The sequence below is a fragment of the Bifidobacterium pluvialisilvae genome, assembly GCF_019331695.1.
GTDB lineage: Bacteria > Actinomycetota > Actinomycetes > Actinomycetales > Bifidobacteriaceae > Galliscardovia > Galliscardovia pluvialisilvae.
In genome coordinates, this window is sequence record NZ_JAHBBI010000005.1 from 57304 (window position 1) to 172646 (window position 115343).

The window sequence follows — 115343 nt, forward strand, 5'->3', positions numbered from 1 at the left end:
TCAACGCGTCACGAGCCCCCTCCTCGATATCATCATCATGGTTTTCGATGATTTCAAGGCATTGCCGGGCAAGCGCCATCAACTCTTTCAGTGTCATGTCTCGCTCTTTCTTTTCCACGCTTGTCATTAACGGACTTAGCCTCGATCTTATCGTGCTAGGTGTTCTTGGTCACACCGCCACCTCCGACTGGGAATGCGTCAATAACGTATAGGCTATCGGATCTATACGCCTTGACTTCAACCATTAACGGTCTTGCCGAATCGGTGCAGAACTCGCTCGTTTTTCGTCGGTATGGTCCCAGTCGGGGTCCGTCATGACATGGCTGATGGTCTGGACGATGTCGTTCCCGGTCCAGTCCTTGGGGCACTCGGTCTTGCCCGGTACCCCTGGTTCCGTGCAGATGACCGCCGCGTTTGCCGTTGCCCTCGCCGTGGAGGATGTGGTTGATGTGCTCACGCCTTCGCGGCAGTGATGACGAGACGTGTATCGGACCGCGGAAAAAAGACCGGCGGCGACACCGACGAGAACGTCATCACTCAGCCAGAACCACCTCTTTCCCGGCGAACTCAGCGGCGTCTATGACCTGTCCGTGGAATGATCGAAGGCGTGACGGCCGACCGCTCGCGTATGGGAGCATATGTCGACAATCATGCTCCTAACGCCATAGTCCCAGGCAAAACACACTTCCCGTTTCTTGGGATGAGAAGAAAATCAAGTATGCGGTTAAGGAAACCGTTGTGGCGCCTGGCCTTGTAGTTCATGGCGGGACGCAACGGGAAACCTGTATATAAAAAACGAGGTCATCCGCGCGTGACTCCAGAAAACACGTAAGACGCACGGAAGATTCCAAATCTGTACATCGCATCCGGTCGTCTCGCGGCAAGGAGAGGGGGAATATGGCACAGATTCTCAATGCGAAGCGGTCTACCGAGAGCTGAGGCGGTATTGCGATGGGCTTTCCGAGATAAGGGAACTTGATTATGGGCTTGAACGGGGGAGCAGTACTACGCGTTGAGTTGGCTGATCTCGGCAATACTCGAGAATCATCTGTCAGTGCCTCACGAACTTCTTCTTGACGCGTATACCCTCTTGCAGGACGAGGACAAGGAGGAGTACAAGCCAATGTTCGACAAGGAACTGCACCTTACGTCGTGAACTTGATTCGGCTTGCGCCGAAGTAGACCATAACCATTTTCATGTCTTTCATGTCTTTGACTACCCGTGCGGGTGGCCGATAACAGAAAAGCCACCCGAAAGCGGTTTGAAAAACAAATGGACCGGCTGTCAGTCCCGGTTGGCGAGCGGATACTCCTCGCGTGGCCTGCCATAGAAGACGCACCAGTTCAGCCAGTCACGCAATTCCTGGTCACTGACGTACGGGCCGTCCTCGCCCATGATGAAGAAGGCCGCGTGAAAAACGCTCGCATACGTCTCCAGAAGATGGACGAGTGACATGCTTTTGCTTTCTTCGCAGAATTTCTTGAAGAGCGGGTCGTCATCCATTGAGCGCCTCCTGTATCATCTTGTCCGACAGTCTAGCTGATTGTGGAAACCATTTTTGGATGTGTACCCATGCCTGTGGGTTGAATCCTCGGCGCCAGCATCTCGGCCCACGCCTTCGTCGCCTCCGCCTCCCGGATCGCGGGGATGGAGAAGACCATGCAGGAATCAGCTGGTCGGCCGCAGTGGATCATTCGCGATGCGTCCTCGACATCCGTTTCCGGACGCGAGGCCGGCTAACCCGTCATTTTCCGCATTTGTATCGAATGACAGAAACGATGTCGGAACCGTAACGTATTGCCAACCGCAGCCGCGGGTCGGTTCCCGGCGGCTGCCAGCCCATGCCAATCGGTCAAGGAGGAGCAATCGTGTCCGTCATCAACAGGCTGCTGTCGCTATGGCTCAGCATATGGCTGTACGGCATGGCCGTGGCCGGCACCGTACTCGTCATCGTATTGGCCACGGGATGGAACGGGTTCGGCTGGGAACACCGACTGGGCCTGATGGGCGTGATCGCCCTCACCATGCACATGTGGGAGGAGGAGCGCATACCCGGCGGATTCGCATACATGATGAACACGATGCAGGGATCCGACATGCCGGACCGGTATCCGATGAGCGACCTCGTCGCAATGCTGGTGGACTGCTGCGGCGTGACGGTGATGCTGTTCATCCTGTTCCTCGGCCACGGCGCTGACTGGGCCGCCATAGCCATCGCATGCATCGGAATCACGGAAGCGGCCATCCACACCGTCGCCGGATTCGCCCTACGCCGCAAGTACGCGGCACAGGGCAAACGCACCATCTACGACCCCGGCCTCATCACGGCACTATTCGCATTCCTCCCCACCTCCATCGCCACATTCACATACGCCGCCCGCTCCTCAACCACCACGGATTGGATCATCGGCATCCTCACAGCCATCGCAATCCTGAGCATCAACGTCAAAGGCCTCGAAACCCTGCTCAAAGACCGCAACACCCCATACCCCATACCCGAACAGCACGTTAAAGGCTACTTCGCCAAATACACGCGATAACACACAGCATCCGGGCACAAGACAGCACACGCACACGGCTACCATGGACAACATGAGCGACGACACCAACAACGACACACAATACGCGGCGGTATTCGACGCAGGAACAACAGCCCTCAAAGGAGCAATCGTCACCTCAGACGGCCACATCATCGCAAGCCACAGCGAACAACTCGACCTCATCACCAACAACGACCAACACGAACAAAACCCCAACCAATGGTGGCAGGCATTTCGCACAACATCACAACACATACTCCATCAAACGCAACACCACGAACCCGACTTCAACCCCCGAACAATAGCCGGCATCATCCTCAGCGGACAAATGCAGGACCTCATCACACTCGACGACAACCTCAACCCGGTACGCAACGCGATCCTCTACTCCGACGGACGAGCCGACAAACAAGCCACGGCGCTCGCCGACGCATACCCGGGCGGAAAGGAACGCTTCCTCAACACGGTCGGCAACCCGCTCGAAGGCGGACTGCCACTGCCGAAACTCATGTGGCTACACGACAACGACCCCAGCGTCTTCGCACGGGTCCGCCATGTGCTCATCAGCTCCAAGGACTATCTCATCGCCCAACTCACCGGGGGAGCGCTCATCGGCGACGTCGCCGCCTGCACCACCGCCGGTGCAATGAACATCCACAGCAGACAATGGGACACGGAAATCTGCGAGGCGGCGGGAATCGACCCCATTCTGCTGCCGCGGCTGCACAACCCGCAGGACGTCGTCGGTACCGTAAGCGCGACGGCACACCAGCTCACCGGCTTCGCCATCGGCACACCAGTCCACGCCGGCATCGGCGACGCCGGGGCGACCACACTCGCCAGCGGAGTCGGCAAACCCGGCGAATACAACATCAACCTCGGCACATCCGGATGGATAGCCACCATATCGGACGAACCGTTCACCAACAGGCCAGGCGCCGCGAACCTCGCATTCGGCGCAGCCCCCGGATACGTCAACGCCGTACCGTTCCTCAACGCCGGCGACGTGCACCGATGGGCCACCCACATATTCGCCGACGGCGACTATCCGACGGCACACAACCTCATCGAACATTCCCAACCCGGCGCGAACGGCATACTCTGCCTGCCATACCTTGTAGGGGAGCGGTTCCCTGTCATGAACCCCACGATACGCGGCGCCTACATCGGCATCTCACCGGACACGACCAAAGGCGATCTGCTACGGGCCGCACTCGAAGGCGTCGCATACTCGATCCGGCAAGGCATGGAAAGCTTCGACACCAAACCGCGGACAATCTCCCTGATTGGCGGCGGCGGACAAGAACCCGCATGGTGCCAGATCATGGCCGACGTGCTCGACCACCCGGTCGAGGTGTTCACCAACGCCGAAATCCTGCCCGCAGTCGCTCTCGCCTCACTCGTGTTCAAACGGCCGGACCTCATCCACACGGTCTGCGACAGCACCATATACACGCCGCATACGGCCGCGACACAGGTATACGATGTCGGCTACCGCCGTTTCGCCGAGCTTTATCCCACGCTCTCCGCCCTGCATTGAGCCACGGAAATCACGGCCCAGTGTTTTCTCCCCGAAACTTGCCCAAAAGCATTAGGGAGGGACAAGTCGTCATCCTATACAATGTGGTGATGTGTCCAAAGAAAGGGAAACCTGTGTCCAACGATCCGTTTGAACTGTCCGCGGCGAAGATGCGCGAGCATGGCATGAGTGAAATCGCGATCTCGCAATTCGAGCGCCTGTACCGCACCTGGCAGCATGACGACCACTCCGAGTGGATCCGCGAGGACGACGTCGAGCCGCTCACCGACATCCCCGCAGTCCGTGACCTCCACCACACCATCGACCATGAAAAGGCCCTCGAGGCGTTCAGGAAGACCGCGTTCCTCAAGCTTAACGGCGGCCTCGGCACGTCGATGGGGCTTGCTGGGCCCAAGTCGCTGCTGCCCGTGCGTCGTCACAAGGCCAAGCGCATGCGCTTTCTCGACATCATCCTCGGGCAGGTCGTCACGGCCCGCACCCGTGAGGACGTCAAGCTGCCGCTGACGCTCATGAATTCCTTCCGCACCTCGAAGGAGTCCATGTCGGTGCTGCGTCGCAACCGGCGGTTCCATCAGACGGACATTCCCACGGAGATCATCCAGCACGTGGAACCCAAGATCGACATCGCCACCGGCGGACCGGTCAGCTTCCCCGAGGACCCGAACCTCGAATGGTGCCCGCCCGGGCATGGTGACGTGTTCGCCACGCTGTGGGAATCCGGCCTGCTCGACCAGCTGCTCGACAACGGCATCGAATACCTGTTCATCTCCAACTCCGACAACCTGGGCGCACGTCCCTCGACCACGCTTGCCGGTGCCTTCGCCCAGTCCGGCGCCCCGTTCATGGTGGAGGTCGCGCATAAGACCGCGGCCGACCGCAAGGGCGGCCACATCGTCCGCGACCGTAGGACCGGACGTCTTTCGTTGCGTGAGATGAGCCAGGTGCATCCGGATGACAAGGCCGCGGCCACTGACATCGCCAAGTACCCGTATTTCAACACCAACAACATCTGGGTGCGCGTGCGCGACCTGCGCGACAAGCTGGCGCAGACCGGGGGAGTGCTTGACCTGCCCGTGATCCGTAACCGCAAGACCGTCGATCCCACGGATTCGTCGACGACCAAGGTGCTGCAGCTGGAGACGGCCATGGGCGCCGCCATCTCGCTGTTCGACGGCGCCGCGTGCATCGAGGTGGACCGTCCGAGGTTCCTTCCGGTGAAGACCACGAACGACCTGTTCATCATGCGCTCCGACCGGTTCCATCTGACGGACACCTACGAGATGGAGGACGGCAACTACATCTTCCCGGTGGTCGATCTCGACCCGCGCTACTACAAGAACATCGCCGACTTCGACGAGCGTTTCCCCTACGGCGTCCCCTCGCTGGCGGCGGCGAACTCCTTCACCGTCAAGGGCGACTGGACGTTCGGCCAGAATGTGAAATGCTTCGCCGACGCGATCCTCGAGGACAAGGACACGCCGTCGTATGTGCCGAACGGTGAATTCATCGGACCTCAGGGTGTCGAACCTGACGATTGGTTGTGATGCTTATGGGCGAGAAATCGCCCATAAGGATAATTTTTCGTAAATTGAGTGGTTTTACGGAGAATTACCCGTAAAATGTCAAGAGGCGTTGCGAACGCCAACAATCAAATAACTACGTTAACGAGACGTGAGGACAGATGGCTGAGGGATCTTCAAACGGAAGGCGCCGTTTTTCCGACAAGTGGGGAAAGCATGAACTTGATGTACTCGCCGTGCTTTCATCGGCGTTCCCCCAATGGCTCACCTCCCGTCAGATCGCGCAGCGTGTGAAGGCGTATGCCGATTCGTATGGAGAACTGGCCGATCAGGCGGCGAAGGCCGCGTTCGCCAAGCAGTTCCAGCGCGACCGCGCCAAGCTGGCCGCCATGGGCATCGCCATCGAATCGCGCCAACCCGAGTATTCGTCCAAATCGGAGGGACAGGATTTCGCATCCTACCGTCTGCAGCTGGGTGATGAGCCGCGCATCCGCATGCGTTTCCAGCAGGCGGACCTGCCGGTGCTCGCCGCCGCCAACTATCTGGCGCAGTCGATCGCGCTTTCATCCGCCTCGCAGCGTCTGGAATCCCGGGAGGCCACCAAGGTGTCCCGCACGGCCCCCCGTGTCCCGCAGATGCCGGTGCCCGGTCTTGGATTGGATTCCATCGCGCCCGGATTGGGCACGCAGACGATTCCCGACACGCTGGTCAAGGTCATCGATTCCCGTCGTTTCGCCGCCACCGTTGATGTGGACGGCGAGCATATCAACGTGGCCTACACGGACTCCGACGACCTGGCCATGTTCGTGCTCGAACATCCCGGCTCGTCGATCATCAGCCCGCAGGAGGCCGTCGACGCCTTCAGCCGCAGGCTCCACGCCGCCACGCAGTTCGGCTCAGCCGACCGTCCCGAAGAGGCGTTCAAGGCCCATGAGGACCTTTCCACCCCAGCCGACCATCATTCCGACGTGGAGGACGCCAAAGGCAAGTCCAAGGGACGCAAGGCTCTGAGCGCATCCTTCCAGACCGGCTCCGAAGTGGACCGCCGTCTTCGTCTCATGCTGTTCCTTTCCGCGCATATCGGCGAGGAGTTCCCCATGGCCGATCTGGCGGAGCGGTTCATCGGCCATGCCGAGACCGAGGACGAGCTGAAGAAGTCCGTCGCCGTCATCCGCAAGGACATCGGCACGCTCACCACCGTTTCCGACGACGGCGAGATGGCCGGCAGCCAGTTCTTCGACATCGACTGGTCGCTGTTGGAGGCCGAAGGCATCATCAGCGCCACGAATTCGCTGGGCTTGGAGCGTCTCGCAGGCATCTCGCCGCAGTACCTGAGCCTGCTCACCGCATCGGTGAGCTATCTGGCCCATTCGCCCCTGCTGCCCGCGCAGTCGCGCAGGCAGGCTCGTTCCCTGTGCGCCAGGCTGCGCGAACACACCGAGCCGGGGGAGACCCCATGGCTCAGCCTCACCGGGTACGAGCTCGAACCGCCGAGCTTCCAGGCCGTGGACAGCGCCATCCACGCAAAGTCCCTGCTCGACATCGAATACACCGACGGAGCGGGGCGGACCCGCGAGAAGATCGTGGCTCCGGCGAAGATCTTCGTCGATGAGGGCGTGTACTACGCCGCCATCTGGAACGGCGCCGAAACGACGAAGACGGATAAAGGGAACCACAGCGACTGGCAGGTCCTGCGTCTGGCCCGCATCGGGCGTGCGGAGATCGTCAAATCCGACACCCCCGTCGAGATTCCCGACGTTCCCGTGTCCCAGCTGCGTCAGTGGAGCCTGGACAACGGCACCGAATCATCGTTCGTCACCGACAAGCCGGGACTGCCGTTCATCGACTCCCTGCCGGACGCGCGCGTGGAGCCGTGCGGCACCGGCGAACTGGTGCATCTGACCGTGTCGTCCGATTCGTGGTTCGTGGCGTTCTGCATCGCGCATGCTCGTCATATCGTCGCCGTGTCCCCGGGAACGCTGCGTTCCATGATCATGGCCAGGGCGCAACGCGAGCTCAGCTTGGAGAGCAAAGCCTCGGCGCGGGCCAATGCCGCGCAGCCCGCAGGCGTGCTCGTGCCGTAACGGCCGACCATCGCTTCGATTTCGTTTGGAAGGAGTGCCATGCCGGTTTGGATTTGGGTGATTCTGGTGGTGTTCTTCATCACCATGACGGTCGCCGGACTGGTATACGCCATCAGGCATGCGCTGTCGGCATGGCATACCGTGGCCGAGACGGGCGGGCGCATCGGCGATCTGCTGTCACGTCTGGAATCCACGCAGACCGAACGGCAGGCGGAACGTCCGTCGTTCACCCAGCCGCTGAGCATGACGGCCGAACGATACGCCGATGCGCATGCGGAAGTCATCAGGAATCAGGAACGCAGGCGGGATCGTCATGTCCTCGTCTGGAAACGGTGGAAATCCTTCAATGACTGATTCGAACACGCCGACTCCGACCGGAACCATCGCCGTCGTCACCAACCCGGCTTCGGATAACGGCCGGGGACGATTGGCGGGCAGGAAAGCCATCGGCTATCTGACCGAACGATGCTCGCGAACCGGGTTCACCGTCATCGACGTCACCGGCGCGACACGGCGGGAGTCGCTGGAGAACGCCCGCCGTCATCTTTCCCATGCCGATGCACTGGTGGTGGTTGGGGGAGACGGCATGGTCTCGCTCGGTGTCAACGCCGTCGCCGACTGTGACATCCCATTGGGCATCGTGGCCTGCGGTTCCGGCAATGACTTCGCCAGAGGCCTCGGACTGCCCGTCGGTCATGTCGAAACCAGCATCGAGGCCATACTCGCGGCATTAAGCTACCAATCCAGCATCAACCTCGACTTGGGGCATGCGGAATCCCCCGACGACGATGGCACGCGCGTCAACACGTTCTTCGCCGGCATGCTCAACTGCTCCATCGACGCCGCTATCAACAACCGGGCGAATCATTCCAGGCTTCCGTTCGGCGGTCTGCGCTATCTGGAGGCGGGAATCAGGGAGGCGCTGCACGTCAAGGACTACGGGTTCCACATCGACGTCACCTATGATGACGGAGACATGGACGACTACGACCTCACGACCCCATTGCTGGCCGTCGCCAACGCCAGATTCATCGGCAGCGGCATCGAGGCCTCACCGGATTCCGACCTCGGCGACGGCATGCTCGAGATGCTCTGGGCGAAATGGAGACCTTCCGCACCACAGGCGCTGCGTGTACTGGCCCAGGCCTACCGGGGCACGCATCTTTCCAACCCACTGATCGGATACCGACGTATCACCGCCGTGACCATCTCCGGTGGTGGCCGGGGGGAGGAGCCTCCGCTGCTGATGGCGGATGGCGAGATTGTAGGCAGGGTGCCGGTGCGCGTGGACGTCCACCACAAGGCGTTGAAGCTGCTGGTTCCGCCCTCCGTGCTGCGGCAGTGGCATGACGCGTCGAACGTAGGCACAAGAGGGGAGCAGTGAGCACATCATGGCACGAAGACATCATCGGCAGCAGCGAGACGACCGTCGGAACGACGGGGTCGTTCGCGACGAGGAACAACTGAGCCCCGCCGCACGGTACCAGGCGTTCCGCGATCGTCGTCGGCGATCGGCCAGTGTGGCGCAACGGTTCGCCGACACATTGGAGTTCCCGCTCGACGACTTCCAGCGTGAGGCCATAGACGCACTGGAGTCCGGCGACAACGTCATCGTCGCGGCGCCGACCGGCGCCGGCAAGACCGTGGTCGCCGATTTCGCCGTGTATCTCGCCCAGGACCGCAACGTCAAGGCGTTCTACACAACGCCCATCAAGGCGTTGAGCAATCAGAAGTACCATGACCTCGTCGACCTGTATGGTGCCGACAAGGTCGGACTGCTTACGGGGGACACCTCGATCAACTCCGAGGCGGACATCGTCGTCATGACCACGGAAGTGCTGCGCAACATGTTGTACGAGCATTCCATGACGTTGACCGCGCTGCGGTACGTGGTCCTCGACGAGGTCCATTATCTGGCCGACCGGTTCCGAGGACCGGTATGGGAGGAGGTCATCATCCATCTTTCCCGTCAGGTACGCATCGTCGGTCTCTCCGCCACGGTGTCCAACGTGGAGGATTTCTCGGCGTGGATAGAGTCAGCGAGGGGCCATACCTCGCTGGTGGTGTCCGAACGACGTCCTGTGCCGTTGCGGCAGCACATCATGGTGCAGGCGGACGAACACCACGAACCGGAAATCTACGACCTGTACCGTTCGGAGAACAGCACACAGCTCAATCCCGATCTGGTCGCGCGCATCAGCGACCTCGACCGGCGTGCGGAACGTCGGTCGGGCTCCCGCGATGAACGGTCCGGCCGACGCCGTGGCGGGAAAGGCAAAGCTCGGCACCATGTTCAGCGATATACGCCCAAGCGATGGGCGGTTGTGGACGAACTCAACTACTACGATCTGCTGCCGGGAATCTACTTCATCTTCTCCCGTACCGGATGCGACATGGCCGTGCAGCAATGCATCAACGCCGGGCTGGAGCTCACCACCGTCGAGGAGGCGCAGCGCATCCGCCGCATCGTCGATGAGATGGTCGAAGGCCAGCTGACGAAGGATGAGATGAAGACGCTGCACTTCTCCCAGTTCCGCTTCGCGCTGGAGGAGGGATTCGCCCCGCATCATGCCGGCATGATCGCGTTGTTCCGTCAGATCGTGGAACGGCTCTTCACCGAAAGCCTGGTCAAGATGGTGTTCGCCACCGAGACGCTTGCGCTCGGCATCAACATGCCGGCCCGTTGCGTGGTCGTGGAGAAGCTTGAGAAGTTCGACGGCACGGGGCACGTGCCGTTGACGCCGGGGGAGTTCACCCAGCTCACCGGCCGCGCCGGCAGACGCGGCATCGACACCATCGGACACGCGGTGGTGGTCGACCACCGCGATTTCCAGCTGCAGACCGCGGCGTCCCTGTCGTCCAAACGCGTCTACCCGCTGCATTCCAGCTTCCGTCCCACGTTCAACATGGCGGTGAACCTGTTGAACTCCAGCGACTACCGCACCGCCCGCGTGACGCTCGACCATTCGTTCGCCCAATGGGAGGCCAACGAGTCGGCGGAGACGTTGGAATCACAGATCACAACACTCGACAACGCGTTGAACGGTTATGAGAAGGCGTTCCAGTGCGATCAGGGTGATTTCAAGGAGTTCCTGACCATCCGGATGCAGCTGACCGAATTGGAACGCGGCGCGCGCCGTGAGCTCAAGCACCGCGGCTTCCATTCCGACGCGGAACGCCGGCAGGCCTTCCGCCAGCTTGACGAGCGCATCGCCGAACTGCGTCGGATGGACCGGGAGCATCCCTGCCGGTCATGCGCCGACCTGGCCCAGCACATGAAGTGGGGCCATCGGTGGATGCGTGAATCCAAGGAGCTGGAACGGGTGCGTCACCGCTATGACTCCCGTACCGGCTCGGTCGCCCGCCGGTTCGACACCATCTGTACGATTCTCGAGGAGCTCGGGTATCTGCAGGCCGTACGGGTCGAGGGGGAGCATCATGACGTCGCACATGACGAAATCGGAGCGCGGCCGGACGACTACACGCTCACGCGGCGCGGGCAGCTGCTTCGGCGCCTGTATAGCGAACAGGACCTCGTGCTTGCGCAGTGCCTGGCCGCCGGACTGTTCGACGGCCTCAAGCCCGAGGAGCTCGCGGCGTTGCTCAGCGCGTTCGTCTACGAGTCGCGCCGCGGCTCGGCGGGGGAGCCCCGGCGGTATCCCGGCGGTCCCAACGGGCGTCTGGCGGCCGCATCGCAGGAGATCCGCCGCGTATGGTCGTCCATCAACGCCACCTGCGAGGACATGGGACTCGATGCATTGAATCAGCTGGACTTCGGCATGGTCGACATCGCCTACGAGTGGGCCAGGGGCGAGGTCCTGTCCAAGGTCCTCGACGGCAGCGACCTGACCGGAGGCGATTTCGTCAGGGCCTGCAAGCGACTTGCCGACATCCTCGGCCAGGTAGCGCAGGTCGGTCCGTATCTTCCATCGGACGGCGTCGACACCGCCGAGACCGCGCGGGCCGCCGCATCGATGATCAACCGCGGCATCGTGGCGTATTCCGGTGTCGACTGACGGGGAATCCCGGCCGGACGGAATAATCGCAAGGTCGTTACTGTTTTGTAGCGTGGATAAGGTTATTGAATACGAGGAGGAACACTCATGGCTGAACGCTCGCTGCGTGGTATGAGCATCGGGGCAAAGTCGCTGGAATCGGACGACAACGTCGATTTCGCGGCCCGTAATGATGTGGCGTATATCTGCCCGAAAGGCCACAGGACCATCCTTCCTCTCGCGGAGGGGGCCGAGATTCCCGAGGAATGGGAATGCCGTTGCGGTCAGACTGCCCATCGCGAGGGTTCCAACGACGAGGGTTCCAACGAGATCGCCAAGCCCACGCGCACCCATTGGGACATGCTGCTGGAGCGCCGCACCGAGGATGAGCTCAAGGAGCTGCTCGACAAGCGGCTGAAGATGCACCGTGAGGGCTGGATTCCCGACTACGAGTAAGACATATGGAAATGCCCGGTCATCGATACGTGAACCGGGCATTGCTTTGCCCGCACTGGAACGACCGACAAGAACAACGACACACAGACAAACAACAGGGGAGAGGCGCATGATCGACCATCCGAAGAATGTCGTACTGCTCGATTTGGACGGTACGCTGACCCAGTCCCATCCAGGCATCTTCGCTTCGGTGGCCAAGGCGTTCGAGGCGCTGGGAAGGCCCGTCCCCGACGATGAGGAACTGCACCGCTTCGTCGGACCGTCCATCATGGATTCGTTCCGACGCAACGGCATCCATGACGGTCCTGAAATGGACAAGGCCGTGCGCGTGTATCGACACTATTACTCCGACGTCGCGGCGTTCGACGACCCCAACAACCCCGGAAGCAAGGTTCCCGGACGCCTGTTCAACTCGGTGTTTCCCGGCATTCCCGAGCAGATGGCGAAGCTTCGCGCTGCCGGATACTATCTTGCCGTGGCAACCTGCAAGCCCGAGCCGCAGGCGATTGCCGTCTGCGACCATTTCCACATCACCGGAATGGTCGACGGCGTGTTCGGCGCCAGCATGGACACCTCGCGGCTGAACAAGGACCAGGTCATCCGATACTGCTTCGACCATATCGGATACGACGAGTCCGCCGGCGACAACGCCGTCATGGTCGGCGACCGCTGGACCGATGTGGACGGCGCCGCCAAGACCGGCATCGGATCAATCGGATGCCGCTGGGGATACGCCGAACCGAACGAACTCGAGGAACACGGCGCGACGATGATCATCGACACCGTGGACCAGCTCGCCAAAGCGGTCGACGAGTACTTCAATAGACGATGACGCGTTGTGAAGCATGATTCGATAAGTCGGCTCGCATGGGGATGGACGGCATCCGTGCGAGCCGACTTGTTTATCCATGACAGACATCGCATATGTGTATACGCGTGTATACGTATACATTGGCCATATCAAAGTACCGATAATGTACGTTATGTCAGATTTATATATCCATGCGAACCGAATCCTGTTGCATTCGTTTCGTCATTGACTCCCGTATCGTCTCATATCGCGGCCCTGTTCGCTGCCATCGTCATATCGTACAAAACCTCGCTTATGCTCTGTCTTGGAAAACGCAAAGACGATGTCCCGTCTTACCGGGTTTCGTCGGAAACCCGCCAAGGGGCGAACGCCGATTGGAAGTCTGCCGCGGCGGACGATGTATCTTCATATGTCGGGTCCAGGCCCATCATTCGACGCATGCAATGACGTTGGTCATCGGTAAGAGGAAGATCGTCATACCAAGGCGCCTCTCCCCCGCAATATTCGAATTCCGGGCATGAATACATAAGATAGAGCATTACATTCGCAAAGCAGGCATAGTCAAGATCGTACTGGCCGGCATCGCGTGCGCGGGCATCGCCCTGCGCATAGCGCGCCAACCCAAAGTCGACGAGCGATACATGGGCACCGTCGTCAAGGACATTCGCCACACTGACATCGCCGTGGATCACCCCGCGTCCATGGAGATAGACGAGGATGTCAAGCAATTGCGTCCCTATGCGCCGGATATCCGCTTTGGGAAACGCATGGCCGTCGTCGAAAAGACGCTGGCGCAACGATTTTCCCGCTTTGTATTCAAGGACGAAGTAATATCCGCTCTTATCGTTGATCACACCCAGCAGTTCCGGTATCGCACGATGATGCAATCCGGAAAGGATGACGGCCTCGAAGTGGTTCCGACCCGCATTGCGCTTCCATATACGATGACGGAATCGTTTCAGCACCACACGATTGCCGGTGGCGTCAGTGGCGGTGAAGCACACGCCATACCGTCCCCCGCCGATACGGGAGCCGATGACGTAACGGCCTACATGTCTGCCGGAACCGACAAAGAATCCGGCATGCGTCAACAAAGCCGGTAATTCGAATGGCATCGAACCGTCAACGAGCCACCGGCGTACCGCACTCCATGCAGAACTTGGCACCGGGATTCAACGGCCTGCCGCAGTTCGGGCAGAACATGGCGTTCGATTCCATCCTGGCACCGCAGTTGAGACAGAACTTGGCACCCGTCGGCACCACGGAACCGCATTTCGTGCAGGTCGCTCCCCCGGCGACGTGCGACTGCCGTGGCGGGACCTGCTGGGGATGGGACTGTTGTGGATAATGCTGCTGCGGGTACTGCTGGGTGGGATATCCCTGCTGTGCGTATGCGGCGTATCCCCTGTCCGAGCTGGAGAAGCTGCCGAACATGCCGAACAGTCCCTTCCTCTTCTTATAGTATTTCCGTCCCTGATGACGGTTCGGATAGCGTCTGCCGCTGCTTGAGCGGGAGAAGAAACCACTCATGAGGCCCCCTTTTTTTTTGAGACAGAGTCGGGCATCATACGACCGCGCCGCTCTGCGATATCTTTTGTATTGTAGAGCGGAATTCGGTCAGGATGTCGCATCCGACTCGTTTCCCGGAGCGGACTGGTCCAGCGACGCCTCCTGCAGATACGATTTGCTGTCGGCCGGGTTTTTGAAGGCCACGTAGGCCTTGCTGGCGATTTCCAGAATCTCGGCGGTCTTGCTTTCCGGAGCGGAGACGATGACCTGGAATCCCAGACGTGGCAGCACCGAAAGCGCCCTTTGCGTGTATCGACCGTCCGCCTTGATCAGCGCCTCGTCAAGGAACAACGTCGTATAGGTCGGACGGCCGGTCACGTCGCCGCCAAGCAGATAGATCAGCGCCGCGCCATAGACGAATGAGGTGAGCTCCTGCAGGGCGCCGCCGGACTTGCCGCCCGTCGAGGTGATGCGCTCATCCGGTCCCTCCGCATGATGGACGGTCGCATAGAACGACGACCGGCACCGGGGGTCGAGATTCCTGGCGCCATAGTCCCTGATGCCGTTGGCGTCGTGGACCAGATCCAACTCGTGCCGCAGCATCGTGATCATTCCCGAACAGGACGAGAACGTCTTGCGGGCTGCCGATGCGTATGCGGCGGAATCGACCTGTGAGGTCTGCGACCGCTCCTTCCATTCGTCCAACAGGCCGATGACCCGCTTGAGCCTGGCGGTGAACGAACGTTCCGGCCGACGGACATCCGCCCCGATGGAAAGGCTGCCGAGCCTCGGGCCGAACTTCTGGCCATCAAGCATGGCGTTGATGCGATCGAGCTGGTCTCCGATGTCATTGGCGTCGGTGTCGATGGCCCGATTGATCTGCGTGAAGTCCATCAGCAGCTTGTCGAGACTGTTCGCGTATTCCTCCCCCGTGGCCGCTGACGCGGTCAGACGTTCAAGATCGGACAGCTCGTCACGATAATACCGGTAGTCCTCCACGCGTGCGGCCAGAGCATCGTCGTCGTGCGCGTACAGGTCGAGGTATGCGGACATACGGGTCTCCGTATCGGCCTTCCGGGAGGACATAACCTCGGTGAGCGACGACACCGTTCGGGAAACGGACTCCCTCATCTTCTCCTGTACCCGTTGTTCGAACGTTTCGCCTGCAAGGGCGTCGGCGCCGACCCCGACGATGATACGGGAACGGTCGTCATGGTTCACTATGCCGGCGAAATTGCTCTCATAGGCGGAGTCCAGCATTGCGGATACGGAATGGGCGAGGCCTTCGTCGGGGTCGGCGTCCGAGCCGGATTGTGCGGCCCCGTGCCCGCTGCGGCCATCGAGCCACTGCCGTGCGGCATCGATGAACCGGCGTTGCCCGTCGTATTGGGTCTTTGCCTGATAGAGACGCTGATTGGACTGGTCGAGTTCGGCTTCCAATGCGGCTTTCGTTTCGGCAAGGTCGGTGAACTGGGGGTCGGTGTCGTGCTCGTCGAGCTGCTTCGTCAGCGTGTCGATGCGCCGCTCCAGTCCGTCCGTATCGATGCTCTCCCAGGATGTGTAGGACAGCAGCATGGCAAGGTCATGCTCTTCGCGCAGACGGTCGATGCGCCGCTTCGCCGAGTCGAGATCCTCGTCCTTTTGCCGGAGTTCCCCCTGGATGTCATCCACCGTTCCACGGAGCTGGTCCAGATAGGCCGCATTGGTGAATCCGATTATGGGATGCAGTCCCTTGGTTCCATGGTAGCCGCGGTTTGCGGACTTCAGCTGGCCGTCCACCTGCACCTGCCGTTCGTTGTCCATGTCGTCGATGGAGTCGACGCAACGGGCATCGAATCGTTCGGAGCAGGTCTGATTCTTCAGCCAGTCGACGAACGGGGAATCCTCACGATAACGAAGCTTCCCCGATATCCAGCCGTCCGTGCCTTCGGCGTCATATATCCGATTCGTGTCGATGAAACGCCAGGTGCGGCGCATCATCCTCGAGGGGTCTATGGTGCTGACCTTCTCGGCAAAGCCCCGTTCATGACGTCGGTCGATGAGGATCGTCTGCGCGAGCGGGGCGTATACGACGTTCATGGCTGTACGCCATTGCTCGCAATCCTCCTTCACGTCCATGAGCTCGGCCACGTATGGCAGTTCACTGACGTCCAATCCGGTGGCATGGGCGATCAGGGCCCTTGCGTCGTCCATGGACTGGGTGATGCGCGTATCGTGGGTGTGCTGACGTTGGAGATCGCGTTGCGACTGGCGTAGCGTCTGCGCTACGCCGGCGCGTTCGCCGATGAGCTCGGCCCGCTTCCGTTCGCATTCGGCAAGCGTCCGCGCGTATGTCTGTTCAAAGGCGGCGGACTGTTCCTGACGATGCTGCCAGGCGTCAGCGGAGACGGGAAACGACTCGTCGAGGTCATGGAACCGGGGCTCCATGCGATTGCGCAGCTCGCGCGCCTCGGCCAGCGCGCGTCCGGCCTGTTCCCGTTCGGATTCCAGACGGGCCCTGTCGCCGTCGTCCAGCCCACGGAGTCGTGTGTCGGCTTCCGCCAGACGTTTCCGCAGGTCGTTCGTCCGTCGTTGGAGATCGCGCACTTCCTCCTGCCGGCTTCCGGCCTTGCGCTCCTCGTCCGGGAGCCGGGAGAGCACCTCCTTCGTCATACGGCGGGAGGTCCATGCGTGGAGGGCGCGTCGTCCATCGTCCGTTTCGGGGTCGACGGGCTCCAGGGCCCGGACGTCGCGCAACGCCTTGACGTAGGAGTCGTAGGCCTGACGGACCTCGCGTAGTCTGGCGATGCGTTTGGCCTTTTCCTCCATGCTGCGGAAGTTCTCGTCGTATCGGTCGTAGTCGTCCACGGTGTTGCGGGCCAGCTCGAGCGCCTCCGGCACGCCGAGCACGCCCTGTTTGAAGATGTCGTCGAGCCGTGAGGGAGCATCCGCCGATTGGATCTTGTACAGCAGCCGGCAGGCCGCCTCGCTCAGGCCGAGAATGTGCCATATGTGGGCGTGGAACGCTTCGGCGTTCGAGAACTGGAGGCATCCTTCATAGGTGGCCTTCAGTGCGGTCGGCGTGAACGGCGCGTCACGGAACGCATCCATGGGACGGGGGTCGATCTTCCTGTCCCACACGACATACTGCCGTCTCACGTCACCCCTGCCGTCGCCGGGCGCGAGATAGAGGAACTTCGCGCAGGACAGTGTCTCTCCCCCGGTTCGGTTCTCGTAGGTGTCGACGATCGCGCCCCATACCGGCTGCGGGGTCCCTTCCCCGTCACGGCCTCGCAGATAGATCGGCACGTCCCCTGTGCCGTCATTGCCGATGCCCAACATGCCGCGAAGGTACGTATAGTCATTGCGTTCGGAGCGGCCCGTGTTCGACGCCTTGTTGTATGGGGTCCCCGTGGGATACAGCAGTGAGATCTGCGCGTCCACCAGCGTGGATTTTCCGGACTCGCTGGCGCCGGCGAGCAGGGTCACCGGCAGTCCGTCGTCGGTAGACGGCAGGAATTCATGGAATCCGTCGTATGATCCCCAATTGACGAGCTGACGGCTCGTCATCATCCAACGGTCGGCGATGATCGCCATCGTGTCCTTCATCTCGTCTCACCATCCCCGTCTGCGGATTCGCTTTCCACGATGTCGCCGGTATCCACGGCATCGTCTTCCGACATAACGTCGTTATTCATATCTGTTTCACTGTCATATGGGTTTGCCTCGGCGTCCTCGACACTGGCGCCCAGCCATGATTCGGCGAGTTCGCGGTCCAGAACGACCGGCACCAGCGGAGTGACGGCATACATGTTGTCGTCGTTCTCGTCCTTGGTGAGATACCCGTACGTCGTCAGCGCGGAGACGGTGGCTGATATCTTTCTCAGCACGCCCTCCTCGTCATTGCGTCCGGCCAGGTATCCCGCACCGGTGGTCAGCGCGTTGCGGATCTCCTCGAAACTGACGACCCACTCCCCCGCCGGCACACGCGTGTTCTCGTATTCAAGCACGCGTATACGCAGGTAGGCGAGCGTCGCGGCCTCCTCACGCGTCAGGCTGGCACGGGTCTTGAGCGCTCTCATCGATATGTCCGATTCACTGACCGGTGTGGCATACATGATGCGATAATGCCGGTTCTCCACCAGTTCGAGCATGTCGTTGTTCAGCGAGCGTACAACGGCCTCCCTGTTGTCGAGCACCAGATCGTATAGGTTGCCGGTGATGTATCGGTCGCGTTTCAGCGCGATGGCCGCCACCCGCGCATCGGCCGCCATGTCCCCGGTGTCGCCTTCGAACAGCGCGTAGGGGTTTGTAGCGTCATTCTGCGTCATATCATTCCTCTTTCACAATCGTATCCAGTTCGGCCATGGGCACCATCAGGGGGCGGGTGCGCCATTGCCGTGTCGTGCCGTCCAGCGATACGCAATACCAGACCACCTGATCGTCGCCGTCGGTTCTCAACGCGCCGAGGAATCCGATCAGCTCGCTCTCCCGGCGCTCCTCACGAGGCAGACGATTGAAACTCGCGGCAATATCCACGTACTCCCCGCGCATCACCGGCCTGTTTCTGATGAGTCCGGCCATACGCCGCAGCCTCGGTCCTCCCACCTCGATCATGGCCTTGAGGTCCGGCGGCGGCAGGGCGCCGGAACGATCGACGGAATCCTGAAGTTCCGGCGGTGCGACCGTGGTCATTGGTCTTGCGGGACGCAAAGGCAACCGCCCCAGTCGGACGGTGGCCACATCGGTGTCGTATGGCCGGGTTTCGTCATCGTCATCGGCCCGCGCCTCGGCATTGAGCTTGGCGAACAGTCGGTTCAATGTACCGAGCATCGTCCTATACCGTGTATCGGTCTGCTGCCGCACCAGTCGGCTTACGGCCTCATCCGACAGTCGCATCTGACGTCTGACGTCCTCGATGCCCTTGTAGATGAGGTCGAGTTCGGATCTGATCTGGTTGAGCAGAACGGCGGAATCGCCGGCGAAGTACGGTGTTTTCGCGATATCGCGTATGGCGTCGTCGATCTGACGGCGGCCTTCCTCGGTGACGATGACCTGGAACGCGTCTGCGAATCGCCGTCCACCGTCGGATTCCCGGAACGATCTGCGGTAGTCGTCATGGTACATGGAGAGAATCTCTTCGACCGACAAGGACCCCGATTGCATACGGCGGCGGAGCACATCGCCGTTATCCCGTTCCGTAAGGGCCAACTCCTTGAGATCTACGGGAACGCCGCGCAGCGTGTTGTGCAGTACCCCGATGACGTCCTCCACCTGGTCTTCGTCCAGCACCGCGTCGTCCTGCCCCCGCTCGATCCTCGCAATCTCCTGACGCCGCTCCTCGATCTCATGATTGAGCAGTTCGACGCGTTTCTTTGGATCCGCCGTCAACCGCATACGGGCGTGCTCGACCTCCATGATGATGCTGTTGGCCTGCGCCCCCGACAACGTCTGCGTATCGTCCTCCAGACGTGACAATGCGTCGATGGCGCGGTGCGCGCGTGCGGTGAGGCGGTAGAGGAACCGATGGGAGACCACATCGAGGGAATTCGCCAGCCAGGCGTAATCCCCATCGCCTTCGCGTCCGAGCTCGACGAGCACCTGGTGTGCGGCATCGGACAGGGACTGGCCATCCTTCAGGGTGTATTCGCCGATTTCTATGAGACCGGACAATCCCTGGGCGAGCCGGTCCTCAAGAACCTCCCGCGGCATCTCACTGGTCAATGGGTCGAATGCGGCGCGAAGCAACGCCATATAGACCATCGAATGCTGGCGAAGAAGCAGCCGCAGCACACCGGTTTCATAGACCGGTCTGAGCCGTTCCATCTCCTGACGGACGTCGCCCACGATTCATTCCTCTTTCTACCTGTTCCGTATGCCCGATGCGTTCTTAATGTCGCCGTTTTCGTCTTATGCGACGTCATCCTTGCCATAGAACAGGCGTTCGGTGACGAGACGGCACTTGCGCATGACTCCCAGCAGTTCGTTCTCGAACGCCTGGCCGCGATGGGCCGGCTCCTTCAGCACGGCGGCAATGCCACCCAGGGAATACGTGTCGTCCGGCAGGACGTCGGCACGATTGGCCCGTCCGGACCACAGATAGTTGGCGTTGCGGGCGTTCGTGGCCATGGTCCAGGACTGGCGCAGGATCGAGGCGTCGTCGGGCTGAATCTCCCCGAGCCTCTCCAATATGTCGAGCGCGGGCAGCGTGGACACGCATTGGAGTTCGGGATGGTCGTGTGCCTTCTGCAGCTGCAACAGCTGTACGGTCCATTCGACGTCGGAAAGGCCGCCCTTGCCGAGCTTGAGATGACGTTCACGCCGTACGCCACGTGGCAGACGCTCCGCCTCCACGCGCGCCTTGAGCTTGCGAATGTCCATGATCTCCGCCTCGGAGAGCGGCTGATCCGGATATCGCAGCGGATTGGCGATCAACGTGAGAAAATCATTGGCAAGTTGTTCGTCACCGGCGGCATATCGTGCACGCAGCAGCGCCTGATGCTCCCACGTGCTGGCCCACGACGAGTAGTATTCACGGCAGGATTCGTATGAGCGGACCAGAGGGCCGTTCTTGCCTTCAGGCCGCAGGTCGAGGTCGAGTTCGATCTTGCCCTCCATCGACACCGGTCCCATGAGAATGCGACGCAAATCGTCGACGACCGCCTTCGCGAATGCGAACGCCTGCTGATCCTCCACGCTGCCGTTCGGACGATAGATGATGATGACGTCGGCATCGGAACTGAAGTTCACTTCGCGGCCGCCATAGCGGCCCATGCCGATGACGGCGATTGTGACCGGTGGCCGTTCCACGTCCCGTTCATGGCATTGATGCGTCAACGACCAGTTGAGTGCGCTGTCCAATATGGCATCGTACACGGTGGTCATGGCGTCGAGGCAGGCACCGTCCTCGATGACTCCGCTCATCCATCCAAGACCGATGCGTTCGATCTCATGACGGCGCAGTGACCTGAGCAATGTGGCGAAGTCGTTGATTCGTTCGGAGAATCGCATCAATGCGGCATGGCATTGGATATCGAGACTCTTTCGCGACCGTGGCTGCATCTCCTCGTCATGTCCCAGCCATGTGACCGATTCCATGGATTTGTTCATGGCGTCGCCGAGATACCGGGAATTGGAGAGGATGTGGCATAGTCTCTGACCCGCCGACGAGGAGTCGCGCAGGAATCCCAGATAGTCGCTTCCCTGGCCGAAGTTCTCTTCGAGTTTGCGCCATGCCAGCAACCCCATATCGGGGTTCTGCCCGTCGCCGAGCCACTGCAGGACCGCGGGCAGGATGATGCGGTTGATCTTGGCCGAGCGGCTGATGCCCTCGGTGAGCGCCTGCACGTGCCGCATCGCGTTGTCCGGATCGCCGAACCCGATGGACGCGAACCGTTCCTTGGTCGCCTCCGGGCTCAGGCTGATCTCCCCCTCGCCCAGGGTGGCGATGTTCGGCAGCATCGGGCGGAAGTAGATGTCAAGATGCAGCTGACGCACCTCACGGCGGGTGGCGTCGAACCGTTCGATGAGCTCCTCGGGATGCATGTGCAGCGCGCGGGAGAGACGACGCAGCTCGGCGCTGTTGTTGACGGTGTCCTTGTCAAGCTGGCGCTGGGTCTCGATGCCTCCCTCGTTGCCCTTGCCGAGGTCGGGGAACAGGTGGGTTCGTTTTAGCGCCCACATCTGCTGGCGATGTTCGAGTACCCTTTCGAAACCATAGTCGGCGGACAGCTTCACCGCCTGCTTGCGCGAGACGTAGCCGCCGGCGGCCAATGCCTGCAGGGAATCCAGCGTGGAGGCGGTGCGCAGTGACTCATCGGTGCGCCCATGGACCAGCTGCAGCATCTGCACGGTGAATTCCACATCCCGCAGACCGCCGCGGCCGAGCTTGATCTCCCGGTCCTTCTGCGGTTTGGGGATGAGGTCCTCCACACGTTTGCGCATCTGCTGGCAGTCGTATACGAAGTTCTCGCGCTTGGACGCGCTCCACACCAGAGGCCGTGTGCGCTCATAGTATTCGCGACCGAGTTGCGGGTCGCCCGCCACGGGTCGTGCCTTGAGCAAGGCCTGGAACTCCCAGTTTTCGGCCCACTTGTCGTAGTAGCCCAGATGGGAGTCGAGCGTGCGGACCAGAGGGCCGTCCTTGCCCTCCGGGCGCAGCCCGCCATCGATCTGCCACAGCATCGGTTCGGCGACGCCCATGACCACCGACTGGCAGAACTTTTGCAGGGTCACGCCCAGTTTCGTCCCGATGCGGATAAGCCGTTCGTGGCCGAGTCCATCGTCCGCCGGCTCCACGACGTAGATCAGATCGACGTCGGAGACGTAGTTGAGTTCACGTGCGCCGAGCTTGCCCATGCCGATGATGGCGAACCGGCATCGTTCGCTTTCTGGGACCTCGTGCCGAGCAATGGCCAGTGCCCCTTCGAGGGCTGCATCGGCCAGATCGGAAAGATTGCGGCTGATACCCGGTTGCATGGTCAACGGGTCGTCGGCGGTGACGTCCCTGGCCATGATCGCGGCCAGCTGTTCCCGGTAGCAGCGGCGCAACGCGGTGACGGATTCGGCCATGGGACCGTCGCTGACCGGGTTGTCGGCCGCGGGGTCGGCCCCGATGCGCTGCAACACCGCCGCACGCCGCTGCTCCCGGTTCCACAGGTGGGACTCGTAGCCATCCCCGGTCACGGCCCGGACCAGTGCCGGTCGGGAAAGCATGAGACGGCCGATTTCATCGGAGGCGCCGAGTACGGCGACCAGACGGGACAACCCGTCAAGCCCGGAGAACAGGGACTCCAATGGATGCCCCTGTTCGTGGGCCTTCCCCGCCAATTCCGCTATATGCCGCAGGGCGGTATCGGGATCGTTGCTTTTGGACAATGCTTCGAGCAGTTCGGAACGGTAGTATCCTGTGACCCCGAGCGAGGAAAGGGAGCCGAAGAGTTCCTGGGCCTTGTCGAGATTGGCCATGCCGGCGCGAATGAGTTCACGCAGCGTTACGCGTGAGGTTGCCTTGTCCATTCTCTCCATTGTACAGGCCCATGGCGGTCGAGCGGCGTCAATCCTCCCGGAACAGCGGCTGTACGTTGCGCCAGATTCGTCTGGTGGTGCCGGGATGGTTCATCGTGTAGAGGTGCACGCCATCCACGCCCTGTGCCACAAGGTCGTTGATCTGCTGCGAGGCGTAGATGATGCCCGCCCGGCGCAACGATTCGCGGTCGTCGCCCCATTTCTCCAGCATGGCATTCAGCTGCTTGGGAATGACGGTGGCGTTCCTGACGGCCATGTTGCGTACGGATTTCGCACTGGTCACCGGCATGATGCCGGCTTCGATGGGCACGGTAATCCCCGCGGCACGCGCCTTGTCGACGAACCGGAGGAAGTCCTCGTTGTCATAGAACAGCTGGGAGATGAGGTTCGTGGCGCCGGCGTCCACCTTGATCTTCAGATTGCGGATGTCCTCGTCCAGAGAGGGGCATTCGATGTGGCCTTCCGGATAACAGGCGCCGAATATCTTGAGATTGGGGCGACGGTCACGAATATAGGAGACCAGATCGCTGGCGTGTTCGAACACGCCGACTTCCTCCTGTCCCTCGATGACGTCGCCTCGCAGGGCGAGCACGCCGAATACGCCAGCTGCATCGAACATGTCGAGGGCCTGATCGACCACATCCTGATTCGAATACAGGGCGGTGAGGTGGGCGACCGTGGGGATGCCGTATTCGGATCGGATGGTGTTGGCGATGCGGGCGGTCGCCGTGCGATCCGAATGAGTGCCATGGCCGTAGGTCACGGAGATGAAGTCGGGGTCGACGCCTTCGAGACCGTCGAGGGTGTCGTAGATGGTTCCCACCGGGGCGTTGCGTTTCGGCGGGAACACCTCAAGGGAAAATTGCGGGGAATGCATGGGATGCTTCTTCCTGTTCTGATCGTCTCGACGGAGGGGACGAACGGCCGTAATGAGGATGGGGGCGAAACCTCAGTGGGATTCGCCCCCATCATGCGCCATGTGATGAGTCGTCGCTACTTGGCGAGTTCGGCGCGGACCTTCTTGGTGGCTGCGACCATGTGTTCGAGGCTCGGCCAGGTCTCGGCGTTGCCACGGGTCTTCAGACCGCAGTCGGGGTTGATCCAGACCTTGTTCACGTCCATCTTCTTGAGGATCTCGTGGATGCGGTCGACGATCTCCTCCTCGGATGGGATGCGCGGGCTGTGGATGTCATAGACGCCGGGGCCCGCCTCGGTCTCGAAGTTGGCGTCGTGGATGGCGTCGAGCACCACGAGGTCGCCTCGGGACGCCTCGAAGGAGATGACGTCGGCGTCCATGGCGTCGATGTCGCGGATGATGTCGTTGAACTCCGAATAGCACATGTGGGTGTGGATCTGCGTGCCCGGTTTGACGGCGGAATGCACCAGACGGAACGCGGGCACGGCCCAGTCGAGGTACTTCACATGCCAGTCGGAGCGACGGACGGGGAGCTTTTCGCGCAGCGCGGCCTCGTCGATCTGAATGACCTTGATGCCGGCCGCCTCGAGGTCGAGCACCTCGTCGCGGATGGCGAGGGCGAGCTGGGTGGTCTGCTCCTCGTGCGTGATGTCCTCACGCGGCCAGGACCAGTTGAGGATGGTCACCGGGCCGGTGAGCATGCCCTTGACCACGTGATCGGTCTTGGACTGCGCGTAGGAGCTCCATTCCACGGTGATGGGGTTGGCGCGGGAGACGTCGCCCCACACGATCGGAGGCTTGACGCAGCGGGTGCCGTAGGACTGCACCCAGGCGTTCTTGGTGAACAGGAAGCCGTTGAGGTTCTGGCCGAAGTACTCGACCATGTCGTTGCGCTCGAACTCGCCGTGGACGAGCACGTCAAGGCCGATCTCCTCCTGCTTCCTCAGCACGTCGTCAATCTGTTCGGCGATGAACTTGTCGTATTCGGCCTTGCTGATCTCGCCCTTGCGGAACTTGGCACGGGTGGAACGGACCTCGCGGGTCTGCGGGAAGGACCCGATGGTCGTGGTCGGCAGCTCGGGGAGTCCGAGCTCCTGCTTCTGGATGGCCTGGCGCTCGGCGCGCGCGGGCTGGCGCACGTACTCGTCGTCGGTGAGCTTGGCGACACGGTCTCGCACGGCGGCGTCGGGGGTCACGCGGGTGCCGTCGAACAGCTCCTGGTTGGCGGCGAGCTTGGCGTCTGCGGCGCGTGCGGCGTCATCGAGATCAGCGAGCTCGGCCACCTCCTTGAGCTCATCGAGCTTCTCGACGGCGAAGGCGAAGTGCTTGAGCACGGCCGCGTCGAGCTTGTCCTCTCCGGCGGTGCTGAACGGCACGTGCAGCAGGGAGTCGGCGGTGGAGACGGCCACGTGCGCGGCCTTGGTCTTCACAGCGTCGAGCAGGCCGAGGCTCACGGCGTAGTTGTTGCGCCAGATGTTGCGACCGTTGATCACGCCGGCGAAGATGGTGACGTTCTCCGGGACGCCGTGTTCCTCGATGGCGGCGAGGTTCTCGTCCTTGCCTTCGAGAAGGTCGAGGCCGATCCCGTCGAAGCCGAGGCCGATGGCGGTCTTGTAGGTGTCGGCGATATGGCCGAAATAGGTCTGCAGCAGCACCTTGACATCGCCCTTGGCGGCGAGGATCGTGCGGTACAGCGTGGAGAAGAGGTCGAGGTCGCCGTCCTCCTTGTCGAGGACCAGATACGGCTCATCGAACTGCACCCACTGGGCGCCGAGCTCGTTGAAGCGTTTCAGCAGATCGGCATACGCCTTGGCCGCGTCGGCGACGAGCTGGTCGGTCAGCTCGAGGTCGGCGCCCTCGGCGCCGCGCGCGAGCTTAAGGAAAGTGTAGGGGCCGATGACGACGGGCTTGGTGACGATGCCGAGCTCCTTGGCCTCGTTGAACTCGTCGAAGGGCTTGGTGCCGGTCAGGGCGAGCTTGGTGTCCGCCGTGATTTCGGGAACCAGGTAATGGTAGTTGGTGGTGAACCACTTCTTCATCGGCTGGGCGGTCACATCGCCCTTGTCGCCCTGGTATCCGCGGGCGATGGCGAACAGCGTGTCCTCGTCGTCGAGGCCGAGGTCCTTGTACCGCTGCGGGACGGCGCCGAGCAGGATGGCGGTGTCGAGCATCTGATCGTAGTAGCTGAAGTCGTTGCTCGGGATCAGGTCGATGCCGGCGTCCTTCTGCAGCTTCCAGTGCTTGGCGCGCAGGTCGGCGGAGGTCCGCTTGACCTCGTCGATGCCGTTCTTGCCCTTCCAGTAGCCTTCGATGACCTTCTTCAGCTCACGGTTGCCGCCGATGCGCGGGAATCCGATGACAGAGGTGAGTTCACTCATACATGCTCCATTTTTCGCGTGTCAAAACCGCAAAAAGACTAGCAAATTTCATCGGGAAACGTGGTATATACCAAGGTTGCATGTCGCTATAAGCATCGTTTATTACTGGAATTTCAACGTTTCACGACATATCCACATTGCGAACTGGCAGCGGCGGAATCACATGCGGCACTCATCACACGCAATCCTTGGGACCGAGCACAGCCACCAGATTGCCGTCCCGGATTCCCCACTTATCGAACGGCTTGTCGCTTCCCATGATAACGACCGATGCGGGGGACATGCCCAGACCGAGGATATTGAGCATGGCCTGGTCGGATTTCGGCGAGGCGAGCCATTGGCTCGCCATGGATACGGTCGGATCATGCCCGATGATCATCAGACGGCGGGTCCTCGACTTGACATGGGACATCTCGTCGAGAAAGGCCTGCATGCCGCCGGAGTACAGACTCTGCCGATATTCGACCGTGGGCCTGTCCCCAAAGTACTTGAGCATGCGCTCCAGCGTCTGCCGCGTGCGCACCGCGCCGGAGCAGCGAATCTGGTCGGGCACGAGACCGACCGCAGCCAGGCCCTTGCCGACCTTCTTGGCCTGCTTGACCCCCTTTTCGGAGAGCTCGCGGTCCACATCCCCGCCGGACGATCCCGACTCCGCCTTGGCATGGCGCATGATGATGAGCTGGTATTCGTATGCGTTCGCCTTCTTGGCGACCTTGCTCAGGTTGACCCCCATTGTCCGGCCTTTCCGACAGGCAGCTGCAATGCCCGTCGAGATACATTTCTACCGTGTGCCGGGGATATTCTCCACCTGGGCGTCGAGGTCCTTGAGCACCTTGCGAAGCTTGCGGTCGGAGATGTCCCGCAATTCGAGCTCCTCAAGCCGTGACTGCTGCTCCTGCGGCGACATGTCGTCGATGTCGGTGTAGGTGTCCTTCGTGCCGCGCTGGCGTTTGTGCAGCGCCTCCACGCCGGGGGCCATGGCACGTGCGGTGACGAGGAATCCGGTGTGCCCGATCATCTCATGGTTCGGTCGCACCGCAAGTCCCTGCGCCTTCCATCCACGCTCCAAGGTCTCCCCTATCTCCGGTTCGGTCCAGCAGCCCGCGTTACGGAACGTTTCGACAAGGCGGCTCATCTGCGTGGTGGTGGTGACGTAGCAGGTGATGACGCCACCGGGCGCAATCACGCGGGCGGCCTGCTCAAGACGGTTCCAGGGGTCAAGCATATCCAGGAAGATGCGGTCGTAGACGTGGGCCTCCAACGTGGCGGCCACGGAGTCGAAATCGCCGGTCAGGAGGTTCCACCATGCGGGGCGCCCGCCGAAATACACGGTGGCGTTCGCCTCGCAGACACGGGCGAACTCGGGACGCATCTCGATGGTGGTCAGGGAGCCCTCCTCGCCCACGGCGTCGAGCAGATGCAGGCTCATGGCGCCGCTGCCGCCGCCGGACTCGAGCACGTTCATGCCGCGACGGATGTCGCACGTCTCGATCACCTGGGCGATGTCCTTGGGATACATGATCTGCGCCCCGCGCGGCATGGACAGGATGAAGTCCATGAGACGCGGCCGCAGCACCGTGTACTGCCATCCCCCGATCCTGCGCGTGTTCTTCCAGGGTTTGCGGGGGTTGTTCCGGTATGCCTCGGCCGCGCTGCCCACCGATCCTTCACTGGTCGCGGTGGTGACCACCATGCCTTCGGGGCCGCCGATGATTGCATCGTGACTGATCACGCCACGCTCGGTCTGGGTCTCCTCCCCCTCGACGAGCTGAATGGTGATCTTCTTGCCCTTGCGATCGGTGAGCTGCACCTTTTCGCCTGGCTGCAGCGGTCCGCGACGTACCATGGATGCTCCTCAGTGCTGTGTGTTCGGTGTCCGTAACGACCCGTTCGGGTCCGACGGTCAGTATACCGGCCGCCGTATGAGGGGGCCAAACGGGAACGGGATCAGACGGAGAAGGCCTGCCATCGGCCGTGCTCATGCCGCACGTCCAGCGGCAGACCAAAGATTCGCGATACACGCTGTGCGGTGAGCCCGTGTTCCAGGTCTCCGGTGTAGATGATGGTGCCGGGTTCGGGGTCCCCTCCCCGCACTCTGGTGGCATGCGCGGTCTTCTCGTCGCCGGAGAGCCTCCCCATGACGGCGATATGGTCGAACCCTTCGGGAATCTCCTCGAGCCGATGCGTCACCAGCACGACCGCCCGATCGGAATCTTCGGCACCGAGGTCGCCAAGGGCTCTGACCACGAGCTCACGGCCGCCGAGGTCGAGCCCGGTGGTCGGCTCGTCGAGTATGGCGAGCTCGGGGTCGGCCATGAGCGCCCTGCAGATGAGCACGCGCGTACGCTCGCCCTCCGAAAGCTTCCACATCTGCTTGCCTTCGAGATATTCCACGCCGAATCGGCGCAGCAGACCGCGGGCCTTGTCCGTCTCCTCCGGGGTGTAGGTGTCGCGCCATCGCCCGGTGGTGGCGGTGAGTGCCGTGACCACCACGTCGAGCGGGTCCTCGTCGGGTGGGAACGCCCGGGAGAGTTCGGCGGAGGACAGACCGATTCTGTTGCGGTATGAGAACACGTTCACCTTGCCCAGACGGTTGCCGAGAATGTCGACGGTCCCCTCGCTCGGATGCAGGCGCGTGGCCATCATGGCGATGAGCGTGGACTTGCCGATGCCGTTCGGCCCGAACAGGATCCATCGCTCTCCACGTCGGACGGTCAGGTTGACGTCGGTGAGGATCACCCTGCCCTGTCGGCGGAATTCCACGTCGGTGAACTGCAGCGCGATGTCGTCGGTCATGGGAACTGCTCCCCTTTCCTGTTATGGCCGCCGAGTGATTCACGGCCGGTGTCAGAGTGGGTCTCGGTCAAAAAATACTGCCATCCCATGGGGTCGCCCACCATGGGATGGCAGATCACGGATAGGACGGGTCAGCCGCGGAGGATGGAGTTGTAGACCTTGATGGTCTCGTCGGCGATGGTCTCCCAGCTGAACACGTCGCGGGCGCGCGCATATCCGGCCTCGCCCATCTTCTTGGCGAGTTCGGGGTCGCGCATGACCTTGTTGATGGCGTCGGCCATGTCATGCACGAACTTGTCCGGGTTGGTCGGGGTGCCCGTACCGTCGTGTAGCTGGTCGATGGGCACGAGATAGCCGGTCTCGCCGTCGACCACGACCTCGGGGATGCCGCCCGTGGCGCTGGCCACGACGGGCAGGCCACAGGCCATGGCCTCGAGGTTCACGATGCCGAGCGGCTCATAGATGCTCGGGCATATGAAAGCGTCGCAACCGTGCTCCAGCGCGCTCAGTTCGTTCTTCGGCAGCATCTCCTCAATCCAGATGATGTTGCCGCGCTTCTCGTCGAGCTCGGCGAAGGCGTTCTTCACTTCGGCGGCGATCTCCGGGGTGTCCGGCGCACCGGCGCACAGCACGACCTGCACGTCCTTGTCGACGAAGTGCAGGGCCTGCAGCAGATACGGCAGACCCTTCTGGCGGGTGATGCGGCCGACGAACAGCAGGGTGGGCTTGCTGCGGTCGATGTTGTAGCGATCGAACACGCCCCAGCCCGGATCGTCGTCGGCCGGAGTGGCGAACTCGCTCATGGTGATGCCGTTGTAGACCACATGCACCTTGTCGGGGTCCACGTTCGGATAGGCGGCGAGAATGTCCTTCTTCATGCCGCCGGAGACGGCGATGATGCCGTCGGCATGCTCGTAGGCGTCTCGCTCGGCCCAGGAGCTGAGGTTGTAGCCGCCGCCGAGCTGCTCGCGCTTCCAGGGGCGGAACGGCTCGAGGCTGTGCGCTGTGATGACCAGCGGAATCTCATGGAGCTGCTGGGCGAGGCGGCCTGCCAGGCATGCATACCATGTATGCGCATGGACGAGATCGGCGTCGACGTCGTTGGCGATCTGCAGGTCCACGCCGAAGGTCTTCAATGCGGGGTTGGCGTCGGCCAGCTCCGACGGGGTGTCGTAGCCGACCACGGTGAGACTGCCCTTCGGGTCGGCCCCGGGGATCGCAGGGACCTCATCGGCCTTGCGCGGACCGTCGAACGCGCGGACGGTCACGTCGATACGCTCCGCCAGAACCTTGGAAAGCTCTTCCGCATGGACTCCGGCTCCGCCGTAGATGTGCGGGGGGTACTCGCGGGTGAGGATATCGACTTTCATAGGCGTCTCCTTCGTTGCTCTGAATGCGAACAATCACCAGTATAAAAAAGAACCGCCGATATCGGCGGTTCTCATGGTCTTACCGTGTCGTAGCGCGATGGCGATCACACCGCGGTGCCGTATTCGTCGACATTGGGATTATCCCTGGGGTCCCCGGAGACGAAGAAGAGGCTCAGCACGCCCACCGCGAATACCGCGGAGACGACGATGACCGACCACGTCGGCATGTTCGGAATCCACATGACCACGAAGAACGCCATGGCGGAAAGCACGATAAGCAGCCAGCAGAAGAAGCGGATCCACCCGCGTGCGGTATGGGGAAGACTGAGCTTGCGGGGCTGCCGCACCGATGACGTCGCCTGAACGGGCAGGTCGGTCTTCGCGGAGGGCTTCCACTCCCCCGGTTGTCCGTCCTGAAGACGAATCGAGCGCTCCTGCAATGAATATTCGTCGACCATTCCCTGACGGGACTTGGCCTGATAACGCACCGGCTGCTTCGCGGCGCCTTTGCGGCTTCGTTTGGCATTGGCACGGCGTTCGGCACGATTGGGCATATGATCACTCCTGTTGTGATGGGATTACGCTGCGCACCACTCTACCCCATATTGTTCATGGGAGGTGAAGAATCCGTCTTCTCCCGATGGGTCCGATGAACGAGTTTGTGGTGCCCGCGAACCGACGGGCACCACAAACGGTATCCGATGAGGTATGACGGACGGTCAGCGGGGCAACGCCATCGGACGCTGGGAGGCGACGATGGGCGCGGGCAGCTCCGTGGCACCGGTGAGGTACTTGTCCACGGCTGCCGCGCAGCTTCGGCCTTCGGAGATGGCCCAGACGACGAGGGACTGCCCACGGCCCGCATCACCACAGGCGAAGACACCGTCCTGGCTGGTGGCGAAGGCGTCGTCACGCGCCACGTTGCCGCGGCGGTCGAGGTCGACGGGCAGCTGATCGACGAGCGTATCGGTCTCCGGGTGGAGGAATCCGACGGAGATGAGCACCAGGTCGGCGGGGATGATGCGCTCGGTGCCGGGCTGCCGGGTGAACGGACCGTTCTCGCCGGGGGCGACCTTCACAATCTTCAGGCCGGTGACATGGCCCTTCTCATCGGAGACGAAGCCTTCGGTCTGCACGCCGTCGATCTCGTGGATGTTCTCGGGCAGCGTGGTGCCTTCGAACTCCACCGAATCGGTGTTGTAGATGTAGGTGCCGCCCTCCTCCATCGAGGAGGTCTTCTGGTACAGGCGGGCGAAGGTAGGCCACGGCTGGTTGGCGGGACGCTCGGTCGGCTCCTGGGACATGATCTGCAGCACGGTGACGGACTTGGCGCCCTGACGGATGGACGTGCCGAGGCAGTCGGAACCGGTGTCGCCGCCGCCGATGACCACGACGTGCTTGTCCTTGGCGGTGATGTCGTTGATCGGCTTCTTGCCCCAGACGCGGCGGGTGGCGTCGGGAAGGAAGTCCATGGCGAAGTGGATGCCGTCGAGCTCACGGCCGGGCAGCTTCATGTCGCGAGGCACGGTGGAGCCGATGGCCACGACGACGGCATCGTAGCGGGAACGCAGCTCGTCCCACGAGATGTCCTTGCCGATCTCCACGTTGGTGTGGAACACGGTGCCTTCGGCCTCCATCTGCTCCACACGACGGTCAAGCAACGACTTGTCGAGCTTGAAGTTCGGGATGCCATAACGCATGAGACCGCCGATGGCATCGTGACGCTCGTAGACGACCACGGTGTGGCCGGCGCGCGTGAGCTGCTGGGCGCAGGCGAGACCGGAGGGTCCGGAACCGACGACGGCCACGGTCTGGTCGGTCAGTCGCTGCGGGGGCTGCGGCTTGACGTAGTCGAGGTTCCATGCCTGGTCGATGATGGTCTGCTCATCGAGCTTGATCATCGTCGGCGGCTGATGGATGCCGAGCACGCAGGCGGCCTCGCACAGGGCGGGGCAGATACGGCCGGTGACCTCGGGGAAGTTGTTGGTCATCGACAGCTTGTTGTAGGCGTCCTCCCACTGGCCCTGGCGGACCAGGTCATTGAACTCCGGGATGACATTGCCCAACGGGCAGCCGGTCATACAGAACGGCGTGCCGCAGTCCATGCACCGTGCGGCCTGCTCCTGCGTCCACGGCTGCAGACCGGACTCGGCGTGGACGTCAAGCCAATCCTTGATGCGCTCCTCGACCGGACGTTCGGCGAGTTCGCGGCGGGAACGGACCTTCAGAAAACCTCTAGGATCGCCCATGTTCAGCGCACCCCTTCCATAACCTGCTCGTAGACCTTCTCCCAGGCCCCCGGAGCGTTGAAATCGACATTATTCTCTTCGGCCTGCCTCATCGCGCGGGTCATGGCGACGTACTGCGTGGGCACCACGTGCGTGAACCGCTTGACGGAGTCGGACCAGTTCTCGAGCAGTTCCTTGGCGATGCTCGAGTCGGTCTCCTCGGCGTGCTTCTTGACGAGCTTGTGCACGGTCTCGGCCTCTTCCTCTTCCAGCGGGAGGAACTTGAGCGCGCCGCTCCTGACCGCGGAGGGGTTGACCTTGGTCATGTCGAGGTCGAGCATGTAGGCGTTGCCGCCGGAGAAGCCCGCGCCGAAGTTGCGGCCGGTGGGGCCGAGCACCACGACGGTGCCGCCGGTCATGTACTCGCAGCCGTGGTCGCCGACGCCCTCGACGACGAACGTCGCGCCGCCGTTGCGGACGGCGAAGCGTTCGCCCGCCTTGCCGGCGACGAACATCTCGCCGGAGGTCGCGCCGAAGCCCGTCACGTTGCCGGCGATGACGTTCGTATGCGGATCGAAGGTCACGCCGTCCTCGGCCCGCACGATGATGCGGCCGCCGGAAAGGCCCTTGCCGGCGTAGTCGTTGACCTCGCCGTAGATGCGCAGGGTCTCGCCGCGCGGGATGAACGCGCCGATGGACTGGCCGCCGGATCCATGCAGGGTCATGTCGATGGTGTCGTCGGGCAGGCCTTCGGCCTCGTAGCGCCGGGTGATCTCGTAGCCAAGCATGGTGCCGACCGTGCGGTTGACGTTGCGGATCGGCAGCTCGATGCGCACGGGCTCCTTGTGCTCGAGCGCGGGCTTGGCGAGCTCGATGAGCTTGTTGTCGAGCGCCTTCTCGAGCTCGTGGTTCTGCTTGATGGTGTTGTGCAGGATCGTGCCCGGAGTCGGACCGGCCTGCATGAGCACGTTGCTCAGGTCGACGCCGTCGGACTTCCAGCGCTTGATGGCCTCGTCCTGGTCGAGGCACTCGACGTGTCCCACGGCCTCCTCGAGGGTGCGGAAGCCGAGCTGGGCGAGAATCTCGCGGACCTCCTCGGCGATGAACATGAAGAAGTTCACCACATGCTCGGGCTTGCCGCGGAATCGGGCGCGCAGCTCCGGATCCTGCGTGGCGATGCCCTGCGGGCACGTGTTCTTCTGGCAGGCGCGCATCATGACGCAGCCCTCGACGATCAGCGCGGCTGTGGCGAAGCCGAATTCCTCGGCGCCGAGCAGCGCCGCGATGACGACGTCGCGGCCGGTCTTGAGCTCGCCGTCGCACTGCACGACGATACGGGAGCGCAGGCCGTTGAGAATCAGCGTCTGCTGCGTCTCGGAAAGTCCGATCTCCCACGGGGTGCCGGCGTGCTTGATGGCGTTGAGCGGCGCCGCGCCGGTGCCGCCGTCGTAGCCGGAGATGAGCACGACGTCCGCATGGCACTTGGCCACGCCGGCGGCGATGGTGCCCACACCGAACTCGGAGACGAGCTTCACGTGGATGCGAGCCTTCGGATTGGCCATCTTCGCATCATTGATGAGCTGCTTGAGATCCTCGATGGAGTAGATGTCGTGGTGCGGCGGCGGGGAGATGAGCTCCACACCGGGGGTTGCGTGACGGACCTTGGCGATCCACGGCGGCACCTTGGCGCCAGGCAGGTGGCCGCCCTCGCCGGGCTTGGCGCCCTGGGCGAGCTTGATCTGCAGGTCGGTGGCGTGCACGAGATAATCGCTGGTCACGCCGAATCGCGCCGAGGCGATCTGCTTGATGCGGCTGTAGCGGCGCGGATCGTTGATGCGATCGTCGGACTCTCCGCCTTCACCGGAGTTGGAGCGCGCGCCGATCTGGTTCATGGCGATGGCCAGGGTCTCGTGGGCCTCCTGCGAGATGGAGCCGTAGCTCATGGCGCCGGTGGAGAACCGCTTGACGATCTCGCTGGCGGGCTCGACCTCGGAGATGTCGATGGGCTTGCGCTTGTCGTTGAACTTCATGAGGCCGCGCAGCGTCATCAGACGGTTGGAGGTGTCGTTGATGTGGTGCGTGTACTTCTTGAACATCTGGTAGTCGCCGCGCTGGGTCGACTGTTGCAGCAGGAAGATGGCCTCCGGGTCGTTGAGATGGTCCTCGCCGGTGCGGCGCCACTTGTATTCGCCGCCCGTGCGCAGGTTGCGGTGCGGGGTGGCGGTCCACTGGTTCGGGTAGGCCACGCGGTGCCTGATGGCGACCTCCTCGGCCAGCTCGTCGAGTCCTACGCCGCCGACGCGGGAGGTGGTGCCGGTGAAGTACTTGTCGATGACGTCGGCACTGAGGCCGATGGCCTCGAACAGCTGGGCGCCACGGTAGCTCATGATGGTGGAGACACCCATCTTGCTCATGATTTTGAGCACGCCGGTGGAGAGCGCCTTGATGAGGTTCTTCACGGCCTTGGCCGGTTCCACGTTCACGTAGCCGCGGTTGGAGAGGTCCTCCACGGATTCGAGGGCCAGATACGGGTTGACGCATGCCGCGCCGTAGGCGATGAGCAATGCGACGTGGTGGATCTCACGCACGTCGCCGGCCTCGACGGCCATGGAGACCTGGGTGCGGGTGTGGCGGCGCAGCAGGTGGTGCTGCACGGCGCTGGTGAGCAGCAGCGACGGAATCGGACCCCACGTGTGGTTGGAGTCGCGGTCGGAGAGCACCAGGAAGTTCTTGCCTGCGGCGATGGCGTCGTCGATCTCGGAGAAGATCTCCTCGAGACGCTCTTCAAGCGCCTTGCCGCCGCCGGCGACCTGATAGAGGCCCTTGACGACGAACGGCTTGTAGTAGCCACCGAGGATAGGGGCGCGGTCGAGACGCTTGAGCTGGGCCATCTCGTCGCTGTCGATGACCGGCAGCGGGATGAGCACCTTCTTGGCGTGCAGCTCGCTGTCCTCGAGCAGGTTCGGCTCGGGGCCGATGGCGGATTCGAGGCAGGTGACGATCTCCTCGCGCTCCCAGTCGAGCGGCGGGTTGGTCACCTGGGCGAACTTCTGCGTGAAGTAGTCGAACAGCATGCGGGAACGCTTGGAGAGCACGGGCAGCGGCACGTCATTGCCCATGGAGCCCAGCGGCTCCTTGCCCGTGTTGGCCATCGGGGTGAGCAGGAGCTTGAGGTCCTCCTCGGTGTAGCCGAAGGCGCGCTGGCGACGCTGCACCGACTGGCCGGAGTGACGCACGTGCTCGCGGGCGGGCAGTTGGTTGAGCTCGATGGAGTTGCCCTCGACCCACTGACGGTACGGATGCTGGGAGGCGAGGTTCCGCTTGATCTCCTCGTCGGGGATGATGCGGCCTTCGGCGGTGTCGACGAGGAACATCTTGCCGGGTTCCAAGCGGCCCTTCTCCACGATGTGGTCCTGGGGAATCTCGTTGAGCACGCCGGTCTCGGAGGCGAGCACCACGTAGCCGTCGTCGGTGACCTGCCAGCGTCCCGGACGGAATCCGTTGCGGTCGAGCAGGGCGCCCACCTGCGTGCCGTCGGTGAAGACGATGTCGGCGGGGCCGTCCCACGGTTCGATGAGTGTGTTGTTGTACTCGTAGAACGCCTTGACGTCCGGATCGAGCGCGTCGTTCTTCTCCCAGGCCGGGGGCAGCATCATGGAGATGGCATGGGGCAGGGAGCGGCCGGCGAGGTGCAGGAGCTCGAGGCATTCGTCGAAGGTGCCGGAGTCGGAGTAGCCGGGCGTGTTGATGGGCAGCAACGGCTTGAATTCGCCGAGCAGTTCGGAGCTGAGGCGGCCTTCACGGGCGGAGAGCCAGTTGCGGTTGCCCTGGATGGTGTTGATTTCGCCGTTGTGGGCCAGCAGACGGAACGGCTGGGCCAACGGCCAGCTCGGGAACGTGTTGGTGGAGAATCGTGAGTGCACGATGGCGACGCGGGCCTTCATGCGCGGGTCGGAAAGATCCTCGAAGAAGGGCTTGAGCTGCATGGTGGTGAGCATGCCCTTGTACGTGATGGTGCGGGACGAGAGCGACGAGAAGTAGACGCCCACCTCGTGTTCGACGCGCTTGCGCACGCGGAACGCCTTGCGTTCCAGTTCGATGCCACCAAGCTTGGCGCCATCGGCGTCCGCGAAGACCAACGTCTTGAAAGCCGGCATGGATGCCAGGGCCTGGAGGCCGAGACCGTTCGGATTCGTGGGGACCACCCGCCAGGCCAGAACCTCGAGGCCTTCCTCATCCACGATCTTGGCGATGGCCTGTTCCTGCTGTGCGCCCGCGGCGATGTCGCGGTCGAGGAAAGCGATGCCGGCCACGTAGTGGCCTTCCTCGGGCAGTTCGGCATCGACGGTGGCACGCATGAACTCGTCGGGCATGGACATCAGGATGCCGGCGCCGTCGCCAGTGTTCTCCTCGGCGCCTACCGCGCCGCGGTGATCGAGGTTGATGAGCACCTCGATGGCGTCGTCGATAATCTTGCGCTCGGGGGTCTTGTTGAGGGTGGTGACCATACCGACGCCGCAGGCGTCATGCTCCGAGGTAGGGTCATACATCCCTTCGGGAGTATGTATCGTCAGGTCAAGCGGAGCGTGTAATGTCACCGAAATCACCTCTGGTCTAGGGCAGGCCCTCGCCTGCGTTTTGTTTGCCTTGACAGAATACAGCCATAATGTATCTTAGGGGCAATCGGAGTCATATATCACAATTGCCAAAAGTTTTAAAGACTTTTCTTTTCTAAGGCTCACAGGTGTTCCACATATTGAGACAATTGTCGTCCGCCCGATGGGTGCCTGACGACGCGGGCGGCATGCCATGAGGCCCATCGAACCCACGACGGGCTCATTTCATGGCGGGTTGCCGGACGCGTCGCCATTTGGAACGATAGATGCGACACTCCGATGACACGCCCGGATTTTTCACAGATCGCAAATTGCGAAGACGTCCGCGATCAGGGCATCGTTAAGCAATCGTCCCTTGCGCGTCGGGGTGATCCGGCCGCCGTCCATGGTGATCATCCCCCGGTCGCGCAGCGATGCGAACGCGTCGGGCGCGACCACCCGCCCCAGGGCGCGTCCGAGTCCCGCAAGGTCAAGGCCCTCGCGCAAGCGCAGGCCGAGCATGATGGTCTCCTCCAGATTCTCGTCATGGGTGATCGTCTCATGCCCTTGCCACGGTGTCCTGCCCATGGACAGCGCCTGCCCCCACATTCGCGGATGCGCGATGTCCCATGACCGGATGCCATGGGCATCATACGTGCGGCTCCCTTCCGGCATGGCGTAATGGGAGTGTGCGCCCGGTCCGATTCCCGCCCAGTCGACATTCCTCCAGTATCCGAGGTTATGGCGGCTTTCATAGCCGGGACGTGCCCAATTGGAAATCTCATACCATCGCAGGCCCGCTTCGGCGAGCATGTCGTCGGCAATCTCGTATTTGGCGGCCTCGTCATCGTCATCCGGTCTCGGCAGGATGCCGGAGGCTATCTGCCGTCCCATTTTCGTGGTCGGCTCCACGGTCAGCGCATACGCCGATATGTGGTTCACTCCCAGCCCGATGGCGGTACGTACCGATGCGCGCCAATCGTCGAGGCTCTCCCCCGGCGCTCCGTAGATGAGGTCGACGCTGCTGCGCAGGCCGGCATGGTCCGCCGCCCTGACCCCCGCCTCGACGTTCGCCGGGGTATGGGTGCGGTCAAGCGTCCGCAGCACATGGGGCACGGCGGACTGCATGCCGAAGGAGATGCGGGTGAATCCCCCGTCGGCGAGTTCACGGATATAGTCCTCGTCCACGGTGTCGGGATTGGCCTCGGTCGTGATCTCGGCATCGTCCGCAATCCCCCAGATATCGCGTACCGCTCCGGTCATGCGCACCAGATCGGCCGCCGGAAGGACGGTCGGGGTGCCTCCGCCGAAGAAGACCGTGGATGCCTTGGGCTCCTCAATGCCGTGGTTGTCCTGCCAACGATGGATGACCTCCATCTCCCGGACCACCATCGTGGCGTAATTGCCGCGGCTCGCCCCGCCGCCGAGGTCCGGTGCGGTGTAGGTGTTGAAGTCGCAGTATCCGCAGCGGCGCAGGCAGAATGGTACGTGGATGTATATCTCGTAGGTCACGGGCGACCGTCAGCCTTCCTTCTTCTGCGCGGCGCGGATCTTGTCCTTGGTGTCGCGGTCGGTCGGCTCGTCGGTGGACAGGGCGGCGATGAACGCCTCCTGCGGCACCTCCACGTGGCCGAGCATCTTCATGCGCTTCTTGCCGGCCTTCTGCTTCTCAAGCAGCTTGCGCTTTCGGGTGATGTCGCCGCCGTAGCACTTGGCGAGCACGTCCTTGCGCAATGCGCGGATGGTCTCGCGGGCGATGATGCGCGAGCCGATGGCGGCCTGGATCGGGATCTCGAACTGCTGGCGGGGAATGAGCTCACGAAGCTTCTTCGTCATCATCACGCCGTAGCTGTAGGCCTTGTCGCGGTGGACGATGGCGCTGAACGCGTCGACCTTCTCCCCCTGGATGAGGATGTCGACCTTGACGAGGTCGGCCGACTGCTCGCCGTCCTCGTGGTAGTCGAGCGAGGCATAGCCCTTGGTGCGGCTCTTGAGCTGGTCGAAGAAGTCGAACACGATTTCGGCGAGCGGCATGCGGTAGTGCATCTCCACGCGCTCGGTGCTGATGTATTCCATGGTGCCCATCTGGCCGCGGTGCTCCTGGCAGAGGTCCATCACAGCGCCGATGAACTCCTTGGGAAGGATGATGTCGGCGGCGACCATGGGTTCCACGATCTTCTTGATCTTGCCATCCGGGAATTCACTCGGATTGGTCACATGATGCACGCTGCCGTCCTCGCTGGTCACCTCGTAGGTTACGTTGGGGGCGGTCTGGATGAGGTCGAGGCCGAACTCGCGACTCAGACGCTCCGAAACGATCTCCATGTGCAGCAGTCCGAGGAATCCGCAGCGGAACCCGAAGCCAAGGGCCACGGAGGTCTCGGGGGTATAGACGAGCGCGGCGTCGTTGAGCTTGAGCTTGTCGAGCGCCTCGCGCAGTTCGGGGAACTGGGCGTTGTCCACGGGGAACAGGCCGGAGTACACCATGGGCTTCGGGTCGCGGTATCCGGGCAAGGGCTCGCTCGCCGGCCTCACGGCGGAGGTCAGGGTGTCGCCCACCTTCGACTGGCTTACGTCTTTCGCGCCGGTGATGATGTAGCCGACTTCGCCGGCGCCAAGCGCCTTCGTCGGCGTCATGTCCGGACTGATCACGCCGATCTCAATGGGTTCGTGCGTCATGCCGATGCCCATCATGTGCACCTTCTCGCGCGAGTGCAGTTCGCCGTCCTCCATGCGGATGTAGGTGACGATGCCACGGTATGAGTCGTAGACGGAGTCGAAGATCAGCGCGCGGGCGGGGGCATCGGGGTCGCCGTTCGGCGCCGGCACGTCCATGACGATCTGATCGAGCAGGTCGGCGACGCCTTCGCCGGTCTTGCCGGACACGCGCAGCACGTCGGACGGATTGCATCCGATGAGGCCGGCGATCTCCTCGGCGTGCTTGTCGGGTTCCGCGCTGGGCAGGTCGATCTTGTTGAGCACGGGGATGATGGTCAGGTCGTGGTCGATGGCCATATAAAGATTGGACAGCGTCTGGGCCTCGATGCCCTGGGTGGCGTCGACGAGCAGCACGGCACCCTCGCACGCGGCCAGTGCGCGGGAGACCTCATAGGTAAAGTCCACATGGCCCGGGGTGTCGATCATGCCGAGCGTGTATTCGGTGCCGTCGAACGTCCATGGCACACGCACGGCCTGCGATTTGATGGTGATGCCGCGCTCCTGCTCGATGTCCATGCGGTCAAGGAAGCGGTCGCGCATCTCGCGCTCCGGCACTATGCCGCTCAACTGCAGAATACGATCGGCAACGGTGGATTTGCCGTGGTCGATGTGCGCGATGATGCAGAAGTTGCGAATCAACGACTGATCGGTGTATCCGGGCTTGTTGTGCTGCTCGATCGCCAAGCGTGTCTCCTTGTCGTGCTGAAATTCCAAAACCATCATTCTACAGCCTGCCGTCGGCAATCCGGCGGCGGGGAGACGACGCGAACCGCATCGGCGCCGGCAGGCTGCGGCAGGAGGCGCTCAGGAGACGTTGCCGCGGGAGAACTGGTCCGCCCACGACTGCGAGTTCACGTTCGTCGCCGGATCCCCCGAGACGCGTCCGGACGGGTCGTGCAGCGCGTCGATGGCCGCGATCTCGGCATCGGTGAGCTCGAAGCCGAACAGGTCAAGGTTCTGCCTCATGCGGTCGGGATGCGACGACTTGGGGATGATGACGCGCCCCGACTGGATATGCCAGCGCAACACCACCCGGGCCGGCGTCACGCCGTGGGCCTTGGCGGCCGAGACCACCTCAGGCGCGTTCATGTCGGCGCCGTGGCCGAGCGGCGAATACGCCTCCACCACGATGCCGTGCTCATGGCAGTACTCGCGCACATCGGGTTGGGAGAAGCGGGGATGCACCTCGATCTGGTCGATCGCGGGGGCTTCACCGGTTTCGTCAATCAGCCGCTCGATGTGTTCGGGAAGGAAGTTCGATACGCCGGCGGCGCGCAGCACGCCCTGCTCCCTGAGCTCGAGGATGGCCTTCCAGGTCTCCACGTACCGGTCGATGAGCGCGAACGGCCAGTGGATGAGATACATGTCGACCCGCTCGAGCCCCAGCTTGCGTCGGGATTCCTCGAATGCCACTTTGGTGGGCTCGTATCCCTGGTCGCAGTTGCGCAGCTTGGTGGTCACGAACACCTTGCCCGCCATGCCCGTGGCCTTCAACGCGGCGCCGACGCCCTCCTCGTTGTAGTATGCGGCGGCGGTGTCGAAATGACGGTAGCCGATCTCCAGGGCCTCCTCGACGGCCTTCTGCGTGTCTTTACGTGGAATCTGGAACACGCCGAACCCCACCTGGGGAATCTTCACTCCCCCGGGAAGCTCCACGTCCTCCACGGCGTTCTGCTCATCGGTCATGGTCTCACCTTTCGTTGGTCGAAAGTCCGTTGCATCCTCATAGATGCGATTCCAGCGTACCGCCAATGCAGGGCCACGGCGACGTCGGGTCTTATGGCGAGAATAAATTCCGCTGAATGATTGGCGACACCGGTAAAGTCGTGATATGATATCCGTTTGTATGTCCGTTTAGAACACGTCGTTTGGAGTACATAGTGGCAAACATCAAGTCGCAGAAGAAGCGCGTCCTGACCAACGAGAAGGCGCACATCCGCAACGTCGCCTACAAGAGCGAGCTGAAGACCGAGATCCGCAAGGTCCGCGAGGCCATCGCCGCCGGCGATAAGGAAGCCGCCCAGGCCGCCTACAAGGTCGCTTCCCGGAAGCTCGACAAGGCCGCCGGCCGTGGCATCATCCACAAGAACCAGGCCGCCAACCGCAAGTCCGGCCTCGCCGTGGCCATCAACGCGCTCTGATTCGCGATTCCCATCGCTTGGATGTTCCCGCAGGATATTCTCCTGCGGGTTTTTTTATGCGTTCCATCCGGGCATTGCCATCGGTCATCCGGGCTAATCGTCCTCGTCCGATTCCTCGCTTTTGGCATCCCCCGTATCGGGATGGATGACGGGACGCTTGAGATACCGGCCCTGCGACGGCAGATGCGCGTGATGCCGCTCCAGGGCACCGGGGAACGTGATGTTGAACGCGACGGAAAGCATGCGCAGCACGAATACGACGATGACCACGCAGACGTCCAGAACCATTTCGCCGTCCAGTCCCAGATGCCACCGGTCCGTGGCCCTTGCGGCGAAGACCGTCAGCAGGCATCCGATGAACGAGGGCACGGCGTAGAGATGCTTGTCGCGGAGGATGGAGGGCACTTCATTGAGCAGTACGTCCCGGATGGTGCCGCCGGCCAAGGCGGTGAACATGCCGAGGAACGCGGCGGTCATGCCAGAGGAATGGTAGGCCAGGGCCTTCGCCGTCCCGTTGACGGCGAACAGGCCCAGCGCCAGGGCGTCGGTCACGATCATCGACCATTTCAGATGCTCGATCTCCGGATGGACTATCGCCACGATGAATCCCGACGCCAGCGCGGTGAGCACGAATCCCCGGTCGGTGATGCCCACGGGAGGCAACGCCCCAAGCAGCACGTCGCGGGTGATTCCTCCGCCGAGCGCCGTCACCCAGGCGATTACGAGAATCGAGAAGAGGTCGTATTTCTTGTGGATTGCGGAAAGACCGCCGGAAAGACCGCAGATGAACGTTGCCAGATATTCGATGCCGAGGAACACCGCATTGCTTTCCAAGGCGACCTGATCCATCATCCCTCCCCGTCTGTCCCGAAAACCGGTAAGACAATACCATGCCGCTTACCTGACACGCCGGCAGGACAGGGAAGGTTCACCTTCCGTTAATCAACGTCGAACAACACTGGCCAACATGTTGTCTAGTGGTTGCGGTACTCCCCCACGTGAAGCGTCCTATAGATATAGGACTTATACGACATCGGATCGAGACGGCTGCATATGCGGACGTTCGGCGCGTTGCTGGTGAAACGGTTGCGGTCGATGATGGTCGCGCCGTATCCCGGTCCGTTGCACGTGTCGACCTGCATGTAGTATGCATCGCATTCCGCGATGCACCCGGGATGCAGCGCCGCGGCCAGGGCGGCGGGGTCCGCCATATCCAGGCAGGGTTCTCCGAACCGTTGCCTGTTGAGCTCCATGAGGTTGCGGTTGCAGTCGATGGCGAACCGTCCGAGTCCGCCGCCGCGGCGTATCTCCTCGATCTCCCCCGGGCCGAGCATGCACTTCCCCAGACAGGCATCCCATCCGACGAACATGATGTCGGGAAGTCCGGATTCCACGACGATGCGCGCGGCCTCCGCATCCTGCCAGACGTTGAATTCCGCGATCGGGGTCACGTTGCCCGGCCCGAACCCCGTGCCTCCCATGGCCACAATGCGACGGACCCTGGCCATGGTCGCAGGGGCGAGCTTGATGGCCAGGGCGATGTTGGTGAGCGGACCGAGTGTGATCAGGTCGATGCTGTGGGGTTCGTTGCTTTCCAGGGCGCCGAGCATCCTGAGGACCGCATTGCCGTCCGATGCGCGGAGCCGGCGTGGTCTCAGGCCGATGTCGCCCATGCCGTCATGCCCGTGGGTCTCGTACGCGTAGACGAGTTCGTTGAACAGCATGCTCTCCGACCCGCGATAGACCGGCGGTTCGTAGGTTCCGACGTGCTCGAGGGTGGTCAACACGTTGTCCACAGCCTGGTCGACGGGAACGTTGCCTGCGACCGTGGTGAACATCATGATCTCGCAGCCGGGGTCATTCAATGCCATGGCGATGGCCATGGCATCGTCGGACCCGCAGTCCGTGTCGATGATGACGCGCCGTCTGCAGCCGGCGTCCCGTTCGGCTTTCGCGAGATTGGCCATCGTCACGCTCCCCCGCTAGCTCAACGCGTCTTTCAGCTTGGAGAAGAACCCACGGGGCCTGCCTGCCTGACGCGGCTTCGAATTCTGCCTGACATGGCGTGATTCGGCGTCGCCGTCATGCGACGCGGCGAACTCCTCGATGAGACCGCGCTCCTTGTCGCTGAGCTTCTTCGGAATCATGACGATGACATGCGCGATGATGTCGCCGCGTTCTCCCTGGGAACGCAGCCGGGTGACGCCGAGTCCGTCGAGGGTCACGGTGTCGTCCTGCTGGGTGCCCGCCGGGATGCTGATGTCCCTGCGGCCGTCGAACGTGTCGATGTCGAGGTCATGGCCGAGCACGGCCCAGCTCATCGGGATCTCTATCCAGCAGTGCAGGTCGTCGCCTTCGCGGACGAAGGTCTTGTCCGGCGCCACATGGACGTCGATGTACAGGTCTCCCGCGGTACCGCCGCATTCGCCCACCTCGCCCTGCGAGGCGAGACGCAGACGCGTGTCGTCCGTGATGCCCGCGGGAACGGAGACGCCGACGCTCCTCTTGGAACGGATGCGCCCATGACCCATGCACGACGGGCAGGGACTCTCGATGATGGTACCGTGCCCTTCGCAGCGTTCGCAGGGCGCCGAGGTCATCATCTGGCCGAGCATGGTGCGCACGACCTTCTGTGCGAAGCCGCGGCCCTTGCAGTCCGGGCAGGTGACGGGGGCCGACCCGTTGGCCGTGCCGCTGCCCTTGCAGTCCGGACACAGGGCCATGGTGCGGATGTCGACGTGCGCCGTGCCGCCGAAGACCGCCGTCTTGAGGTCGATGGTGACGTTCGCCAATGAATCGCGGCCGGGCTGTGTGCGCGGGACGGGTCCCTGCGAGCCGCCGCCGAAGCTCTGTCCGAAGAACTGTCCGAAGATGTCGCCCATGTCGAAGCCCGCGGCGCCGCCGAAGCCGCCGGCGTTGGGATCGTTGGGGTCGACGCCTTGGTCGTACATGCGGCGCTTGTCCGGATCCGAAAGCACCTCGTAGGCCGAGTTCACTTCCTTGAACTTGTCCTCGAACTCCGGGCCTGCGATGTCGGGATGGTACTTGCGGCTCATCTTGCGATACGCCTTCTTGATCTCATCCTCGCTGGCGGTGCGGTCCACACCCAGTACTTCGTAATAGTCAGCCAATGTCGTCTTTCCTGTTATCGTCGGTTTGATTGTGATGGTAGTGACGGTGTCCGTCGATGATTATGACACAAGACTAGTGATCGGTGTCGTCGTCCGCGCCGCCCTCCTCGTTGGTCATGAACTCCGTCAGGTAGCGTGCCACGGCCCTGACCGCGGATATGGTGGTCGCATAGTCCATATGCGTCGGCCCTATGGACCCCACGAAGGCGACCGGTTCGCCGCCCGTCGGGGCGTCTCCCGTCTCGTCGCCGGGACCGTCGGCGGAGGACTGACCGTAGCCCGTGGTGACCACGGATGCGTGCATGAGCCCGGGCGTGTGCGTCTCCGACCCGATGGCTATGCCCACGCCGTGGGACTGGGTGACCTCGCTCAGCGCGGTCATGAGCCGCATGATGACGGCCTGCTCCTCCAAGGCGTCGAACAGCGGGGCGATCACCGTCATGTCGGCCGTCTGGCTGTGGGTGAGCTGGGACGTGCCGGCCATGTACAGATTGCTCGCCTGCTCCTGCGTGGCCAGCTCGTCGTACACCCGCGCAAGCGCCTCCATGACGCCGCGGTTGACGCCGACGGGCTCTTCCTGCGCCAAGGCGTTCACGTCCATGCCGCACCGCCGCAGGGACCGTCCGGCGCACATGGCGTTGACCCTGGCGCTGATTCGTCCCAGCACCTCGTCCGAGGGGCGTTCGACGCTGACGATCGTGCGCTGTTCCACACGCCCCGTATCCGTGATGACCACGACCAGTATCGTGGCCGACGAGACCGGCACCATCTCCATATGGCGCAGGGCCGAACGGGCGAGCGACGGGGATGCCACCACGGCGACCTGACCGGTTATCTGCGCCAGCAGACGCGCCGACCTTCTCAGCGTGTCGTCCAGACTCACCGACCCCGACAGGAAGGTGCGGATGCCCCGTTTCTGCGCTGGCGACAGCGGCACCACCGTGGCCAGACGGTCCACGAAATATCGGTAGCCCTTCTCGGTCGGTATCCTGCCGGCCGACGTGTGCGGCTGGATCAGGTACCCCTCATCCTCCAAGGCCGCCATGTCGTTGCGCACCGTGGCGGAGCTGACGCCGAGGTTGTGCTCCCTGGTCAGGGCGCCCGAGCCGACGGGTTCCTGGGTTCGTATATAGTCCTCGATGACGGCCCGGAGCACCAACATGCGTCGTTCGTTCGCCATGCGAGCCTCCTTAGTGCATCATGTATCGCTGATGGAAATCCTCATCCATTTCTAGCACTCCACGCATGGGAGTGCTAGCTCAGAGCGGAAACGAACTTAAATGAACAGCCATGAACATTTTTCTAACATCCTACGATAGGAAATGTGTCGTGAAGTCTTCGCGCTGGGATAGCATAAAAGGGCAAATGAAGCCGATATGCACGTTCTAGTTGAAAAGCGTATGTTGTGTACGCTCACAAATTTGAACGTGCGCGTTGGTTCCATCCGATTGGAAGGAAAGTTGATCCATGACCGAATTCAAGGAGACCGAACTGGACGAGCGCGCCATCAAGATGGCCAAGGTTCTTTCGGCCGATGCGGTCGAGAACGCCGGAAGCGGCCACCCCGGTTCCCCCGTCTCGCTGGCACCTATCGCCTACACCCTTTATCAGCACTTCATCAAGCATGATCCGAACGATCCCAACTGGGAGGGTCGCGATCGATTCATCCTTTCCGGTGGCCACGCCTCCCTCACCCAGTACGTGCAGCTGTACTTCTCCGGATACGGACTGACGCTGGACGACCTCAAGCACTTCCGCGGCGGCGCCGACACCCGCACCCCGGGCCATCCCGAGTACGGCCTCACCCCGGGCATCGAGATGACCACCGGCCCGCTGGGCCAGGGCTTCGCCTCCGCCATCGGCTTCGCCTACGGCGAACGCTTCCAGCGTGGCCTGCTCGATCCCGAGACCCCGAAGGAAGATTCCCCCTTCTACCACAAGATCTGGGCCATCTGCGGTGAAGGCGACATCGAGGAGGGCATCTCCGGCGAAGCCGCCGCCCTTGCCGCCAACCAGAAGCTCGGCAACCTCACCGTGATCTTCGACGCCAACCGCATCCAGATCGAGGGCGACACCAACCTCGTGCTCGCCGAGGATGTGCTCAAGCGCTTCCAGGCCTACGGCTGGTACACCGACGAATTCAGCTTCATCCAGCCTGACGGCTCCTACAAGGAGGACGTCGAGGGCCTGGCCGAGGTCATCGCCAAGGCCGAGAAGGCCGCCCCCGACCAGCCGAAGCTCATCAAGGTCCACTCCCTGATCGCATGGCCGACCCCGGGCAAGACCAACGATCCGTCCTCCCACGGCTCCAAGCTGGGCGCCGAGGCCGTCGCCGGCCTCAAGAAGCTGCTCGGCTACGATCCCGAGCAGAGCTTCCAGGTCGACGAGGAGGCCCTCGCCCACGCCCGCAAGGTCGCCGAGCGCGGTCTGGCCGCGCACGCCGCCTGGGACGAGAAGTTCGAGGCCTGGCGCAAGGCCAACCCCGACAAGGCCGCCCTGTACGACCGCATCAAGGCCGGTGAGCTGCCGGAGGGCTTCGACAAGGCCATCGACGATCTCGAGGCCACTTTCGAGGTCGGCAAGAAGGTCGCCACCCGCGGTGCCTCCGGCTCCGCCCTCAACGCCATCGCGGCCGTCATGCCCGAGTTCTGGGGTGGTTCCGCCGACCTCGGCGGCTCCAACAAGACCGACCTCAAGGGTGCGGCCACCTTCGCGCCCGAGGAGTGCGCCACCAAGCAGTGGCCGGTCTGCAACGAGTTCGGCCGCCAGCTGCACTTCGGCGTGCGCGAGTTCACCATGGGCTGCATCACCAACGGCATCCTGCTCGGCTCCCACACCCGCCCGTTCGGCGGCACCTTCTTCATGTTCTCCGACTACGAACGCTCCGCCGTCCGTCTGGCCGCGCTCATGGAGATTCCGAACCTGTACGTGTGGACGCATGATTCCGTCGCCGTCGGCGAAGACGGCCCGACCCACCAGCCGGTCGAGCATCTCGCATCCTTCCGCGCCATGCCGCAGCTCGAGGTCGTCCGCCCGGCCGATGCCTTCGAGACCGCCGAGGCCTACCGCTACTTCTTCGAGAAGAAGAACACCCTGCCCGCCGCCATGGTGCTGTCCCGTCAGGGCCTGCCGGTCCTCGCCGAGACCGCCGAGAAGGCGAAGGAAGGCGTGAAGAAGGGCGCCTACGTGCTCGTCGACACCGAGGGCACTCCGGACGTCATCCTCATGGCCTCCGGCTCCGAGGTCCAGCTGGCCGTCGAGGCCGCCAAGACCCTCGCCGGTGAAGGCGTCAAGGCCCGCGTGGTCTCCGTCCCGTCGCTCGAGTGGTTCGAGGAGCAGGATGCCGAGTACAAGGAGGCCGTGCTTCCCGCCGGCGTCAAGGCCCGCGTGTCCGTCGAGGCCGGCGTGGCGATGCCGTGGTACAAGTACCTCGGCTCCTACGGCAAGCCCGTCTCCATCGAGCAGTTCGGTCTGCAGGGTGATGGCGCGCAGAACCTCATCGACCTCGGCATCACCGCCGACCATGTGGTCGAGGCCGCCAAGGCATCCATCGCCGAGGTCCAGGCCGCCTGATTCCGAACATCGGAACGACAAACCGATACATGAACAAATGTGGGTCCCCTTCCGGAGGGGAGCACGGCGGGTCCTTACCCGACCGGGGAAGCAGTCGAGCCCACTTCCCCGGTCCCGAATGGCCGTACTCCCCTCGCCTTCACGGGAGGGTCCCTGGGCGAGATTTCATCAAGGAGAAATGAAATGACTGAAGCAACTCAGCGCACGTCCGACAGCGGTGTTTCCATCTGGCTGGACGACCTGTCCCGCTCCCGCATCGAGTCCGGCTCCCTGCAGGACCTTATCGCCAACAAGAACGTGGTCGGTGTCACCACCAACCCGTCCATCTTCCAGAAGGCCCTCTCCCAGGTCGGCCCGTACGACGAGCAGCTCAAGGAGCTCGGCAAGGTCGATGTCGAGACCGCCGTGCGCGAGCTGACCACCACCGATGTGCGCAACGCCACCGACATCTTCCGTGACATCGCCGAGAAGACCGACTTTGTCGACGGCCGCGTCTCCATCGAGGTCGACCCGCGCCTCGCCCACGAGACCGAAGCCACCGAGAAGCAGGCCGAGGAGCTGTGGGCCAAGGTCGACCGCCCGAACGCGATGATCAAGATCCCGGCCACCCTCGAGGGCCTGCCGGCCATCACCGCCACCCTGGCCAAGGGCATCTCCGTGAACGTCACCCTGATCTTCTCGCTCGAGCGCTACGAGCAGGTCATCGATGCCTACATCGAGGGCATCGCCCAGGCCTCCGCCAACGGCCACGACCTCAAGCACATCGGCTCCGTCGCCTCCTTCTTCGTCTCCCGTGTGGACACCGCGGTCGACAAGCTGCTGGAAGCCAACGGCTCCGATGAGGCCAAGGCACTTGAGGGCAAGGCCGCCGTGGCCAACGCCCGTCTTGCCTACGAGCTCTTCGAGAAGAAGTTCGCCTCCGATCCGCGCTGGGCCGACCTCGAGGCCAAGGGTGCCAAGAAGCAGCGCCCGCTGTGGGCCTCCACCGGCACCAAGAACCCGGCCTACTCCGATTGCAAGTACGTGGACGAGCTCGTCGCCCCGAACATCGTCAACACCATGCCGGAGAAGACCCTGAACGCCCTCGCCGACCACGGCAACGGCGCCCCGTCCATCGAAGGCACCTACGAGGAGTCCCACGCCATCATCAACAAGCTGGCCGATCTGGGCATCAGCCTCAAGGACGTCACCGACAAGCTCGAGGCTGATGGCGTCGCCGCCTTCATCAAGTCCTGGGATTCCGTGCTTGCCGACGTGCAGGCCGGTATCGACCGCGTCAACGGCTGAGATTCCCGGATGATCATGTGTCACCGGCGAGCCGGTGACACATGATTGAAGAATCACAAGGGCTCTGATTCCTTTCATAGGAATCAGAGCCCTTGTCGTTACTTCGTTTATTTCATATGGATGACGCTCTCATACTAAAGAGTTGTCAGCCATGACCGCATACGCCGTAATCCTTCGGCGGTGTCTTCGGTCGTGCCTACATACGACAACCGCACGAATCCACGGCCGCGTGAGCCGAATCCCGAGGCAGGCGTGACCACGACCTTGCCCTCATGCAGCAGACGGACGGCGAACTCGTGATCATCCATACCCGTGGCGGAAACGTCGACAAGAATATAGAACGCACCGTCCGGCACGTTGCAGCTTACCAACGGCATATCGGCGATGGCGGCGACCACCATGTCACGATTGGTCTGATAGGCCGACTTCATCGTGGCGAGAATGTCCGAACCGCCTTCCAATGCCGCAACCGCCCCGGCCTGCAATGAACCGGGCACGCAGGATACGACGTTCTCCTGCATGATGGTCATCCGGTCGATGACCGGTTTCGGGCCGAACGCACAGCCGATGCGCCATCCGGTCATGGCGAACGTCTTCGAGAACGAATCCACGACGATGGTACGTTCCTTCATGCCGGGCATCGATGCGATGGACAGGCAGCGAACGTCATCGTCATACACGAATGCCCGGTATACCTCGTCGCTGATCACCCACAGATCGTGTTCTGTCGCGACCTTGGCGATGGCCGCCAGTTCCTCCGGATCGATGATTGCGCCGGTGGGGTTCGACGGGGAATTCAGCAACAGCGCCTTGGTCCGTGGGGTGATCGCCGTCTCGACATCCCTTGCACACATACGGAAGCTCCGCTTTGCATACAACGGCACCGGTACGACATTCGCATGGACCATACGCACCTGCCCGAAATAGTTCGCATAGCCGGGATCGGGGATGAGAATGTCGTCGCCGATGTCGAGCGTGGCGATCAGCGCCAGATAAATCGCCTCCATGCCACCGGTGGTGATGATGATCTCGCCATCCGAATCGTAGTCGAGGCCGTCATGTGCCAGCCGGTAACGGCACCATGCCTCACGCAGGCCGGCCGCACCGCGGTTCGGCGTGTAATGGGTGTCCCCGTGCACGGCGGCCTCATACGCCGCGTCGATCATCGGCCGGGGCGTGTCGAATCCCGGCTCCCCTATCGCGAATGAGATGGCATCCGGCTCCTCCGCCGCCAGTTCGAACATCTCCCGGACGCTGGGATACAGCGCCCCTTGGGCACGCTGTGATATTTCAGGCATGGCACTCCCCCATATCGACGGTGAAACCAGCTTATTGTACCCACGCCGTTGTTCCCGAAGTCCGTCATAGACCATCCCCATCGGAACCGGCCGGCCCGCTATTCCTCCGTCACGAACGTCACCGCCTTGGGCCGCCATGAGCCATAATGACGCAGAAACCAGTTCGGCTTGTCGGGGGCGTGCGGATTCCGGGCATACGTTATGGGAATTCCCGGCGCCAATGGCGTCGTTTCGGTAAACGTCCGATTCGCCGTGAACGCCGTACTTGTGTTCAACGCATCCGACGAATGTTCATGGTTCGGTGCGATTGCCGGAATTTCCGGAGGAACACACGGATGCAACCCCACGTTGGTGACGACGACTGAACGATCATCGTTCTGCCGCTTGGCCGTCAGTTCGTGGGAATAGACACCGGTGCCAACGTACGGATTTCGGGGACGGGCTTTTTGTGATAGCACAAAACGGCGGCGAGTAAAGCCCCGGCTATCGCTGTTGATGCCACAGCTCCGGCCCAGAGCTTCCTTGCCGCCGTTCCCCGCAATTCCGTCGCCTTCCTCGGGAGGATGCATCTACTGTCGATAATAGCTCAGGAAGTCGGTGAGCTTGGTGGTGGCGTCCTTGAGTACTTCGATGCGCGGCAGGTAGACGATACGGAAGTGGTCGGGCTCCTGCCAGTTGAACCCGCCGCCGCGCGTGATGAGGATGCGTTCGTCATGCAGCAGGTCGAGGGCGAACTGCTCGTCATCGGAAATATTGAACTTCTTCACATCGAGCTTCGGGAAGATGTAGAACGCCGCCTTCGGCTTGACGGCGGTCACGCCGGGAATGGAGTTCAACGCGTTGTAGATGTAGTCGCGCTGCTCGTAGATGCGTCCACCAGGCACGATGTAGTCGTTGACGCTCTGATGGCCGCCGAGCGCGGTCTGCACGATGGACTGTGCGGGCACGTTCGAGCAGATGCGCATGTTGGTGAGCATGTTGATGCCCTCGATGTAGTCCTTGGCCACGTTCTTGTTGCCACTGAGCACCATCCATCCCACACGGTATCCGGCGATCATGTGGGACTTCGACAAACCGGAGAATGTTACACAGAACAGGTCAGGAGCGAGCGATGCAATCGATATGTGCTGTAGACCATCCATGACCAGGCGGTCGTAGATCTCGTCGGAGAAGATCATGAGCTGGTGTTCGCGCGCGAGGTCGACGATCTGCTGGAGCACCTCCTTCGGATAGAGCGCACCGGTGGGGTTGTTCGGGTTGATGACGACGATCGCCTTGGTCCTGTCGGTGATCTTGGCGCGCATGTCGTCGATGTCCGGATACCATTCGGACTGCTCGTCGCACAGGTAATGTACGGCAGTGCCGCCGGCCAGGTTCACGCATGCGGTCCATAACGGGTAGTCGGGGCTCGGGATGAGCACCTCGTCGCCGTTGTCGAGCAACGCGGACATCGACAGGTTGATGAGTTCGCTGACGCCGTTGCCGGTGTAGATGTCCTCGATGGAGACGTTGGGCAGGTTCTTCAGCTGCGCGTACTGCATGATGGCCTTGCGTGCGGAGAACAGCCCCTTGGACGCAGAGTACCCCTCGCATTCGGGCAGCTGGTGGGCCATGTCGTAGATGACCTCGTCCGGCGTGCGGAAGCCGAACGGGGCCGGATTGCCGATGTTCAGCTTGAGCACGTGCGTGCCGGTGGCCTCCATGCGCGCGGCCTCGTCGACGACCGGCCCACGGACGTCGTAGAGCACGTTGTCGAGCTTGGTGGATTTGGTGAAACGACGCATGGGATGTCCTTTCGGAGAGGGTGTGGGGTCGGCGGCGGAACCATGGGAGTTCACAACGGACGGGTTCAAAGACTGCTGCGGAGAGGGCGTCCGGGGTTCAACGGAGTCGCGTTCCAGGGGAACGTCCTTGCCGGCAAGCCAATCTTCGCGTACGTCCAGCGTCCTGGCGAGGAAGCGCATGACGTCGGGACGCGGCGTGGTCTTGCCGCTGACGTATTGGCTGATGTGGCTTTTCCCGAGCCTGACCCCGCTGCCCACGGCGGCGTGGACGAAATCGACCTGCTTCATATGCCGCAGCGACATGGCGGAGTTCAATCGGGAAGCGAATGTTGCCTCACTCATGGCCCTCCTTGGGTTCAAAAACATAAGTTCAATATACAGCTGGTTCAGACTGTAGCACGACCTGCATTGAACTCATTATTTAGTTCAATATTTGAACATGCCGGGATGACGTTTAGCGGTTCAATCCTTGAACCATCAGAAGGGGGTTTTGAAACTAGATACATAGTAGGAGGGTATATTACAACCACGGAACTACGTAACTATGGAAGATTGTTTTCGCGTTCTTTTTCGCGTATGCGAAAACAAGGCAGCGGTGCTGTCCTTCACTACATGCCGTAGTGATGTTCAATCCACTGGGCCACGCCATCCTCGTTATTCGCAGGGCAGATTTCATCGGCGATGTCCAGCACGTGGGGGTTGGCGTTCGCCACCGCCACTCCCCTGCCGGAACGTTCAAGCATGCTGATATCGATGAGATCGTCGCCGAAGGACGCCGTCGCCTGCAACGGGATGTTCAATTTCTCACAAAGCAAGTTCAATGCGTGGTCCTTGTTGGCCAATGGGTTCATCAGCATCCACATGACGCCTTCGCTGATGCTGACCTCAAAATCCGGTGGAATGATCTCACGCAGACGGCTCCACTGCTCCGGCTTCGGGAGGATGATGATCTTGTCGGCGACGCCTTCGGGCACATCGGTGAAATCGGTGTACTGGAAGGACTGCGTCTTCCACATCGCACGCACGTCGAAGTTCGTGTATCGGACGTCGTTCATGACGATGCCGATGCGAATGCCCGGTAGTTCATCGAGAATGAAGCGGCAGACCTCGCAGGCTCGTTGAGAGGAGAATCCCACTTTCATGAGGTGGCCGTCCGATGGAAGCACTCCACTGGTGAGCAACCGCTCATCGGACTTCGACGGGCTGAAATCCAATAGCGCACCGTTGAGATAGACACAGGCGTCGACCGGTAGACGCCTGACGAATTCCATGGCCGTGCTGACCGGACGGGCGGTCGCTATGGCGAACTTCACGCCGAAATCGTCATGCATCCGTTTGACGGTGTCGATGGTGTATTGCGTCATGAACCGTCCTTCGAAGGTGTCGGCGTCATGAAGCATCGTGCCATCAAGATCGGCGACGATCATGCGGAAGCGCTCGTCGGTCATGGTTCCTCCCTGATTACTCTATATACCTATATATAGGAGTGCGTTCGTATGGCGACTATATGCCGGCCCATGCCCGGGCAAATAAAAACCCGCGGAGAGTTTTCCCCGCGGGCACGAACGTCTCCGTTCGAAAGACCTCAGATGAGATTGTACTTGGCCATGAGCCCCAAAGCGATGATGATGGCGACCCAGATGAGGGCGACGATGACCGTAAGACGGTTCAGGTTCTTTTCCGCGACACCGGAGGTGCCGGCGTTCGCCGTCAGGCCGCCGCCGAACATATCGGAAAGGCCACCGCCCTTGCCCTTGTGCATAAGAATCAGCAGGGTCAGCAGGATGCTGGCGATGACGACGATGATCTCAAGAACGATCTTGACAATGGCCACGGTTACCTCCGGTCGATTAACTCGTATTTACGATACTCCATGCTCGGGATAAAGTCGATGTCCGTTCGGCTCTATCGTCGGGCCTTTGCCGCTTTGGCGGTGAGGCGCGCGATGGTGGCGAACTCATCGGCGTCGAGCGCGGCTCCCCCTACAAGGAATCCGTCGATATCGGGGCCTTCCTCCATAAGCTGCGTGGCCTTGGACGAATTGACCGATCCGCCGTAGAGGATGCGGATGCGTTCGGCTACGTCTTGTCCATAGACCTCGGCGAGATGGGAGCGGATTGCAGCCGCCGCCTGCTGCGCCGATTCAGGAGTCGCGACCATACCGGTGCCGATGGCCCATACGGGCTCATAGGCGATGAGCATCTGCTCGGCTTCCTTGTCCGAGAGATCGCGAATCACATCCTGCACCTGACCGACCGCGAATTCGAGCTCGATGCCCTGTCTGCGTTCCTCGAAGCTCTCCCCCACGCACAGAATGGGCTTCATGCCGGCGGCGAGCACGGCACGGACCTGGTCGACGATGTTGGCGTCGTCCTCGGGATGGTATTTGCGCCGTTCGGAATGACCAACGATGACATAGGTGCAACCGAGGCTGGCAAGCATGTCGGCGGAGACATCGCCGGTGAAGGCGCCCTGGTTGGTGACGGAAACGGTCTGTGCACCATAGGTGAGCTTGAGTTTGTCCGCTTCGATGAGCACCTGCACACTGCGGATCGAAGTGAACGGCGGCATGAGCGTCACTTCGCAGCGTCTGAAGTCGAAATGGGCATCGCGTAGCGTCCAGGCAAGCTTCTGCACGAAATAGGTGGCTTCAAGATGATTGAAATTCATCTTCCAGTTGCCGGCGACCACGGGAATGCGAGTCATGGAAATCCTTACGCAAGCAACCGACTCCCGTCCCGGCGGCGATGCCGCGGAGACGGGAGTCGATATGGGGAAATGATCAGTCGAGAACGCTCAGGCCGGGCAGAGTCTTGCCCTCGAGGAACTCGAGGGAGGCGCCGCCACCGGTGGAGATGTGCGAGAAGCCATCCTCCGGGAAGCCGAGGTTGCGCACGGCGGCCGCGGAATCACCGCCGCCGACGATGGTGAACGCACCGGCATGGGTGGCGTCGACCAGAGCCTCGGCCACGGCCTTGGTGCCTTCGGCGAAGGTCGGGACCTCGAACACGCCCATCGGGCCGTTCCACACGACGGTCTTGGAGTCGACGATCTTGTCGTGGAAGAGCTTGCGGGTCTCCGGACCGATGTCCAGAGCCTCCTCGTCGGCCGGGATGGCGTCGATGGCGACGGTCTTCGGATCGATGACCGCGTCGTCACCGGCCGGGAAGCCGGGGTTGACGACCACGTCGACGGGGAGCAGAAGCTCGACGCCGTTCTTCTTGGCGGTCTCCATGTATTCCTTGACGGTGTCGATCTTGCTTTCGTCAAGCAGGGAGTTGCCGACCTCGTAGCCCTCGGCCTTGAGGAAGGTGTAGGCCATGCCGCCGCCGATGATGAGGCGGTCGACCTTGCCCAGCAGGTTGGAGATGACGCCGAGCTTGTCGGCGACCTTGGCGCCGCCGAGGACTGCGGTCAGCGGGTGCTCGGCGTTCTCGGTGGCCTTGGAGAGGGCCTTGACTTCCTTCTCGACGAGCAGGCCGGCGGCGGCCGGAAGGTCCTTGGCCACATCATAGTTGGAACCCTGTGCGCGGTGCACGACGCCGAAGCCGTCGGAGACGAACACATCGCCGAGGGCGGCGATCTTCTTGGCGTACGGCTCGCGGACGGACTCGTCCTTGCTGGTCTCCTCCGGGTTGAAGCGGACGTTCTCCAGCAGCACGACATCGCCGTCCTTCAGCGCGGCGACCTTGGCCTGGGCGTCCTCGCCGTAGGTGTCCTTGGCGAGTTCGACGTTGACGCCGAGCAGTTCGCCGAGACGCTTGGCAACAGGAGCAAGGCTGAGTTCGGGGACGACCTTGCCCTTCGGACGGCCGAGGTGGGCCATCAGAATGACCTTGGCACCCTGCTCGCGCAGGTCCTTGATCGTGGGAAGGGCGGCCTTGATACGGCCATCATCGGTGATGGTGGTGCCATCAAGCGGAACGTTGAAATCGGCACGGACCAGCACGCGCTTGCCCTGGAGATTTCCGAGATCCTTGAGAGTTTTCATTGGTATCCTTTCCTGCTGCGGCGCTACGCCGGAACGACGATTGGCGGTTCCCGCGAAGATGCTCGCATCTGCTTGCGCCACTTGCATCTTACCTTGTCGAACGGATAATCATCGGCTTTCGGGACGGAAATGTCGTAGTGCGGAACCGGGGGCGGAGGACAGGGCGGGACCCCGACCGGCCTACTGGTTCTGCTCGGCCTCGGCGCGCTGCTTCTCCACCTTGGTGGCGAGCTGCAGCAGACGGCGGATTCGACCGGCGATGGCGTCCTTGGTCACGGGCGGATCGGCCAGGCGGCCAAGCTCTTCCAAGCTGGCGTCTCGGTGGTCGAGCCTCAGCTGGCCGGCGGCGCGCAGGTTCTCGGGAATGTCGTCACCGAGGATCTTGAAGGCCTTCTGCACCTTCTCGCTGGCCTCCACCGCGGCCTTGGCGCTACGGCGCATGTTGGCGTCGTCGAAGTTCGCCAGACGGTTGGCTTTGCCGCGGTATTCGCCGTCGTTGCGCTTGCCGCTCCATTCACGGGCGGTACGTGTGGCCCCCATGAGCGTGAGCATACGTTCAATGACGTCGGGGTCGCGCAGGGTCACGCGCTCGGAACTGCGAACCTGACGGGGCTTGGCGGAGATGCCGAGCCGGCGTGCGGCGCCGACGAGGGCCAATGCCGCTTCGGAGCCGGGGCAGATGATCTCCAGATAGCTGGCCTTGCCCGGGTCGGAGAGCTCTCCGTGGGCGAGGAAGGCTCCACGCCATGCGGCCTTAATCTGTGCGATGTTGCCGGAGACGATCTCCGCGGGCAGGCCTCGCACGGGGCGCTTGCGGCGGTCGAGCAGACCGGACTGCAGGGCGAGGGCGCCGCCGGCCTTGAGCACACGGACGGAGTATCGTTCGACGACCCCGGTCGGGGTCTTGCGGGCGACCTTGATCAGGTCGGCCTCATGCCCGTAGACCTCCTGAATGGTGCGTTGCAGCCACTGAGCTGATGCCAACGAATCAAACTGGCTTTCCACCACGATGTGACGTTGGATAAGGTGAAGACCGCCGCCGAAGCGAATCATGGCGGCCGCCTGGGCCTTCTTGGCTGCAGGCAGTTCGTCATCTATTGCGGCCAGTTCGCTTTTGACTTCATCTACCAGAGCCAAGAGCTAACCTCCTTTAAATTGTACAGCTTCAATATTGGTTGCACAGCCTTGTTTTCGCGGGAAAATAACATGTGTACCGGCTATCTGTGTTACCGAATCAGGTGGACAAAACAGAGGGTATTCCCACTGTCGCAGCCCAAGATTTCAAGATATGAGATGACGGATTCCCCTCGATGCCGTATAGCCGAAAAAGGGCGGAATCATCGGTGTTTCTTCAGTTCGCGCGCGGAAACGGTGACATTGAGCCCTTGTGAGCGCAAACGCTTGGCCAACGCATTGCTCATCGCCACGGAACGGTGCTGCCCCCCGGTGCATCCGACGGCGATGGTGACGAAATGCTTGTCCTCCCGGGAGTAGCCTTTTATGGCGGTCAGTATCGCCTCGGCATACGAGTCGAGGAATCGTTCGGCACCGTCGCTGGACAACACGTAGTCGCTCACCGGCTTGTCGTTGCCGTTGAGCTCACGCAGCTGCGGCACCCAGAACGGATTGGGCAGGAACCGGACGTCGGCCACGAAATCGGCGTCCAGGGGGATGCCGTACTTGAAACCGAAGCTGAAGATGTGCACCGCCACGGTCGTGGGACCGGTGCCCAACAGGGCGTCGTACAGTTTGGTGGACAGCTCATGAATGCTCAACGACGAGGTGTCGATGACCACGTCGGCCCGTTCCTTGAGATTCGACAGCAGCGTGCGCTCCTCCTCGATGCCGTCGATGAGCCGACGCCCATGCTGCAGCGGATGCGGTCGGCGCACCGATTCATATCGCTGGATGAGCACGTCGTCGGCAGCGTCGAGAAACAGGATGCGGTATTTCACGCCGAGGTCGTCGAGGTGGCTGAATACCTGGGCGAGATCGTCGAAATAGGCGCGGGACCGCACGTCGATGACCGCGGCGAGCTTATGCACCTTGGAACCGGAGGACGTCATCATGTCGACCAGGGGGACGAGCAGGTTCGGAGGCAGGTTGTCGACCACATACCAGCCCATGTCCTCCACACTGTCGGCGGCGCGGGAGCGCCCCGCCCCGGACATTCCCGTGATGAGCAGCACCTCGAAGGAGTCCGCAGGCTGGGGGGATTCGCCGCCCTTGTTTTCGCCGTCGATGTCCGTCGCCATTACAGTACCTCCTCCAGGGCCGTTCGGATGGTTGCGTCGAGGTTCGGCGGGAGTCGGTCGAAATCGGTTCCCGTCATGTATGCGATCTGCGGGATGGCCTGGTACAGCAGCATCTCCTCGCCGCCGATGGCCTTGCCGCCGAGGCTCCTCCATGCCTGGATCAGCTCGGAGGGGCGGGGGTCGTACACCACGTCGAGCAGCACTCCCGGGACCGACCCCTTGGCCAGCCGTCCCAGGCTCATGGCGGTGGAATCCGCCGCATGGGCGGGAATCGTGCTGACGACGATGTTCATGTCCTGCACCGCCTCGACTATCTGCCGCATGGCGATGACATCCACATCCATGCCGAATCCCTGGGCGACGGGGGCCAGCGCGTGGGCCTTCTCCGGCCTGCGGGCGGCGATGGTCACATGCTGTATCTGCATGGTGGACAGCGCGGCGATGGCCGAGACGGCGGTCGAACCGCTGCCGATGACCATGCCGTTGCCCGCCAAGGCCTCGGGGACGGTTCTCCCGCCGTGCTTGAGCACATTGGTCAGGGCGAGGTTGATGCCGGCCACATCGGTGTTGTACAGGCGAATCACCGGCATGCCGGAACCCCTTGACCAGTCGAAGACCGCGGTGTTGGCCACATCGAGCTTCTCCGCCCAACGGTTCGACGGCTCGCCCATCGGCATGATGGCTTTCTTCAGCGGCATCGTCAGGCTCAGCCCGTGCCAGCTGGAATCGAGTTCGCTGATGAAATCGGCAAGGGAGTGCTCATCGACGTCGTGACTGTCGTAGAACCAATCTTCCAGGCCCATGGCCTTGTAGGCGGTGTTGTGGATCAGCGGCGAAAGGGAGTGCGCGATCGGGCTGCCCAGTACGGCGGCGCGATGCCGGATTTCTGTCATGGTGTGCTCCTTGCTTCTCTGCACTCATGCTAGCCCATGGATTGACCATGCGGCCCCGTGATGTTCACCGACGTGCACGCTCACCCGGAAACGCCGCCGTCCGCGGCCTCGTCATGCAACGCGTCGAAGATGGCCGTGGCCTTCTTCTCACCGATGCCCGGGACCTCCATGAGCTCCTCCACGCTTGCGCCGCGCATGACCTTGACGGACCCGAAATGTCTGAGCAGCTTTTTCTGATGGCTTAATCCGATGCCGGGGATGGCGTCCAACGCCGACCGCAGCCCTCCCCTGCTGCGCGTCTCACGATGATAGGTGATGGCGAAACGGTGGGATTCGTCGCGGACGCGCTGCAGCAGGTACATGCCCTCGGACTGCCGTTTGAGGATCACGGGGTAGTCGTCGTCCGGCACCCAGACCTCCTCGAGGCGTTTCGCCAGACCACAGAGCGCCACATCGTCCACGCCGCAGTCGGCCATGGCCTTGGCGGCGGCTGCGACCTGGGGCTGTCCGCCATCGACGACAATGAGGTTCGGCTTGTATGCGAAATGCCGGTGGTCGGTGTTCTGCTGCACGATTCGGGTCGTATCGGCATCCGCATGCCCATCGGCGCCGTCCATATGCGCGACGGCCTTGGCGATCCTCCGCTCGCTGTCGATGCTTTCGCCGGAATCCCCGGCGATGTTGCCATGCCGGAACCGGCGGGTCAGTGTCTCATACAACGCCGTGGTGTCGTCCACCGCCCCCTTGCCGTCCTTGCCTCGGATGGCGAAGCGCCGGTACTCCGATTTCTTGGCGACGCCGTCCTCGAACACCACCATGGAGGCCACTTGGTAGATGCCGCCGACGGTGTTGGAGATGTCGTAGCATTCGATGCGCAATGGCGCCTGCCTGAGGCCGAGCGCCCTGGCCACGTCGTTCATGGCCTCGGTGCGCATGCCGACGTCCTTGATGCGGTTCAGCTTGCTGCGTTGGAGCGACTGCTTCGCATTCGCCATGGCGCGGTCCATGAGATCCTTCTTCTCGCCTCGGGAGACCACGCGGATGGTGACCGTCGATCCGCGCATGCCGCCAAGCCACCGTTCGAGCTCGACGCGCCGTGACGGCTCGATGGGCACGATGATCTCCCTGGGCACCGGTGCGATGGGTGCCAGCAGATCGTCCCTGCCCGTCTGCTCCTGGCGCGCGTTGCGCGACCGGGTGGCCTGGGCCCGGGACGTGGCATCGGTGGCGGTGACGCTCTGCGTCGATCCGATGGCGTTTCTCCGTTCCGAAACGGTGACCGCGGAGCCGTCATGGGAGCGGTCCGCCGACGACGAGGCACGCTCCCCCATCACATCCGAATACACCTGGGTGATGAGGTCGGCCATGAGTTCGTCGTCACCGATATCCTCCACCCGTTCCACGTTCCAGCTTTTCTCGCCACGGATCGTTCCGGCGCGCACGAAGAACGCATGCACGCTCGCCTCCAGTTCGTCTGATTCGAATCCGAACACATCGGCATCGACGTCGGTCCCGAACACGACAGCGTTCTGCTGCAGCACCGTGTTCAGCATGGCGATCTGGTCACGAAGACGCGCGGCCTTCTCGAATTCCAACTCGGCGCTCGCCGCCTTCATGTCGGCGGTCAGCTGCGCCACGTATGACTTGCCCAGCCTTCCGGTCATCACGCCGACGAGCTGTTCGCACATCGTACGGTGCTCCGCCGCCGAGATCCTGCCGATGCAGGGCGCCGAGCATTTGCCTATCGACGCGAGCAGGCAGGGGCGGCCGGTCAGCTGCGCCTTGCGGAACGCGTTGGCGGTGCAGGTGCGCACGGGGAAGCTTTTCAACAGCTTGTCGAGTGATTGCCGCACGTCCCACACCTTCGCGTATGGGCCGAAGTACCGGGTGCCGCGGTGCTTGCGGCTGCGCGTGATCCATACGCGCGGGTACTCGTCGCCGATGGACAGCGCCAGGTACGGGTAGGTCTTGTCATCACGGAACACCACGTTGAACCGTGGATCGAATTCCTTGATCCACGTGTATTCCAGTGTCAGCGCCTCCAGCTCGGTGCCGACGACCGTCCACTCCAGGCTGCGGGCGGTGAGCACCATGGTCTGGGTGCGCGGGTGCATCTGGTACAGCGGCTGGAAATAGTTCGTCAGCCGGTTGCGCAGGTTCTTCGCCTTGCCGACGTAGATCACGCGCCCCTCGCCGTCGCGCCATTTGTAGACGCCGGGCTCGGCGGGGATGTCCCCCGTCTTCGGCCGGAAGAGGTCACGGGAGTCGCCGAGCAGGGGCGCGCCGTTGGCGTTCACCCGAGGCCCGCTCCCCCGCCCGCCGTCGTCCGATATGGAAGGACCGTGGTCCTGGCTGTGCCGCACTTCGTCCGCCGTTCTCTGCCACACCTCGGGCGAATGTCGTTCGAGCATTCCTGAGGCCATGGCTTACCCCAGCATGGGCTTGAGGAACCGCCCGGTCCACGATTCGTCGCATTCGGCGACCTGTTCGGGCGTGCCTTCGGCGACGATGGTGCCGCCGCCGTCGCCGCCTTCCGGCCCGAGGTCGATGATCCAGTCGGCGGATTTGACCACGTCGAGGTTGTGTTCGATCACGATGACCGTGTTTCCCTTGTCGACGAGGCCCTGCAGCACGTCAAGCAGTTTGCGCACGTCCTCGAAGTGCAGTCCCGTGGTCGGCTCATCGAGGATGTATACGGTCTTGCCGTCGGAGCGTTTCTGCAGCTCGGTGGCGAGTTTCACGCGCTGGGATTCTCCACCGGAGAGGGTCGGCGCGGGCTGGCCAAGCCGGATATATCCGAGACCCACGTCCACGAGCGTGTCGAGATAGCGGGCGATGGATGGGTATGCCTTGAAGAAGTCGGCCGCCTCCTCGATGGGCATATTGAGCACGTCGGCGACGGTCTTGCCGTTGTATTTCACCTCGAGCGTCTCGCGGTTGTACCGCTGCCCGTGGCAGACCTCGCAATCCACGTACACGTCGGGCAGGAAGTTCATCTCGATCTTCAGGGTGCCGTCGCCGTGACATGCCTCGCAGCGTCCGCCCTTGACGTTGAACGAGAACCGTCCGGGGCCGTAGCCGCGCACCTGTGCCTCCGGGGTCTTGGCGAACAGCTGGCGGATCTTGTCCCATACGCCGGTGTAGGTGGCGGGGTTGGATCGCGGGGTGCGTCCGATGGGGTTCTGGTCCACGTGGATGACCTTGCGCAGCTGGTCGACGCCCTCCACCCGGGTGTGCTTGCCGGGCACGATGCGCGCGCCGTTGAGTTTGTCGGCGAGCACCGGATAGAGGATGGTGTTCACCAGCGTGGATTTGCCGGAACCGGAGACGCCGGTCACGCACGTGAACACGCCGAGCGGGAAGTTCACCCTGATGTTCTTGAGGTTGTTCTCGCGTGCCCCGACCACGGTGAGCGCCTTCGTCCTGCGCACCTTGCGGCGGCGTTCGGGCACCGCGATGGCGCGTCTGCCGGCGATGTAGTCGCCGGTGATGGACCGTTTGGCGTCGGCGAGATGATTCGCCGGGCCGGAGTAGACGACCTCGCCGCCGTGTTCGCCGGCGCCCGGCCCGATGTCCACCAACCAGTCGGCCTGCTCGATGGTCTCCTGGTCGTGTTCGACCACGATGAGCGTATTGCCGAGGTCACGAAGATGGTGCAGCGTCTCGATGAGCCGTTCGTTGTCACGCTGGTGCAGGCCGATGGAGGGCTCGTCGAGCACGTACATGACGCCCACCAGTCCGGAGCCGATCTGCGTGGCGAGCCTGATGCGCTGCGCCTCGCCGCCGGAGAGCGTGGCCGCAGCGCGTGACAGTGTCAGATAGTCGAGCCCGACGTCGTTGAGGAATCCGAGCCGCGCCCGGATCTCCTTGAGCACCTCGCCGGCGATCATGGCGGCCGAACCGGTGAGCTTGAGCCCGTTCACCCATGCCAGCGCCTTGCGCACGGGCATGTCGCACACGTCGAAGATGGATTTGCCGTCCACGGTCACGGCCAATACCTCCGGCTTGAGTCGGCGGCCGCCGCACTCCTGGCAGGGCACTTCGCGCATGTACGACTCGTAGTACTGCTTCATCGAGTCGGAGTCGGTCTCGTCGTGCCGGCGCATGAGCGTCCTGACCACGCCCTCGAATCCGGTGGAGTACTCACGCAAGCGCCCCCAGCGGTTGCGGTACGAGACCCGCACCTTGAAGTCATGGCCGTACATGATGGCCTGGCGCACGTCCTTCGGCAGGTCCTTCCACGGGGTGTCCATGGAGAACCCCATCTCGTCGGCGAGGCCCTCGAGCACATGACCGTAGTACTGCGACGTCGTCTTCGTGTTCGACCACGGCTCGATGACGCCGTCGGCCAGCGACTTGTCGGGGTCGGATATCACCAGCTCTGGGTCGATCTCCAGCTTGAAGCCCAGGCCCGTGCATACCGGGCAGGCGCCATACGGCGCGTTGAACGAGAACGTGCGTGGTTCGATCTCGTCGAGTTCGAGCTGGTGCCCGTTCGGGCAGCTGCGTTTCTCCGAGAACGGCTGACGTCGTGCAGGGTCCTTTGCGTCGACGTCCACGAAGTCGGCGACGACCACGCCGTTGGCGAGCTTCAGCGCCGTCTCGACGGAGTCGGTGAGGCGCTGCCGCATGCCGTCCTTGACGACCAGACGGTCCACGACCACTTCGATGGTGTGCTTCTTCTGCTTGGTGAGCTTGATGTCGTCGGACAGCTGCGTCATCTTCCCGTCGATGAGCGCTCGGGCGTAGCCGTCGGACCGCAGCAGCTCGAGCATCTCGACGAACTCGCCCTTGCGTCCCTTGACCACGGGCGCGAGAATCTGGAAACGCGTCCTTTCGGGCCGCGACATGAGCGTGTCGACGATCTGCTGTGGCGTCTGCGCGGTGACTAGTTCGCCGCATTCCGGGCAGTGTGGCACGCCCGTCCTGGCGAAAAGCAATCGCAGATAGTCGTATATCTCGGTGATGGTGCCGACGGTCGAGCGCGGGTTGCGGTTCGTGGTCTTCTGGTCGATGGATACGGCAGGGCTCAGGCCTTCGATGAAATCGACGTCGGGCTTGTCCATCTGGCCGAGAAACTGCCTCGCATACGCGGACAGCGACTCCACGTACCGCCGCTGGCCTTCGGCGAACAGCGTGTCGAACGCCATCGACGATTTGCCCGAGCCGGAGAGCCCCGTGAAGACGACCATCCTGTTGCGGGGGAACGCCAGGTCGACGTTCTTGAGATTATGCTCGCGCGCACCCTGTATCACGATCTTTCGGTCGTTGGGCACGGACGACAGATCGGCCACCAACGAGCCTTCCGCCTCCTTGCCGTCGTGAAGCCATGCAACGGATTCCATGGCGGTGTTCGCTTTTGCCACTGTTCCCTACCTCGATGTTTCCTCACCACGTTTTTGCCGCATCCCAGAATACCGCATCACGACGCAATCTTCGAACAGCTGTTCGACGGCGGCGTAAACGCCTCAACGCCGCCTACGAAACACGACGGAAACATGTAGATGAATTCAGCGAAAAACACCCTTGACAGTCCCGTTCCTCCAACGTATCTTTACAAATCAGAAACGCAAAGTCGCGTTTCCGTAAGGAGAAGGGGCCATGTCAACAACAGTGGCTGAACGCAAGGAGATTCCCTCCTACACAAAAGAAGAGGAATCCCGCATCATCAGGAACAAGCAGGGTGTCCCCGTAGGAGTGGAGCCCGATTACAAATGGACGCCGAAGAAGGTGATCATCTGGGTGATCATCACCGCTCTGGGTGTTCTCGCGTGGACGATGATCGCCATCGTCCGTGGCGAGCAGGTCGACACGATCTGGTTCGTCATCGCGGCCGTGTGTACCTATGCGATCGCATACCGCTTCTACGCGTTGTACATCCAGCAGAAGATCATGAAGCCCGATGACCGCAACGCCACGCCGTCCGAACGCATCAACAACGGCAAGGACTTCGACCCCACCAACCGCGTGGTGCTCTACGGCCACCACTTCGCCGCCATCGCCGGCGCCGGCCCGCTCGTCGGACCGATCCTCGCCGCGCAGATGGGCTACCTGCCCGGCACGATCTGGATCATCGTGGGCGTGTGCCTCGCCGGCGCCGTGCAGGACATGCTCGTCCTGTTCTTCTCGATGCGACGCGGCGGCCGTTCCCTCGGCCAGATGGCCAAGGATGAGATCGGCCACATCGGCGGCTCCGTCGCCACCATCATCGTGTTCGTCATGCTGATGATCGTGCTCGCCGTGCTCGCCATGATCTGCGTGAACGCGCTCGCCGCCTCCCCGTGGGGCGTGTTCTCCGTGGGCTGCACCATCCCGATCGCCATCTGCATGGGCCTGTGGCTGCGCTACGTGCAGCCCGGCAAGATCACCGAGGTGTCCATCGTCGGCTTCGCCGTGCTGATCTTCGTCATCATCGCGGGCCGCTGGGTGTCCGAGTCCTCGTTCGGCCAGCAGTACCTGCACCTGTCCCCCACCGCACTGGTGTGGTGCATGGTCATCTACGGCTTCTTCGCCGCCATCCTGCCGGTCTGGCTGCTGCTGACGCCTCGTGACTACCTCTCCACGTTCATGAAGGTCGGCACGATCTGCATCCTCGCCCTCGGCATCATCATCGTCCGTCCGATCGTCGAGATGCCCGCCGTCACCGCCTTCGCCACCAACACGGACGGTCCGGTGTTCGCAGGCGCCATCTTCCCGTTCCTGTTCATCACCATCGCCTGCGGCGCCCTCTCCGGCATGCACGCCATGGTCTCCTCCGGCACCACGCCGAAGATGATCCAGAAGGAAAGCCAGACCCGCATGATCGGCTACGCCGGCATGCTCATGGAGTCGTTCGTGGCCGTCATGGCCATCGTCGCCGCCATCTCCCTCAACCAGGGCATCTACTTCGGTATGAACACGTCCGAGGCCACCAGCGAGAAGCTCGCCGGCCCGGCCGTCGTGCAGGTCGCCAAGGACAAGGAGGACATCATGGCCGCGGCCGTGAAGAACCTCGGCGTCACCGACGTGCACGGCAACAAGATTCACGCCGAATGGGACTCCTGGGACGCCAACGGCAATGACAAGGTCTACACCGACGCCGACGCGTACCGCCAGCTCGCCAAGGACGTGGGCGAACCCTCCGTCGTCTCCCGTACCGGCGGCGCGCCTACACTGGCCGTCGGCATGGCGCACATCCTGCACCAGATAGGCGGTGGACGGGCGATGATGGGCTTCTGGTATCACTTCGCCATCATGTTCGAGGCCCTGTTCATCCTCTCCGCCGTGGATGCCGTGACACGAGTCGCACGATTCCAGCTGTCCGACGCGTTGGGCAACATCTGGCCGAAGTTCAAGGACCCGTCATGGCGCATCGGCGCATGGTCCTGCACGGCGGTCGTCGTCGCGGCGTGGGGTTCGCTGCTGCTCATGGGCGTCACCGATCCTCGAGGCGGCATCCAGACGCTATACCCGCTATTCGGTATAGCCAACCAGCTGATAGCCGCCGTGGCATTGCTCGTGGTCACCGTGATGGTGGTACGCAAGGGCTTCGTCAAGTACGCGTGGATTCCGCTGATTCCGCTGGTGTTCGACACGGCCGTGACCTTCGTGGCGTCGTGGCAGAAGATCTTCTCCACCGATTCCGCCGTCGGCTACTGGCAGCAGTGGCGTGACGCCAACGCGAAACTGGCCACGCTGACCGACCCCGAGCAGATCGCCATCGAAAAGGCCATCGTGCGCAACACGTTCATCCAGGGCACGCTTTCGGCCGTGTTCCTTGTCACCGTGGCGTTCGTCATGGTATGCGGCATCATCCGCATCGTGCAGACCATCCGCACCAAGGACACCGCCACCAGCGAGGATCCGTTCGTCGAGTCCAACTTCTTCGCCCCGGTGACGATGATTCCGTCCAAGCTCGACCGCAAGCTCGTCAAGGAGTACGCGATCGTCGGCGACCCGGAGCTCATCCCCGGTCTCAGCCGCGAGCAGCGCGACGAGATGGAGGGCAAGGCCAAGCAGCCGGCGTGACATGCGCCCGCCACTAGGCCGATGATATGACATTATGGCCACCGAATCGGATCAGTTCCGTTCGGTGGCCATAATGGATTTCGGGACTGTTTTTCGTGATTGTTCGGGATATCGGACCGAGGAAAACGGTCCAAGGAGATGCAGAGATGAATGTGAATATGACGACGATACGCGACACCTGGCACGAGTTCCGCGCGTTCTGGCGCGACCTGACCGGGGAGAACGCCTATGACCGCTACGTCGAGCGCCACCGCCGCAACCATCCCGACCATGAGCCGATGAGCGAACGCGAGTTCTGGCGCGCCCGCGACGACTTCCACGAGACCCACCAGTCGACCGGCTGCTGCTGATGCCGCCGCTCGGCACCATCAGTATCCGTGGGCGTGCAGGTAGTCGTCGTCGAAGCCGAAGTAGTGGCCGATTTCGTGCATGACGGTTTTGCGTATCTGGGCGACGAGTTCCTCATGGGTGTCGCAGATACGTTCGTGGGGTCCTTTGAAGATGGTGATGATGTCCGGCATCACTCCCCCGTAGCTGTTTGTTCGTTGTGGCAGTGGTATGCCTTCATAGAGGCCGAGAAGTTCGCCGCATGGGTCGTCCATGGTGGCGAGTTCACGTTCGTTGGGTTCGTCGTCCATGGCGATGCCGATGTTGTCGAGCGCCCCGTGGAAGCGTTCGGGCATCAGACCCAACGCTTCCCCTATGGCCGCCTCGAACTCCTCGTCGCTGATTCTCATTGGCGTTCTCTTTCCGTCGTCGCTGATGGTTTCGTTTCCCACTGTTCCCCACCCCTGTGACTTTTGTCCGTCGATTTCCGCGCGATGCATCGACGGTGCTCCCCCGTTCGCGGTTGGATCGGCGTGCAATCCTCGCACAATCGATGATTGTCCAGACCAATGCGGTTTACTACGCAATGGAATGTCCTGCGGACGGAATGTTCACGCCCGCGAGAGAGGAATGGAAAACAGCGTTCAGAGGTTGTTGATGGATAGCGAACTGTTTGAGAGGGCGCCGATTCCGAAGGCGTATTTCAGTCTGGCGATGCCGGTGGTGATGAGCATGCTCGTCACGCTGGTCTACAACATGGTGGACACGTACTTCATCGCGCATACCGGCGATGCGAACATGGTGGCGGGCGTTTCGCTGTCGGCCCCGGTGTTCATGGTGATGATCGCCATCGGCGACATCTTCGGACTGGGCGGCAGTTCGGTTATCTCGCGTCTGTTCGGCCAGCATCGGTATGCGGATGGCAGACGTCTGAGTGTGTTCAGCTTCTATGGGTCGCTGCTGATCGGCGTGTTGATTCTCGTCTTTGGTTTGGTGTTTCGTGGGCCGATCCTGTCGATGCTGGGCGCGAATGAGGCGACGTGGGTCCATGCGTCCGCGTATTACACGTGGATCATCATTGGTTCGCCATTGATCATCGTGTCGATGACGCCGGTGAACCAATTGCGTACGGAAGGGCATGCGGTACCGTCGATGATCGGGCAGATCGCGGGCACGGTGCTGAACATCATCCTCAATCCGTTGTTCATCCATGTGCTGGGCTGGGGTGCGGCCGGTTCGGCCATCGCGACCGTGCTGGCCAATGTGTGCACCGACGCCTATCTCGTCTGGTTCCTCGTGTTCCGTAGTACGAATCTGTCCGTCGATCCGCGGCTTATGCTCATGCGGGTTTCCGGCACTCCGCGCAGGCCTTCGACGAAGAATTACGGCAAGGCGTTCGTGGAGCGGCCGGTGCCGGTGCGTCGCCGTCTGCTGAACATCTCCGGATTGGAGGTCAAGGACATTCTCGTCATCGGCATTCCCGCCGCCATCACGAATCTCACGCAGAGCTTCGGCATCGTCATGGTGAACCTGTATCTGCTGCGTTACGGCAACGATCCGGTGGCGGCCATGGGCATCGCGCTGAAGGTGGTGATGATCGCCGTGTCCGTGTTCGTGGGCTTCGCGTTCGGCGCGCAGGCGCTCATCGGCTACAACTATGGCGCACGCAACATGCGACGGCTGGCGGGCATCCTCAGGTTCTCCTATATCTTCCTCAGCTGTTTCGCCATCGTCATGACCATCATCCTCAGCATATTCGACCGGGAGCTCATGGGCTTCTTCATCAACGACCCGCATATCATCGATCTCGGCGCCGGCATGCTGCGCGTACAGCTGCTGAGCCTCGTCTGCGTCGGCATCGTCATGGTGACCACGTGCACGTTCCAGTCGACAGGCAAGGCCATGGGGGCGTTCATCCTGTCCATCAGCCGTCAGGGCGTGGTGCTGGTCATCGTGCTGGCGGTCGCGTCCCGCATCGGCGGCTATCAGGGCGTCATCGCCTCGCAGGCCATCGCCGACCTGATAACGGCAGCCATGGCGGGAATCCTGTTCGTCGTCATGCTTCCGGAACTGCGTGGCGGCGGGCGGAAGGACATCGCTGCTGGTGTCGCCGGTGAAACCAAGGAGAAGACGGAATCATGACCATTCGACTTCTGGTGATGGACGTCGACGGCACGCTGACCGACGGTGGCATATTCATCGGCCCGGACGGCGAGGCGATGAAGGCGTTCAACGCCAAGGACGGCTACGGCGTCAAGCATCTGCTGCCGGACGCCGGCATCGAACCGATGATCATCACGGGACGCAGGTCACGCATCCTCGAACGCCGTGCGGGCGAACTCGGCATCACGGCCCTCTATCAGGGCGTGCACGACAAGCTGCCGCTATTGCGACGACTCATGGACAAGCGCGGTCTGGACGTCTCCGAGGTCGCCTACATCGGCGACGACCTCAACGATCTGGAGGCCATACGGTTCGCCGGGGTCTCCGGCTGCCCGGCCGACGCGACGCAGGGCATCATCGACGTCGTCGACTACGTGTGCCGGCGGAACGGAGGACGGGCCGCCGTACGGGAATTCATCGAATACCTGATCCGGCTGAACGACGACAGTCGGGGCCAACACCAGGCATTGATGCCCTCGTCGCGATGAACGCACCGACCCGGCCCCGCTGTTCTCCACGCCAATATGTACGCTTGTACAAAACGGCGGTTTCGCATGAGGGGAAACGCCGGCGTAATGAATTTGGGACAAAGGAGCCGCAAATGCCGCGATATGACGTCACCGCCGACCTCACGGCCGAAGGGCGAATCGAATGGGAACGCATGGTGTCGGGCGAGGTCTATCAGGACAGCCATCCGGAAATCGAACGCAAACGCGCCGAGGCGAAGCGGCTGTTCGTGGCATACAACCGAACCGACTACGAAGACGTGGAACGCCGAAGGGAAATCATGGAACGCCTGTTCGCCTCCGTGGGCGACGACGTGTTCATCGAACCGAACTTCCGCTGCGAGATCGGGCGCAACATCTCGATAGGCTCCCATGCGTACATCAACTTCGACTGCGTGATGCTCGACAATGCGCCGATCACGCTCGGCGACTATGTGTGGATCGCACCGATGGTCGGGCTGTTCGCCACCAATCATGCGCTGGACTTCGAGGAGCGCAAGGCGGGCGCCTGCCGGGCGAGGCCGATCGTCATCGGCGACGGCGTATGGCTCGGCGGCCACGTGACGGTGCTGGGCGGCGTGACCATCGGCCGCGGTTCGGTGATCGGCGCCGGGTCGGTGGTCACCCGGGACATTCCCGAGGGCGTGGTGGCCGTGGGCAATCCCGCGCGCGTGGTGAGAACCATCACCGAGAAGGACCGCACCGGATTCCTCGACCGCCTCGCCGCCCGCGACTCCGCGCGGGAAGGCGCGTGAGCCCGCGGTCCGGATTCCCCGCCGAGCGATACCGGCACTCCGGTATCACCGCCCCGGTATCATCGCTGGTGAATGCATACGCCTTTCGGCAAAGGAGCGATCATGGCAGAAGACTTCGAAAACACGCTGGTGCTGGTGTTCCACCCCAATCTGGAATCCGAATCCGTGGCCAACAGGCGACTGGCCGAGGCCGCGCGGGGCGTCGACGGCGTGACGGTGCGTGACGTGTATGCGCTCTACCCGGACGGCGACATCGACGTGGCCGCCGAACAGTCCGAACTGCTCAAGGCCGACCGTATCGTCTGGCAGTTCCCGATTTACTGGTATTCCTCGCCGTCCCTGCTCAAGGAGTGGGAGGACAGGGTGCTCGCCTACGGCTGGGCGTACGGCCCGGGCGGCGACAAACTCGCCGGCAAGACGATCATGTGCGCCGTGACCGCCGGCAGCACCGAGGACGAGTACCAGGAGGACGGCAGGTTCCGCGCCACCATGGACGAAACGCTCAATCCGATGCGCATCACCACCGAATACGTGGGCGCACAGTGGGTGGAACCCTTCGCCGTATACGCCTGCACGCCGGAGGGCCTGACCGAGGAACGTCTGGCCGACGCCGCCGAGCGGTATGCGGAGGTTCTGCGCGCCTAGACGGCCGATGCCCATCCCGACTGTCGTGGGCCGTGGAACCGTGGACTTCGCAGTCGCGCCGGTTCCGCGGCCCGTATCGATTGCCCGTCTTCGGCAGCAGGCCGGTTCAGACGAACAGTCCCACCATCTGCGTGACCAGCAGGATGAGCAGGGCGCAGGCTACGACGAACCACACGCCGCCGACCACGGCCACGCCGATGCCGACGGGCTTGCACCATGAGGGTACAGGCCTTCGCTTGTACCGGCGCCAGGCCAGCCAAGCCAACAGTGCGGCCCCTTCGACGGCGAGCAGAAAGGCCAATCCGAGGCAGACGCCCGCGCCGACGGCCAAGGCGGCGCCCACGCCCAAGGCAACCAGTCCGAGGGTCATCGCGGCCAACATGCCGACATAGAGCACGATCAACAGTATGAACAGCCCGGCGATGATCATCGATTGCTCCCCTCGGTCTCCGATTCGTTCCGTGTCCCCATTATCCCCGCCATATCGGTCCGCCGGCTGTGACGACACCGTCCATCCCCGTTTGTTCATGCCGTGTTCACGTCACCGAACGTCCGTGAGGAGGACATGCGCGTAGGAGTGCATCCGTTCGCGGGTGAGTGGCACATCCGCTCCTCTATGCAAGGTTGTGGTACGTCTCTTGGTCGACGGGTTCGAGCCATTCGTTGGACGCGCCCTCGCGTTTCGGCATGATGGCGACGTGCGCGAACGCCTCCGTCGGAGCCGCGCCGTGCCAATGCTTGGTCTCCGGCGGGATGCAGGCCACGTCGCCGGGCTTCAGCTCGGCCGGTCTCCCCTTCCACGACGGAACTCAAGCACTTGAAGTTAATAGCCGCGGCATATGCCCAAACATACGCTAATCACAGCAGCAGGGTGCGAGAGCGCGGGTCATAACGACCGGCCGCCGGCATGTCGTCGCAGGGAGTGTCGGACGCAAGTGCGCGGAATCCTTCAAGCCGAATCCATTCTCCATGCACGTGAAGCATTGCCGCACACCATCGGTCGTCATACCGTGCCGGGACCGCAACGATGCGGTCGGCGTATGCACCGAAAACAATGACGTCGATGCGCGTATGAGGTCTGGACGGGTCGGCGACGAGTGTCACGCCGTGCCACAGACTCACCACGGCCACCGGAGCCTTCTTCACTCGCTCCCGACACACGAGCCAGAACATCACGGCGAAGGACGCGACGATACCCACCGCCATGATCGCCGGCGAATCGATGCGGATGGGGCTGCCATGATGGATGCTGGAATGGTCTGGCAGTTCACTCATACGGACGCCTTTGAACTCAAAGATGAGCAGGGCGAGGACCAGCATCGCCACGAACACCATGTATACGATGAACAACGCAGATGGCCGCTGGCTGCGCAGCACGCGGGCCGCCAACGTCGGATCCCCACGGATCCATCCCGCGGATGATGTCCGATGGGCCGGACCGACGCCATCCAGGTCCGGCCCATCGGACGGAATGCTCGCGGCACGCCGCCCGTCATATGGAGAATGCCCCTTCACCGGCGCCTCTTTTCCGTACGCATCGTCTTCAAAAAACAAGACTCACCCATCAGCATACGCGGTCATGCCCCGGACAGTCCCCGGCCTCTACAATGAAATATGCCGGACATCGAAACGACAGAAGGGACGGAACCATGGAACTGCGCGTGCTCAGGTATTTTCTGGCGGTGGCCGAGGAAGGCAACATCACATGGGCGGCGCAGTTGCTGCGCATCTCCCAGCCGACGCTGTCACGCCAGTTGAAGCAGCTCGAGGAGGAGCTGGGCGTCACGTTGTTCGAGCGCGGCAGCCATGCCATCACGCTGACCGAGGAGGGACGGCTGCTGCGCGAGAGGGCGCAGACCATCGTGTCCCTGGCGGACAAGACCGAGATCGACCTGAAACGCTCCTCGGGCGAATTGGCGGGCGACATCACTGCCGGCTGTGGCGAGGTGGGCGGCATGACGTATCTGGCGCGTCGCATGGCCGAGTTTCGTAAGACCCATCCGGCAGTGCACTTCCACGTGGTCAGCACCACGGCGGACGTCATCCAGGACCAACTCGAACAGGGCCTCATGGATTTCGGACTGCTCGCCGACCCGGTGGACACCGAGCGGTATGAGTACCTGCACACGAGTATCAGCGACCATTGGGTGGCGATGGTGCCCGACGGGCATCCGCTGCGGACCCGCGAGTCGCTGACGCCGGAGGACCTCATCGGCGAGCCGCTGCTGCTGCCCTCACGCGAACCGGTGCGGCGCGTGGTAATGCACTGGTTCGGTTCCCTAGCCCCGCGGACGATCATCGCCGGCACGTGCAATCTCCCGGCGAATGGTGCGGCGATGGCGGCGAGCGGATTGGGACTGTACCTGTGCCTCGACTACGGCGCCTCGTATCCGGGTGTGCGCGCGATGCCGCTCACACCGACCTTCGAGAGCAGTTCCGTGCTCGTATGGAAGAGGCAGGGCGTCTCCTCCCCCGTTGCCGGTGCGTTCGCCCGGTTCCTTCGCGCGTGACGGAGCCGGTTCAGGCGAGTCTGCGGTACACCTCCTCGTCGACGGGTTCGAGCCACTCGTTGGAGGCCCCTTCGCGCTTCGGCATGATGGCGATGTGCGCGAACGCCTCGTTCGGGGCGGCGCCGTGCCAGTGCTTGGTCTCCGGCGGGATGTAGGCCACGTCGCCGGGCTTCAGCTCGACCGGCTCCCGCCCCTCGATCTGGTAGTAGCCGCGTCCGCCCACGGCGAGCAGGATCTGGCATACGCCGTGGTGGATGTGCCAGTGGTTCGTGCAGCCCGGCTCGAACGTCACGTTCGCGACGTTCACCTGGTCGTCGCCGGCGAGCGGCGCGAGATAGCTTTGCCCTTCGAAATACTGCGCGTAGGCGTCATTCGGCTTCCCCATCGGGAATGCGCTCGGGTTCTCCATGGTGTTTCGTCCTTTCTGTCGTTGTATCGGTATCCATTACACGACCATCGTCGCGTTCGCGCCAATAGCGTCGCCCCATACGTGTCCATGCCTCACGCGCATGGATGGCCATCGAACGACACTATTGGCCGGCTTTCCCCGACCGCGGTTCAATGGGACCGACTTCGGAAAGGACCGCGATCATGAGCGTCAGCACTGCCATACCCGTAACGGACATCCTCACCCGCGACCGGAACGGCGAACCCATCGACCCCGCCGAGCCGGATTACGCCGTCATCGGCCGGATCATCAACGAGACGAAACGACTGTGCGCCGAGCTCAACACCGACTATCACGAGACGGACGAGGTCCACGCGATGTTCGAACGCATCGTGGGACATCCGGTCGACCCCACGTTCCGGCTCAACCCGCCGTTCCACACGGATTTCGGCCATAACATCGAGGTCGGGCGCGACGTGTTCATCAACTGGGGGTGCACGCTGATGGACCGCGGCGGCATCTCGATCGGCGACGGCACGTTCCTGGGGCCGAACGTGCAGCTCATCACTATCAACCATGATCGAGACCCGCGCAAACGCGCCACGACTATCAGCCGGCCGATCGTCATCGGCCGCAACGTGTGGATCGGGGCGAGCGCCATCGTATTGCAGAACGTGACCATCGGCGACGGGGCGACCATCGGCGCGGGCGCCGTCATCACCCACGACGTGCCGGCCGGCGCGATAGCGGCCGGCGTGCCCGCCAAGGTCATCGGACACGTCTGAAGGACGCACCATTCATCGCAGATCAATCTCCGAACAATCCACGCGGACCGCGCCAGGACAATCGCGCACATCAACACATCAGGAGGCAACACATGACGTGCATCGACAACAACAGCTCCACACATGACAACACGGTCACGCCAATCGGCCTGACCACACGCACGCTGGGTACCGGCAAAGCCGCGCTTGAGGTCTCGGCAATCGGTCTGGGCTGCATGGGGTTCACGATGAGCTGGCCGCCGTTCCTGCCGCACGACGAGTCCATCCGCGTGATCCGCACCGCCTACGAGATGGGCGAACGTTTCTTCGACACGGCCGAGGTGTACGGCCCGTTCACCAACGAGGAACTGGTCGGCGAGGCGCTGGAGCCGTTCCGCGACGACGTGGTCATCGCCACCAAGTTCGGCTTCGCGCTGCACGGCGGATTCGGCGAGGACGAAGGCGAGGCGCGATTGGACGCATCCGGCCGCGTGCAGCAGACCGACTCGCGTCCCGAGACGATCCGCAAGGCCGTGGAGGGCTCGCTCAAACGTCTGCGCACCGACCACATCGACCTGTGCTACCAGCACCGCGTGGACACCAAGGTGCCGATCGAGGACGTGGCCGGCGTGATGGGCGAACTCATGGACGAGGGCAAGATCCTGCGCTGGGGCCTGTCCGAGGCGGCACCCGCCACCGTGCGCCGAGCCCATGCGGTCACCCCGGTCACGGCCGTGCAGAACGAGTACTCGATGTGGTGGCGCAAGCCCGAGGAGGAGCTCATCCCCACCCTCGAGGAGCTCGGCATCGGACTGGTGCCGTTCAGCCCGCTCGGCAAGGCGATGCTCGTCGGACGGTTCACGTCCGCCACCCGATTCGCCGCCGACGACTACCGCAGCCGCATCCCCCGGTTCGCGCCCGAGCATATGGCGCACAACATCCGCATGGGCGAATACGTGCAATCATTGGCCGAGTCGAAGGGCGTCGCGCCCGCGCAGATCGCACTCGGCTGGCTGCTTGCGCGGAAGCCCTGGATCGCGCCGATTCCCGGCACCAAGCACATCGACCGTCTGCGGCAGAACCTCGGCGGCGCGGCCGTCACATTCACGCCGGAGGAGCTCGCCGACATCGACCGTCATCTCGACTCGATCCGCATCGAAGGCGCCCGCTACCAGCCCACGCAGGAGGCCCTCACCAACCACTGACCCGGCCATAAAGAGCCTAAGCCCGTCAACGAACAGCAATCGCGAGAATGACGCCGTCGCAATGCAATCAGTGGTTGAACGCCATGACGCCGACGAGCCTGTGCGGCACGTACGGGCTTCCAGGTAGGCGATCTCCTCGTCCGTCAGATGCACGTCGAAGGCGGCGAGCGCGCTGTATGGGGTCATGGCGATGTTGTCCTCATGGCACAGTTTCGTCAGTTCGCGTTCGTCCTCGCGGGCGATGAGGTTGTAGTGGCTTTGGATGGACGCGAATTTGGCCCAGCCGTTCTTTTCGGCGAGCGCGTTCATTTTGGCGAGCTGGCAGGCGTAGCAGTTGGAGATGCCGATGGCGCGCGCCTTGCCGGCCTTGACGGCCTCGTTCATGCCTTCCATGATCTCGGCCATGTCGGTGTGGTAGTCCCACATGTGGCAGATGTACAGGGCGACGTAGTCGAGGCCGAGGCAGTCGAGTGAGCGCAGGAACGCGGGACGCGCGAGCTCATAGGAGGTGTCCGTGACCCACAGTTTCGTGGACACGAACAGTTCCCCGCGCGGAATGCCGGACGCGGCGATCGCGCGGCCGACCGCCTCCTCGTTGAGATAGGCGGCGGCTGTGTCGATGTACCGGTAACCGGCCGCCAGCGCCTCGCCCACCGCGCGCTCGCAGTCGGCGGGGTCGTCCATTTTGCGCGTGCCGCCGACGGATCTGTCGGCGATGTTCCCTCGGCGCACGTCCTCGTTACCGGCGGATTGCCATAAGCCAATCCTTGACGGAACTCGAAACGGCGACCACGTCATACTGGGCGGTTGCGCCGCGCAGTTCCAGCCCGTCGAGCACGGTCGTGCCGGTGATGCGCGCGATGGACGATGCCGTGTCGGCCAGCCCGCTGCCTTCATGCGTGCAGAACGGCGCGATGGTCACGCCTGTCCAGTCGCGGCTTTCGAGGAATGTATAGACGGGCATCGGCATGTCCGACCACCAGATCGGGTAGCCGAGGAACACGGTGCTTGCATGTTCGAGAGCGGCGTGCGCCGCCGTGTCGCCCTGCAGCGTGAACGGCGGCCGCGCATGGCCCTTGCGTTCGGCCGTTGCCTGCGCCACGGCTTCGTCGTAGACGTGCGGGTACGGTTCGACCGGCGTGATCTCGATGGTCGGCGCGCCGGTCCGACGGGTGATCTCGGCGGCGACGTTGGCCGTGTTGCCGATTTCGATCTCCCCTACCGCGTAGTTCTCACCGGTGCGGGAGAAGTATGCGATCACGGCGTTGCTCGGATTGACGGTGCCTCCTGCGAATGCGTGTTGTGTGGCCATATGATGCCCTCCTTCCTGATTCATCGGTCCCGGTCAGGCCAGGCCCTTGCGTTCGTCGACGAGGCGCATGAACAGGTCGACGGTTTCGGGCGCGTCGTAGTCGAAGAACACGCTGGAGCCGGAGTCGAGGCGTGCGATGGCCGTCATGTCGTCGTCCGTGAGCGTGAAGTCGAAGATGCCGAAGTTCTCGCGGATGCGATTCGCATGCGTGGACTTGGTGAGTACGGCGATGCCGCGTTGGACGAGCCAGCGCAGGATCGCCTGCGCCACGGTCCTGCCGTGTTCGGCGGCGATGCGCGCCAGTTCCGGATTGTCGAGGATGCCGGACTTACCCTCGCCGAACGGGGCCCAGGCTCCCGTGCGGATGCCGCGCGCGGCCAGCGCCTTCTGCTCGTCCGCGCGCTGGTGCAGCGGGTTGGCTTCGATCTGGTTCAACGCCGGGGTCACGCCGGTGAATGCGGCGAGGTCGGCGGCACGGCCGGTCGAGAAGTTGCTCACGCCGATTGCGCGGATGCGGCCCTCCTGCTGCAGTGCGATGAGGTCGCGCCATGCCGCGTAGTAGTCGTTGAACGGCTGGTGCAGCAGCACCAAGTCGATGTAGTCGGACCGCAGGCGGTCGAGGGAGCGCAGCACCGAGTCGCGGGTCCTGCCGGCGCCGTAGTTGTCGATCCACACCTTGGTGGTGACGAACACGTCGCGGCGGTCCAGTCCGCTGGCGGCGATCGCCTCGCCGACCTCGGCCTCGTTGAAATAGGACTGCGCGGTGTCGATGTGACGGAACCCGGTCTCGAACGCGGTCAGCACGCATTCCTTCGTCTCGGTTTTGGGGATCACGAAGAGGATGCCCGACGTGTAGTCGAAATAACGTGCCGCGGTGTCGCCGGCAAGATACTTCACGTCGGACAGATGGCAATCCGCACATGGCATTCACTCGAACAGCGTCGTCCAGTCGGAATCGCGATAGTCGGCGAAGCACATGGCCATCTGCTCTTCGGTGTTCCTCGTTTGGGAAGGGTTCGGCAATGCGTCTTCGTCTCGGATGCGCTCGTACCGTTCCCTGTCGAAAGGATCCAGGCAGTACACCAATCCCGTCCAGGCGAGGCTCTGCAGCTCCTTCTCCATTGTGAGACCTCCATGGGTCATGTCAAAAGCGTCAGATTCTCTTCAGTTCGGCCATCGCCGCATAGTGCAGCACCTTGAAGCGTTCGGGCGCGATGCGTTCGAGAAGGCGCATATGCTCCCGCTCCCACGAAGAGACTTCCCCCTCATGCAGGGACGCCCCGATGCCGCGGCATGCCTTCACCCGCCCGTTCCAACTTTCACGCGTGAACGGCACTTCGAGCGTGTACTCCTCGTGATGCACGATCTTGAAACCGTCCCTGTAGCAATCGGGGATGCTGATCGGCCTCATGCGCTCCCCCTCCCCGCTCCAATTCGGGTTGTACTTCAGGATCAGCCGCTCGCTCGCGCCGGCGATCCGATCCTCGAACGGCAACCATGCCATGTACAACACGAGAATTCGGCCACCGTCGGCGAGCATGCGGTGCAGTTTATTATGAATCGCCTCGTGGTCGAAATACCAGAAGCACTGGCATGCGGTGATCACATCGAACGTTCCATCCGGGAAATCGATGCGCTCCGCGGGCATCACCCGGTATTCGACGTTTAGTCCTTCGGAAAGCCTACGTGCCTGAGCTATCTGGTTTTCGGAGATGTCGATGCCGATCCACGAGGCACCATACCGAGCCAGGGCGCGCGGCAGCACTCCCGTGCCGGTGCCCAGATCGAGAACTGTCTGGCCATCGCGGCACAGACCCCGGTCGAGGATCCGACGGTAGAACTCCGAAGGGTAGATATTGCGGTATCGCGCATAGTCGTCCGACACCCGACCCCAGTCGAACGCAGTCCCGTGATCTATGCGCTTATCGACTATCATCCGACCCGCTCGATCGAAGTTGTTTCGCATTCCGATCACTCCAAGCCGCATCCCACGCGCATCGATTGCAACCATATCAGACAGTCAGCCATCGTACATCGCCGGCTGATCGGCATGCCAATACCATTGACCAATATTCAGCTATGTCCCACAGGCATGGCAGTTATTTGGCGCCTCCAGTGACCTCGGGTTTGCCACTCATCAGACCATCTTCCATGTACTGTTATTATAGTACGCATATATTAGTAATATTACTGTTTTTTTACTGTTTTTGCTAATATATGAGTATGTTTGAGTTGCTTGATGAATCCATGCCAGGCGATGTGATGGCCGCCGTGGCGGATCGTATGATCAAACGACGCAAGGAACATGGTCTGACGCAGGCGGCGCTGGCACAGAAGTCCGGTGTAAGCCTGGGATCGGTCAGACGGTTCGAGCAGCTGCATGAAATCTCCTTCGGTTCACTGGTGAACATCGCGTTCGCCCTCAATTGCGAGCGGGACTTCGACGCGTTGTTCTCGCAGCCGTATTACGAGACCATCGACGACGTCGCCAACGCCGCCCGACGTGATGGGAGACGCGCATGACGAGGCCGCTGCCGAACATCGATCGGGTACGGGTCGTGTATGCCGGCGAAACGGTGGGAATGCTCACCATGTCGCCGGAACGAACTCTGGCCTTCGCGTACGACCGGGGCTGGCTTGCGCACGGATTCTCCATCAGCCCATTGAACCTTCCACTGAGGGCCGGGGTGTTCGTGGCGAAACGCGACCCGTTGAACGGCATGTTCGGCGTGTTCGACGACAGCATGCCCGACGGTTGGGGACGCCTGCTCACCGACCGCATGCTGCGTCGGCATGGCATCGACCCGTATTCCGTCGGCCTGCTGCCGCGCCTGTCGATCGTGGGAGACGGCGGCATGGGCGCATTGGAATACGAACCCGCAACGACCATCGAAGACGAATCGGCGGATTCGCTCGATCTCGACGCGCTTGCACAGGAGAGCCTCCGACTGCTGAACACCGATTTCTCGGATGACCTCGACCGGCTGTTCGCTCTCGGCGGTTCATCCGGCGGCGCACGTCCTAAGGTCCTCACCGTCATCGACGGCGAGGATTGGATCATCAAATTCCCATCGTCCATGGACCCGTCCGACATCGGGGAGACCGAATACCGCATCTCGAACCTCGCACGGGAATGCGGCGTCGCCATGCCGGAAACGCGATTGTTCCCATCCGACCAGTGCGTCGGGTACTTCGGAGTCAAACGATTCGACAGAACGCGAGACCTCGACGGAACCGCCCGCAAAACGCACATGGTGTCCGCCGGAGGCCTGCTGGAGACCTCGCACCGCATCGCCAATCTGGATTACGGTCTGCTCATGCGCCTGACCATGCGCATGACCGACAGCGTCGAGGAATGCGAGCGCATGTACCGGCTCATGTGCTTCAACGTGTTCATCGGCAACCGCGACGACCATGCGAAGAACTTCTCTTACCTGTACGACCGGGAACACGGCGTCTGGCGGCTCTCCCCCGCCTACGATCTGACCGAGAACCCGGGCATCAACGGCGAGCACACCACGGCGGTCAACGGCAAGGGCCGTGGAATCACCACCGACGATCTGACCGGCATCGGAGTCCGCGCCGGCATTCCACGTACCCAGTGCCTGTCCATCGTCAAGGACATGCGGGACCGCATCAGAGCAGCCGGTTTCGCCGTGCGGGATTGATACGGTGCGGAATACCGCAAGTCAGAGGTTCAATCCTTCGACCCACTTGGCGAGCTTGGATTCGCTTTCGGAGACGGCGATGCGGCGGCCGTTCACCCAATGGGCGGCGGGCGCGGAATCGTGCAGCTGCACGCCGTCGGCGCCGCGCGTGCTGGAGCCGGAGGTGGCGAACGTGACGATGGTCCTGCCCTTCCAGTCCTCGCTTTCGAGGAACGTGCGCACCACGCGCGGCGCGGTCTCCCACCACAGCGGGTAGCCGACGAACACCACGTCGTAGGGCTCCACATCAATCGGCTCGGCCAGGGCCGGGCGCATCTCGCGATGCGCGTGCTCCACGCTGGTGCGGCTGGCGGAGTCGCGCCAGTCGAGGTCGGCCGGCGTATACGGCTCGGCAGGCACGATCTCCTTGAGATCGGCCCCGATGGCGTGCGCGAGACGTTCGGCGACCGTGCGGGTGGTCCCGCTGGCGGAGAAGTACGTGACGAGCATACGCTTGCTCATGGCAAGATCCTTTCGACGACATTCCTGATATGTATCGTTCTACCGACCTCAACCGTCTGAAGCCAATATCCGATGTCTTGCATTACACCGCATCCACGCCGCAATATCCAATAGTGTCATCCCATGTCCAACCATGCCTTGCGGGCATATTGCGACAAACCGTATTCTGGAAATGCGGCGTTTGTCATATGAATGAACGTGGGTCATGCCAGATCGGCGTTGAACCCCAGACCGTCAGTCGAGGCCGTCGGCAAGGGTTCGGGGGCGCAGCTGGCGCGGGTCGAGCATGCGACGTCGTGCGGTCATGCCGATGCAGATCGCGAAGCCGGCCAGCCACCAGACCACGAGCGTGGCGATCGGCGCGGCGGCGACGCCGGACCCGGTGACGACGGCACGCAGGATCGTCGTCGCGGCATGGGTCGGCAGCAGCGGGACCACACCGGCGAGCCATGCGGGAATCGTGGAGACCACGCCCGTGGCCACGGTCAGCACCATCATCAGCATCGAGGCGATTCGCCCTCCTTGGCCGAAGCTGCCGGCCAACGCCTGGTTGATGGCACCGAACGTGAACGCCGTGACGATCGCCGCCAGCAGCATGCCCATGCCATGCCCGGCGTCAAGGCGCAGCGCCATCCACGCGATGACGCCGATGGCCGCCGCTCCGGTGACCGCCATCAGCGTGCCGGGTAGCACGGCCTTGGACACCAACTGCCATGTCGGCTTGCGGGAGGTGAGGATGTCCCGCGGCAGTGCGCGAGTGAACACGTAGGTGGCCAGGGCGAGTCCCCAGAGGGCCAGAGTGATCAGGAACGTGACCGCCATGACGCCGGTGGACGGTGCGGAGGCGTCGATGCGGCTGGGCTGCGCCACGGTGTCCGCGAGTCTGGTGCGCGCGTACCGGCTGAAGGTCGGTATCTGCCCGAGCGCGTCGCCGAGGCCGTCGGCCAGCCGCTTGGAGCCGTCGTCGAGTTTGCCGGCGCCCTCGCCCAGTTGGGCGACGCCGGTGTCGAGATCGGCCGTGCCGTCGGCCAGCTGCCTGGCGCCGGCGGCCGCCGAGGCGATGCCGGTCTGCAGCGCGGGCGTGGCGTCGGCGAGTTGCTTGGCTCCGTCGGCGACCTGCCGCGAGCCGTCCGCGAGCCGGTTCACGGAGTCGCGCGCGGTGACGATGGCGTTCCTCGCGTCGGCCTTGGCGCCGTCGATGCTTTGGGCTGCGGTGCGCGCCTGCGACAGGGCCTCCTCGATGCCGTCGCATAGGTCGGCGGGGGCGTCGGCATCGCGGCACTGCTGCGCCAGCGGCCGCAGCTGGCTGATGACGCCGGTGGCGGACGGCGTGGTGTCGATCGTGCGAATCGCCTGATTGGCGGCCGGCGCCACGGCGTCGGCGATCTGCCGGTTGCCGTCGGCTACCTGGCGTGCGCCGTCGGCCAGCTGCCTGGTGGATTCGGGCAGTGTCTTGGTCTGCTTGGCCGCGTCTTCGAGTCCGTCGGCGAGCCGGTCGGAACCGGTGACGAGCTTGCCCGAACCGTCCTTCAGCTGTCCGATGCCGTCGGCGAGCCGGGACGTGCCGCCGTGCAGATCCTTCGCGCCGTCCGAGGCCGTGGCGATGCCGTCGTGCAGGGTGTTGAACCCGGTGTAGACGTTCTCCAGATAGGTGGTGAGAATCATGTCGTCGAGTTCGGCGCGGATGCCCTGTGCCGAAGCGCCGCTGGCGTCGGGGTCGAGCACGCCGGAGGCCGTGGATGCGTCGAACCGCACCAGCCCCTGCGCGACCTTGCCGACGTCGCCGCTGGTGGTGGCCTTAGCCGACGCGGCGATCCGCTCGGAGAAGTCCTTCGGAATCGTGACCTTCGCCGCGTATGCGCCGCTGTCCAGCCCGCTGTCCGCGTCTGCCGCGTCCGTGAGCACCCACGTGTAGGCGGAGTCGTCGGCGTGGGTGAGTTGGGCTGCGAGCTGCCGTCCCATCGGCAGGGTCTGGCCGTTGACCGTGACCGGCTCGTCGTTGTTGACGACGGCGGCCATGGCCGTGCCATGGTTCGTCTTGGGCGCGAGGAAGGCCCCGGTGCACAGGGCCATCATGAGCACGGGGATCAGCACGACCGCCAGCCACTGGCGCAGGGTGATGCGCTCCCCGTCGTTCGACGCGGAGACGGGCGTGAGGAACGCCCTCATGGATTCGGGAATCAGAGACATGGTTTCGGCTCCTTGGTGTCAGACGCGGCGTCGGTGGCCGGCGGCGCCCATGGACAAGATCGTGACGCCATCTGCCGGCAGGATGTCGGCAAGCTGCGCGGCGTTCTGGCAGGTCATCACGTAGGTGACGGGGGCTGCGCCGGCCGCCCTTGCGGCGACCATCTCCCGCAGACGGGTGCGGGCCCCGGGGTAGAGGACCGCGTCGGCGTCGTCCAGGAAGACGATGCGGGCGTGGTCGGCGAGGGCCCGGTCGACCGCGTCGAGCGGGCCGGGGACGTTCGCGCATCCGACCAGGACCACGGCCTGCCGGACCTTGCCCGCATGCTGCGGCAGCACCCGTCCGAGCACCTTGAGGTCGCCGCGGAACGTGGTGACGCGTCCGGCCAGGGTGCACAGCAGCGCCGATTTGCCGTTGACGCCGGCGCCCTCGATCACCAGCACGCCTCCGTCGGGCACGTGCACGTCGAGGTTTTCGAATAGCGGGGTCCCGCGGTCGTCGTCCGCCGACAACCTGGCGGCGCTGATCGACTCGTGCGAGTCCGGGGCCGGCCAGTCCCGCAGCCTGAGCTCCTGCGACAGGCCGTCGCCTTCGGCGTCGAACACCGGCAGCCGCCGGTCAATCGCCGCCGGCAGGTGCCACGCGCGTTTGCCAAGCAGGGCGAGCACGGCGGGCACGAACGTCAGCCGGACGATGAACGCGTCGACGAACACGCCCACGGCCAGTGAGAACGCGATTGGCTTGATTGTGGCGGACCCTTCCGGAATGAATGCTGCGAACACGGCGAACATGATCGTCGCGGCGGCGACCACGACCCGGCTGGCCGCCGCGAACCCCTCGGTGATCGCGGCCCGGGCGTCGCCGTGGCGGGCGTAATGCTCGCGGATGCGCGAGACGAGGAACACCTCGTAGTCCATGGCCAGGCCGAACAGCACGCCCATGAGGATGATCGGCAGGAAGCTGATGACCGAGCCCACACGCTGCACGCCAATGAGGTCTGCGCCATGGCCGAGCTGGAACACCCATGAGGTGGCGCCGAATGCGGCCAGCACCGACAGCAGGTAGCCGACGGTGGCCTTGACGGGCACCCAGATCGAACGGAACACCATGGCGAGCAGCACCAGCGACAGGCCAGCGACCAGCATGCCGAACGGCAGCAGCGCACCGCCGAGCTTGGCCGACACGTCGATCGCCACGGCGGTGATGCCCGTGACGGCGGTCTGCGTATCGTACTTGTCGGCGAAGTGCGCCTCCTTGTCACGCAGTGTCTGCACGAGCCGTTCGGTGCGCGGGTCGGACGGGCCGGTCTCCGGTACGATCTGGATGATGCCGGTGTCTCCCTTCGGGTTCGGGGTGGCGAGCGGCACGGACTTGACGCCGGGGATGGCGCGGATCTCGTCGGCCAGATCATTCACCAGTCCGATCGGGTCGGTGCTTTGGATGATGTCCGCCGTGACGATGAGCGGACCGTTGAAGCCCGGGCCGAAATGCTCGCCGATCGCGTCGTATGCGCTGCGGGCAGGGGTTCCCGTCTCCTCCACACCGTTGTCCGGCAGGGCCAGACGCAGCTGGCCGGCCGGCACGGACATCGCGGCCAATGCGGCGACGATCACCACCACGGTGGCCAGCGGCCTGGCGGTGGCCATGCGCACCCAGAACCGGGCGAACCGGTTGGCAGGACGGTGCCGGGATGTTTCACGGCCAGCACGGGTGCGCGGTCGCAGCCGTTCGCCCGCGGACGCCATCAGCGCAGGCACGAGCGTCTCGGCCACGGCCACCGCCACGGTTACGCCGAATGCGGCCGCAAGACCCATCGTCGTCAGGAACGGAATGCCCGCGACCGACAGGCCCAGCAGGGCGATCACGACCGTAAGGCCGGCGAAGATCACGGCCGATCCGGCGGTCGCGACGGAGCGGGCGACCGACTCCTCCACGTCGAGCCCCTGCGTCAGCTGGTCGCGGTGGCGCGAGATCAGGAACAGCGCGTAGTCGATGCCGACCGCCAGGCCGAGCATCACCGCCAGCATGGGCGCGGTGGACGAGATGGTCGTCCACGCGGTCGCGGCGTAGATGGATGCCACGGCGACCCCGACGCCGATGATCGCGGTGAGCAGCGGCATGCCCGCCGCGATCATCGAGCCGAACGTGAGCAGCAGCACGACGAGCGCGATGAGCAGGCCGACGCCTTCGGTCGGCGACAGTGCGGGGATGGCGTTGCTGAACGCGCTGCCGCCCACATGGACCTCGGTGCCGTCGCCGAGTCTCTGGCGGAGCCATTCGCCGTCCGATTCGATCCGGGCCTTGGTCTCGGGCCTGAGGTCGTTGACGGGGACATCGAACTGGATGGCGACGATCGCGGCGCGACCGTCTTCCGATACCGCATCCTTCACGGTGTCCGAAAAGGGGTCGGCGGCCAGCGCGACCTGATCGTAGTCCCCGATCCTTTCGGCAAGCTCGCCGACGGCCGTACGGTTCGCGGGCGTGTCGACGGGCTTGCCGTCCGGCGTGACCACGACGATCTGCGCCGATGTTCCCGAGACCTCCGGGAACACGTGCTTGAGATGGTCGAGTGCGCTCTGGGATTCGGAGCCGGGGATGGCGAATTCGTCGTTGGTGCCCTTGGACATCGTTGCCATCGAAGTGACGGCCAGGACGAGGACGAGCAGCCAGGCGACGAATACGGTCCGCCGTCTGCGTGACATCAGGCGGCCGAGCCGATACAGGATGGAGGACATGTGGGGGGTCTCCTTGGTCGGGTCCGCGCGTCTCAGCGGCGGACCGGCGTCATTGGGAAATCCGCGCGGGCTACGCCGGAGCGCGGATGCGGAAGGGATGCGAAAACCATGAACAGGGCGCGCAACAGCGCGAAAAGGGCATGGCAGGGCCTGGCCGCCCACGCGAATGGACGAACCGGGGGAAGGAAAAACTGCGGGCGCCGCCTCCGGAGACTACCTGCCGGCCCGGTATTGTTCGGCCGCGGCGAGGTCGGCCTTCAGTGCGGCGGACAGTTCGTCGAGCAGCGGCAGCCATCGGTCGGCGTTCACGGAGCAGATGCGGCGCGTGGCGTCCTTGTTGATCTCGATGAGACCCGCCTGCGCAAGCAGCTTGATGTGGTGCGAGACGGCCGTACGAGACAGCGCTGAGGAATCGGCCAGCTCACCCACGGTCTGCGGGCCGCCGGAGACGAGCCGCACGAGCAGTTGCTGGCGGTTGGGGTCCTTGAGGGTCTCGAATAGAGGAATGCACTGGTTGAGGATCTCCAGGCTGCGAATCGGCTCGTCGCACCGTTCCTGGCCTGCCTGTGCCGTGGTGTCGTCAGCCATCATTTCCGTACCTCTTTTCCTCGTATTGCGTTCCAGTATCGCCATGGCCGGCGACGAGCGGCCGATCCGGCCGACATGGCGCTCCTCACCGGTGTCCCTTGCGCCGGCGTGGCGCGAGCGCGCCGAACCCGTGCTGGCGTATGGCGAACAGAAGGGCCCGCAGTCCGCCGATGCTCGGATTCGGCCTTCTGCCCTGTCCTATGCGGTTCATCTGCAGCTCGAACCAGCTGATGACCAGCACGCCGCCGAATGCCTTGTCGAGCGCCTTGATGCCGGTGGTGATCCACGGCAACCGCACGGTGCCGCGCCAGGCGTTACGTATGATGCGGTTCGGCAGGCCGGGCATGATCACCAGCGGCCGCGCGATGCCGATCATCTGCGTGATGCCGCTGTTCAGTGCGGTCTCCATATCGTCGGCGCTACGGAATCCGCCGGTCAGGGCGATCGGCGCGCGTACCACGCCTTTGAGGCGCTTGGCGAATTCGGTGAAGTACACGCCCCGTCGCTCATCTTCCCTGGCTCCGGTGGTGGTTTGGATCACGGGCTTCTCCAGGGTGCCGCCGGAGATGTCGATGAGGTCCACGCCCATCTCGTCCAGCCGCCGAATCACCCAGATGGATTCTTCCTCGTCGAACCCGGCTGGCGCGCCTTCGGGGGCGCTGGCTGTGGCCGCGATGGGCGCATCACTGGAGTTGATTTTCACCGCGACCGGGAACTTCGGGCCGACCGCCTCGCGCACCGCGGCGACGACTTCGAACAGGAATCGCGCCCGGTTCTCCAGACTGCCGCCGTATTCGTCCGTACGGCGGTTGTCGAGCGGCGAAAGGAACTGGTTGATGAGATAGCCATGGGCGGCGTGGATTTCCACGCCCGTGAATCCGGCCTTTTTGGCGATGCCGGCCGTGGTGGCGAAACGGCGCACGATGTCGCGGATCTGCGTCACGGTCAGCTCGCGCGGCGGCGCGAAGAACCGCGCGTAATCGCCATCCAGTTCTCCGGCGCTGGGTGCGTACGGATGCGGGTTGATGGTGGCCGGCGACTGGCGTCCGGGATGGTTGATCTGCATCCAGCAGTGCGTGCCATCGCCGGTGCCGGCCTTGGCCCATCGTCGCAGCATGTTGAGGTCGCGTTCGTCTTCGACGGCCACGTTGCCCGGCTCGCCGAGCTGCGTGCGGTCGACCATCACGTTGCCGGTCACCAGCACGCCCGCCCCGCCCATGGCCCAACGATGGTACAGCTGCACATGTTCCTCGGCGGGCGCGCAATCCCGGCCGGCAAGCGCCTCGTTCATGGCCGATTTGTAAAAACGGTTCTTCACCGTGACGCCACAGGGCAAGGTCAATGGTTTGGCTACGTTCAATGCGCTCGTCGCCGACATAACGCTCTCCTATGTTCAGAGGTCTAAATGTTTAAGTGTTTCGACATATAGACAACACGAAGCCGTGGACAAACGACGAGTGCGGTACGTTGCCGACGCCATCCAACGTGTCATCGTCCGAACACTCCACGAAAAAAACGGGAGGCGAAACGCGTGTGAGGCTAGTGAACGTTCGCCCGCCGTTTCGCGGCGGGAATATGTACGGTGATGGTGGTGCCTTTGCCTTTGGCGCTGTCTACGTCGATGAAGCCGCGACTCAGGTCCACGGCGCGTCCGACCATCGCCATGCCGAGGCCGTTGCCCTGCGAGGCGCGCGGGGTGTCACCCCGGTAGAACTTGTCGAACATGTGGGCGATCCCGTCGGCTGTCATGCCGCAACCGTCGTCGCTGATCTCGACCGACACCATGCCCGGCTGCGTGCCGCCCGCACCCTGCGCCGAACGCTGGCGCACGCTCACGTGACCACCGGGTTCGGTGTATTTGAGCGCGTTGCCGAGGATGTTGCTCCAGATGAGCGTGGTGATGCCGGGGTCGGCGTGCACCATCGCACGGTCCTCCATGTCTCAATCCAAGTCGATGTTCCTGGTTGTGAACAGTTCGTCGAGCGTGAGGATCTCGTCGGTCAGCTGGCGGGTCAGATCGTAATCGACCGCATGGGAGACGATGGCCTAGCTTTAGAGCTTGTTGAGCTTGAGGATGTTGGCGACCAGTGTGTCGAGCCGCTCGGATGCGGCGATGATGGTTCTCGCGCATTCCTCACGACGGGTCTTGTCCATATCCACGTCGCGCATCATGGTCGCGTAGTTCTTGATAACGGCCAAAGGATTTCAAATCTCATGGCTTACGTTCGAGACGAAATCGTTAGCACGATCCAGCCGGACAACGGGCCGGAGACCATGCTATGCCTGGCGGGCCTGACCGGTTGTTCCCTATCGTCCATCATTCTCCCCTCGTCCATCCGTCACGAATCGATCGATTCCGTGCCCAGAGCCGACTCACTGGTTCGGCACGGCCTTGTAGCCGAGTCCGCGAACGGTCTGGATGGTGAAATACGGGCAGTCGGCGAACTTGGCGCGCAGGCGCGTGATATACACGTCGGTGACGCGCAGGTTGTTGTCCGCGTCCTGACCCCAGAACTCGTCCATGAGCTGGCCGCGCGAGAACACCTGACGCGGGTAGCTCAGCAGCTTGTACAGGATGTTGAACTCGCGCACGGTCAGTTCCACCGGTCTGCCGTCCCACTGGGCCGACATCTCCCCCGCGTCGAGCACCAGCCCGCCCACCTTGAGCTGTTTGTTTTCCTCGATACCCGCGCGACGCAGCAGCGCCTCGACGCGCAGCACCAGCTCGTCGAGCTCGATCGCCGGCCCGTTGCGTTCGACCGTGATCCTGCGCATCCGTTTGGCGAGCAGACCTGCGCCCAGCCAGCACAGGAATCCCGGAACCGCAGGCGCGACCATCAGGACCATGAGCCCATTCAGATACGCGAACGTGGCCCCGCCGAGGAACACGCATCCCACCAATCCGACGCACAGACCGACGATCGACGACTTGCGGACGGGCGCCTGCTCCAAGGTCTCCAGCTCGCGCATGTGCGCGTCGAACTGACGTTGCAGACGGATCAGCTTGGTACGGTTCAGCAGATTCCGGTCGCGTTTGAAGTTCAGCATGCCGCCGCGCCCGAAACCGTCCGGAAGCCAGCCGAAATTCCGGTAGGCGTCGACCACCATCGACTCGTGCGCGCCACCTACGCGCACGGACGTGTATTCGTAGCCGACGAAGTCCGGGGCCGCGCCCGTCGATTGCCGTCCCACAGTAAGCTCCCCTCGCTCGCAGACACATGATTCATCCATGCGGCCGACTCTAGGGAGATTCGTCAACGCGACGTTGATCAAGTGTTAACGAGGTACGAAAAGCCAACGATCGCAACGGTTCTCGAGGCTTTGCGAGAATTTTCCACGCTTGGTACGCCGTTTCATGAGTTGTCAACAGTCCATGAGCAATCGGCAGGAAGTCGAACCGTAGCCTGTGAACCGTCAATCACGACGGGAACGTCCCGTCGGAAGGATTGCAACATATTTCACGAGAAAACGAGAAAGGTCGTCATCATGACGAAGAAGAACTTCATCTCCATGATTCTGGGCACCATCGGCGGCGTGCTGTTCGCCATCGGCATGTGCATGGGACTGTTGCCCGAATGGCACGCCTTCAATCAGGGCATCGTCATCGGAGCCGTCGGACTGGTCGTGCTGGCCATCATGCTCATGGTCCGTCGCAGAATGGAAGGCAAGCCGATGATCGTCCCGCTGAGCGGACGGACGATCGGCATCACGCTCCTGGCCATCGTCGGCGCGCTCGCCCTCGGCGTCGGCATGTGCATGACGATGATCTGGAACATGCTCATCCTCGGCATCATCGTCGGACTCGTCAGCATCGTGCTGCTGCTCACGCTCATCCCCCTCACCAGGGGACTCAGGGACTGAGCCATCCCGAATCCGCAGCTTCGCCGGCACCGCGTTTGTATACTTGAGCGTCATGGAATTGACGATCAAGCGTTTTGACGAACTGGATGCGCACGAACTCTACGACATGCTTCGGGTGCGCATGTCGGTGTTCGTGGTCGAGCAGCATTGCCCGTATCAGGACATCGACGACGTCGACCCGCACTGCTGGCATGTGTTCATGCACGATGATGCCGGCATCGCCGCCTACTGCCGGGTGGTCGATGCCGGCGTCACCTTCCCCGAAACGGCGATAGGCCGCGTGCTGACGACTCGGCGCGGTCAGGGCCTGGGAGCACTTATCGTCAAAGCCGGACTGCAGGTCGCGCAGGAACGCGCCGGCGCGCGCAGCGTGCGCATCGAGGCGCAGTCCTACGCCAAGGGCTTCTACGAGAAGCTCGGCTTCACGCAGGTCTCCGACGAATTCCTCGAGGACGGCATCCCCCACATCGAGATGCTGTGGCGTGCCGACGCGGACTGACGACACGGTCCGACCATTCGGCGTCGTCCGATTTGAACGCGCGGTACGACCCCGACCAGGCCGCGCACGGCCGCGCCTCCCGGCTCATGCGTCCCAACCCGCAAGGAACGATCCGCGTTTCATCGCGTCGTCGCGGTACTGTTTGCCGAATTCGTCGATGAGTCCGTGGAACTCCTGCAGATCAGCGACGGTCAGGTTCGTGCCCAGCACCACGGGCGAATAGGCCCTGTGGAACGCCGCATAGCCGGCCGGAACCGCGAATCCAAGGAACGCGAACAGACGCCGCGCGTAGGTGTCGGCCACGAAGGTGCGGCGGGAGAACACGTACAGCATCAGATCGTCGGCCGTCTCGCCGCCGACGCCGAACAGGCCGAGCAGTTCGGCCCGCAGCTCGGCGTCGGGCACGTCCGCGACACCATCGGGCCTCGCCCCGCAGCGCTCCACATACCACCGGCTCAGCGTCTGCACCGCTCTGGACTTGTTGACGTAGAAGCCCGACGGCCGTATCAGCTCCTGCAGGCGCATCCGGTCCATGCTCATCAACGCATGGGGTTCGAGCGCGCCTTCCGACTTCAGCGCCGCAAGCGAACGGTCCACATTGCCCCATGCCGTGTTCTGGGTGAGCACCGCGCCCACCATGATCTCGAACACGGTGTCCGCCGGCCACCATCCGGTCGGCCCGAGTTCCCCCGCCATGGTGCGGTACAGGGCCTCGACGGTTTCAGGCGTGGGTATGGGTCGCCCCTGTCCCGCACTTCCACCGTCCATCGACCATCACTCCGTTCCGTCCGCCATCCTCCGATGCCTTGGATACACCAACGATAGTAGACGCAGGCACGAGGAGATCCCTTAACGATCCCTCCATCGTGTGAGTTCGAACAGCAACACCCAGACGAGCAGCAGGGCCGAGGCGAGGAAGACGACGCGCAACGCCACGTCGAGCGACGGCAGGAACGTGGCGACGACGCCGAACACGGCCACGCCGATCGCGCCGCCGACCTGGCGGAACGTGTTGAACATGGCGGAGGCGATGCCGGCCTGCGAGCCATCCACGCTCTTGAGCACCACGCCCGCGGCGGCCGGCGTGGTGATGGCCGCGCCGAACCCGACGACGCCCAGCCCCACGGTGATGACCCCGACGGGAATCGGCGCAGGCGCGAGGAACTCGATCAGGAATCCGGCGATCATGACGGCAAGGCCCAGCGTGATCGAGAACTTCGAGCCGCGCGCGGTGATGATCCGCCCGCCGACGACGTTGCCGAGGATGGTGACGAACGCGGACGGCACGAACACGAGCCCGGCGGCGAACGCGCCCATATGCAGCTGGTTCTGCAGGAACATCGTGCAGATGAACACCATGCCGTACCAGTTGAAGATCATGATGAAGCCGATCTGCAATGCGACCTGCATGTCGCGTACATGGAACAGGCCCAACGGCATCATCGGGGCCGCGGCCTTCGCCTGCGAGACCAGGAACGCGACGAGTGTCGCCACGCCCACGACCAGCAGTGTGAGCGTGGCCGGATGCGCAAGGCCGAGCGGGCCGACCTCGATGATGCCGGCCACCAGCGCGGACAGGCCGACGAGCGCGAGCGTCTGCCCCGTCCAGTCGAACCGGCGCGGCCGCGTCGGCGACGGGGCGATCCGGCGGCATGCGGCGAGGATCATCAGGCAGAACGGCACGTTGATGGCGAACACGAGACTCCAGTGGACCGGCGTGAGCAGACCGCCGAGCAGCGGACCCACCGCGGATGCCGACGCGCCACCCGCACCCCACAGGGCCAGCGCCCACGCGCGGCGTTTCGGATTCGGATTGGCCTCGTTGATGAGCGCCATCGAGGCGGGCAGAATCAGCGCCGAGGCGACGCCGAGCACGCAGCGGCCGACGACGAGCGTCGTCATCGAGACGGCGAACGTGCAGAACAGCGATGCGACGCCGAACAGGGCGGCGCCGGCGATGAACAGCCGTTTTGCGCCAAACCGGTCCGTAAGGCTGCCGGCCAGGAGCAGCAGCGCGGCGAACAGGAGCGTGTAGCCGTCGACCACCCACTGCTGGACGGCCATGTCGCCGCCGAGCTGCGCGGCGATGGTGGGCAGGGCGACGTTGACGATGAGCACGTCCATGCCGGCGAGGAACGAGGCGACCGCGGCGGCGGACGTGGCGAGAGCCGACGACAGACGGGTGGACTGGAACGTATGCGTTTCGATGGTATCGATCATGGCTGGTTGTGGAATGATGGAGTCGTTATATCGTTCTGGTTATTGCATCAGCCATGATATCGTCAGACAGCATTGGAATGTCGCCGTTCGTGGATGATTATGGTTTATGAGGCATGAACCATAAGTTCATGGAGTCCTGTACAATCACGGCAAAGCCATCACGTTCCGGCCGATGAGTGCGGTGCCATGTTCACGACGAGGGGCGTCGACTACCCCTCAGTCACTGCGAGACAGCTCCCCTGACAAGGGGAGCCGAGACGTGTGCGCATCACAGCGATCACGGAAGGAGCCGACGATGTACGACAGGAGACTGGACGCGATTCTCGCGGCGGCCGAGCTTGGCAGCTTCGGCCGGGCGGCGGCCCGACTGCACATCTCCACGCCGGCGCTCATCAAGCAGGTCACCGGCTTCGAACGGGAGCATCGTCTCACGCTGTTCCATCGTGGCCGCGGCGGCGTCACGCTCACCGACTCCGGCACGGCGCTGGTCGCCGATGCCCGCGACATCATCCGGGACTGCGAGCATGCGCTGCGTCGGGCGCGGCGGCTGGAGCACGGCGGTGAGAGCATCCGGATCGGCGTCTCCCTGCTGCGTCCGGCCACGGCGCTGCTGGACCTGTGGCCCCGGCTCGCCCCGGCCATGGCGGCACACCGGCCACCGATCCGGCTGGAGCTTGTGCCATTGTCGGATGCGCCGGACGGGTTCCTCTATGAGCTCGACCATCTGGGCGACACCGTGGACGTGGTGGTCACGGGATTCTCCCGCAACGACTGGCATCACCCGTGCCAGGTGCTGCAACTGGCCGAATACCGGCTGTGCATGGGCGTGCCGCTGTCCAATCCTCTGGCGAACCGCGCCCGGCTCACCCTCAACGAACTCGCCGGCCAGCGCGTGCACCTGCCCCCGGTCGGCGGAGGCGACGTTATGGACGAGGCACGGGCCATCCTCGCGGGGAATCCCGACGTCACGCTCGTCGACCTCAAACGCTACGAGTTCGACGTGTTCAACGAATGCGCGCAGTCCGGCGATCTGCTGCTGGCGAAGAGCATCTGGGCCAACTTCCATCCGTCCATCCGTCTGATTCCGATGGACTGGGACATCACCGTGCCGTACGGTCTGCTCTACTCCCCCACGCCCACGTCGGCAGTCCGTGATTTCGCGGCCGCCGTCGCCGAAATCGCCGGCCCGACGACGCAGCGGCCGTAAAACACACCGGTCAGAGCGCGGACCACATCGCCGCGCGCTCGGCGCGACGGCCGAAGGCGAGATAGACGATGACCGCCAACGGCACGACCACCAGCATCACGGGGAAGAACCACTGGATGTCGACCCGCGCATACAGCATGCCGCCGATCATCGGCCCCAATGCCATGCCCAGGTCGAGACCGATATAAAACGTGGCGTTCGCCTGGCCGCTGTGTCCGGCGCCGCCCAACCGCACGGCCGACGACTGCGCCACCGAATTCATCAGCCCATAGGAGCCGGCCATGCACAGCGCGGCCACCATCATGACGACGTCGCCGCGCATGACGGCGAGCGCCAGCAGCGTGCCGGCCATGCACAGTGAGCATGCGGCAAGGAACCAGGCGAACGACAGGCGGTCGAACAGGTTGCGCATCGCCATGCGCAGGACCAGCAGCGCGACCGCGTAGCAGGGGAAGAACAGGCTCGTCTCGACGGCGAGACTACGCGCATGCACGTAGGTGACGATGTAGGACTGTGTGGCGCAGTACGGGATCGCGAACAACATGAAGATCAGGGTGACGGGAATCGCGCGCACCGAGACGATGGCGTCGAGCACGGCCCGGAACCCATGCTTCGTCGAAGTCGGAGGATTCGCCGGAGAGGTGGCGGTCGCAGCCGGCCTGGGCGCGCCGCCGTCGCGCACCAGCATGACGATCACGGCCATCAGCACGGCCATCACCGTTGATACGACGCATGAGCCGCGGTATCCCGCCATCTGCTGCACCTTGATGCCCAACGCGGGTCCGACGGCCATCGCCAGGGCGTTGACCATGCCGTAGTAGCCCATGCCCTTGCCGATGTGCTCCAGCGGAATCAGCGAGGTGAGCCAGGTGGCGAGGCATACGGAGACGCAGGAGAAGCCCACGCCGTTGACGATGCGGGCAAACAGCAGCGCCGTGGGGGACGACGCGCATGCGTACCAGACGTTGGCGGCAATCAGACAGCATGCGCCGAACCCGACCATGCGCCGTTTGCTGATGCGGTCGGCGGCCGTGCCGGCAACGGGGCGGAGGAACAGCGAGACGGTGTTCATGGCGCCCGCCACCAGGCCGGCCATCTCGCCATTGGCGCCCAGGTGATGCGAATAGCCGACGATGATGGGCGTGACCAGCATGGAGCTGCCCATGTAGAAGAACGCCGCCGTCATGATGAGCAGCACGTCGCGTCCCAATATGGATTCGGTTCGCCGTCCCTTTCGCATGGTCCTTCGCTCCTCGCTTCCCTGTCGCCTACGTTGTCCACGACAACCGTACGTGCCATAACGATACGTGTGACGGGTGTTCACGGCAGCGTTCGGTTCACGCGTGTGACCTTCGTGTTCATACACCGGTCATCGGACGAAGCCCGGCCGTCTCACCGCCCGTGGCGATAGTCACCGTTTGCGGCAGAAGACGACGGCCATCACGAAGCCGACCGCCGTGAGCGCGATCATGGCCCAGAACGCCACGTTGACGCCGACCGGATTGTTTCCGCAGGCGACCATGACGGCCACGAATATGGCCGAGCCGAGCGCGCCGGCGATTGTACGCAGCGAGGTGAGCAGGGCGCTCGCATCGCTGGCGTAACGGCGTTCGACCGAGGCGAGCCCCCATGTGGCGGCGGGCATCATCACCATCGCCACGGCGACCGAGCGCACGGCGAACACGAGAGCGATCCACCAGATCGGTGTCGCGTCGGTCAGGAAGCCGAACGGGACCATCGTCACAGCCAGCAATGCCATGCCGCCGACCGCGAGCGGACGGATGCCGAACCGGTCGAACACGCGCCCGGTCACCGGCGAGGAGACGGCCATGACGAGCGATCCGGGCAGCATCGACAGGGCGGAGACCGTCACGGACGCCCCGTCCATCTGCTGCATGTAGATCGGCAGAATCGTGGATCCGGCGATGAGCACCGCGTACAGAAACATGCTCAGCGCCACGGCCACGGTGAAGTCGCGTACCGCGAAGATGCGCAGCTGCAGCAGCGGATGGCCGACATGGAACTGACGGATCGCGAACACCACAAGGCAGGCCAAGCCGAGCGCGAGCGCGCCCGCGACCTCGAGACTGGCGAACGGGCGAACGCCGAGGTTGCTGGAGCCGAGTTGGAGGCCGGCGAACCCGAACGCGGAGAGAATAAAGGAGAGCACGTCGAGATGCGCGTCGCTCGAGGTCTTCAGCACGTTGCGCATGAGGGGCGTCGCGATGACGAGCACGATGAGCGAGATGCCGCCGGACACCCAGAAGATCGACTGCCAGCCCCAATGGTCGACCATGAGACCGGCCAACGTCGGCGCGATGACCGGCGCGGCGGAGACCGCGAGCCCGTAGAAGCCCATGGCCGTGCCGACGCCGGATTCGGCGTACAGGGCGAGGATGATGACCTGCGTCATCGACAGGGAGATGCCCGAGCCGAGCGCCTGGACGATGCGGGCCGCCATGAGCAGTGGGAAGCTCGTCGAGACGGCGGCAAGCAGCAGGCCGCCGGCGAACATCGCGAGGCCGGTCAGGAACAACGGTTTGGTCGGGAACCGTTTCATCATGAAGGCGGTGGCGGGGATGATCACACCCATGGCGAGCGAGAAGCCGCTGGTCAGCCAGTTGCCGAGCACCGCCGAGATGTTCAGGCTCGTCATGATGGCGGGCAGTGCGGTGGTCAATGCGGTCTGCGCGAACGCGCCGGCGATGCAGGCGGCGAGCAGCACCGCGAAGATCGCCGTGCGCTGTCGGTCGGTGATCGGGTGGCCGGTCGTCGGAGTCACGGTCTCCTTATGGCCGGAGGTGGTATGTGGTTTCTGGGATTGCTTGGATTCGATGAATGTCATATCTCGTTGTTCCACTGGTCGGTTCGTTCGTTCCGGTTCTACCATCATGGCTGTTCATTGTTCCGTCTGTTTTCCGTCCGCCGCAATCGTCATCGCCCGTTCCGGCCATCGTCTGCGCAGCAGCATCCACAGGCCGATGAGAATCGTCAGCGCGCCCAGTGCGACCGATGCGGCGGCCATGATCGCAACGCGGTCGTTGCCGTGCCAGGATCGCCATCCGAGATACAGGCGGGCCGACCGGCCCGCAAGACCGTCGCCGCGCCGCGCCGTCACCTTGCGCGACATCGACTCCAGTACGGGCGTCTTCCGCCCGGACGATCCGCGCTTCGCCATCATCCCTCCGTTCCCCTGCTGCCGTCGCCCCACCGTATGGGCCGAATCATAAAGGAGTGTTGAGGAAATGTTGATGGAATATTAAACGTTCGTCCGGCCCGTCGACGATTCGGCAGGGTGTTCGGTATCATGGACGGTTGGACTTTTACGAGAACGACGATACACGACTATCAATCGGCAGGTGAACCATGGCAATTGACGCACAGGGACTGGAGATCCGCATCGGGGCACGCACGCTGCTCAACCCCACGGACTTCCACGTGGCGAGGGGCGACCGCATCGGCCTCGTCGGCCGCAACGGCGCCGGCAAGACCACGCTCACCCGCGTCATCACCGGCACCATGCTGCCCACCGCCGGCAAGGTACGCGTCACCGGCAAGCTCGGCTACCTGCCGCAGGACACGCACACCGGAGACCAGGATCAGACCGCGCTCGACCGCATCATGAGCGCCCGCGACATCAACACCATCCTCACCCGCATCCGCAAGGCGGAGAAGGAGATGACCGACCCGGACCCCGACGTCATGGAGAAGGCCATGCGACGCTACGACAAGGCGCAGCAGGACTTCGAGAACGCCGGAGGCTACGCCGTGCAGTCCGAGGCCATCGTCATGGCCGAAAGCCTCGGCCTCGACCAGGAGGTGCTCAAACGCGAACTCGGCACCCTCTCCGGCGGCCAGCGCCGACGCATCGAACTGGCGCGCATCCTCTTCTCCGACGCCGACACCATGATCCTCGACGAGCCCACCAACCATCTGGACGCCGACTCCATCGAATGGCTGCGCGGCTACCTGAAAAAATTCAACGGCGGCTTCCTCGTCATCTCCCACTCCACCGAACTGCTCGACGAGGTCGTCAACAAGGTGTGGCATCTCGACGCCCAACTCGCCCAGATCGACATGTACTCCCTCGGATGGAAGGCCTACCTGCACCAGCGCGCCGTCGACGAGGAGCGACGCCGCCGCGAACGCGAGGTCGCCGAAAAGAAGGCCGAACGCCTCATGAAGCAGGGCATCCGCCTGCACGCCAAAGCCACCAAGGCCGTCGCCGCCCAAAACATGATGCGCCGCGCCGAAAAACTCCTCGAGAACACGTCCGAGGCGCAGAAGAAGGAGAAGGTGGCCGACATCCGCTTCCCCGAACCCGCACCCTGCGGCCGCACCCCCATCATGGCCAAGGACATCTCCAAGGCGTTCGGCTCCAACATCGTGTTCGCCGGCGTGAACCTCGCCATCGACAAAGGCTCCCGAGTCGTCATCCTCGGCTACAACGGCGCCGGCAAGACCACCACGCTGCGCATCCTCGCCGGCATCGACAAGCCCGACACCGGCGAAGTCGTCTTCGGCCACGGCGCCAAGATCGGCTACTTCGCCCAGGAACACGACACCCTCGACAACGACGCCACCGTGCTCGAAAACCTCACGCACGTCGCCCCCGACCTCAACGACACCCAGGCGCGCAGCATCCTCGGCTCGTTCCTCTTCTCCGGCGACGACGCGCTCAAACCCACGCACGTGCTCTCCGGCGGCGAAAAGACCCGACTCGCGCTCGCCACGCTCGTCACCTCACGCGCCAACGTGCTGCTGCTCGACGAGCCCACCAACAACCTCGACCCCGCCTCCCGCGAGGAGATCCTCAAAGCCATCGCCAAATACGAGGGCGCCATCGTGCTCGTCACCCACGACGAAGGCGCCGTCAAGGCGCTCAACCCCGAACGCGTGCTGCTCATGCCCGACGGGGATGAGGATCTATGGAGCGACGACTACCTCGACCTGGTTGCCGAGGAGTGATGGAGTGTTTTCTGCGTTGTGGCAGACTCGACGTACCATCGTACGCCTTCGTCCACCACGCCTTGAAACCACACGCATCACTCCACGGCAACCCACAGCGGGGTAATCGACGTACCGCCGTACGCCTTCGTTTTCCGTGCCTTGCCGCCGCACACGTTATTCCACGGCACCCCCACGGCAGGCGCATGGGGACTCGACGTACCATCGTACGCCTTCGTCCACCACGCGTTGAAACCACACGCATCACTCCACGGCAACCCTTGGCGGGTCGCGTAAAAACAGAGGGGCGCGTCCACGCCGTCGTTTGACGGACCGTGGACGCGCCCCTTTCGCGGTTGAACGGATGAGGACCTACTGTTTTGCGGCCAGCTGGATGCCCATCGACTGTTCGTCGGCGTTGTAGGTCAATGACAGGCGGCTTCCCGACTCGCCGTTGAGGTATGCACTCGTGTCATCGGAGGATTCCTCGGTGAAGCCCTTCTCCCTGCAGGATTCGATGTACTGCTTGAACTGGTCCTGACTGATGCCGTAGACGCCGTAGGAGACGTCGTCCGCGTTGGCGTATTTGTTAAGGATGAGCCTGGACTTGGGTTTGGGCAGCGTCTTGGTCAGCGCATCATCCTTCCAATTGACGGCGTCCTTCACCTCGCTGCCGATGGTGGTCTTCTTGTTGACCATGTCGTAGGTCGCATGCCCGATCTTGTCGGCGCTCTTGAAATACAAGACGGTCATGACGTCGGGCTCCATGATCGGCAGAAAATCGCCGATGGCCTTCCAACCGCCCACGGAACATCCCCGGTTCTCCGCGGTCTTGCCCGATTCCAGCAACAGGTCGCTGGTGCATTTCAACGGCTGGTCCTTTACCAAGGCGTATCCCTCGTCGTCCATGTCGAGATTCCTCCTCAGTTCGGCGAACGCGGCAGTCCTCTGCTCTTCGGTGGCGTCGCTCTTCTGCCGGTATGCCAACTCCACCGAGACCACCGTGAACCCGGTGTCGTTGGTATAGGACATGGCAAGCTGGCGCATGCCGTCGATCGGCGTGGACTCGACCGAATACTTGATCTTCGACAGATCGATCTTCTTCACCGCCGCCGTGGTCGACTTGGCGGAATCGCCTCCCGCGTTCCCCGAACCAGAACCGCAGCCGCCCAGCATGGCCGTGGACGCGATCGTCAGGCAGGCCACGATGCCCCTCGTCACCGTTTTCATACTCATCGTTCTCTCCTTTTCGCCAATGTCGACCCTGTTGTCGACGTCAACTCCACTATACCGAGAATCATGTCAGTGAATTAGCTATATGACATACAAATAACCGTTTGTATAACAAATAGCCTTTCGTTGATGTGATTTCGATATCGCTATCGAATCCATGATTCCGCGTCCTGCGTCCTTCCGCATCAGTCGGCAACTGATTTTTTTTGACGACGTCCGCGAGACCTCGGCCCCGTCCGATGGGCGTTTGCGCGGTGGTCGTCACGCAGACGCCTATAGTGTGATGACGTAGAGTCATCACGTATGGATTATGAGAGGGTGAGCTGCTGATGGGAGAATCAGCGGAGACAGTGACGAAGACCGCAATCAGGGAGCCGGAGCACAAGGGGGCGGCCGTCAAGGCGGCTTTGGCGGCGAACATCGGCGTGGCCGTGTGCAAGGTGGCCGCCGCGATCTTCACCGGATCGTCCGCCATGCTGTCCGAAAGCGTGCATTCGGCCGCCGACTGCTCCAACGAGATCGTGCTCATCATCGGCGAGAAGGCCTCGCACCACAAGACCGACGGTGACCACCCGTTCGGCCTCTACCGCGCGAAATACCTCGCCTCGTTCGTCGTAGCCACGCTGCTGTTCTTCGTCGGCGGCTTCTACTCCACGTCCGAGGCCGTCAAGAAGATGCAGCTCGTGCTCGCCGACCCGGCCGCGCATACGGCGAACCGGTTCGAACTCGCCGTCGCCCTGGCGGTCTGCGTCATCAGCGCCTGCTTCGAGGGCATGGGCCTGCACAAGAGCATCCTCGAGGCGCGCGAGCGCATGGACCGCATCGGCATGAAGCGCATCGGCTTCCTGCGGTTCTGGCGTCGCACCAAGTCGGCCGAGCTCGCCTCCGTCATCATGGAGGACACGCTCGCCCTCATCGGCCTGGCGTTCGCCGGCGTCGGCATCGGCGTGGCCATCATCACCGGCGACGAGCTGTGGGATGCGGTCGGCGGCCTCATGGTCGGCCTGCTGCTCATGGTCGGCTCCGTGCTCCTGGCCACCAAGTCCGGCTCCCTGCTGCTCGGCGAGACCGTCGACTCGGAGACCCGCACCAAGATCGTCGACGCCGTCACCTCCACGCCGGGCGTGGAACGTCTGCTGAACATGCAGACGATTCATATGTCAGAGGATGACATCCTGCTGTGCGTCAAGGTGCAGACCTCGAAGCTGGACCGCGACTACGACGTGCAGACCGTCGACAAGATCGAGAACGCCGTGCGCACCGCGCTGCCGTGGTACCGGTTCGAGATCTACGTGGAGCCCGACATCTACCGCCGCGACCACGACAGGTCCATCGCGGAAGGACGCTGACCCCCGCCTTCCCGGCGAGGCCGCCGTCCGCGCTACTCGACCGACTTGAGTGCCCCGAGCATGTCGACGTCCCGCAGCCGGCGGAACACCAGCCATCCGAGCGCGGCCAGCACCACGGCGACCACCGCGGCCGGTGCCGCGAACGCCTGCCATGCCAGGGCGGGGTCGAACATGACCTCGTCCGGCGGCACCACGTCGATGATGTACCGGTGCAGGGCCGATCCCCCGGCGTATCCGGCCAGGATGCCGAGCACGGACAGCAGCAGGGTCTCCCGGTAGATGTACATCGTCGTCTCCCCGCTGTGGAATCCCAGCACCTTGATGGTCGACAGCTCGCGGATGCGTTCCGACACGTTGAGGTTCGTCAGATTGTAGAGGATCACCACCGTCAGCAGCGCGGCGACGAGGATGAGCACCTCCATGATCTGGTCGAGCGAGTCGACGATGGTGCTCACCTGGTTCTTCGATGTCGTGTTCTGCACCACGCCGCGGACCCCGTCGAGACTCATGAACGAGGCGCCCTGCCGCTTCGCGTTGGCGATGGATCCGTCACGGAGCCTCACCAGATACGCGTTCGACCGGTATGACGAGTGGAACGCGTGCTCGTAGCCGCCCGAGGTCATGACCATGACGTGGCCGATGTACATCTCCGAGACGCCGTCCACACGCACCCGCCGCTCCACTCCGCCTTCGTCGGTCACGGTGATGACGTCACCGGCCCTGGCGTGCAGCATGGCGGCCATGCGTTCGGAGATGACGGCGCCGCGGTCGGTCAGCACCCGGGGGTCATGCGAGACGCGGTCGCGCAAGGTGACGTAGTCGCCGAAGTTATAGGCATCATCGGTCACCAGCAGCGTGATGCTCTGCCTGTCGTTCTCCTTGCCGGCGATACGGCTCAGCTCCTCATACCGGATGGGCGTCGAGTCCGATACGGCATCCCGTCTCATCGCCTTGGCCACCTCATCGCGCTGACTCTGGTTGTTGTCGGATTTCTCCGCGACGATGAGGTCGTAATGGATGATCTCGCCGAACTGGCGCTCGCCGATCTGGCCGATGGACGCCTGTACGCCGAGTCCCGTGGTCAGCAGGGCGACGGCGCCGCAGACGCCGAATATCGTCATCAGTCCGCGGGTCTTGTATCGGAACAGGTTGCGTGCCGTCACCTTGCGGGTGAAACTCAGCCTGCTCCACAATGGCCGTATGCGTTCGAGGAGAATCTTCGAGCCTTTCGCCGGCGGCTTGGGCAGCAGCAGGCCCGCGGGTTTTTCGCGAAGCTCCCGGAAGGCCGCCAGGCAGGCCGGCACGACGGCGCTCAGCCAGGCCAGGCCGAACGCCACGATGGTGATCGCCGGATGGAACATCAGGGTGATGCGCGGCATGGTGAATCCCGTACTGTATGCATGGTTCACGATGAGCGGCAGCAGCGTATGCCCGGCCGCCACGCCGATGATCGTGCCGAGCGTCGAGGCGGTGAACCCGTAGAACACGAATTTCTTCATCACGTCCGCGTCGCCGTAGCCGAGCGCCTTCAATGTGCCGGAGTTGACGCGCTCCTCGTCCACCATGCGTCCCATGGTGGTGAAGGTGACCAGGGCGGCGACGAAGTAGAGGAAGATCGGGAAGATGCCCGCGAGTCGGCCGACGATGTCGGCGATGATCTCGTAGACGCGGTAGCCGTTCGAGGTCAGTCCCTCGCGCCGACCGTCCACGGAGTAGGCGGGGACGTCGAGCGAATCGATTTTCTCGCGTGCAAGCCGGATGGTGTTCTCCGCGTCGGCGATCCTTTTCTCCGCCTCGGGTTTGGCGTCGTTGAATTCCCGCAGTCTGGTGTCGTATTCCTCTTCGGCCTTTTCGATGCTGCGCCTGCCTTGGATGAGCTGGCCTGCGCCGCTGCCTGCCGTGCCCGTGGATGCGGAGACTGCCGTGCCGAGTTCCGTCTGCTTGTCGGCGAGCCGGTTCGCCGCGTCGGTGATGGCCGCGGCGTTCCTCTGATATTCGGCGCTCCCCTGCTTCAGTCTGCCGGCGGCGGCGTTCCACTGTTGCAATGCGGTGTGGTATGCGCGCAGTTTCGTGTTGTATGCGTTCACGGTCGTGTTGTAGGCGTCGACCGCCTGATTGTATTTCGTGCTGACGTTGTCGTATACGCCGCCGGTCAGACCGGTGTTCTCCCATTGCCGCAGCAGGGTGCCGGTCTTGTCGAGCACCTGTCTGGACGCCTCCAATTGGGTTCGTGCGGCGTCGAGCTGCGGTTTCGCCTGCGACAGCTCCTGCCATGAGTCGCTCAGCTGCGTCTGCCCCTGCGTCAACTGTTGCGCGCCGGCCGCGAGCTGCGTCTGCGCGCCGGTCAGCGCGGAACCGGCGGCGGCGATCTGGGCGACGGCGCCGGAGAGTTCGGCCGATGCCGATGCGGCCTGGTCGGCGGCCTCGCTGGTGCTGTCGGCCATCTGGTCCTTGGCGGATTCGATCTGCCGTTTGGCTTCCGCAAGCTGGCGTTCGGAGTCGTTGAGCTGCTTCCTGGCGTCGTCGACCTTCTTCTGCGCCTTGTCGATCTGCCTGCGCCGCTCCTGTCGTATGGATTCGGCGCGAGCGGCCGGCTGGTTCGTCAGCCGTTTCGTCAAATCGTCCTTGTGGCTTTGCACGCGGTCCCGATAGCCGGTGGTCCAATAGTCGATGCCTTGGGTGTCGTCGAACATGACCCGGCCGATCATCGTCACGTCGGAGTCGAAGACGGCCGGCGCGACCACGGCGTATCCGTCGAGTTCGCCGCTACCTGCCGTGGACTGCCCCATGTTCAATGTGGATACGGTCTCGCTGGCGTTGACGAAGCCCACCACGGTGAACGAGTCATGGGTAAGCACGGTGTCGCCGGCGACGTCCGGTTGTTCGGTGACCTTGATGGTGCTGTCGACGGCGAACCGGTCGCGTTCCTTCGAGTCCAGGGCAATCTCCGTCGCCGTCCTTGGCAGCCGGCCTTCCACGATCTGATAGGTCGACACCCGTTGCGGCTTGGAGTATATGCGCAGGCTGTGGTCGCTGCCCCGGATGGTCACGTCCTTGAAGTAGCCGAATTCGGCGTCCCTGACGCCGTTGGTGCCGCGGATGACGTTCTCGTCGTCCTTGGTGAGCCCGTAGTCGCTGATCACCGTGACGTCGGCGAGGTTGTGGCCGTTGTAGAAACCGGCGCCGGCGGCCTGCATGTCCGGGCCGGTGACGACCAGGCCGACCAGGGCGAACGAGCCGAGCATCATCAGACTGACGATGGAGAGGAACCTGCCCTTTGACTTCGCCAGCGTCTGCCGTATGTCCTTCCACAGCATGCGTTTGCGCACCGGGATTCGTCCCCGCCGCCTGCCGTGCCTGCCCATCATGCCCGTCACCATTCCAGGTCCTCGATGCTCATCGGATGCGTGTTGACGTCGATGGACTTCACCCGTGCGTCATGCATGCGGATGACCCGGTCGGCGATGGGCGCTATGGCGGAGTTGTGGGTGACGATGACCACGGTCGCGCCCTTCTCCCGGCTCTGGTCCTGCAGGATGCGCAGCACCTGCCTGCCGGTGTTGTAGTCCAGGGCGCCGGTCGGCTCGTCGCACAGCAGGATCTTGGGGTTCTTCGCCACGGCGCGGGCGATGGCCACGCGCTGCTGTTCGCCGCCGGAAAGCTGTGCGGGGAAGTTGTCGACGCGGTCCCCGAGGCCGACGTCGGCGAGCGCCTGCACGGGGTCCTGTGCGTCGGGCACGATCTCCGACGCCAGCTCCACGTTCTCGCGTGCGGTCAGGTTGGCGACGAGGTTGTAGAACTGGAACACGAATCCGATGTCGTATCTCCGGTAGTCGGTCAGTTGGCGGGCGTTGTATCCGGAGATGTCCCTGCCGTCGATGATGACCTGGCCTTCGGAGTTGGTGTCCATGCCGCCGAGGATGTTGAGCACGGTGGATTTGCCCGCCCCGGAGGCGCCGAGGATGATGGCGAGTTCGCCTTGTTCGATGCCGAAGGTCACGTCGTTGTTGGCGACGATGGTGGTGTCTCCCATGTGGTAGCGCTTGAAGCTGTGGACCATCTCGATGTACGCCATGGGTCGTCCTTCCGTTCCCCGTCGAACCGACGGCATGTGTGAGTGAACAACATGTCGATTTATCTGCCCTGATTGTAGGAACGCGGATATGGCGCCGGCAATCGTCAAAACCGTTGGAATTGTTCATAATGAACGGTTCCGCAGAATCTGTTCACTTCATTCGTCGATGAACGACATGTTGATATAATCGGTCGGAACCCGGCATTCGACGACGACGCGGGAGCGAGGAGGCGAGTCATGATGACGACGGTCCAAAGGCGGACGAAGACCGAGACGAAGATCAGGGACGCGTTCATCGAGCTCATGCAGGAGAAGGGGTTCGAGGCGATGACGGTCAGCTCCATCGTGCGTCTGGCCGACATCAACCGCGGCACGTTCTACCTGCATTATCTCGACAAGTTCGATTTGAAGCAGCAGCTCATCGATGACGCCATCGACGACCTGGCCGAGATCCTCGTCGACTCCGACGCGCGCAGCGGCAGGAGTGCGGTTGGCGATGTGCTGGACATCTTCCGTACGGAGGCCATCGCCGAGGCGCTGCGATACGTCAAACGCGAGTACGCGTTCTTCGATGCGATCTCCCGTTCGGGCAATGACATGCAGATGTATGACCGGTTCAAGGACGTGCTCAAACGAATGCTGATATCGCAGGCGAAACGGCTGGATCTCACGTCCCACACGTTCGCGGACATCCCCCAGCCGTACGCGATGGAGATCCTCGTATCGTCGGTGTCGTCGATCATCTGGCTGTGGATCCGGGGCGGCTGCAAGGAGACCCCGGAACGGATCTGCGCGATCATCGAAAGGAACAAGACCATGGCGCCGCTTGACATCCTGCGGTGACGGATTGCACGCCGCCGCACCGGCGTCGACGCCACACATCCACGGCATCCAAGGGGACACGCGGCCGGTGGGGAATCGTCAGCCCACGGATACATACGATACGGATGCATAAACGAGACCCCGGAGCTGTGTTGCAAACCCCGGGGCCTCATGGTTGTATGGTGTCTCCCATAGTCACCTCTTCAATTGTCGGGCGGATGGATATCCGCTGTTGTTTGGTTATGGTTGTTCGATCATCGCTCCACCTCTACTCCGCCGTCTCTGTTCTGCGGCGCTTCTTCCGTTATGTCCTGCATTCGTCCGGACGTGTCTTTTCGTTTCCTTCTTCGATTATCGCGACCTCGGTCCGTCGCCTCATGATGACCACCTCGTCATCGTCTCTGCCTCATCAGGTCGCTTCCTCGCGCCCCTGCCGAAGATTGGAACTCGACATCGCAATCGAACACCGCATCGTGTTCGATTTCTTCCGTTATCCTTGGTCGAATATTTCCAACCTTCGCTTCTAGTATAGCATACGTATGCAAAAATAGTGCCGATATCATTGTGATACCAACGATAATTCGGCCTTCGTGCGCAACCGTTCGGTTTTGTTCGATTTTTCGGATGTCGTGATGTATGAGAGCAATAACATGTGATTCATAACATACCGACGGACTCGAAATATGCCACGCATGTCCATTTCGGGAAGCGCCGCGTCCGGCAAATGGACGTATTCACGCCGGGACCGCGGGTATAACCGCCATAAGTGTTTGCGCCACCTGCTATAACCTTGTCTTATGACACTGCTGCAGCTGAAATACATCGTCAAAATCGTCGAATGCGGCTCCATGAACGAGGCCTCGCACGAGCTCTACATCTCCCAGCCGGCGCTCTCCTCCGCCGTCAAGGAGCTGGAGAAGGAGATGGGCATCGAGATCTTCACCCGCTCCTCGCAGGGCATCGCCCTGACCGTCGACGGCGCGGAGTTCCTCACCTACGCCCGCCAGGTGCTCGACCAGTCCGCGCTGCTCGAGGAGCGCTACAAGAACGCCAAGCCGCGCAAGCAGCTGTGCCAGGTCTCCACCCAGCACTACATGTTCGCCGTCGAGGCGTTCGTCGAGCTCATCAACTCCATCAAGTCCGACGAGTACGAGTTCACCATCCGCGAGACGCGCACCAAGGACATCATCAACCAGGTCGCCAACATGCAGTCCGAGGTCGGCATCCTCTACCTGTCCGACTTCAACAAGGACGTCATCGGCAAGCTGCTGCGCGAGAAGCACCTCGAGTTCCATCCGATCTTCCGCGCGGGACTGCACGTGTTCCTCTCCCGCTCCAACCCGCTGGCCGGGCGCAAGAGCCTGACCATGGAGGACCTGAAACCGTATCCGTGGATCCAGTACGAGCAGGGCGAGGAGGGCAGCTTCTACTTCGCCGAGGAGGCCGTGTGGCCCGAGTACTCCCCCAAGCAGATCAACGTGACCGACCGTGCGACGATTCTCAACTTCATCGTCGGTCTCAACGGCTACACGGTCTGCTCCGGCATCGACAACGAGGACCTCAACTCCGAGAAGATCGTCACCGTACCGCTGGAATCCGACGAGAAGATGCTCGTCGGCTGGATCACCAACGAGCGTGCCAAGCTTTCCAAGGCCGCCGAGGTGTATCTCGAGAAGCTCAAGTCCGTCATCGCCGACCACGGATACACGCTGATCGACTGACCGCCGGACGAACGGACGACGGTCCCGCAAGGACGAAGAACAAGGGCTGGTTGCATAAGACATTCACCCTCTTATGCAACCAGCCCTTTTACGTTTTGGACTCGCCCACCCGCATCGTCCATGCCGACGATGCGACGCTATTGCAGCTCCCCCGCGTCGATCATCACGCCGTCGAGGAACCAGTAGTCGTGATGGTCGCCGACCAATGCGGTGAACGGCTTCAGCTCCACGCCCCGCTCCCCGGCCTTGCGCAGCAGGTAGTTGCGGATGATCCACGGGTCCTCAAGCACCCCGCTGCGCAATTCGATGATGTCGTTGATATACCGTTCGTCCACATCGAAGTATTTGGCGAGGTCCGCCGTGGTGAGCCCCAACAGCCCGAGATTCTCCTTGAACTCGCGAATGGTGTTCCTGCGTTGCGTCATGCTCAGCGACATCGCATGCTCCCCCTGTTCCTAGGCAATCTCCACACCACTGTACCCGCTGCCGCGTTCACTCCCCGCGGCGGTATCGCAAGGAGTGAACGCGGGCCGGCTCCCGATGGAGTCCGACCCGCACGGAATACCAACGATTCACGCGGCCGGATGATGTCGCATTCCGCGCGTCTGCGATTCACTCTTCCACGGGGTGAGAAAAGAGTGAATCACGGGAACCGAGGCTACTCGCGGACCAGGCGAATCCTCTCGACGCCTTCCTTGCTCGTCTCGCGGTAGAGCACGAAACGGTGGCCGATGGTCTGCACCAGTTCGGCGTGGAGGCGTTCGGCGAATTCCTCGCCGGCCTCCTTGGCGGTGTAGCCGCAGCCCTCCAACAGCGAGCACTTGATGAGCTCATGCGCCTCGAGGCTTTCCTCGGCCTGGGCCACGGTGGCGTCGGTGATGCCGTTCTTGCCGATGATGAGCTCGGGCTTGAGCTTCTGGCCGAGCGAACGGAGCTGCTTGATCTGCTTCTTGGTCAATGCCATGAGTGGATTCTCTTTCTTCGGGATTCTCAAAAACGTTGTGAACAAGCCACTGTATCATGCGGCGTTGAGGTTCACGCGGCCGCCATGAGCCCGCCGGCCCATTCCCTCAGCAGCCGGCCGGTCTCCTCCGGACAGTCGATGTGCAGGTTGTGGCCGGCGTTTTCCAACACCACGAACCTCGCGTTCGGATAATGCGGCAGCAATGCCCGCTGGTCCTCATAGCCGACAATCTGGTCCTCATGACCGGTGACGATGAGCGTGGGACCCGTGAACGTGCCGAACACCTGCTCGGGCACGTCGTTGAGGAAATACCGATTGCCGAGGCGTTCGCAGGCCCCGCGGTCGCATAGGCGCTCGCCCGGGAGGATGAACCGCTGGTAGCGTCGCCATGCCTCGAACGACTGGTTGACGCCCATGGTGACGAAATCGAAGACCTGTTCCTGCGGCAGTGCATGGGTGAGTTTCGGATTCGGGTCGGCGACGACGTGTTCCCCGACCCGGCGATGCGCATGACGCGGGTCGACCACGGGCGCGATAAGGGCGAGTCCGAGCACGCGCCGCGGCTCCCGGGCCAGTATCTCGCGGGCCAGGGCACCTCCCATGGAGTTGCCGACCATGGCGAAGGCCGTGCGGGGACCGATGACGTCGTCGATGGTGGATTGCAGCCAGTCGGCCATTTCCGGCAGTCCGCCTTCGCCGTCCAGCGCCGGGGTCCTGCCGAAGCCCGGCAGGTCCAGATAGATGCGGCGCGTCGTATCGGGGAAGGCGCCGTCCAGGAGCATCAGCGAACGATGGTCGACGCCCAGGCCATGCACGAATATGACGGGGATGCCGTCCTTGTGCGCGTCATTCCCCTGTATGACCATGTTCGCCTTCGGCCACGTCATCCATCGCCCTTTCGTTCGTTTTCCGGACGAGACGATGATACGGACATCGGCGAACAAGTCGTCGCAATCAGACCGACGGGCTCAGGCCGATGAGGCGCCGTGGGGCCGGATGCCCGCTCTGTCCAGCAGACAATACCACTGGGCAACGTGTTGACCTGTAATATGACGGCGCCCTACGCAGCTCTGTCGCCGTCGCCGACCAATCATGCGATCATTTCTTCGCGATGAAGAAGAACCGGCGGAATTTGAGGATGACCTCGCCGTTGGCCTGCGGCACGTAGGCGGAATTCACCCGCCAGGCGACCTCCTGCTCGAAGCGTTCGGCGGCCTTGCCCGATTCGTCGCGTTCGTTCAGCGCCGCGATGTAGCGTTGCATGCGGGCGCCCTTGACCCATTCGACGAGCGCGTCGGCGGACGGCATGCGATGATAGTAGGTCGTCTCCCATTGGGTGAAGTCCGAACTGGTGGCGGCGAGGATGTCGAAGTATTCCTCGGGCCGCAGGGTGCCGTTCTTGCCGCGCAGCACGTCGCCGAGATCCCAGCGCGGGTCGTTGGCCACCTCGTAGATGATGCTGAACAGCGGGGTCTGCTCGACCATGGGTATCTGCACGGCGAGCACGCCGCCGGGGTTGAGCGACTCCATGAGCTGTGGGATGAGCAGGCGGTGGCCGGGGATCCATTGCAGGCAGGCGTTGGAGAACATGAGGTCGTAGCGGCCGTGGAGGTGGTGCACGTCGCCGAGCAGGAATTCGATGCCGGGATGGTTCTTCTTGGCGCTCGCAATCATGTTCGGCGAGTTGTCGATGCCGAACAGCCGGGATCCGGGGAACGTGCGACGCAAGACGGTGGTGCTGTTGCCGGGACCGCAGCCGAGGTCGGCGATGATGTTCGGGCCGGGAATCACCTGCTTGACGCGTCGGGCGAGGTCGATGGACGGCTGGGTCCGCTCCGTCTCGAATTTCAGGTATTGCTCGGAATTCCAATCGGACAATGGGCTCACACTCCTTAGGCCCCGCAACGACGTCGTTCGTCAGGCGCTCCTGTGCCAGTGTATCGCCAGCCATGGCCGGCGACACCGCCGGGGGCGCGGCCCGCGGGAACGTTCCGGGGCGTTGCGGTAGACTCGCACCATCGTGCCCATCGAACCGTATCCGGATTGTGAGGAGACACAGACATATGAGCGAGGCTTCCCCCGTGACCGACGTCATCTTCGATTTCTGCGGCGTGTTGCTGGACTGGCGGTGCCGCGCCTGCCTGGAGGGGCATTTCCCTCCCGACGTGGTCGACCGCATCTGCGCCGACGACGACCCGCACGGCTTCTTCCGCTACGAGGACCGTATGGACGCCGGCGAGGACGTCGCCGACATCATGCCCGACGTGGTGCGTGAGCAGGGGGAGTACATCGCCGGCATCTTCCGCTACTACGTGGATCATTACGGCGATGCGCTGCCCCGCATGCTGCCCGGCATGGAGCGGCTGCTGCGGGATCTGAAGTCCGCCGGCTATGGCGTATGGGGCCTGACGAACTGGTCGCACGAGACCATCCACATCGCGTTCGACAAGTTCCCGCAGCTCGGCGAGCTGCTTGAGGATACCGTGGTCTCCGGCATCGAGAAGCTGCACAAGCCGAACGCCGACATCTACGAGCTGGCGCTGAGCCGTTTCGGACTCAAGGCCGAATCCTCGGTGTTCCTCGACGACACCGCCAAGAATGTCGCCGGCGCGCAGGCGGTGGGCATGCACGCGTTCCGTTTCACCGACGCCGATCAGGCGCGCAGGGATCTCGCCTCGTTGGGCATGAGGTTCTAGTCCGCCTGCCGCCCCGCTTTTCGCCTCGACCGCCGTATGGACGACAAGTCGGGCGGGGCGTTTATCGCGTGTGCGCCCAGTCGACGACGGCCTCGACGTTGTTGCCGTCGGGGTCGAGCACGAACGCCGAATAGTATCCCGGATGATAGTCGCGGGGGCCGGGCGCGCCGTTGTCTCGTCCGCCGGCCGCGAGCGCGGCGTCGTGGAAGTCATGGACGGCCTGCCGGCTTGGCGCGAGGAACGCGATGTGGGTGACCGGTGAGGGGGCCGCCCCGTCATCGCGGTCCGCCGGCGAGATGTAGAAGTCGGAGTGCTCGGTTCCGTCGTCGACGCCGAAACCGAGCGTGGGCTCGTGATGGGCCTTGACGACGTAGCCGAGCGGCCTGAGCGCCTTGGTGTAGAAGTCGATGCTGCGATTGATGTCGTGTACCTTGAGGGTGAGATGGTCGAGCATGGCGTCCACTGTACGCCGCCTTTGCGTCATCGGTGTTCCATGATGCCGGGGAACAATCGTCTCGACGTCATTCGGGAACGGAAAGGGGTATGCCCATGTGCAGGAGATTCGCAATCGACCTGGATTGGGATGCCGTGGCGGAGCGGTTCGCCGTGGACGGGGAGGAAGTCGACGTCCCCGCCCTGCCCGGGCCTTCATACGGCGTCTCCCCCAAACA

General features: G+C 63.0%; 97 protein-coding genes and 1 pseudogene (2 of these 98 only partly in view). 32 read left to right on the plus strand and 66 right to left on the minus strand.

Annotated elements, in window-relative coordinates; genetic code table 11:
• On the minus strand, positions 1-97 hold the 5' portion of the coding sequence (locus KIH77_RS05310) for a hypothetical protein (RefSeq protein ID WP_219100062.1). 167 nt of this gene lie to the left of the window's left edge; the window shows 97 of its 264 coding nt (coding positions 1-97); it begins with the start codon at positions 95-97; its stop codon lies off the left edge, out of view.
• Positions 98-1285: 1188 nt separating this feature from the next.
• Complete coding sequence (locus KIH77_RS05315; protein WP_219100063.1) at positions 1286-1504, minus strand: hypothetical protein; 219 nt, start codon at positions 1502-1504, stop codon at positions 1286-1288.
• 365 nt (positions 1505-1869) lie between these two features.
• Between KIH77_RS05315 and KIH77_RS05320 the strand changes: the two genes are divergently transcribed.
• The 9 genes from KIH77_RS05320 (at position 1870) to KIH77_RS05360 (ending at position 12968) form a co-directional block, all read left to right on the plus strand.
• A complete protein-coding gene (locus KIH77_RS05320; protein ID WP_219100064.1) occupies positions 1870-2541 on the plus strand; it encodes an HXXEE domain-containing protein in 672 nt (223 codons plus the stop codon).
• 52 nt (positions 2542-2593) lie between these two features.
• Positions 2594-4081, plus strand: a complete 1488-nt coding sequence (locus KIH77_RS05325; RefSeq protein WP_219100065.1) for a xylulokinase — start codon at positions 2594-2596, stop codon at positions 4079-4081.
• An 89-nt stretch (positions 4082-4170) separates the two neighbouring features.
• Positions 4171-5625: a UTP--glucose-1-phosphate uridylyltransferase gene (locus tag KIH77_RS05330; protein ID WP_219100066.1), complete on the plus strand. Its 1455-nt coding sequence runs from the start codon at positions 4171-4173 to the stop codon at positions 5623-5625.
• 137 nt (positions 5626-5762) lie between these two features.
• Positions 5763-7685 (plus strand): helix-turn-helix transcriptional regulator, encoded by a 1923-nt coding sequence (locus tag KIH77_RS05335; protein WP_219100067.1) that lies wholly within the window; start codon positions 5763-5765, stop codon positions 7683-7685.
• 39 nt (positions 7686-7724) lie between these two features.
• Entirely contained in the window at positions 7725-8039 is a 315-nt protein-coding gene (locus KIH77_RS05340; RefSeq protein ID WP_219100068.1) for a hypothetical protein, read from the plus strand.
• Entirely contained in the window at positions 8032-9069 is a 1038-nt protein-coding gene (locus tag KIH77_RS05345) for a diacylglycerol/lipid kinase family protein (protein WP_219100069.1), read from the plus strand. Before KIH77_RS05340 ends, KIH77_RS05345 begins: the two co-directional genes overlap by 8 nt.
• Positions 9070-9076: 7 nt before the next feature.
• Positions 9077-11701: a DEAD/DEAH box helicase gene (locus KIH77_RS05350; protein ID WP_219100070.1), complete on the plus strand. Its 2625-nt coding sequence runs from the start codon at positions 9077-9079 to the stop codon at positions 11699-11701.
• A gap of 87 nt (positions 11702-11788) precedes the next feature.
• Positions 11789-12136 carry an RNA polymerase-binding protein RbpA gene (locus tag KIH77_RS05355; protein ID WP_109136322.1) on the plus strand — a complete coding sequence of 116 codons (348 nt, stop codon included), beginning with the start codon at positions 11789-11791 and terminating at the stop codon, positions 12134-12136.
• A gap of 109 nt (positions 12137-12245) precedes the next feature.
• Positions 12246-12968, plus strand: a complete 723-nt coding sequence (locus tag KIH77_RS05360) for an HAD hydrolase-like protein (protein ID WP_219100071.1) — start codon at positions 12246-12248, stop codon at positions 12966-12968.
• Positions 12969-13279: 311 nt separating this feature from the next.
• On the opposite strand, the gene KIH77_RS05365 is transcribed toward KIH77_RS05360, so the two are convergent.
• The 18 genes from KIH77_RS05365 to KIH77_RS05450 all read right to left on the minus strand — a co-directional run bounded on the left by KIH77_RS05365 (position 13280) and on the right by KIH77_RS05450 (position 42149).
• On the minus strand, positions 13280-14062 hold the full coding sequence (locus tag KIH77_RS05365; protein WP_219100072.1) for a serine/threonine protein kinase: 783 nt from the start codon (positions 14060-14062) through the stop codon (positions 13280-13282).
• Positions 14063-14069: 7 nt separating this feature from the next.
• Positions 14070-14477, minus strand: a complete 408-nt coding sequence (locus tag KIH77_RS05370) for a zinc ribbon domain-containing protein (RefSeq protein WP_219100073.1) — start codon at positions 14475-14477, stop codon at positions 14070-14072.
• A gap of 87 nt (positions 14478-14564) precedes the next feature.
• Complete coding sequence (locus KIH77_RS05375; protein WP_219100074.1) at positions 14565-18044, minus strand: ATP-binding protein; 3480 nt, start codon at positions 18042-18044, stop codon at positions 14565-14567.
• Complete coding sequence (locus tag KIH77_RS05380) at positions 18041-18766, minus strand: DUF4194 domain-containing protein (RefSeq protein ID WP_219100075.1); 726 nt, start codon at positions 18764-18766, stop codon at positions 18041-18043. The genes KIH77_RS05375 and KIH77_RS05380 overlap by 4 nt, the downstream gene beginning before the upstream one ends.
• 1 nt (position 18767) lies before the next feature.
• On the minus strand, positions 18768-20282 hold the full coding sequence (locus tag KIH77_RS05385; protein WP_219100076.1) for a DUF3375 family protein: 1515 nt from the start codon (positions 20280-20282) through the stop codon (positions 18768-18770).
• A gap of 63 nt (positions 20283-20345) precedes the next feature.
• Positions 20346-23453, minus strand: coding sequence for a bifunctional [glutamine synthetase] adenylyltransferase/[glutamine synthetase]-adenylyl-L-tyrosine phosphorylase (locus KIH77_RS05390; protein ID WP_219100077.1), 3108 nt, complete (start codon positions 23451-23453; stop codon positions 20346-20348).
• 37 nt (positions 23454-23490) lie between these two features.
• Complete coding sequence (metF, locus tag KIH77_RS05395) at positions 23491-24339, minus strand: methylenetetrahydrofolate reductase [NAD(P)H] (RefSeq protein ID WP_219100078.1); 849 nt, start codon at positions 24337-24339, stop codon at positions 23491-23493.
• A gap of 116 nt (positions 24340-24455) precedes the next feature.
• Positions 24456-26756, minus strand: a complete 2301-nt coding sequence (gene metE, locus KIH77_RS05400; protein ID WP_219100079.1) for a 5-methyltetrahydropteroyltriglutamate--homocysteine S-methyltransferase — start codon at positions 26754-26756, stop codon at positions 24456-24458.
• Positions 26757-26931: 175 nt separating this feature from the next.
• On the minus strand, positions 26932-27489 hold the full coding sequence (locus KIH77_RS05405; protein WP_219100080.1) for a SixA phosphatase family protein: 558 nt from the start codon (positions 27487-27489) through the stop codon (positions 26932-26934).
• A 48-nt stretch (positions 27490-27537) separates the two neighbouring features.
• Positions 27538-28602 (minus strand): tRNA (adenine-N1)-methyltransferase, encoded by a 1065-nt coding sequence (locus tag KIH77_RS05410; protein WP_219100081.1) that lies wholly within the window; start codon positions 28600-28602, stop codon positions 27538-27540.
• 101 nt (positions 28603-28703) lie between these two features.
• Positions 28704-29552, minus strand: a complete 849-nt coding sequence (locus KIH77_RS05415) for an ABC transporter ATP-binding protein (RefSeq protein ID WP_219100082.1) — start codon at positions 29550-29552, stop codon at positions 28704-28706.
• A 131-nt stretch (positions 29553-29683) separates the two neighbouring features.
• Positions 29684-30922, minus strand: a complete 1239-nt coding sequence (gene glgA, locus KIH77_RS05420; RefSeq protein ID WP_219100083.1) for a glycogen synthase — start codon at positions 30920-30922, stop codon at positions 29684-29686.
• Positions 30923-31026: 104 nt separating this feature from the next.
• Positions 31027-31476 (minus strand): tripartite tricarboxylate transporter TctB family protein, encoded by a 450-nt coding sequence (locus KIH77_RS05425; RefSeq protein ID WP_219100084.1) that lies wholly within the window; start codon positions 31474-31476, stop codon positions 31027-31029.
• 165 nt (positions 31477-31641) lie between these two features.
• Positions 31642-33171 carry a glutamate synthase subunit beta gene (locus tag KIH77_RS05430; protein ID WP_219100085.1) on the minus strand — a complete coding sequence of 510 codons (1530 nt, stop codon included), beginning with the start codon at positions 33169-33171 and terminating at the stop codon, positions 31642-31644.
• A 2-nt stretch (positions 33172-33173) separates the two neighbouring features.
• On the minus strand, positions 33174-37748 hold the full coding sequence (gltB, locus tag KIH77_RS05435) for a glutamate synthase large subunit (protein WP_219100086.1): 4575 nt from the start codon (positions 37746-37748) through the stop codon (positions 33174-33176).
• Positions 37749-38063: 315 nt separating this feature from the next.
• Positions 38064-39257, minus strand: a complete 1194-nt coding sequence (gene hemW / locus KIH77_RS05440) for a radical SAM family heme chaperone HemW (protein WP_219100087.1) — start codon at positions 39255-39257, stop codon at positions 38064-38066.
• Between the two features lie 9 nt (positions 39258-39266).
• Positions 39267-41147: a translation elongation factor 4 gene (gene lepA, locus KIH77_RS05445; protein WP_236024492.1), complete on the minus strand. Its 1881-nt coding sequence runs from the start codon at positions 41145-41147 to the stop codon at positions 39267-39269.
• Positions 41148-41267: 120 nt separating this feature from the next.
• On the minus strand, positions 41268-42149 hold the full coding sequence (locus KIH77_RS05450) for an aldo/keto reductase (RefSeq protein WP_219100089.1): 882 nt from the start codon (positions 42147-42149) through the stop codon (positions 41268-41270).
• 194 nt (positions 42150-42343) lie between these two features.
• Here KIH77_RS05450 and rpsT point away from each other — a divergent pair, with 194 nt between their 5' ends.
• Positions 42344-42604: a 30S ribosomal protein S20 gene (rpsT, locus tag KIH77_RS05455; protein WP_219100090.1), complete on the plus strand. Its 261-nt coding sequence runs from the start codon at positions 42344-42346 to the stop codon at positions 42602-42604.
• A 93-nt stretch (positions 42605-42697) separates the two neighbouring features.
• On the opposite strand, the gene KIH77_RS05460 is transcribed toward rpsT, so the two are convergent.
• The 4 genes from KIH77_RS05460 to hrcA all read right to left on the minus strand — a co-directional run bounded on the left by KIH77_RS05460 (position 42698) and on the right by hrcA (position 46915).
• Positions 42698-43453: a trimeric intracellular cation channel family protein gene (locus KIH77_RS05460; protein ID WP_219100172.1), complete on the minus strand. Its 756-nt coding sequence runs from the start codon at positions 43451-43453 to the stop codon at positions 42698-42700.
• Between the two features lie 125 nt (positions 43454-43578).
• Positions 43579-44571 (minus strand): nucleoside hydrolase, encoded by a 993-nt coding sequence (locus KIH77_RS05465; protein WP_219100091.1) that lies wholly within the window; start codon positions 44569-44571, stop codon positions 43579-43581.
• A 15-nt stretch (positions 44572-44586) separates the two neighbouring features.
• Positions 44587-45735 (minus strand): molecular chaperone DnaJ, encoded by a 1149-nt coding sequence (gene dnaJ / locus KIH77_RS05470; RefSeq protein WP_219100092.1) that lies wholly within the window; start codon positions 45733-45735, stop codon positions 44587-44589.
• 73 nt (positions 45736-45808) lie between these two features.
• A complete protein-coding gene (hrcA, locus tag KIH77_RS05475; protein WP_219100093.1) occupies positions 45809-46915 on the minus strand; it encodes a heat-inducible transcriptional repressor HrcA in 1107 nt (368 codons plus the stop codon).
• Between the two features lie 287 nt (positions 46916-47202).
• Here hrcA and tkt point away from each other — a divergent pair, with 287 nt between their 5' ends.
• Positions 47203-49308 carry a transketolase gene (gene tkt / locus KIH77_RS05480; protein WP_219100094.1) on the plus strand — a complete coding sequence of 702 codons (2106 nt, stop codon included), beginning with the start codon at positions 47203-47205 and terminating at the stop codon, positions 49306-49308.
• 183 nt (positions 49309-49491) lie between these two features.
• Entirely contained in the window at positions 49492-50595 is a 1104-nt protein-coding gene (gene tal / locus KIH77_RS05485) for a transaldolase (RefSeq protein ID WP_219100095.1), read from the plus strand.
• A 134-nt stretch (positions 50596-50729) separates the two neighbouring features.
• On the opposite strand, the gene KIH77_RS05490 is transcribed toward tal, so the two are convergent.
• The 12 genes from KIH77_RS05490 to uvrA form a co-directional block, all read right to left on the minus strand.
• The gene (locus KIH77_RS05490; protein WP_219100096.1) at positions 50730-51893 is read right to left on the minus strand and encodes a pyridoxal phosphate-dependent aminotransferase; all 1164 of its coding nucleotides are present in this window, start codon (positions 51891-51893) and stop codon (positions 50730-50732) included.
• Positions 51894-51991: 98 nt separating this feature from the next.
• Entirely contained in the window at positions 51992-52462 is a 471-nt protein-coding gene (locus KIH77_RS05495) for a hypothetical protein (protein ID WP_219100097.1), read from the minus strand.
• Positions 52463-54019 carry an aminotransferase class I/II-fold pyridoxal phosphate-dependent enzyme gene (locus KIH77_RS05500; protein ID WP_219100098.1) on the minus strand — a complete coding sequence of 519 codons (1557 nt, stop codon included), beginning with the start codon at positions 54017-54019 and terminating at the stop codon, positions 52463-52465.
• A gap of 266 nt (positions 54020-54285) precedes the next feature.
• The gene (locus KIH77_RS05505) at positions 54286-55125 is read right to left on the minus strand and encodes an HAD family hydrolase (protein ID WP_219100099.1); all 840 of its coding nucleotides are present in this window, start codon (positions 55123-55125) and stop codon (positions 54286-54288) included.
• 137 nt (positions 55126-55262) lie between these two features.
• Positions 55263-55511, minus strand: coding sequence for a preprotein translocase subunit SecG (gene secG, locus KIH77_RS05510; RefSeq protein ID WP_219100100.1), 249 nt, complete (start codon positions 55509-55511; stop codon positions 55263-55265).
• 71 nt (positions 55512-55582) lie between these two features.
• Positions 55583-56389, minus strand: coding sequence for a triose-phosphate isomerase (gene tpiA / locus KIH77_RS05515; RefSeq protein WP_219100173.1), 807 nt, complete (start codon positions 56387-56389; stop codon positions 55583-55585).
• Between the two features lie 70 nt (positions 56390-56459).
• Positions 56460-57668: a phosphoglycerate kinase gene (locus KIH77_RS05520; RefSeq protein WP_219100101.1), complete on the minus strand. Its 1209-nt coding sequence runs from the start codon at positions 57666-57668 to the stop codon at positions 56460-56462.
• A 180-nt stretch (positions 57669-57848) separates the two neighbouring features.
• The gene (gene whiA / locus KIH77_RS05525; RefSeq protein ID WP_219100102.1) at positions 57849-58805 is read right to left on the minus strand and encodes a DNA-binding protein WhiA; all 957 of its coding nucleotides are present in this window, start codon (positions 58803-58805) and stop codon (positions 57849-57851) included.
• A gap of 200 nt (positions 58806-59005) precedes the next feature.
• Positions 59006-59923, minus strand: a complete 918-nt coding sequence (gene rapZ, locus KIH77_RS05530) for an RNase adapter RapZ (RefSeq protein WP_219100103.1) — start codon at positions 59921-59923, stop codon at positions 59006-59008.
• Positions 59923-60816: a shikimate dehydrogenase gene (locus tag KIH77_RS05535; protein WP_219100104.1), complete on the minus strand. Its 894-nt coding sequence runs from the start codon at positions 60814-60816 to the stop codon at positions 59923-59925. The genes rapZ and KIH77_RS05535 overlap by 1 nt, the downstream gene beginning before the upstream one ends.
• A gap of 80 nt (positions 60817-60896) precedes the next feature.
• A complete protein-coding gene (uvrC, locus tag KIH77_RS05540; protein ID WP_236024495.1) occupies positions 60897-63239 on the minus strand; it encodes an excinuclease ABC subunit UvrC in 2343 nt (780 codons plus the stop codon).
• Positions 63240-63242: 3 nt separating this feature from the next.
• On the minus strand, positions 63243-66161 hold the full coding sequence (gene uvrA, locus KIH77_RS05545) for an excinuclease ABC subunit UvrA (RefSeq protein WP_219100174.1): 2919 nt from the start codon (positions 66159-66161) through the stop codon (positions 63243-63245).
• Between the two features lie 256 nt (positions 66162-66417).
• On the opposite strand from uvrA, the gene KIH77_RS05550 reads away from it, so the two are divergent.
• Positions 66418-68823: a carbon starvation CstA family protein gene (locus KIH77_RS05550; RefSeq protein WP_219100105.1), complete on the plus strand. Its 2406-nt coding sequence runs from the start codon at positions 66418-66420 to the stop codon at positions 68821-68823.
• A gap of 146 nt (positions 68824-68969) precedes the next feature.
• Positions 68970-69173: a YbdD/YjiX family protein gene (locus KIH77_RS05555; protein WP_236024496.1), complete on the plus strand. Its 204-nt coding sequence runs from the start codon at positions 68970-68972 to the stop codon at positions 69171-69173.
• Positions 69174-69191: 18 nt separating this feature from the next.
• Here the strand turns inward: KIH77_RS05555 and KIH77_RS05560 are convergent, their stop codons facing one another.
• The gene (locus KIH77_RS05560) at positions 69192-69560 is read right to left on the minus strand and encodes a metallopeptidase family protein (RefSeq protein WP_219100106.1); all 369 of its coding nucleotides are present in this window, start codon (positions 69558-69560) and stop codon (positions 69192-69194) included.
• Positions 69561-69807: 247 nt separating this feature from the next.
• Here KIH77_RS05560 and KIH77_RS05565 point away from each other — a divergent pair, with 247 nt between their 5' ends.
• The 4 genes from KIH77_RS05565 to KIH77_RS05580 all read left to right on the plus strand — a co-directional run bounded on the left by KIH77_RS05565 (position 69808) and on the right by KIH77_RS05580 (position 73219).
• Positions 69808-71292, plus strand: a complete 1485-nt coding sequence (locus tag KIH77_RS05565; RefSeq protein ID WP_219100107.1) for an MATE family efflux transporter — start codon at positions 69808-69810, stop codon at positions 71290-71292.
• Entirely contained in the window at positions 71289-71801 is a 513-nt protein-coding gene (locus KIH77_RS05570; RefSeq protein WP_219100108.1) for a KdsC family phosphatase, read from the plus strand. Before KIH77_RS05565 ends, KIH77_RS05570 begins: the two co-directional genes overlap by 4 nt.
• A gap of 113 nt (positions 71802-71914) precedes the next feature.
• Positions 71915-72574 (plus strand): sugar O-acetyltransferase, encoded by a 660-nt coding sequence (locus KIH77_RS05575; protein WP_219100109.1) that lies wholly within the window; start codon positions 71915-71917, stop codon positions 72572-72574.
• 102 nt (positions 72575-72676) lie between these two features.
• Positions 72677-73219, plus strand: a complete 543-nt coding sequence (locus tag KIH77_RS05580) for an NAD(P)H-dependent oxidoreductase (RefSeq protein ID WP_219100110.1) — start codon at positions 72677-72679, stop codon at positions 73217-73219.
• 106 nt (positions 73220-73325) lie between these two features.
• On the opposite strand, the gene KIH77_RS05585 is transcribed toward KIH77_RS05580, so the two are convergent.
• Positions 73326-73616: a hypothetical protein gene (locus tag KIH77_RS05585; protein WP_219100111.1), complete on the minus strand. Its 291-nt coding sequence runs from the start codon at positions 73614-73616 to the stop codon at positions 73326-73328.
• A gap of 461 nt (positions 73617-74077) precedes the next feature.
• Entirely contained in the window at positions 74078-74545 is a 468-nt protein-coding gene (locus KIH77_RS05590; protein WP_219100112.1) for a hypothetical protein, read from the minus strand.
• 323 nt (positions 74546-74868) lie between these two features.
• Between KIH77_RS05590 and KIH77_RS05595 the strand changes: the two genes are divergently transcribed.
• Positions 74869-75729, plus strand: coding sequence for a LysR family transcriptional regulator (locus tag KIH77_RS05595; protein WP_219100113.1), 861 nt, complete (start codon positions 74869-74871; stop codon positions 75727-75729).
• 10 nt (positions 75730-75739) lie between these two features.
• Here the strand turns inward: KIH77_RS05595 and KIH77_RS05600 are convergent, their stop codons facing one another.
• Complete coding sequence (locus tag KIH77_RS05600; protein WP_219100114.1) at positions 75740-76138, minus strand: cupin domain-containing protein; 399 nt, start codon at positions 76136-76138, stop codon at positions 75740-75742.
• A gap of 182 nt (positions 76139-76320) precedes the next feature.
• Here KIH77_RS05600 and KIH77_RS05605 point away from each other — a divergent pair, with 182 nt between their 5' ends.
• Together KIH77_RS05605 and KIH77_RS05610 are read left to right on the plus strand one after the other, a co-directional pair.
• On the plus strand, positions 76321-76902 hold the full coding sequence (locus KIH77_RS05605) for a sugar O-acetyltransferase (protein WP_219100115.1): 582 nt from the start codon (positions 76321-76323) through the stop codon (positions 76900-76902).
• 92 nt (positions 76903-76994) lie between these two features.
• The gene (locus KIH77_RS05610; protein WP_219100116.1) at positions 76995-78086 is read left to right on the plus strand and encodes an aldo/keto reductase; all 1092 of its coding nucleotides are present in this window, start codon (positions 76995-76997) and stop codon (positions 78084-78086) included.
• 174 nt (positions 78087-78260) lie between these two features.
• Here KIH77_RS05610 and KIH77_RS10435 read toward each other — a convergent pair.
• The 5 genes and pseudogenes from KIH77_RS10435 to KIH77_RS05630 all read right to left on the minus strand — a co-directional run.
• Positions 78261-78884 (minus strand): annotated as a pseudogene (locus tag KIH77_RS10435) (aldo/keto reductase); the annotation flags it as partial.
• Positions 78826-79398: a flavodoxin gene (locus KIH77_RS05615; RefSeq protein ID WP_219100117.1), complete on the minus strand. Its 573-nt coding sequence runs from the start codon at positions 79396-79398 to the stop codon at positions 78826-78828. The pseudogene KIH77_RS10435 and the gene KIH77_RS05615, both read right to left, overlap by 59 nt.
• 33 nt (positions 79399-79431) lie before the next feature.
• A complete protein-coding gene (locus tag KIH77_RS05620; RefSeq protein ID WP_219100118.1) occupies positions 79432-80325 on the minus strand; it encodes an aldo/keto reductase in 894 nt (297 codons plus the stop codon).
• The gene (locus KIH77_RS05625; RefSeq protein ID WP_236024497.1) at positions 80326-80520 is read right to left on the minus strand and encodes an NUDIX hydrolase N-terminal domain-containing protein; all 195 of its coding nucleotides are present in this window, start codon (positions 80518-80520) and stop codon (positions 80326-80328) included.
• A gap of 31 nt (positions 80521-80551) precedes the next feature.
• On the minus strand, positions 80552-81409 hold the full coding sequence (locus KIH77_RS05630) for a class I SAM-dependent methyltransferase (protein ID WP_219100120.1): 858 nt from the start codon (positions 81407-81409) through the stop codon (positions 80552-80554).
• A 206-nt stretch (positions 81410-81615) separates the two neighbouring features.
• Here KIH77_RS05630 and KIH77_RS05635 point away from each other — a divergent pair, with 206 nt between their 5' ends.
• Positions 81616-81921, plus strand: coding sequence for a helix-turn-helix domain-containing protein (locus tag KIH77_RS05635; RefSeq protein WP_236024498.1), 306 nt, complete (start codon positions 81616-81618; stop codon positions 81919-81921).
• Positions 81918-83066 carry a type II toxin-antitoxin system HipA family toxin gene (locus tag KIH77_RS05640; protein WP_219100121.1) on the plus strand — a complete coding sequence of 383 codons (1149 nt, stop codon included), beginning with the start codon at positions 81918-81920 and terminating at the stop codon, positions 83064-83066. Before KIH77_RS05635 ends, KIH77_RS05640 begins: the two co-directional genes overlap by 4 nt.
• Positions 83067-83087: 21 nt before the next feature.
• On the opposite strand, the gene KIH77_RS05645 is transcribed toward KIH77_RS05640, so the two are convergent.
• The 8 genes from KIH77_RS05645 to KIH77_RS05675 all read right to left on the minus strand — a co-directional run bounded on the left by KIH77_RS05645 (position 83088) and on the right by KIH77_RS05675 (position 92309).
• Positions 83088-83567 (minus strand): flavodoxin, encoded by a 480-nt coding sequence (locus KIH77_RS05645; protein ID WP_219100122.1) that lies wholly within the window; start codon positions 83565-83567, stop codon positions 83088-83090.
• Positions 83568-83801: 234 nt separating this feature from the next.
• On the minus strand, positions 83802-85757 hold the full coding sequence (locus tag KIH77_RS05650; RefSeq protein ID WP_219100123.1) for a YhgE/Pip domain-containing protein: 1956 nt from the start codon (positions 85755-85757) through the stop codon (positions 83802-83804).
• Between the two features lie 18 nt (positions 85758-85775).
• Complete coding sequence (locus tag KIH77_RS05655; RefSeq protein WP_219100124.1) at positions 85776-88490, minus strand: MMPL family transporter; 2715 nt, start codon at positions 88488-88490, stop codon at positions 85776-85778.
• 213 nt (positions 88491-88703) lie between these two features.
• A complete protein-coding gene (locus KIH77_RS05660) occupies positions 88704-89081 on the minus strand; it encodes an ArsR/SmtB family transcription factor (protein ID WP_219100125.1) in 378 nt (125 codons plus the stop codon).
• An 82-nt stretch (positions 89082-89163) separates the two neighbouring features.
• Positions 89164-90456: an NADH:flavin oxidoreductase/NADH oxidase family protein gene (locus tag KIH77_RS05665; protein WP_219100126.1), complete on the minus strand. Its 1293-nt coding sequence runs from the start codon at positions 90454-90456 to the stop codon at positions 89164-89166.
• A 161-nt stretch (positions 90457-90617) separates the two neighbouring features.
• Positions 90618-91016 (minus strand): sensor histidine kinase, encoded by a 399-nt coding sequence (locus KIH77_RS10440; protein ID WP_236024500.1) that lies wholly within the window; start codon positions 91014-91016, stop codon positions 90618-90620.
• A gap of 114 nt (positions 91017-91130) precedes the next feature.
• Complete coding sequence (locus KIH77_RS10445) at positions 91131-91277, minus strand: histidine kinase (protein ID WP_236024501.1); 147 nt, start codon at positions 91275-91277, stop codon at positions 91131-91133.
• A 174-nt stretch (positions 91278-91451) separates the two neighbouring features.
• Positions 91452-92309 (minus strand): winged helix-turn-helix domain-containing protein, encoded by an 858-nt coding sequence (locus KIH77_RS05675; protein WP_219100127.1) that lies wholly within the window; start codon positions 92307-92309, stop codon positions 91452-91454.
• Between the two features lie 255 nt (positions 92310-92564).
• On the opposite strand from KIH77_RS05675, the gene KIH77_RS05680 reads away from it, so the two are divergent.
• Together KIH77_RS05680 and KIH77_RS05685 are read left to right on the plus strand one after the other, a co-directional pair.
• A complete protein-coding gene (locus KIH77_RS05680) occupies positions 92565-92939 on the plus strand; it encodes a hypothetical protein (protein WP_219100128.1) in 375 nt (124 codons plus the stop codon).
• Between the two features lie 52 nt (positions 92940-92991).
• Positions 92992-93438, plus strand: coding sequence for a GNAT family N-acetyltransferase (locus KIH77_RS05685; protein WP_219100129.1), 447 nt, complete (start codon positions 92992-92994; stop codon positions 93436-93438).
• Between the two features lie 84 nt (positions 93439-93522).
• On the opposite strand, the gene KIH77_RS05690 is transcribed toward KIH77_RS05685, so the two are convergent.
• Both KIH77_RS05690 and KIH77_RS05695 read right to left on the minus strand, forming a co-directional pair.
• Positions 93523-94206, minus strand: coding sequence for an endonuclease III domain-containing protein (locus KIH77_RS05690; protein ID WP_219100130.1), 684 nt, complete (start codon positions 94204-94206; stop codon positions 93523-93525).
• Positions 94207-94287: 81 nt separating this feature from the next.
• Entirely contained in the window at positions 94288-95658 is a 1371-nt protein-coding gene (locus tag KIH77_RS05695) for an MFS transporter (RefSeq protein WP_219100131.1), read from the minus strand.
• A 295-nt stretch (positions 95659-95953) separates the two neighbouring features.
• Here KIH77_RS05695 and KIH77_RS05700 point away from each other — a divergent pair, with 295 nt between their 5' ends.
• Positions 95954-96865: a LysR family transcriptional regulator gene (locus KIH77_RS05700; protein WP_219100132.1), complete on the plus strand. Its 912-nt coding sequence runs from the start codon at positions 95954-95956 to the stop codon at positions 96863-96865.
• A 10-nt stretch (positions 96866-96875) separates the two neighbouring features.
• Here the strand turns inward: KIH77_RS05700 and KIH77_RS05705 are convergent, their stop codons facing one another.
• The 3 genes from KIH77_RS05705 to KIH77_RS05715 all read right to left on the minus strand — a co-directional run bounded on the left by KIH77_RS05705 (position 96876) and on the right by KIH77_RS05715 (position 100046).
• Positions 96876-98105, minus strand: a complete 1230-nt coding sequence (locus tag KIH77_RS05705; protein WP_219100133.1) for an MFS transporter — start codon at positions 98103-98105, stop codon at positions 96876-96878.
• A gap of 171 nt (positions 98106-98276) precedes the next feature.
• Positions 98277-99710, minus strand: coding sequence for an MFS transporter (locus tag KIH77_RS05710; RefSeq protein WP_219100134.1), 1434 nt, complete (start codon positions 99708-99710; stop codon positions 98277-98279).
• Between the two features lie 54 nt (positions 99711-99764).
• Positions 99765-100046: a hypothetical protein gene (locus KIH77_RS05715; RefSeq protein WP_219100135.1), complete on the minus strand. Its 282-nt coding sequence runs from the start codon at positions 100044-100046 to the stop codon at positions 99765-99767.
• A 185-nt stretch (positions 100047-100231) separates the two neighbouring features.
• On the opposite strand from KIH77_RS05715, the gene KIH77_RS05720 reads away from it, so the two are divergent.
• The gene (locus KIH77_RS05720) at positions 100232-101833 is read left to right on the plus strand and encodes an ABC-F family ATP-binding cassette domain-containing protein (RefSeq protein ID WP_219100136.1); all 1602 of its coding nucleotides are present in this window, start codon (positions 100232-100234) and stop codon (positions 101831-101833) included.
• A gap of 351 nt (positions 101834-102184) precedes the next feature.
• Here the strand turns inward: KIH77_RS05720 and KIH77_RS05725 are convergent, their stop codons facing one another.
• Positions 102185-103048, minus strand: a complete 864-nt coding sequence (locus KIH77_RS05725) for a DUF6591 domain-containing protein (protein ID WP_219100137.1) — start codon at positions 103046-103048, stop codon at positions 102185-102187.
• A 326-nt stretch (positions 103049-103374) separates the two neighbouring features.
• Between KIH77_RS05725 and KIH77_RS05730 the strand changes: the two genes are divergently transcribed.
• Positions 103375-104394 (plus strand): cation diffusion facilitator family transporter, encoded by a 1020-nt coding sequence (locus tag KIH77_RS05730; RefSeq protein WP_219100138.1) that lies wholly within the window; start codon positions 103375-103377, stop codon positions 104392-104394.
• 32 nt (positions 104395-104426) lie between these two features.
• Here KIH77_RS05730 and KIH77_RS05735 read toward each other — a convergent pair whose 3' ends face one another.
• Both KIH77_RS05735 and KIH77_RS05740 read right to left on the minus strand, forming a co-directional pair.
• On the minus strand, positions 104427-107762 hold the full coding sequence (locus KIH77_RS05735) for an ABC transporter permease (RefSeq protein WP_236024502.1): 3336 nt from the start codon (positions 107760-107762) through the stop codon (positions 104427-104429).
• A 5-nt stretch (positions 107763-107767) separates the two neighbouring features.
• Positions 107768-108469, minus strand: a complete 702-nt coding sequence (locus KIH77_RS05740; RefSeq protein ID WP_219100139.1) for an ABC transporter ATP-binding protein — start codon at positions 108467-108469, stop codon at positions 107768-107770.
• A 237-nt stretch (positions 108470-108706) separates the two neighbouring features.
• Between KIH77_RS05740 and KIH77_RS05745 the strand changes: the two genes are divergently transcribed.
• Together KIH77_RS05745 and KIH77_RS05750 are read left to right on the plus strand one after the other, a co-directional pair.
• Positions 108707-109312 (plus strand): TetR/AcrR family transcriptional regulator, encoded by a 606-nt coding sequence (locus KIH77_RS05745; protein ID WP_236024503.1) that lies wholly within the window; start codon positions 108707-108709, stop codon positions 109310-109312.
• Between the two features lie 776 nt (positions 109313-110088).
• The gene (locus tag KIH77_RS05750; RefSeq protein WP_100511029.1) at positions 110089-111012 is read left to right on the plus strand and encodes a LysR family transcriptional regulator; all 924 of its coding nucleotides are present in this window, start codon (positions 110089-110091) and stop codon (positions 111010-111012) included.
• Between the two features lie 137 nt (positions 111013-111149).
• On the opposite strand, the gene KIH77_RS05755 is transcribed toward KIH77_RS05750, so the two are convergent.
• The 4 genes from KIH77_RS05755 to KIH77_RS05770 form a co-directional block, all read right to left on the minus strand.
• Positions 111150-111449, minus strand: coding sequence for a DUF2316 family protein (locus KIH77_RS05755; RefSeq protein ID WP_219100140.1), 300 nt, complete (start codon positions 111447-111449; stop codon positions 111150-111152).
• Between the two features lie 221 nt (positions 111450-111670).
• Positions 111671-111976, minus strand: coding sequence for a YhbY family RNA-binding protein (locus tag KIH77_RS05760; protein ID WP_219100141.1), 306 nt, complete (start codon positions 111974-111976; stop codon positions 111671-111673).
• A gap of 71 nt (positions 111977-112047) precedes the next feature.
• Complete coding sequence (locus KIH77_RS05765; protein WP_219100142.1) at positions 112048-112863, minus strand: alpha/beta fold hydrolase; 816 nt, start codon at positions 112861-112863, stop codon at positions 112048-112050.
• 211 nt (positions 112864-113074) lie between these two features.
• Entirely contained in the window at positions 113075-113854 is a 780-nt protein-coding gene (locus KIH77_RS05770; protein ID WP_236024504.1) for a methyltransferase domain-containing protein, read from the minus strand.
• Positions 113855-114039: 185 nt separating this feature from the next.
• On the opposite strand from KIH77_RS05770, the gene KIH77_RS05775 reads away from it, so the two are divergent.
• The gene (locus KIH77_RS05775) at positions 114040-114672 is read left to right on the plus strand and encodes an HAD family hydrolase (RefSeq protein ID WP_219100143.1); all 633 of its coding nucleotides are present in this window, start codon (positions 114040-114042) and stop codon (positions 114670-114672) included.
• Between the two features lie 61 nt (positions 114673-114733).
• Here KIH77_RS05775 and KIH77_RS05780 read toward each other — a convergent pair whose 3' ends face one another.
• Positions 114734-115126 (minus strand): VOC family protein, encoded by a 393-nt coding sequence (locus KIH77_RS05780; protein WP_219100181.1) that lies wholly within the window; start codon positions 115124-115126, stop codon positions 114734-114736.
• A 95-nt stretch (positions 115127-115221) separates the two neighbouring features.
• On the opposite strand from KIH77_RS05780, the gene KIH77_RS05785 reads away from it, so the two are divergent.
• Positions 115222-115343 carry the 5' end (the start) of an SOS response-associated peptidase gene (locus KIH77_RS05785; RefSeq protein WP_219100144.1) on the plus strand. 571 nt of this gene lie beyond the right edge of the window, so the window shows 122 of its 693 coding nt (coding positions 1-122); it begins with the start codon at positions 115222-115224; its stop codon lies off the right edge, out of view.

Excerpts from the sequence above, each read along its gene's own strand:
- KIH77_RS05405 (WP_219100080.1), bottom strand. The coding sequence starts at position 27,489 with ATGGGGGTCAACCTGAGCAAGGTCGCCAAGAAGGCGAACGCATACGAA.
- KIH77_RS05735 (WP_236024502.1), bottom strand. The coding sequence starts at position 107,762 with ATGATGGGCAGGCACGGCAGGCGGCGGGGACGAATCCCGGTGCGCAAA.
- KIH77_RS05665 (WP_219100126.1), bottom strand. The coding sequence starts at position 90,456 with ATGTCGGCGACGAGCGCATTGAACGTAGCCAAACCATTGACCTTGCCC.
- KIH77_RS05640 (WP_219100121.1), top strand. The coding sequence starts at position 81,918 with ATGACGAGGCCGCTGCCGAACATCGATCGGGTACGGGTCGTGTATGCC.
- KIH77_RS05520 (WP_219100101.1), bottom strand. The coding sequence starts at position 57,668 with ATGAAAACTCTCAAGGATCTCGGAAATCTCCAGGGCAAGCGCGTGCTG.
- KIH77_RS05490 (WP_219100096.1), bottom strand. The coding sequence starts at position 51,893 with ATGCCTGAAATATCACAGCGTGCCCAAGGGGCGCTGTATCCCAGCGTC.
- KIH77_RS05565 (WP_219100107.1), top strand. The coding sequence starts at position 69,808 with ATGGATAGCGAACTGTTTGAGAGGGCGCCGATTCCGAAGGCGTATTTC.
- KIH77_RS05730 (WP_219100138.1), top strand. The coding sequence starts at position 103,375 with ATGGGAGAATCAGCGGAGACAGTGACGAAGACCGCAATCAGGGAGCCG.
- KIH77_RS05745 (WP_236024503.1), top strand. The coding sequence starts at position 108,707 with ATGATGACGACGGTCCAAAGGCGGACGAAGACCGAGACGAAGATCAGG.
- KIH77_RS05315 (WP_219100063.1), bottom strand. The coding sequence starts at position 1,504 with ATGGATGACGACCCGCTCTTCAAGAAATTCTGCGAAGAAAGCAAAAGC.
- KIH77_RS05345 (WP_219100069.1), top strand. The coding sequence starts at position 8,032 with ATGACTGATTCGAACACGCCGACTCCGACCGGAACCATCGCCGTCGTC.
- KIH77_RS05690 (WP_219100130.1), bottom strand. The coding sequence starts at position 94,206 with ATGGACGGTGGAAGTGCGGGACAGGGGCGACCCATACCCACGCCTGAA.
- KIH77_RS05610 (WP_219100116.1), top strand. The coding sequence starts at position 76,995 with ATGACGTGCATCGACAACAACAGCTCCACACATGACAACACGGTCACG.
- KIH77_RS05705 (WP_219100133.1), bottom strand. The coding sequence starts at position 98,105 with ATGCGAAAGGGACGGCGAACCGAATCCATATTGGGACGCGACGTGCTG.
- KIH77_RS05355 (WP_109136322.1), top strand. The coding sequence starts at position 11,789 with ATGGCTGAACGCTCGCTGCGTGGTATGAGCATCGGGGCAAAGTCGCTG.
- uvrA (WP_219100174.1), bottom strand. The coding sequence starts at position 66,161 with ATGGAATCCGTTGCATGGCTTCACGACGGCAAGGAGGCGGAAGGCTCG.
- KIH77_RS05560 (WP_219100106.1), bottom strand. The coding sequence starts at position 69,560 with ATGAGAATCAGCGACGAGGAGTTCGAGGCGGCCATAGGGGAAGCGTTG.
- KIH77_RS05500 (WP_219100098.1), bottom strand. The coding sequence starts at position 54,019 with ATGAGTGAGGCAACATTCGCTTCCCGATTGAACTCCGCCATGTCGCTG.
- KIH77_RS05700 (WP_219100132.1), top strand. The coding sequence starts at position 95,954 with ATGTACGACAGGAGACTGGACGCGATTCTCGCGGCGGCCGAGCTTGGC.
- KIH77_RS05600 (WP_219100114.1), bottom strand. The coding sequence starts at position 76,138 with ATGGAGAACCCGAGCGCATTCCCGATGGGGAAGCCGAATGACGCCTAC.
- KIH77_RS05715 (WP_219100135.1), bottom strand. The coding sequence starts at position 100,046 with ATGATGGCGAAGCGCGGATCGTCCGGGCGGAAGACGCCCGTACTGGAG.
- KIH77_RS05450 (WP_219100089.1), bottom strand. The coding sequence starts at position 42,149 with ATGACCGATGAGCAGAACGCCGTGGAGGACGTGGAGCTTCCCGGGGGA.
- tal (WP_219100095.1), top strand. The coding sequence starts at position 49,492 with ATGACTGAAGCAACTCAGCGCACGTCCGACAGCGGTGTTTCCATCTGG.
- KIH77_RS05570 (WP_219100108.1), top strand. The coding sequence starts at position 71,289 with ATGACCATTCGACTTCTGGTGATGGACGTCGACGGCACGCTGACCGAC.
- KIH77_RS05380 (WP_219100075.1), bottom strand. The coding sequence starts at position 18,766 with ATGACGCAGAATGACGCTACAAACCCCTACGCGCTGTTCGAAGGCGAC.
- KIH77_RS05460 (WP_219100172.1), bottom strand. The coding sequence starts at position 43,453 with ATGGATCAGGTCGCCTTGGAAAGCAATGCGGTGTTCCTCGGCATCGAA.
- KIH77_RS05415 (WP_219100082.1), bottom strand. The coding sequence starts at position 29,552 with ATGACCGACGACATCGCGCTGCAGTTCACCGACGTGGAATTCCGCCGA.
- metE (WP_219100079.1), bottom strand. The coding sequence starts at position 26,756 with ATGAGTGAACTCACCTCTGTCATCGGATTCCCGCGCATCGGCGGCAAC.
- KIH77_RS05465 (WP_219100091.1), bottom strand. The coding sequence starts at position 44,571 with ATGGCCAATCTCGCGAAAGCCGAACGGGACGCCGGCTGCAGACGGCGC.
- KIH77_RS05710 (WP_219100134.1), bottom strand. The coding sequence starts at position 99,710 with ATGACATTCATCGAATCCAAGCAATCCCAGAAACCACATACCACCTCC.
- KIH77_RS05625 (WP_236024497.1), bottom strand. The coding sequence starts at position 80,520 with ATGGAGAAGGAGCTGCAGAGCCTCGCCTGGACGGGATTGGTGTACTGC.
- KIH77_RS05325 (WP_219100065.1), top strand. The coding sequence starts at position 2,594 with ATGAGCGACGACACCAACAACGACACACAATACGCGGCGGTATTCGAC.
- KIH77_RS05360 (WP_219100071.1), top strand. The coding sequence starts at position 12,246 with ATGATCGACCATCCGAAGAATGTCGTACTGCTCGATTTGGACGGTACG.
- hrcA (WP_219100093.1), bottom strand. The coding sequence starts at position 46,915 with ATGGCGAACGAACGACGCATGTTGGTGCTCCGGGCCGTCATCGAGGAC.
- KIH77_RS05725 (WP_219100137.1), bottom strand. The coding sequence starts at position 103,048 with ATGAGTATGAAAACGGTGACGAGGGGCATCGTGGCCTGCCTGACGATC.
- KIH77_RS05695 (WP_219100131.1), bottom strand. The coding sequence starts at position 95,658 with ATGATCGATACCATCGAAACGCATACGTTCCAGTCCACCCGTCTGTCG.
- KIH77_RS05335 (WP_219100067.1), top strand. The coding sequence starts at position 5,763 with ATGGCTGAGGGATCTTCAAACGGAAGGCGCCGTTTTTCCGACAAGTGG.
- KIH77_RS05780 (WP_219100181.1), bottom strand. The coding sequence starts at position 115,126 with ATGCTCGACCATCTCACCCTCAAGGTACACGACATCAATCGCAGCATC.
- KIH77_RS05720 (WP_219100136.1), top strand. The coding sequence starts at position 100,232 with ATGGCAATTGACGCACAGGGACTGGAGATCCGCATCGGGGCACGCACG.
- KIH77_RS05740 (WP_219100139.1), bottom strand. The coding sequence starts at position 108,469 with ATGGCGTACATCGAGATGGTCCACAGCTTCAAGCGCTACCACATGGGA.
- KIH77_RS05495 (WP_219100097.1), bottom strand. The coding sequence starts at position 52,462 with ATGCATCCTCCCGAGGAAGGCGACGGAATTGCGGGGAACGGCGGCAAG.
- glgA (WP_219100083.1), bottom strand. The coding sequence starts at position 30,922 with ATGAAAGTCGATATCCTCACCCGCGAGTACCCCCCGCACATCTACGGC.
- KIH77_RS05365 (WP_219100072.1), bottom strand. The coding sequence starts at position 14,062 with ATGCCATTCGAATTACCGGCTTTGTTGACGCATGCCGGATTCTTTGTC.
- KIH77_RS05655 (WP_219100124.1), bottom strand. The coding sequence starts at position 88,490 with ATGTCCTCCATCCTGTATCGGCTCGGCCGCCTGATGTCACGCAGACGG.
- KIH77_RS05605 (WP_219100115.1), top strand. The coding sequence starts at position 76,321 with ATGAGCGTCAGCACTGCCATACCCGTAACGGACATCCTCACCCGCGAC.
- KIH77_RS05635 (WP_236024498.1), top strand. The coding sequence starts at position 81,616 with ATGAGTATGTTTGAGTTGCTTGATGAATCCATGCCAGGCGATGTGATG.
- KIH77_RS05595 (WP_219100113.1), top strand. The coding sequence starts at position 74,869 with ATGGAACTGCGCGTGCTCAGGTATTTTCTGGCGGTGGCCGAGGAAGGC.
- KIH77_RS05555 (WP_236024496.1), top strand. The coding sequence starts at position 68,970 with ATGAATGTGAATATGACGACGATACGCGACACCTGGCACGAGTTCCGC.
- KIH77_RS05765 (WP_219100142.1), bottom strand. The coding sequence starts at position 112,863 with ATGACGTGGCCGAAGGCGAACATGGTCATACAGGGGAATGACGCGCAC.
- tkt (WP_219100094.1), top strand. The coding sequence starts at position 47,203 with ATGACCGAATTCAAGGAGACCGAACTGGACGAGCGCGCCATCAAGATG.
- KIH77_RS05375 (WP_219100074.1), bottom strand. The coding sequence starts at position 18,044 with ATGAAGGACACGATGGCGATCATCGCCGACCGTTGGATGATGACGAGC.
- KIH77_RS05550 (WP_219100105.1), top strand. The coding sequence starts at position 66,418 with ATGTCAACAACAGTGGCTGAACGCAAGGAGATTCCCTCCTACACAAAA.
- KIH77_RS05425 (WP_219100084.1), bottom strand. The coding sequence starts at position 31,476 with ATGCCCAATCGTGCCGAACGCCGTGCCAATGCCAAACGAAGCCGCAAA.
- KIH77_RS10440 (WP_236024500.1), bottom strand. The coding sequence starts at position 91,016 with ATGGAGGACCGTGCGATGGTGCACGCCGACCCCGGCATCACCACGCTC.
- rapZ (WP_219100103.1), bottom strand. The coding sequence starts at position 59,923 with ATGGCGACGGACATCGACGGCGAAAACAAGGGCGGCGAATCCCCCCAG.
- KIH77_RS05370 (WP_219100073.1), bottom strand. The coding sequence starts at position 14,477 with ATGAGTGGTTTCTTCTCCCGCTCAAGCAGCGGCAGACGCTATCCGAAC.
- KIH77_RS05660 (WP_219100125.1), bottom strand. The coding sequence starts at position 89,081 with ATGATGGCTGACGACACCACGGCACAGGCAGGCCAGGAACGGTGCGAC.
- KIH77_RS05755 (WP_219100140.1), bottom strand. The coding sequence starts at position 111,449 with ATGTCGCTGAGCATGACGCAACGCAGGAACACCATTCGCGAGTTCAAG.
- KIH77_RS05775 (WP_219100143.1), top strand. The coding sequence starts at position 114,040 with ATGAGCGAGGCTTCCCCCGTGACCGACGTCATCTTCGATTTCTGCGGC.
- KIH77_RS05390 (WP_219100077.1), bottom strand. The coding sequence starts at position 23,453 with ATGGACAAGGCAACCTCACGCGTAACGCTGCGTGAACTCATTCGCGCC.
- KIH77_RS05680 (WP_219100128.1), top strand. The coding sequence starts at position 92,565 with ATGACGAAGAAGAACTTCATCTCCATGATTCTGGGCACCATCGGCGGC.
- KIH77_RS05650 (WP_219100123.1), bottom strand. The coding sequence starts at position 85,757 with ATGTCTCTGATTCCCGAATCCATGAGGGCGTTCCTCACGCCCGTCTCC.
- KIH77_RS05615 (WP_219100117.1), bottom strand. The coding sequence starts at position 79,398 with ATGGCCACACAACACGCATTCGCAGGAGGCACCGTCAATCCGAGCAAC.
- KIH77_RS05340 (WP_219100068.1), top strand. The coding sequence starts at position 7,725 with ATGCCGGTTTGGATTTGGGTGATTCTGGTGGTGTTCTTCATCACCATG.
- KIH77_RS05675 (WP_219100127.1), bottom strand. The coding sequence starts at position 92,309 with ATGGATGAATCATGTGTCTGCGAGCGAGGGGAGCTTACTGTGGGACGG.
- KIH77_RS05645 (WP_219100122.1), bottom strand. The coding sequence starts at position 83,567 with ATGAGCAAGCGTATGCTCGTCACGTACTTCTCCGCCAGCGGGACCACC.
- KIH77_RS05410 (WP_219100081.1), bottom strand. The coding sequence starts at position 28,602 with ATGGTACGTCGCGGACCGCTGCAGCCAGGCGAAAAGGTGCAGCTCACC.
- KIH77_RS05535 (WP_219100104.1), bottom strand. The coding sequence starts at position 60,816 with ATGACAGAAATCCGGCATCGCGCCGCCGTACTGGGCAGCCCGATCGCG.
- KIH77_RS05685 (WP_219100129.1), top strand. The coding sequence starts at position 92,992 with ATGGAATTGACGATCAAGCGTTTTGACGAACTGGATGCGCACGAACTC.
- KIH77_RS05750 (WP_100511029.1), top strand. The coding sequence starts at position 110,089 with ATGACACTGCTGCAGCTGAAATACATCGTCAAAATCGTCGAATGCGGC.
- KIH77_RS05620 (WP_219100118.1), bottom strand. The coding sequence starts at position 80,325 with ATGCCATGTGCGGATTGCCATCTGTCCGACGTGAAGTATCTTGCCGGC.
- KIH77_RS05430 (WP_219100085.1), bottom strand. The coding sequence starts at position 33,171 with ATGGGCGATCCTAGAGGTTTTCTGAAGGTCCGTTCCCGCCGCGAACTC.
- uvrC (WP_236024495.1), bottom strand. The coding sequence starts at position 63,239 with ATGGCCTCAGGAATGCTCGAACGACATTCGCCCGAGGTGTGGCAGAGA.
- KIH77_RS05630 (WP_219100120.1), bottom strand. The coding sequence starts at position 81,409 with ATGGTTGCAATCGATGCGCGTGGGATGCGGCTTGGAGTGATCGGAATG.
- KIH77_RS05350 (WP_219100070.1), top strand. The coding sequence starts at position 9,077 with ATGGCACGAAGACATCATCGGCAGCAGCGAGACGACCGTCGGAACGAC.
- metF (WP_219100078.1), bottom strand. The coding sequence starts at position 24,339 with ATGCATTCCCCGCAATTTTCCCTTGAGGTGTTCCCGCCGAAACGCAAC.
- KIH77_RS05760 (WP_219100141.1), bottom strand. The coding sequence starts at position 111,976 with ATGGCATTGACCAAGAAGCAGATCAAGCAGCTCCGTTCGCTCGGCCAG.
- KIH77_RS05505 (WP_219100099.1), bottom strand. The coding sequence starts at position 55,125 with ATGACCGACGAGCGCTTCCGCATGATCGTCGCCGATCTTGATGGCACG.
- KIH77_RS05580 (WP_219100110.1), top strand. The coding sequence starts at position 72,677 with ATGGCAGAAGACTTCGAAAACACGCTGGTGCTGGTGTTCCACCCCAAT.
- KIH77_RS05330 (WP_219100066.1), top strand. The coding sequence starts at position 4,171 with ATGTGTCCAAAGAAAGGGAAACCTGTGTCCAACGATCCGTTTGAACTG.
- KIH77_RS05575 (WP_219100109.1), top strand. The coding sequence starts at position 71,915 with ATGCCGCGATATGACGTCACCGCCGACCTCACGGCCGAAGGGCGAATC.